The sequence below is a fragment of the Prescottella subtropica genome, from assembly GCF_005434945.1.
In the GTDB taxonomy this organism is placed as follows: Bacteria; Actinomycetota; Actinomycetes; order Mycobacteriales; family Mycobacteriaceae; genus Prescottella; species Prescottella subtropica.
In genome coordinates this window covers 1-115,343 of the sequence record NZ_SKCH01000005.1, presented here as the reverse complement: position 1 = coordinate 115,343, position 115,343 = coordinate 1, and the positions used below count along the sequence as shown (strand labels likewise).

Genomic DNA, 115,343 nt, shown 5'->3' with positions numbered 1-115,343 from the left:
ACAGCGGGATCCGGGCCGGCCGGTCCCGGCGGGTCAGCGGGGGCCGCCGGTAGCCGGCGGTGCTGTCCTTCTCCCGGGTGATCCACTGCGCGAGGCCGTGCACGGTGGGCGCCTCGAACAGGGCCCGGACCGGGATGTCGGCGTCCAGGACGCTGCCGAGGCGGGCGGTGACCCGGGTCGCGATCAGCGAGTTGCCGCCCAGGTCGAAGAAGCTGTCGGTGACACCGATCCGGTCGAGGCCGAGGACCTCGGCGAACACGTCGGCGAGGGTGTGTTCGAGCGGGTTGCTCGGGGCCCGGAACTCGCCGGTGGTGAACGTGAACTCCGGTGCCGGCAGCGCCGCCCGGTCGAGTTTGCCGACCGGGGTGAGCGGGATCTCGCCCAGGACGGTGATCGCCGACGGCACCATGTGCGCCGGCAGATGTGTGGACAGGTGCGCGGTGAGGGCGGCCGGGTCGGCGACCGTGCCGGCGGCCGGGACCACGTAGGAGGCGAGGACGGTGTCCCCGGCCGGGCCGGGCACCCCGAGGGTGACCGCGAAGCGCACGGTCGGATCGGCCGTGAGGGCGGTGTCGATCTCGCCGAGTTCGATGCGGAACCCGCGGACCTTCACCTGGAAGTCGGTGCGGCCCACGTAGTCGATCGAGAACGTGGTTCCGCGTTTCGTCCAGCGCACCAGATCACCGGTGCGGTACATGCGCTCACCCGGTTTGCCGAACGGGTTGGCGACGAACCGTTCCGCGGACAGGCCGGGACGGCGGTGGTAGCCGCGGGCCAACCCGAGTCCGGTGATGTACAGCTCGCCGGGTACCCCGACCGGGACCGGTTGCAGCCGGGTGTCGAGGACGAGTTCGCCGACACCGCGGATCGGGCCGCCGATCGTGATGGGGTCCCCGACGGTCATCGGGTCGGAGATGTTGGTCATGATCGTGGTCTCGGTGGGGCCGTACGCGTTGTACAACTGCCGGCCCGGCGCCCACCGGGGCACCAGGTCCGGCGGGCAGGCCTCGCCGCCGAACGCGACGTGGGTGAACTCGTCGAGGCCGGTGGGGTCGACGGTGGCGAGGCCGGCGGTGGTGACGAATGCGTGGGTGACGTGCTCGTCGGCGATGAGCCGGGCGAGGTCGCCGCCGCCGACCACGGACGGTTCGGCGATCACCATCGTCGCGCCCACCCCGAACGCCTGCAGGTACTCGAACACGGCGCCGTCGAAGCTGGGGGTCGCGAAGTGCAGGGTCCGCGACGCCGCCGTCGCCCCGAACCGTTCCTGCTGGTCGAGGGCGAAGTTGTCGAGGCCGCGGTGGGTGACGACGACCCCCTTCGGGCGTCCGGTGGACCCGGAGGTGTAGACGACGTACGCGGCGTGGTGCAGGCCGAGCGGGGCGGTGCGGTCGAGGTCGGTGACCGGGCCGTCGCCGCGGGCGGTGCACGCGGCGGTGAACTCGTCGTCGTCGAGGGTGAGCCAGTGCGCGGCGGTCGGCAGCCGGTGCCGGTGCGCGGCGACGGTCAACCCGAGTCCGGCCCCGGAGTCGGCGAGCATGTACTCGATCCGCTCGAGTGGATAGTTCGGGTCGATCGGCACGAACGCGGCCCCGGTCTTGGCGACCGCCCACACCGCGAGCACCGACTCGATGGACCGTGGAATGCCGAGTGCCACATACGATTCCGGGCCGACACCCTGGTCGATGAGGACACGGGCGATGCGGGAGGAACGGGTGTCGAGTTCCCGGTAGGTGACCTGCCGACCCGCGAAGACCAGCGCGACCGCGTCCGGGTCGAGGGCGGCGGCATCGGCGAAGATGTCCGCCAGGGTGCGGCTCGACCCGCCCGACTCCCCGAGGACCGGGGCCAGATCCCGCCGTTCGGTGTCGGTGAGCAGTTCCAGCTGCGACAGCAGCCGGTCCGGGTCGGCGGCCAGCCCGTCCAGGACGACGGCGACCCGGGTGGCGAGGGCGGCGACGGTGTCGGGGGCGAACCGGTCGGGCAGGTACTCGAACTTCAGGTTCAGCGTCTCCCCCACCGACGCGACCAGCGCCAGCGGGTAGTGGGTGGCGTCACGGCCGTCGATGCCGGTGACGGTCATCCCGGCGATGTCGGTGTCGGCGGTGAGCGCATCCCGGTCCACCGGATACGACTCGAACACCGTCAACGTGTCGAACACGACCGCCGGACCGGTCGCCCGCTGGATGTCCGGCAGCCCCAGATAGTGGTGGTCGAGGAGGGCGGCCTGCTCGCGTTGGATCCGGTCGAGCAACCCCCCGAGCGTCTCGGTGGCATCGAGGGTCACCCGCACCGGCAACGTGTTGATGAACAGGCCCACCATCGATTCGATGCCGGGAATCTGTGGGGGCCGGCCCGACACGGTGCCACCGAACAGGACGTCGGTGCGGGCGGTGTGCGCGCCCAGGACGATCGCCCATGCCGCCTGCACGACGGTGTTGAGGGTGATGCCGCGGTCCCGGACCAGGGCGCGCAGCGCCGCGGTCTGCGTCACCGTCAACGTCGTCTCGTACTCGTCGGTGCCGTCGGCGGTCTCCGCGATACCGCCGGTCGGGGCCAGCAGGCTCGGCTCCTCGAGACCGGTCAGGGCCCGCCGCCACGCGGCGGTGGAGACGGCCGTGTCCTGGCGGGCCATCCACGCCAGATAGTCGCGGTAGGAGTGGACCCGCGGCAGGATCGTCGCGTCGCCGTCGGTGGCGTACAGGGTCAGCAGATCCCGCAGCACCAGTGGCGTCGACCAGCCGTCGAGCAGGATGTGATGGTTGGTCACGATCAGCCGGTGCCCGTCGTCGCCGAGGTCGACGAGAGTCATCCGGATCGCGGGCGGCACCGCGAGATCGAAGCGGGTGAGCCGGTCGGCGGCCACCAGGTCGCGGTAGCGGGCGCCGCGAGTGTCCGGGTCCGACCCGGACAGGTCCACGACCGTCCACGGCAGTTCGGCGCGGGCCGGGATCACCTGCACGACGGGTCCGTCGACGCCGTCGGCGCGCACGAACCCGGCCCGCAGGTTCGGATGCCGGTCCAGCAGGGCCTGCCCGGCCCGGTGCAGCCGGTCGGCGTCGACGGCGCCCCCGAGGTGCAGCGTCAACTGCACCAGGTAGGCGTCGGCGGCCGTGTCGGCGTACACGGCGTGGAAGTGCAGCCCGGTCTGCAGCGGCGACAGCGACCACACGTCGGTCAGCTGCGGGTAGCGGTCCTCGAGGGCGTCCACAGCGGACTGGTCGAGGACCACCAGATCCAGATCGGACGGGGTCAGCCCGCCCGCGTCGGGGGCGGTGGTGTGCCGGGCCAGGGCGGTCAGCGCCCGCACCCACAGGTCGGCGAGTTCCCCGGCGTCGATCCCGGCGAGGACCCCCCGCGGGTACGTCCACGTCGCCCGCAGCCGCGGCCCGTCACCGCTGTCGGTGACCATCGCGTTGACGTCGAGGACGTGGGCGGCGGGCAGGTCGGCGGCGGGGCTGTCGTCGAGGTCGGTGTCGGTGACCGGCAGCCATGCGACATCCGCACCGGGCTCGCCGGTACCGCCGAGCCGGCCCAGGTAGTTGAAGCTGATCTGCGGGGTCGGCAGCGGCGCCAGCAGCGGCGCGGTCTCCGGGTTCAGGTAGCGCAACAGCCCGTAGCCGATGCCGTGGTCCGGGACGGCCAGCAACTGTTCCTTGACGGCCTTGATCGCGGCCCCGGCGGCCGGACCGGCCGCGAACACGTCGTCGACGTCGATCCCGGACAGGTCCAACCGGACCGGGAAGATCGTGGTGAACCAGCCGACGGTGCGGGCCAGGTCGGCGCCCGGCAGCACCCGGTCCTCGCGGCCGTGCCCTTCGAGGGAGACGAGGGTGGCGGGCGCGTCCAGGCCGCGGGTGCGGCGCCAGCGGGTGACGGCGACCGCGAGGGCCGCGAGCAGCCCGTCGGCGACCGAGCCGTGGAAGGCGCGCGGGACGGCGGTGAGCAGGATGTCGGTGATGTCGGCGGGCAACTCGACGGTCACCTTGTCGACGGTGCCGGTGACGTCGGACGCCGGGTCCAGGACCCGCGCCCCGAGCAGCGGGTCGGCGGTGGTGAGGGTGCCGCGCCACCGGTCGACGTCCCCGGCCGCGGCGGTCGCGACCTCGGTGAGGCCGTGCGCCCAGCGGCGCATCGACGTCCCGGCCGGCGGCAGGTCGACCACCCGGTCCTCGGACACCTGGGACCAGGCGTCCGCCAGGTCGGGCACCAGGATCCGCCACGACACCCCGTCGACGACGAGATGGTGCAGCACCAGCAGCAGCCGGCCGGCCGGGGCGTCCGGGCCGGTACCGGGGTCGAACCACACCGCCTGCAGCACGGTCCCGGCGACCGGGTCGAGCCGGTCGGCGGCGGCGTCGAGGGCGGTCTGCGCGGCGGCGTCGAACTCCGGGCCGGTGACGGCGGCGACGGGGACGCGGGTGAACAGGTCCGCGGCGGAGACCGTCCCGGCCGGGCGGACCGTGACGATCGGATCGCCGTCACCGCCGCTGTCGTCGCGGTCGACGTCGAGGCGGGCGCGGAGCATGTCGTGCCGGTCGATCACGGCCTGCAGGGTGCGGGTGAGCCGGTCGGCGTCCGCCCCGGCCGGCAGGGTGAGCAGCGCGGTCTGCGTGTAGCGGCGTACCGGGCCGCCGCGGTCGAGCAGCCACCGCACGATCGGGCCGGCCGGGAAGTCGCCGACCCCGCCGCCGGGCAGTTCCGCGAGCACCACGGCCGGCTGCGTGGCGGCCGCGTCCGCGACCTGCGCGAGACCGGCGACGCTGCGCTGGTCGAACACGTCTCGCGGGGTCAGGGTCAGGCCCGCCGTCTTGGCGCGGGACACCAGTTGGATCGACATGATGGAGTCGCCGCCGAGCGCGAAGAACGAATCCTCCATGCCGACCGTGTCGAGGCCGAGGACCTCCGCGAACAGTCCGGCGAGAACCCGTTCGGTGTCGGACTGCGGGGCACGGGACTCGGTGGCCCGGACCCCGAAATCGGGTTCGGGCAGGGCGCGGCGGTCGAGTTTGCCGTTCGCGGTGAGCGGCAGGACGTCGAGGACCACCAGCGCCGCCGGCACCATGTACGACGTCAACTCCCCGGCGACGTGGTCGAGAACCTGCCGCGGGTCGGGGGTGTCGGCGCCCTGCTCCCCGACGACGTAGCCGACGAGCCGATCCGGGCCGCCGTCGCCGGCGTGCACGGTGACCACGGCCTGCGCGATCCCGGGCACCGCGAGCAGCGCCGACTCGATCTCGCCGAGCTCGATGCGGAAGCCGCGGATCTTCACCTGGAAATCGCTGCGGCCCAGATACTCCAACTGCCCGGCGGTGTTCCAGCGGGCCAGGTCGCCGGTGCGGTACATGCGTCCGCCGGTGGTCGAGCCCGGGTCGGCGACGAACCGGCCCGACGTGAGGGCGGCCCGACCCAGGTAGCCGCGGGTGAGCTGGTCACCGGAGACGTACATCTCCCCGGTCACCCCCGGCGGCACCGGATGCAGTCGGGTGTCGAGGACCCGCACCGACAGCCCGTCGACGGCGCGGCCGACGACGCTGGCGTTCGCGGCCGCCGCGAACGCCCGGTCGAGTTCGAGGCGGGTGACGTGCACGCAGGTCTCGGTGATGCCGTACATGTTCACCAGCCGCGGCACCCGGTCGCCGCGGCGGGCGTACCAGCGGGCCAGCTGCCCCAGGTCGAGGGCCTCCCCACCGAAGATCACGTACCGCAGGTGCAGCGGCTCGACACCGGTGTCGGGTGCCAGCCGGTCCGCCTCGGCGAGCTGGTAGAACGCGGTCGGCGTCTGGTTCAGGACCGTCACCTGTTCGCTCCGCAGCAGGTCCAGGAACATTTCCGGGGAGCGGGCGGTGTAGTAGTCGACGACGACGAGCCGGCCGCCGTGGAGCAGTGGACCCCACAGTTCCCACACCGAGAAGTCGAACGCGTACGAGTGGAACATCGTCCACACGTCCGTGTCGTCGAACCCGAACTGGTCGGTGGTGTTCGCGAACAGGGTCGCGACGTTGCGGTGGGTGACCTGCACGCCCTTGGGGCGTCCGGTGGACCCGGACGTGTAGATGACGTACGCGAGGTCGTCGGGGTGCAGCGACGCGGTCCGGTCGGTGTCGGTGATCGGGTGTCCGGAACGGGCGGCGACCGCGGCGACCACGTCGTCGGCGTCGAGCCGGACGATCGGGGCCGGGGTCGGCGGGATCGCGTCGGCGTCGGCGACCGTGGTGAGCACGCACACCGGGGCGGCGTCGCCGAGCATGTACGCCAGCCGGTCCGCCGGATACGTCACGTCCAGCGGCAGATACCCGGCCCCGGCCTCGACGACGGCGAGCAACGCGACGACGAGGTCGATCGACCGCGGCAACGCGACCGCGACCAGGGTGCCCGGCCGGGCCCCGGCATCGATCAGGTGCCGGGCCAGCCGGTGGGTGCGGGCCCCGAGTTCCGCGTAGGTGATCGTCTCGCCCTCGAAGGTGACGGCACCGGCGTCGGCGTACCGGTCGATCGAGGCGGCCAGCCGGTCGGAGAGGGTGGACTCGGGGGCCCGCCGGCCCGGGGAGTTCCAGTCGTGGACGACGGTGTCCCGTTCGGCGGCGGTGGTGATCTCCGCGTCCCCGACCGGGTCCGCCGGGGCGGCGGTGAGCGCGGTCAGCAACCGCACCAGCCGTTCCCCGAGAGTCGCGACGGTGCCCGCGTCGAACAGGTCCGTCGCATACGTGAACGCGGCGTCGATCCCGGCGGGCACCCCGTGCTCGTCGCGGCGTTCGGCGAGGGTGAGCTGCAGATCGAACTTGGCGACCGCCAGATCCGCGGTGACCGGGTCGACGGTCAACCGGGGCAACTCCAGCCGCGGCACCTCGTTGTTCTGGAACTCGAGCAGCACCTGGAACAGCGGTGAATGCGCGGTGGACCGTTCCGGTGCGAGGACGTCGACGAGCCGCTCGAACGGCAGATCCGCATGCCCGAACGCGGCCAGGTCGAAGGCCCGGGCCTGCGCGAGCACCTCGGTGAACGCGGCGGACGCCTCCACCCGGGTACGCAACACCAGGGTGCCCACGAACATGCCGACCAGGCCGTCGAGGTCGGCCTCGCCGCGGCCCGCGATCGGGGTGCCGATCGCGATGTCGTCGGCGCCGGCGAGCCGGGACAACAACACCGCCAGCGCCGCGTGCGCGGCCATGAACATCGTCGCGCCCTCCCTGCGGGCCAGATCGCTCAGTGCCCGGTGCACGTCGGCGGGGATCTCGAAGTGCACCCGGTCGCCGGCGAAACTCTGCTGCGCCGGCCGCGGCCGGTCCGTCGGCAACGCCAACGCGTCCGGCAGCCCGGCCAGCGCGTCCGTCCAGAACGCCAGCTGCCGGGACAGCAGCGACCCCGGATCGTCCTCGTCACCGAGGACGTCCCGCTGCCACAGCGTGTAGTCGGCGTACTGCACCGGCAGCGGCGCCCACTGCGGGACGTGCCCGCCGGTGCGGGCGGTGTACGCGGTCATCACGTCCGCGGCGAGCGGCGCCATCGAGAAACCGTCGGCGCAGATGTGGTGCACCACCAGCACCAGGACGTGTTCGGTGGGACCGACCCGCAGCAGACGGGTACGTACCGGGACGGCCGCGGTCACGTCGAAGCCGCATTCGATCAGGTCCGCGATCCGGTCCGGAACCCGGCCGGGCGGCACGTCCTCGACGGTCGTCGCCGGCAGCGTGTCGGCGGGGACGATCACCTGCTCGGGATGCCCCGCCCCTGTGACCCCGGACGGCCCCGCCGTCGTCGAGGCCGGGAAGTAGGTGCGCAGCGACTCGTGCCGGTCCCGGACGTCGGTGACGGCGGCACGCAGGGCGGCGACGTCGAGGTCGCCGGAGAGCCGGACGGCGAGGGGAATGTTGTAGGCCGCCGAGGCGGTGTCGTACTGGTTGATGAACCACATCCGCTGCTGCGCCAGCGACAGCGGGATCCGGGCGGGGCGGTCCCGCCGGGTCAGCGGCGGCCGGGTCGTCTCGGTGACGTGTTCACGCTCGATCCAGCGAGCCAGTTCGTGGGCGGTGGGCGCCTCGAACAGGGCCCGCACCTCGAGTTCCACCCCGAGTGCGGTGGAGAGGCGGGCGATCACCCGGGTCGCGATCAGCGAGTTGCCGCCCAGGTCGAAGAAGCTGTCGTCGACCCCGACCCGTTCCAGCCCGAGGACCTCGCCGATCACGTCGACGATCGCCTGCTCGGTCGGGGTGGACGCCGGCCGGAACGCGGCCGCCGACGGCAGGAACTCCGGATCCGGCAGTGCCCGACGGTCGAGTTTCCCGATCGGGGTGAGCGGCAACTCGTCCAAGATCATGATGCTCGACGGCACCATCGGCGCCGGGAGCCGCTGTGCGACGTAGTCCCGTAGTTCTCCCGGCTCCGGGTGGGCGCCGTCGGCGGGCAGCACGTACGTCACCAGTGCGGTCTCCCCCGTCGGGCCGGGACGGCCGACGGTGACCGCGAACCGGATGTCCGTCCGGTCCCCGAACGCGGCATCGACGTCGCCGAGTTCGATGCGGAAACCACGCAGTTTGACCTGGAAGTCGGCGCGGCCGACGTATTCGAGGACACGATCGCCGGGACCCGTCTCGGAGACCCGCACGATGTCGCCGGTGCGGTACATGCGGGCGCCGGGACCCGCGTACGGGTTCGCCACGAACCGCTCCGCGGTCAGCTCGGGGCGCCGATGGTAGCCGCGGGCCAGGCCCGGCCCGGCGATGTACAGTTCGCCGGCCACCCCGGCCGGGACGGGCCGCAGGCTCGCGTCGAGGACCAGTTCGGTCTCCCCGGTGATGGGGGCGCCGATCACGATCGGCTGCCCCGGCACCAGCGGCGGGCTGACGTTGGTGAGCACAGTGCTCTCGGTGGGCCCGTACCCGTTGAACAGGCGCCGTCCCGGTGCCCACCGGGCGACCGTCTCGGGGGGCACCGCTTCACCGCCGGTGACCACGTCGGTGAGTTCGTCGAGGCCGGTCGGGTCGATGGTGGCGGCGGCCGCCGCGGTGATCCACGCGTGGGTGACGTGCCGGTCCCGCAGCAGCCGGGTCAGTTCGTCGCCGCCGTAGATGTCGGTGGGGGCGACGACCATCGTGGCGCCCGCCCCGAACGCGATCATGAAGTCGAGGACGGCGGCATCGAAACTCGGGGTCGAGAAGTGCAGGGTCCGCGACGTCGGCTGCACCGCCAGGTGGGTGCGGCATTCGTGTGCCAGGTCCGCCAGCCCGGCCTGGGTGATGACGACCCCCTTGGGCCGGCCGGTGGTGCCGGACGTGTAGATCATGTAGGCGGGATGCCGCAGGTCCAGGGGGGCCCGCCGGTCCGCGTCGGTGACCGGGGCCGCCGAGTAGCGGGCGCAGCGGGAGACCAGGTCCGGGTCGTCGAGGACGGTCCAGTCGACGCGGCCCGGGAGTGTGCCGACGGCGTCGGCGACGGTCAACCCGACGGTCGCCGACGAGTCGTCGATCATGAACGCGACCCGGTCCGGCGGATAGTTCGGGTCCACCGGCACGAACGCGCCACCGGCCTTCGCGACCGCCCACACCGCCGTCACCGATGCGATCGACCGCGGCATGCCGAGGACGACCGCGGATTCCGGCCCGACCCCGGCGTCGATGAGGAGTCGGGCGAGCCGGTTGGTGTGCTCGTCGAGGTCCCGGTAGGTGATCTCGGTGTCGCCGGCGACGAGCGCGATCGCCTCCGGGTTCCGGGCGGCGGCGTCGGTGACGAGCTGCGCGAGGGTGCACGGTGCGATACCCGGTCGGCCCCGCAACGGCACCAGCTGCGCCTGCTCGGCGTCGGTGAGCAGCTGCAGCCGCGCCGGCGGCCGGCCCGGATCGTCGGCCATGGTGGTCAGCACGGCGGCGACCCGGTCGAGGAGGGCTGCGGCACGGTCCGTGTCGAACAGGTCCGGCAGATACTTCAGTTTCATCCGCAGCCGGTCGTCGGCGTTCGCGACGAGCGTGAGCGGGTAGTGGGCGGCGTCGGCGCTGTCGTGGATCCGCTGCACCCGCAGCCCGGCGATGTCGGCGCCGCGCGCGGCCTCCGGGTCGACCGGATACGACTCGAACACCGTCAGGGTGTCGAACGCCAGTACCGGCCCGACCGCGTCCTGGATCCGGGTCAGGCTCACATGGTGGTGGTCGAGCAGGGACGCCTGCTCGTGCTGGACCCGCTCGAGCAGATCCGTCAGCGGGGTGCCCGGCTCGATCCGCACCCGCACCGGCAGCGTGTTGATGAACAGGCCGATCATCGACTCGATCCCGGGAATGTGCGGGGGCCGACCCGACACGGTCGCCCCGAACACGACGTCGTCCCGGCCGGTCACCGCGCCGACGACGACCGCCCACGCCACCTGCACCATCGTGTTGAGGGTGACGCCGCGGTCCCGGCCGAGCGCGGCCAGCCGGGCGGTCACCGCCGGCTCCAGCGCCGTCCGCACCTCGTCGGGCATCGTGGTCTGCTCGCGGGCCCGGTCCGGCGGGGCCAGCAGGGTCGGCTCGTCGAGCCCGGTCAACGCCTCCGTCCACGCCTGCAGCGACCGGTCCGGGTCCTGCCCGGCGATCCACGACAGGTAGTCGCGGTACGGGTGCACCGGCGGCAGCCCCGCCGCGGCCCCGCCGGCCGCGTACAGGGCCAGCAGCTCCTGCATCAGCAGCGGCGTCGACCAGCCGTCGAGCAGGATGTGGTGGTTGGTGAGCACCAGGCGGTGCTCGTCCGGCCCGGTGCGGATCAGCAGGAACCGGATCAGCGGGGCGTGCGCCGGATCGAAGCGGCGGTCCCGGTCGTCGGCGACGACGCGGGCCAGTGCGGCCTCCCGGTCGGGTGCGTCGAGTTCGGACAGGTCGATCTCGGTCCACGGCAACGGCACCGCGTCCTCGATCACCTGCACGGCGGCGCCGTCGGCGGTGTGCACGAACGCCGCCCGCAGGTTCGGGTGCCGGTCGAGCATCGCCTGCCCCGCCGCCCGCAGCCGGGCCGGGTCCGTCCCGGACACGTCGAGCATCATCTGCACCAGATACGCGTCGACGGACCGGTCGGCGTACAGCGCGTGGAACAGCAGGCCCTGCTGCAGCGGGGACAGCGACCACACGTCCGTCAGCCGCGGGAACCGCTGCTCGAGAGCGTCGATCTCCGGCTGGCCGAGCGCCACCAGATCCAGGTCGGACGGGGTGAGCCCGCCCGCGTCCGGTCCGGCGGCGTGCCGGGCCAACGCGATCAGCGCATCCCGCCACAGGTCGGCGAGCGCGCGGACGTCGTCGGCACCCAGGACCCCGGTCGGGAACCCCCAGGTGGCGCGGATCCGGGGGCCGTCGACGCCGTCGGTGGTGACGGCGTTGACGTCGAGAGCGGACGCCACCGGCCGGTCCGGATCCTGCAGCACGTCCAGGTCGACGTCGTCGGTGGGCACCCAGGCGGCGCCGCGGGCGGTGTCGGGGACGGCGGCGGTGAGCCGGCCCAGATAGTTGAAGGCGATCTGCGGGGCCGGCAGCGCCGCCAGCACGGACCCGCTGTCGGGGTCGAGGTGGCGGAGCATGCCGTAGCCGATGCCGTGCCCGGGCACGGCCAGCAACTGCTCCTTGATCGCCTTGACCGCCGCACCGGCGCCACGGCCGCCGGTGAACGCGTCGTCGACGTCGATGCCGGTCAGGTCCAGTCGGACCGGGTACAGGGTGGTGAACCAGCCGACGGTGCGGGCCAGGTCGGCACCGGGCAGCATCCGGTCCTCGCGGCCGTGTCCCTCGAGGGTGACCAGGGTGTCCGCGAGGGCCGGGTCGGTGCCGCGCTCCCGACGCCACCGCACCAGCGCGAGCGCCAACGCGGTGAGCAGTCCGTCGCCCACCGACCCGTGGAAGGCGTCGGGGACGGTGGTCAGCAGCGCCTCGGTGACGTCCGGGGACACCTCGACGGTGACGGTGTCGACGGTGGCGGCGACGTCGACGACCGGGTCCAGGGCCCGGCGGCCGAGCAGCGGATCGTCCCCGGTGAGCACCGTCTGCCACTGTGCGAGTTGGTCGCGGCGGGCCGCCGCGGCATCGGCCAGCCCGTGGCTCCAGCGGCGCATCGACGTGCCGACCGGCGGCAGATCCGGGGTCTGCCCGGCGACGAGCCGGGTCCACGCGGTCGCCAGGTCGGGCACCAGGATCCGCCACGACACCCCGTCGACGACGAGGTGATGCACCACGAGCAGCAGTCGGCCGGCGGTGCCGTCGACGGGGTCGAGCCACACCACCTGCAGCATCTCCCCCGCCGCCGGGTCGAGCCGGGACATCGCGGCGTCCAGTTCGGCGCGGACCGTGTCGGCGAACCCGGTGCTGCCGGGGGCGGTGTCGACCGGGACCCGGTGGATCAGAGTCTCCGCGTACACGCTGCCGGTCGGGGCCGCGATCATCGCCTGCCCGTCGGCGGCGAGCCGGGCCCGCAGCATGTCGTGCCGGTCGAGGACGGCCTGCACGGCGCCGGCGAGGTGCGCGTCGTCGAGGCCGTCGGGGGCGGTGAGCAGCGCCGACTGCGAGAACCGGTCGTGCCGGCCACCGCGGCCGAGGAGCCAGTGCGCCACCGGCAGCAGCGGCATCTCCCCGACCCCGCCGCCGGGCAACTCGTCGAGGGTGATCGCCTCGGCGTCGGACACCGCGGCCGCGGCGACGGCGGCGACCGTCTTGTGGTCGAACACGTCCCGTGGGGTGAACCGCAGGCCCGCCGTCTTGGCCCGGGACACCAACTGGATCGACATGATGGAGTCGCCGCCGAGCGCGAAGAACGACTCGTCCACGCCGACGGCGTCGAGGCCGAGGACCTCCGCGAACAGGTCGGCGAGGAGGCGTTCCCGTTCGCTGCCCGGCGCCCGCCCGGTCCCCGCCCGCGCCCCGAAGTCCGGGGCCGGCAGGGCGCGGCGGTCGAGTTTGCCGGCCGGGCCGAGCGGCAACGCACCCAGGACCGTCACCGCCGACGGCACCATGTACGACGTCAGGAATCCGGCGACGAACGCGGTGATCTCCGCCGGATCCAGTGCGGCGACCGGGGTGGTCTCGCGGGGGACGACGTAGCCGACCAGCCGGCTCGCCGGACCGGACCCGTCGACGGCGACGACCGCCGCCCCGACACCGGGATGCCGGCGCAGCGCCGACTCGATCTCGCCGAGCTCGATGCGGAAGCCGCGGATCTTGACCTGGAAGTCGGTGCGGCCCAGGTACTCCAGCTGTCCGTCGGTGTTCCAGCGGACCAGGTCGCCGGTGCGGTACATGCGGGTGCCGGGCGCCCCGAACGGGGCCGCGACGAACCGGTCGGCGGTGGTGGCGGGACGGTGGTGGTAGCCGCGGGCCAGACCGCCACCGAGGATGTACAGTTCGCCGGGCACCCCGGCCGGGACCGGGTGCAGGCGGGCGTCGAGGACCACCAGCGACGTGCCGCGCGGCGGCCGGCCGATCGTCACCGGCGCCCCGACCGCGAGCGGGTCGCTGACGGCGGCCACCACGGTCGCCTCGGTGGGCCCGTACGCGTTGAACATCCGCCGTCCCGGCGCCCACTGCGCCACCAGTTCCGGCGGGCACGCCTCACCGCCGGTGATGACGCAGTCGAGGTCGGTGAGTCCGGCCGCGTCGACGGAGGCCAGCGCGGCGGGGGTGACGAACGCGTGGGTGACGGCGTGCCCGTGGAGGATCTGCCGCAGGTCGTCGCCGCCGAGGACGGTCGGCGGGGCGATCACCATGGTGGCGCCGGCCCCGATCGCGAGGAGCAGTTCGAGGATCGACGCGTCGAAACTCGGTGACGAGAAGTGCAGGGTCTTCGACGTCGCGGTGATCCCGTAGCGGGTGCGCTGTTCGACGGCGAAGTTCGCCAGCCCGCGGTGCGAGACGACGACCCCCTTGGGGACACCGGTCGACCCGGACGTGTAGATCAGGTAGGCGGGGTCGTCCAGGCGCAGCGGACGTACCCGCTCGCGGTCGGTGACCGGGCGGGCCGGCTGCTGCGTCACCCGGGTGCGGGTGGCGGGGTCGTCGACGACGATCCAGTCGGTGCCGGTGGGCAGCGTGTCGTGGTGGGCGGCGGCGGTGACGCCCACGACGGCCCCGGAGTCGGTGAGCATGTGCGCGATCCGGTCGGCCGGATAGTTGGGGTCCACGGGCACGAACGCGGCCCCGGTCTTGGCGACCGCCCACAGCGCGGTCACCGAGTCGATCGACCGGGCCAGTGCGAGGGCGACGACGTCCTCGGGGCCGACACCGCGTTCGAGGAGCAGTCGGGCGAGCCGGTCGGAGCGGGCGTCGAGATCCCGATAGGTGACGGCGGCGGTGCCGCCCATGACATCTGCGTCGTTCTCGTATACGACGGCGGCCCCGTCCGGGTTCGCGGCCGTGGCCGCGGCGAGCAGGTCCGCCAGGGTGCGGGCCGGGACCGCACCGCCCCCGACGACGGGGGCCAGGTCGTCGTGTTCACCGGCGGTGAGCAGGTCGATGTCGCCGACCGCGATCCCCGGGTCGGCGGTGACCGCGGCCAGGACCGCGGTGAACCGGTCGGCGAGCCGGGCGACGGTCGCCGGGTCGAACAGGTCGGTGGCATAGGTGAATTCGGCGGTGATCCCGGTCGGCTGCCCGCGGTCGGTGAACTCCTCGGTGAGGGCCAGTTGCAGATCGAAGTTGGTGGTGGCGGTGGCCGTGTCGACGACCGACACGGTCAGCCCGGGCAGTTCGAGTCGCGGCCGGTCGAGGTTGCGGAATTCGAGCATCACCTGGAACAGCGGCGAGTGCGCGGTGGAGCGTTCCGGGGCGAGCGCGTCGACGAGCCGCTCGAACGGCAGGTCGGCGTGCGCGAACGCGTCGAGGTCGTCGGTGCGGACCGTGTCGAGCAGGTCGGTGAACGGGGTCGCCGGGTCCGGACGGGTGCGCAGCACCAGCGTGTTGACGAACATCCCGACCAGGTCGTCGAGGGTGGCGCCGCCGCGGCCGGCGATGGGGGTGCCGATCGCGACGTCGTCGGTGCCGGCGAGCCGGGCGAGCAGCACCGCCAGTGCCGTGTGCACGGCCATGAACACCGTGGCGCGGCGGTCCCGGGCGAGTGCGGTGAGCCGCCGGTGGGTGTCCGGGGCGATGCGGAAGCCGTGGACGGCGCCGCGCATCGTCCGCTGCGCCGGCCGCGGCCGGTCGGTGGGCAGGTCGAGGACCTCGGGCAGCCCGTCGAGGGTGACGCCCCAGAAGTCGAGTTGGGTGGCCAGCACACTGTCCGGGTCGGTGGTGTCGCCGAGTGCCCGCTGCTGCCACAGTGCGTAGTCGGGGTACTGCACCGGCAGCGGCGTCCACGCCGGGGCGGAGCCCTCGGTGCGGGCGACGTACGCGGTCATCACGTCCCGTGCGAGCGGGGCGAGGGAGAATCCGTCGGCGCAGATGTGGTGGACCACGATCACCAGGACGTGCCGGTCGCGTCCGGTGCGCAGCAGCAGCGACCGGATCGGCGGGGCGACGGTCACGTCGAAGCCGCGGCCCGCGAACGCAGTGATCGTCGCGGTCACCTCGGTGTCGAGGGCCGGCACCGGCTCCAGGTCCGGGGCGACCGCGGACGCCGGCAGCACCACCTGGGTGGGGTCGCCGTCGACCATCGGGAACATCGTGCGCAGCGACTCGTGCCGGTCGAGGACGTCGGTGAGCGCGGCCCGCAGCGCCGGCACGTCGAGATCACCGTCGAGGCGTACCGGCAGCACCACGTTGTAGGCGGCCGAGTCGGTGTCGAACTGGTTGACGAACCACATCCGTTTCTGCGCCAGCGACACCGGCACGACCGCCGGGCGGTCCCCCGCCTCGAGCGGCGGCCGGTCGGCGCCGCGGACCCCGGACGCCTCGATCCGCGCCGCGAGCCCGGCGACGGTGGGGGCGTCGAAGACCTCCCGCAGCCCGAGCGTGGTGTCGAGGGCCGCGTCGATCCGCGCGACGAGCCGGGTCGCGGTCAGCGAGTTGCCGCCGAGTGCGAAGAAGTCGTCGTACACGCCGACCCGGTCGGCGGCCACCAGTTCGGCGAACGTGGCCGCCAGGATTTCCTCGACCGGGTTGCGGGGGGCGACGAATTCTGTTCCGGCGGCGGTGAATTCGGGTGCCGGCAGTGCCCGGCGGTCGAGTTTGCCGGTGGCGCCGAGCGGGAACGCGTCCAGGACCAGGATCTGCGCCGGCACCATGTAGGCGGGCAGCGTCGCCGCCACCCGTTCCCGCAGCGCCGTCGGATCGACGTCGGCGCCCGGTTCGGCGATCACGTACCCGATCAGGGACTGGCCGACGACGTCGTCGTCGCGGACCACCACGACGGCCTGCCCGACGGTGGGCGCCGCGAGCAGCGCGGATTCGATCTCGCCGAGTTCGATGCGCAGGCCGCGCAGCTTGACCTGGAAGTCGCTGCGGCCCAGGTATTCGAGTTCCCCGTCGGCGCGGCGGCGGACCACGTCCCCGGTGCGGTACATGCGGGCCCCGGCGGCGTGCGGGTCGGCGACGAACCGGTCGGCGGTCAGGTCGGGGCGGCCGACGTAGCCGCGGGCCAGCTGCACCCCGGACAGGTACAGCTCGCCGGGCACCCCGATCGGCACCGGATGCAGCCGGGCGTCGAGGACGTACAGTGCTGTGTTCCACACCGGCGCCCCGATCGGCACCGTCGCGGTGTCGGCGGCGGTGACCGTGTGGTGGGTGACGTCGACGGCGGCCTCGGTGGGCCCGTACAGGTTGTGCAGCAGGGCCGGGCCGTCCCCGACGAACCGGGTGAACGCGGCCGCGGTGGCCGGGGGCAGTGCCTCACCGCTGCAGAACACGGTCCGCAGGCTCGCGCACCGGGCGGGGTCGGCGGCGGCGACGAACGCGGACAGCATCGACGGCACGAAGTGGGCGACGGTGACACCGCGGGCCTCGATCAGCCGCGCCAGGTAGTCGGGGTCGCGGTGCCCGTCGGGGGCCGCGATCGCCAGCCGGGCCCCGGTCTGCAACGGCCAGAACAGTTCCCACACCGACACGTCGAACGTCACCGGCGTCTTCTGCACCACCGTGTCCGATGCGGTGAGCAGGTACCGGTCCTGCATCCAGGCGAGCCGGTTGACGATCGCGGCATGCTCGACCGCGACCCCCTTGGGCCGGCCGGTGGAGCCGGACGTGTAGATGACGTACGCGGCGTTCGCGCCGGACAGCACGCCGCGACGCTCCCCGGCGTCGATCGGTCCGTCGGCGCGGCCGGAGACGTCGAGCCGGTCGATCTCGAGCACGTCGACACCGGCGGGCAGCGACCCGCGGTCCCGGCCGGTGGTGAGCACGCACACCGGTTCCGCGCTGCCCAGCACGTACGCGGTGCGGGCCGCCGGATGGTCCGGGTCGAGCGGCACGTACGCGCCACCCGCCTCGAGCACCGCGTAGATGCCGACGAGCAGGTCGACCGAGCGGCGCATCGCCACCGCCACCCGCGATTCGGGGCCCACCCCGCGGGCGATCAACTCCCGGGCGAGCCGGCGCACCCGGGACGCGAACTGCCCGTAGGTGACGGTGTCGTCGCCGAAGGTGAGTGCGACGGCGTCCGGGGTGCGGGCGGCCTGCACGTCGAACAGTCCGGCGAGTGTCGTCGCCGGGACCGGATGCTCGGTGGCGTTCCACTCCCCCAGCACCAGTTCCCGCTCGCCGTCGACGAGGACGTCGATGTCCCCGACCCGGGTGGTGGCCGCCGGGTCGGTGGCGGCGACGGTGATCGCCTCGAGGACCCGCACGAACCGGTCCGCGACCGAGACGATCGTGGCGGCGTCGAACAGGTCGGTGGCGTACGAGAAGCGGGCGTCGATGCCGCCGGGGCGGCCCTCCTCGTCGACGGTCTCGGTGAGGATCACCTGCAGGTCGAACTTCGCGGTGCCGGTGTCGATCTCGCCGACCTCGACGTCGAGGCCGGGCAGCCGGAACCGGTTGCGGCCCCGCTGTTGGTCGGTGCCCTGCAGCACCAGCATCACCTGGAACAGCGGCGAGTACGCGGTCGACCGGGCCGGGTCGAGGACCTCCACGAGCCGCTCGAACGGGACGTCGGTGTGGTCGAGTGCGGCCAGGTCGGCGGCCCGGGTGCCGGTGAGCAGGTCGGTGACCGTCGCCGCCGGATCCACCCGGGTGCGCAGCACGACCGTGCCGACGAACATGCCGATCAGGTCGTCGAGTTCGGCGTCGCCGCGCCCGGACACCGGGGAGCCGATCGCGATGTCGGTGGTGCCGGACAGTCGGGCCAGCAGTGCCGCCAGACCGGCGTGCACCACCATGAACAGGCTGGCCTCGTTGCCGGCGGCCACGTCGAGCAGCCGCCGGTGCAGGTGCGCCCCGATCGTGACGTCGACGTCGGCGCCGCGCATCGACTGCTGCGCCGGCCGCGGCCGGTCGGTGGGCAGTTCGAGCAGCTCGGGCGCCCCGGCCAGCGCGGCCCGCCAGAACGCGAGCTGCCGGTGCGCGAGACTGTGCGGATCGTCCTCGGCGCCGAGCAGGTCCCGCTGCCACAGCGTGTAGTCGGTGTACTGCACCGGCAGCGGCGTCCACTCCGGGATGCCGCCGGCGGCGCGCGCGGTGTAGGCGACCATCACGTCCCGGGCCAGCGGTGTCATCGACAGCCCGTCGGCGGCGATGTGGTTCACGACCAGGCCGAGGACGTGCTCGTCCGGGGCGAGCCGCCACAGCCGGGCCCGCACCGGCAGGTCGGTGGTGACGTCGAATCCGGTCGCCGCGAACGCGGCGGTGTGCGACGGCAGGTCGGCGGCGGTGACGTCGACCGGGGTCGGGTCGAACGCGGCGCGGGAGAGGTCGGTGACCGGGTGCACCACCTGCACCGGCCCGTCGCCGGTGTTCGGGAACACCGTCCGCAGGCTCGCGTGCCGGGTGACCACGTCCGTCAGGGCGGCACGCAGCGCCGCGGTGTCCAGCGGGCCGCGCATGCGGACCGCGATCGGAATGTTGTAGGCGGCGGACGCGGGCGTGAACTGGTTGACGAACCACATCCGCTGCTGCGACGCCGACACCGGGACGGGGCCGTCGGGCTGCCGCGGCACCAGCGGCGGCCGGGTTCCGCGGCCGCCGCCGGCGACGACCCGGGCCGCGAGCGCCGCCACTGTCGGCGCCTCGAACAGGTCGAGGACCCCCAGCCCGGTGCCGAGGACCGCGTTGATGCGGGCCACGATCCGGGTCGCGGTCAGCGAGTTGCCGCCCAGGTCGAAGAAGCTGTCGTCGACCCCGATCCGGTCGACGCCGAGCAGGTCCGCGAACACGGCGGCGATCTTCTTCTCGTCGGGGGTGGTGGGTGGAAGGAACTCGCCGGCGGCGGTGTCGAACCGGGGTTCCGGCAACGCCCGCCGATCCAGTTTCCCGGCCGGGGTCAGCGGCACCGTGTCGAGGACGACGACGGCGGCCGGCACCATGTGCGCGGGCAGCAGTCCGGCGACGTGGTCGACGACGTCCGCGGCGGGCACCGCGTCGTCGGACTGCACGTACGCGACGAGGACGGTGTCACCGGCCGGGCCGGGATGCCCGGCGGCGAGCGCGAACCCGACCCGCGGATGCGACCGCAGTGCGGCCTCGATCTCGCCGAGTTCGATGCGGAAGCCGCGGATCTTGACCTGGAAGTCGCTGCGGCCCACGTATTCCAGCCGGCCGCGGCGGGTCCAGCGGACCAGGTCGCCGGTGCGGTACATGCGGGCCGCGCCGCCACCGTACGGGTCGGCGACGAACCGTACGGCGGTGGTGACGGGCCGGTCGTGGTAGCCGCGGGCCAGTCCGTCGCCGTACACGTACAGTTCGCCGGCCACCCCGACCGGCACCGGACGCAGCCGCCGGTCCAGGACGCGGGCGCCGACCCCGCGCGGCGGGCTGCCGATCGTCACCGGCGTCCCCACGGCGAGCGGCGTCGACACGCTCGCCACCACGGTCGCCTCCGTCGGCCCGTACGCGTTGAACATGCGGGCGTGCGGCGCCCACTGCTCCACCAGGTGCGGCGGGCACGCCTCACCACCGGTGATCACGCACTCGAGGTCGGTGAGCGGGGCCGGGTCCACCGATGCGAGCGCGGCCGGGGTGACGAACGCGTGCGTGACGTGGTCGCGGCGCAGCAGTTCGGTCAGTTCGGCGCCGCCGTAGACGGTGGGCGGCGCGATCACCATCGTGGCGGCCGCCCCGACGGCGAGCATCAGTTCGAGGATCGACGCGTCGAAACTGGGCGACGAGAAGTGCAGGGTCTTCGACGCCGGACCCACCCGGTAGCGGTCGCGCTGGTCGGCGGCCAGGTTCGCCAGCCCCCGATGGGTCACGGTCACCCCCTTCGGGGTGCCGGTCGACCCGGACGTGTAGATCAGGTAGGCGGCCTGGTCGAGACGGGCCGGCCCGGTGCGGTCGGTGTCGAGGACCGGGTCGGCCGGCCACTGCCGCACCTGCTCGGCGAAGCCGGGGGCGTCGAGGACCAGGGTGGGCACCGTGTCCGCGACCGCCTCGGTGTGGTCGGTGACGGTCAACGCCAGTACCGTCCCCGAGTCGGTGAGCATGTGTGTGATCCGGTCGGCCGGATAGTTGGGGTCGACGGGCACGAACGCGGCCCCGGTCTTGGCGACCGCCCATGCCCCGGTCACCGAGTCGATCGACCGTGGCAGGGACAACGCCACCACCGTGCCCGGTCCGACGCCGCGGGCGATCAGCATGCGCGCCATCCGGTTCGACTGCTCGTCGAGGTCCCGGTACGACACCTCCCGGCCGTCGGACACCAACGCCGGACGCCCCGGGTCGTCGGCGGCGGCCGCCGCGAGCAACCCGGCGAGCGTGACCGGCGGCTCGCCGTCCCCACCCCACACCCCGGCCAGCGCGCGGCGCTCGTCGGCGCCGAGCAGGTCGACGTCGGCGACGGCGAGGTCCGGGTCGGCGAGGACCGCGTCCAGGACCCGCCGGAACCGGTCGGCGAGATCCTCGATCGTGACGGCGTCGAACAGGTCGGTCGCGAACGTGAACTCGGCGTCCAGCCCGGCCGGTTCACCGCTCGCGGTGAACCGTTCCCAGCCCGTCAACCGCAGGTCGAGGGCCCCGAGATCCGGTCCGGTCCCGGCGGCGCACACGAGCACATCGTCGTCGAGGTGGGTGGTGGCACTGTCCGGGAACTCGAGCAGCACCTGGAACAGCGGCGCATGCGCGTTCACCCGGCTGAGGCCGAGTGCCTCCACCAACTGCGCGAACGGGGTCTCGGCGTGCCGGAACGCCGCCAGGTCGACGGCGCACACGTCGGTGAGCAGTGTGCCGAAGGTGGCGTCGTCGGTGATCCGGGTGCGCAACGTGAGCGTGTTGACGAACTCGCCCGTCGCGGCCCGTCCGGTGACCGGGGTGCCGATCGCGACGTCGTCGACGTCGCTCAGCCGGGCCAGCAGCAACGCCAGGACGGTGTGGACGGCGGAGAACACCGTGCAGCCGCGGGCCGCGGCCAGATCCGTGAGCCGCCGGTGCGTGTCCGCGGGCACCGGGAACGCGACCCGGCCTGCGCCGCCGGTGCGCCGCGCCGGCCGGGGACGGTCACCGGGCAGCGACAGGATGTCGGGCAGCCCGTCGAGTTCCCGGGACCAGAACTCGAGCTGCCCGGCGGTGCGCAGCACCTGGGCGCCGACGACGGCGCTCTCGGTGTGGACGTCGGCGATCGGGGTGTCCGGTTCGGCGACCACGAACTCCTCGACCAGCTCGACGAACCGGCGGTGGTGGGTGCGCAACCCGACCTCGGTGTACCGGTTCGGGTTCGCTCGGAACTCGACGAAAGTCGTTGTGGGGCTACCGCTCTGGAAGAAGTTGATCGCCAGGTCCTCGACCGGACCGGACGTGACGATGTGGTATTCGCCCTCGAGGGTGCCGAGGGTCATCTTCGGGCGGAACAGCATGACGTTGGCCATCGGTCCGGCCAGCCCGCGGGCGGCGCCGGTCAGGCCGGCGTCCCGGCGGATGTCCTCGATGCTGCACCGCTGGTGCCGCAGTGCACCCATCAGTTCGAGCTGGATGCGTCCGATCACGTCCCCGACCGTGTCGTTCGGCAGGACCGTCGCCCGCAGCGGCGCCACGTTGACGAGCATGCCGCCCGAACGTTGCAGCGGCGCGGTGGTGCGCGCCGAGACCGGCATGTCCACCAGTACGTCGGTGCGCCCGGTCATCCGGGCCAGATAGCACGCGAACGCCGCGATCAGCACCGCGGCGGGGGTCGCCTGGTAGCGCCGGTCGGTGTGGTCGAGGGCGGCGATCGTCGCCGCCGACATCGGGGCCGTCTCGACCCGACCGACCGCGACCGCGGGCCCCTCGCCGGTGGCGAGGGTGGAGCCGCCCTCGATGCCGGCGATGTGGTCGGCCCAGTACTCGCGGTCGGCCTGGAATCTGCTCGACGTCCGGTACGTGCGGTCCACGTCGAGCAGGTCCCGCAGGTCGAGCGCCCGGACAGGTTCGGGGTCACGGCCCTCGACGTGGGCGGTGTACAGGGCCGCGATCCGGTTCGCGATCGTCAGGCCGCTGTAGCCGTCGAGGGCGACATGATGGATCCTCGTGTACCACAGGAAGTCCCGTTCGCCGACCCGGATGACCGTCATGTCGATCAACCGGTCTCGGGTGAGGTCGATGGGCGCCGAGTAGTCGCGTTCCATCCAGGCGTACGCGGCCGCCGTCGGGTCGGCCTCGCCGCGCAGGTCGAGATGATCGATCGTCGTGTCCGTGTCCGGGTCGACCAACTGCCACGGCTCCCCGTCGACGTCGACCAGTCGCAGCAGCGGCGACCCGAACTCCCGCGCCGCGGTGACCGCGCACCGGTCGAGCAGGCCGAGGTCCAGGTCGCCGTGGAGCGCCACGTACTGCGCGATGAAGATCGGCACGTCCGGCATGAGTTGCTGCGCGAACCACATGCTCCGCTGCGTCGAGGACAGTGGAAATGCCTCGGCCGGCACAATGCCGTTCGGTGCAATGTCGTTCGGCGCAATGTCGGGTGAAACTATTTCGTCCGAATCGGCGGTCGTGTCGGAACCGTGAAAATTCGGTTCCCGAGATCCTCGCATCGTCATTGACAAGCCCCCTGAAAGCAGAATTGCCCGGGTTTCATCGGGACCACACCATATCAAGATCCCCAACGCGAACGGACGGTTTCCGAGCCATCGGGAATCGACATTTGGCCTGGTAGATGGGCAGAATTGACCCTTGGGTCCGAATAGCCTGAACCCTCAGTCGAGAGATGGATCGCGTTCCCGCGCATCGAACAATGTCCGCGGTCGTAAATCCGTCCAATTCGTCTCGATGTAGGAGACACACGAACGGCGCGACGCCCGCCCGTGCACGACGGACCAGCCCGCGGGAACATCGGCGAAAGCCGGCCACAACGAATGCTGACAGTCCTCGTTCACGAGCACCAGGAAATCCCCGTCGGGATCGTCCAACGGATTCGATGGAATTGTCACCACTTCACCTCTCGATCGCTTCGACGAAGAGTGGTGCACACCACACGCTAGATCGTGCTCGCTACGGGGTTCGTTACATCATGTTAGGCGCGTCGAGCCCGGACCGCGGCGGCGATCAGCGCGCCGACCGCCCCGATGGCCAGCAGATATTCGGGAATCGGGCCGAGCCGGGTGGCGAGGGTGGTGCCGGTACGCAGCGGAATCTCCGCGACGAGCGCGGCCGGGGTGAACAGCGGTGTCTGTTGCGTCACTGCACCGTCGGCGGCGACGAGCGCGCTCACCCCGCTGGTGGCGGCGACGATCACGTCGCGGCGGTGCTCGACGGCCCGCACCCGCGACATCGCCAGCTGCTGGTACGTCATCTCGGTGTCGCCGAACGTCGCATTGTTGGTGGGCACGGCGATCACCTGGGCGCCGGCGCGTACCGACTGGGTCAGGGCCCTGTCGAACGCCACCTCGTAGCAGGTGGCGACCCCGAACGGGATGCCGGCGGCATGGACGACCCCGTTGCCGTCCCCGGGCACGAAGTTCCCGGCCTGGTCGGCGTACTCCGAGAACCGTCGGAAGAAGTCCCGGTACGGCAGGTATTCACCGAACGGCTGGATGATCCGCTTGTCGTGGCGTTCGCCCGGTCCGTCGGCGCCGTCCCACACGATCACCGAGTTGGTGGTGGTGCCGTCCCCGTTGACCAGGACGGCGCCGACGAGGATCGGGGCGCCGACGGCCTGCGACGCCGCCGTGATCTCGGTGGCGGCGTCCGCGTTGCGCAGCGGGTCGATGTCCGACGCGTTCTCCGGCCACACCACCACGTCCGGGCGAGGGGTGCGGCCGGCGACGATGTCGTCGGCGAGTTCGAAGGTGCGGCGCACGTGGTTGTCGAGGACGGCGCGGCGCTGCGCGTTGAAGTCGAGTCCGAGGCGCGGGACGCTGCCCTGGATCGCGGCGACGGTGATCGTGCGGTCCCCGTCGGCGTCGGCGTGCACGTACGGGACGGCGGCGAGCGCGACGATCGACGCCGCGCATGTGACGGCAACGGGCCCGGCCACCGCGCGGGGCGAGAGGGTCGTCCGGGACGCGGTCAGTGCAAGTGCGGCCAGTCCGGTGCCGGTGAGCGCCACCCCGAAACTGAGCAGCGGCGCCCCGCCGAGCGCTGCCAGCGGCAGCAGCCATCCCTCGGGTTGGCCGAACGCGAGCCGGCCCCACGGGAACCCGCCGAACGGCACCGATGCGCGCAGCCATTCGGTCAGGCTCCACCCGGCGGCGGCCGCGACGGCGGTGATCCACGGTGCCCAGCGGGCCCGACCGAGCAGCACGGCGCCGACCCCGAACAGGCCGACGAACACCGCCTCGGCTGCCGACAGCGCCAGCCACGGCAGTGGACCCACGTACTCGCCGATCCACGGCAGCAGCGGCACCAGGAAACCGAGCCCGGCCAGATACCCGTAGCCGAAGCCGGCACGCAGCGTCCGGCCGCCGCGCCCGTACCCGGACAGGACGGTGACCAGCAGGCCGACCCCGACCGGGGCCAGGAACCACAGCGGCCGCGGCGGGAAACTTGCGAACAGCAGCAGCCCGGCGGCGACCGCCAGGACGCTGTCCCGGCCGATCGCCGTCAGCGCGGTGCGGTGCTCACGCTTCATGGACGACGGCCCCGCGATGCACCGACTGCAGGCACACCGGGGTGCGGGCGCCGTCCTCGAGCCGCGGCAGCGCCGGCACCCGCGACCGCGGATCCGTCGACCAGCGCTGCACCGAATCCTTCGGGGCCGAGACGACGAGTTCGTCGGCGTCCCAGATCACGTACGATGCGGGCGCCCCGGGGACGAGGGTGCCGGCCATGCCGTCGCGCACCCCACCGGCCCGCCACGCGCCGCGGGTGGCGGCGGAGAACGCGGCCCGCGGGGACACGCCGCTGCCGGGGGTGCGGTGGTGGACGGCGGCCCGCAGCATCGCCCACGGGTCGAGCGGGGTGACCGGGGCGTCGGAGCCGAACGCCAGGGACATGCCGGTCGACGCGATCGGTGCGAACGCGTTCATCCGGGCGGCCCGCTCGGCGCCGAGTCGGCGCGCGTACATGCCGTCCGGGCCGCCCCACAGGGCGTCGAACACCGGCTGCATGCTGGCGATCACCCCCCACGAGCCGAGGAGGGCGGCCTGCTCGACGGTGACCGTCTCGAGATGTTCGAGCCGGTGACCGAGGGCGGCGACCGTCGGGCCGCCCAGTTCGGCGACGACCCGGTCGAAGGCGGCGACCGCGGTGGCGACGGCGGCGTCCCCGATGACGTGGAACCCGGACTGGATGCCGGCGAGGGTGCAGGCCCGCACGTGCGCGGCGACCGCGTCCACGTCCAGATACGAGGTGCCTCTCAGGTTCATCGAGCTGCCGTCGCAGTCGTGGTACGGCTCGATGAGGGCGGCGGTGCGGGAGCCGAGGGCACCGTCGACGAACAGGTCGCCGCCGAGGGCGTGCGCGCCGGTCGCTGCCAGTAGTTCGGTGGCCGTCTCCGGGGTGTCGACGGCCTGCCCCCAGTAGCCGCGCACCTGCACCCCGTGGTCGAGGGCGAGCAGTTCCCGGAAGTCGCCGAGGCCGCCGATGTCGGGGCCGCCGCACTCGTGGACGGCGACGATGCCGCGGGCGGCGGCATGGTCGAGCGCGGCACGGCGGGCGGTCGCCCGCTGGTCGGCGGTGAGCAGGGCGCGGGCGCGGTCGCGCACCAGATGGTGGGCGGCGGCGGTGAGCGGGCCGTCCGGGGAGAAGCCGGACGTCCCGGCGAGACCGTCGGCGGTCTGCCTCAGCGGCGTCGAGCACAGCGCCGAATGCGCGTCGATCCGGGTCAGGTAGACCGCCCGGCCCGGTGCGGCGGCGTCCAGGTCGGCGGTGGTGGGGGCGGCGTCGGGCCAGGCACTGTCGTCCCAGCCGTGCCCCCAGACGATCGCGTCACCGTGGTCGGCGGCGAAGCGGCGCACCCGGTCGAGGCAGTCGGCGCGGTTGCGGGCCCCGGTCAGGTCCAGTCCGGTCAGCTGCAGGCCGAGGGCGGTGGTGTGCACGTGGGTGTCGACGAAACCGGGGGTGACGAACGCGCCGTCGAGTTCGACGATCTCCGCATCCGGGTGCAACGCCCGACCGGGACGGTCCTCCCCCACCCACACCACGACACCGTCGGTGACGGCCATCGAGGTGGCGTCGGGGTTGCTGGGGCTGTAGATGCGTCCGTCGACCAACAGTTGGGTGCTCACAGCCGTCCAGTCTGCCCGTTACGGCAGGGCACGCGGCCCCTGGGTGCCGAACGTGTCGCCGGTGGTGGGACCGGTCACGTCCACGACCTCGCCGTCGATGACGTCCCCGCCGCGGGTCCGTGCGGTGCGGGACGCGAACTCCATCCCGGCCATCGTGACGGTCGCCTTGCGGCCGGCGAGGGCGACGGCGACGGGTCGCAGCGCCCAGCGGGTCGGCGGCGCCAGCATCAGCAGACCCAGCAGTGAGGTGACCAGGCCCGGCACGAACATCAGGACCGATCCGGCGGCGACCATCGCGCCGTCGGCGACCGCCCCGGCCGGGGACGCCTCCCCGCGGGTCGCGCGGCGGAACCCGTCCATCACGGCCCGCCACTGCGACTTCACCAGGATCATGCCGATCGCGGAGCCGGCGATGAGCAGCAGCACCGTCCACAGCACCCCGATCACCGAGCCCACCCAGATGAGCACGCCGACCTCCACGACGACGTAGAGAAGGAACAGCAGGGCGATCATGGTGGGGTCCTTTCGGGCGGGTCCGCTGCATCGTCAACGAGCGGCGGCGCCGAAATGCTCCCATGTCACCGGATTCGATTGCATAACGGTCTAACCCTGAAGTTGACGTTGAGAGTTACGGCGTGGTTCGGTTCGAGAACCGATCGGTCTACCGGACCGATCCCCCGGGAGGAGAAACCGTGTCGCGTCCGTCTCGTCGTGCCCTGACCCGTCTGTCCGCCGTCGCCGCCCTGTCGGTGGGCTTGTCCGTGAGCTTGTCCGTGGGGGCTGCGTCCGCCGCCCCCACCCTTCCGGACCTTCCCCTTCCGTCGGCGCTGCAGGATCTGATCGGCGGCGTCCTCGACCAGCCCGGCGTCAAGGACGCCATCGAGGGCGTCACCGGCCACGAGGTCGGCGCCACCACCACGCAGGACTTCCTGTTCCCCGCGCCGACGTTCGGGTGCGGGCCCGCCGACGAGCCGATGACGGTGACCGTCGCCAACGCCCAGGCCGGCCCCAACTTCCCGGTCCCGCCGTGGATCGAACGCGGGCATCTGCGGTTCCAGGCGCTTCCCGCGCACCTCGAGATTCCGCAGCAGTCGGATCTGCAGGTGGCGTGGTTCAACACCGCCACCCTGCGCGGCGGCGTCGTCCCCCTCGCCGACACCGTCATGAACGTGCCGACCCTGTCGACGACGGTCGACACCGGTGAGGGCACCGTCCTGGCGGCCCTGTTCGGTCGGGTGACGTACCCGTCGGGGGTCACGTGCACCGCGCTCGGCACCGTCGGACAGTTCACGGCCTGACCGGTTGTGAAGGATTCCTCTCGCCCGCCGATGAGGAATCCTTCACAACCACAGCCGTGGCACCATCGACGGCGTGCCCCGCACCCCCGACGATCAGCGCCTCTCCGATCTGGCCCGCCTGCGCCGGGTCCGTGACCGGATCGACCGCGACCACACCCACCCGCTCGACGTGGAGGCCCTGGCCCGCGGCGTGCACATGTCGGCCGGGCACCTGTCGCGGCAGTTCAAGCTCGCGTACGGCGAATCCCCGTACTCGTATCTGATGACGCGGCGCATCGAGCGGGCCATGACGCTGCTGCGGCGCGGCGACCTGTCGGTCACCGAGGTGTGCTTCGCGGTCGGCGGCTCGTCGCTGGGCACGTTCAGCACCCGGTTCACCGAACTGGTCGGGGTGTCCCCCAGCGTGTACCGGGCGCAGGTGACCGCGGAGGGGCAGGACACCGAGATGCCATCGTGCGTGTCCCGGCAGGTGACCCGACCGGTCAGGAATCGAGAAGCGCCGGCGGCGGCCCGCCCCTAGCGTGATCGGCATGGACATCACGATTGCCAACACCTTCCTGCCGCACACCGACCGCGACGCCGCCCTCGTCTTCTACCGGGACCTGCTCGGATTCGAGGTCCGCAAGGAGGTCGGCTGGGGCGGCCTGTACTGGATCACCGTCGGCCACCCGGACCAGCCGGGCGTCTCACTGGTGCTGACCCCACCGGCCGCCGACCCGGGCGTCACCGACGAGGAGCGTCGCGTCGTCACCGAGATGATGGCCAAGGGCACGTACGCGATCCTCACCCTCGCCACCGGCGACCTGGATGCCACGTTCGACAGGCTCGTCGCCGGCGGCGCCGAGATCGTGCAGGAGCCGACGCAGCAGCCGTACGGTATCCGGGACTGCGCGGTCCGCGATCCGTCCGGCAATCTGCTCCGCATCAACGACATCGCCTGACCCCGCTCGATACGGATGGAGACCGCCATGACCCCGGCCGCCCCGCACCCCGCCGACCGGCACGAGAAGATCCGCGTGCACGGTGCGCGGGAGAACAACCTGAAGGACGTCGATGTCGAACTGCCGAAACGCCGGCTGACGGTGTTCACCGGGGTGTCCGGGTCGGGGAAGAGTTCGCTGGTGTTCGCGACGATCGCCGCCGAGTCGCAGCGGATGATCAACGAGACGTACAGCGCGTTCGTGCAGGGGTTCATGCCGACGATGGCGCGTCCCGACGTGGACGTGCTCGACGGGTTGACCACGGCGATCATCGTCGACCAGGAGCGGATGGGCGCGAACCCCCGGTCGACGGTGGGCACCGCGACGGACGCGAACGCGATGCTGCGGATCCTGTTCAGCCGGCTCGCCGTCCCGCACATCGGGTCGCCGCAGGCGTTCTCGTTCAATGTGGCGTCGATCAGCGGGGCGGGTGCGGTCACCGTCGAGAAGGCCGGTCGGCAGGTCAGGGAACGCCGCTCCTTCGAGGTGACCGGCGGCATGTGCCCGCGCTGCGAGGGCATGGGAAAGGTCTCCGACTTCGCTCTCACCGCCCTGTACGACGCCTCCAAGTCGCTCAACGACGGCGCGCTGACCATTCCCGGCTACTCCATGGACGGCTGGTACGGACGCATCTTCCGCGGCTGCGGCTTCTTCGACCCGGACACCCCGATCGCGCAGTTCACGAAGAAACAACTCGACGACCTGCTCTACAAGGAGCCGACGAAGGTCAAGGTCGACGGCGTCAACGTCACCTACGAGGGCCTGATCCCGAAGATTCAGAAGTCGATGCTGGTCAAGGACCGGGAGGCGATGCAGCCGTACATCCGGGCGTTCGTGGACCGGGCCATCACCTTCCAGACCTGCCCGGACTGCGACGGCACCCGGCTCAGTGCCCTGGCCCGCGCGTCGACGATCGGTGGGGTGTCGATCGCCGACGCGTGCGCCATGCAGATCAGCGACCTGGCGGCCTGGGTGCGTGGACTCGACGACGATTCCGTGGCGCCACTGCTGGCCTCGCTGTCGCACACCCTGGATTCGTTCGTGGAGATCGGGCTCGGCTATCTGAGCCTGGATCGGCCGGCGGGCACCCGCACGACATCGCCCGCATGAACTCCCTGCTGTTGCGGTTGCGGGACAAGGGCAACACGGTGTTGGTGGTCGAACACAAGCCGGAGGCCATCGCGATCGCCGACCATGTCGTCGACCTGGGTCCGCGGGCCGGCGCCGGCGGCGGGCAGATCGTGTTCGAGGGCACCGTCGACGGCCTGCGCGCCAGCGGCACGCTCACCGGAAAGCATCTCGACGACCGGGCGACGGTGAAACCACGGGTGCGAAAGCCGAAGGGCGCGTTGGAGATCCGCGGCGCCGACACCCACAATCTGCGCGGCGTCGACGTCGACATCCCCCTCGGGGTGCTGGTGGTGGTGACCGGGGTCGCCGGGTCCGGGAAGAGTTCCCTGATCCACGGGTCGGTAGCGACCCGGGACGGGGTGGTGGCGATCGACCAGAGCGCGATCAAGGGATCGCGGCGCTCCAACCCGGCCACCTACACCGGGCTGCTCGACCCGATCCGCAAGGCGTTCGCGAAGGCCAACGGCGTCAAACCCGGCCTGTTCAGCGCCAACTCGGACGGCGCCTGCCCGAACTGCAACGGCGCCGGTGTCGTGTACTCGGATCTGGCGATGATGGCCGGGGTGGCCGCCACGTGCGAGGTGTGCGACGGCCGACGCTTCCAGGCGGAGGTCCTCGACTACACGTTCGGCGGCAGGAACATCGACGAGGTGCTGACGATGTCGGTGGCCGCCGCCCACGAGTTCTTCGGATCCGGAGAGGGCAAACTGGCTGCCGCGCACAAGATTCTGGCCCGCCTCGCCGATGTGGGGCTCGGCTATCTCACGATCGGGCAGCCGCTGACGACCCTGTCCGGTGGGGAACGGCAGCGTCTCAAGCTGGCCACCGCGATGGCGGAGAAGGGCGACGTGTACGTTCTCGACGAACCCACCACCGGCCTGCACCTCGCCGACGTCGAACACCTGCTCGCACTGTTGGATCGCCTCGTCGACGCCGGGAAGTCCGTCATCGTCGTCGAACACCACCAGGCCGTCATGGCGCACGCCGACTGGATCGTCGACCTCGGCCCCGGCGCGGGCCACGACGGCGGGCAGGTCGTGTTCGAAGGCACCCCCGCCGACCTGGTGGCCGCCCGATCCACCCTGACCGGCACGCATCTCGCGGAGTATGTGGGCGGCTGAGGGAGATCGGGTGTTCGCCGGTGCTGCCGTCGACTCCGTTGCGAACAAGTTGGACTCACCTCACCCTGACACGCAGGGACTCAGCGTTCGATCGGGTATGCCTTGTGTACGTCGACGACGCGGCTGATGCCTGCGCACCAGTCCCGGACTTCCGGGCTGATTGCACCGAGCAGGCGGAGTGCGTCGTTGTGGCGGGCTCGGACGTTCACGTCGAGCAGGGGTTCCATGTGCGAGACGCGATTACGCAGGGCGTGTAGTCGGGCCGTTCTGCCGGCGACACCGAAGCCGTCCGGGTCGTTCTTTCGATGAGGGAATGCCTGGTGCAAGGCGCCCACCCACAGCACGTGGCGGGCTTGGTAGTTCTTGTCCTTGGGGTTCGAGGTGGGAAGCAGCTTGGCCCAGGTTCCGAAGGTCAACTGTGTGACCATGTCGTCGTGGTTGACCGCGACACCATGCCGGGGATGCGTCGCATCGCGTGCGGTCACAGCGTCCTCGGCGTGGCTTCGGGCTGTTCGGCGGGATGCCTGAGTCATCGAATTGAGTGGTCGCGCAGGGTCCGAAAGCCACTCACGCCCGTGCATCGCGCCCTGTCTGGTGTGGTGGGGTTGTGTCGCGTTCCAGTCCCTCAACTGGCCATCGATCGCATTGCGCAGTGCAACCTCGGTCACAGCGAGGACCTGCTGAAATGCCGCGGACAGTTCAAGGTTCCATCGGTAGAGCTCCAACGCGCGCAACGGATCGTTGCCGCACCTGGCGCGGTAGGTGCCGACACGCGACGGATGAAGGACCCGGGTGATCGCCTCGATCGTCTGTCGGCTTGGCACCCGCTGCGGCCTCCGTTAGCATGGGCTTCAGGTACGAGGACAAGGTCCCTCGTTAATACATGGAGATCCCCCCACGGCAGTTCGGCCGTGGGGGTTCTTCATTTCTCCGGAGAATCTAGCAGTCGGTGAGTCCGAACCCCGACCGTTGATTCCCCGATCCGGACCCCTTTCGCCGATCCCCGCCAGCAGTGCCTGTCGGCGTGTTCGACTTGCGCTCATGAGGAAAGCACTGCCGGCGGTCGCGTTGCTCGCTCTCGGTCTGATCGCCGCGTCGGCCGCGCCGGCGGGTGCGGCGGATCCGTCGTGGTCCGGGGAGTATTCGCTGAAACGGTTCGCGGCCACCAAGTCCGGGACGAGTCTGGCGGCACGACAGGGGGAACCGGATTTCGCCGACACGTACACGTTCACCACCGACTGTGCGGCCGGCACGTGCGTGGCGACCGTCGTCGACGGGCCGACACCCGCGAATCCGACGCTGCCGTTGCCGCCGCAGTACACGTGGGACGGCACCAGTTGGGTGCACGTGTACGACTGGCAGTGGGACTGCTGGCAGGGCGAGGGCGTCCCGAAGGTGTGGACACCGGCGCATTCGGTGGCCGTCTACACGCCACGCCCGGACGGCACCCTCACCGGGACATGGCGCACCGACATCACCGGCGGCCCGTGCGACGGGTCGGTGATCATGGACGTCGCCGCCTACCCGGCCGCGCCCCCGCAGTCTGTGTTCGGCAGCGGCAGTTGACCGACGGCCAGCCGGCCCGAGAGGTCGTGGTCGACCCGCACGGATCGTGGATCCGGGCGGGCGTAACGTCGAGGAACGGTAGGAGGCCGGGACTCCGGTGATCCCGGTCCGGTCTCCGCCGCACCGCCGATGTCCCTCACCGATACGGAGCCGTGATCCATGGTCGAGCACCTGAATGTCGAGTTCGTCGTCGACCACGAGTACCGGGTGCGCCTCGACGACGGCGGTGACAGTGTGGAGTCCACGTTCGTCATCCACCCCGACGTGCTCGCCGACCTCGGCATCGATTCCGGCACCGAGCAGCGCGTCGTCGAGCACACGGCCCGGTTCCTGGCCGAACGTCAGTCGGTCCTCGACTTCCCCACCCTGGTGTATCTCGACGAGATCGCCGCCGCCTACGACAACTTCGCCGACGACCTGCGCCGCCGGCTCGGCTGACCGGCGCCCACTAGCCTCGCGCTTTCACGCTGATCGAGCAGCAGCCCGTGTCGTGAACGAAGAAAGGCGCCCTGAACTGCAAGAATATGACTTGTCTAGGGTCATGTTCGTGCGAGTTCGAGGAGCACCTTTCAGGTGGGTAAGTCTACGTCCTGTTACCCGAGATTGTCGGTAACCGCCTCCGGAACGGGTGTGGTGTCGCATGCCGGAGCCGCCCTGTTGCTGCGGACGGCCGAGAAGACCGGCCTGACCGGCGCGTTGTCGACGGCGTTGTCGCGGTGGCGTAAACCGTTGTCCCGCCACGATCCCGGGAAGATCGTGTTGGATCTCGCGGTCAGTGTCGCGCTCGGCGGCGACTGCCTCGCCGACCTCGCCCAGCTACGGGCCTGCCCGAACGTTTTCGGGCCGGTCGCCTCCGATCCGACCGTGTCCCGTCTGGTCACGGCCTTGGCGGCGGACGTGTCGGACGCAACGACTGCGATCGGTGCGGCTCGCGGCGCCGCCCGCGCCCAGGCGTGGTCTGCCGCCGGTGGGCGGGCACCGGATCACCGGATCGACGAGCAGGATCCGCTGATCGTCGACATCGACGCGACCCTGGTGACCGCGTATTCGGAGAAAGAATCCGCCGCCCCGAACTACAAGCGCGGGTTCGGATTCCATCCGTTGTGCGCGTTCGTCGACCACGGCGCCGGCGGGACCGGGGAACCGGTGGCGATGCTGCTGCGGCCCGGGAACGCGGGCTCGAACACTGCCGCCGACCCTCCCCCAAGCACTTCGTGCAGGGCGGTACCCCCAAACGGTGGTCGGGGAAGCACTGGCGCGGCTGCCCGTCGGCTCGAACTATCGGGTCGGGAAGAAAGTCCTGATCCGCACCGACGGTGCCGGCGGCACCCACGACTTCCTCGACTACCTCACCAAACGCCGGTTGGCGTACTCGATCGGGTTCGGACTCACCGACACCATCGCCGCGGCAGTCGAGTTGATCCCCACTGACGTGTGGACCCCCGCCTACGACGCCGACGGGAAGGTCCGCGACGGGTGCGTGGGTCGCCGAACTCACCGGCCTGATCGACCTGTCGACCTGGCCGGACGGGATGCGGATCATCGTCCGCAAAGAACGACCGCATCCCGGTGCGCAACTACGATTCACCGACCGTGATGGGCTGCGGTTGACCGCGTTCGCCACGAACACCCGCCGGGGCCAGCTCCCCGACCTGGAGTTGCGGCACCGCCGGCGGGCGCGCTGCGAGGACCGGATCCGGGCCGCGAAAGACACCGGTCTGCGTAATCTTCCGCTCCGCGGGTTCGACCAGAACCGGATCTGGCTGCAGATCATCCAACTCGCCGGCGAACTGATCGCCTGGACACAACTCCTCGCGTTCGACACCGAGGACGCCCGCCGCTGGGAACCGAAACGGCTCCGACTCCGGCTGTTCTCGGTCGCCGGCCGCATCACCCGTCACGCCCGCCGCACCCGCCTCAACCTTGCCGCCCGGGCACCACACGCCGACCTTGTCATCACCGGAATCAGTCGCCTCACCCGACCACCGAAACCCACCTGACCAGCAGGAAACTGACCGAGCGAGAACAGGAAGGACACATCGTCATCGGGGCCGTGGACCCCGACGCCACCGACCGCGTCGGCCACCCCGACACACCCGAAACCCGGAATCATCACCGGGACAACCAATCCGAAACCGATCAGGCCGGCACGCCAGGCTCACGAAAGATCGAGGCTAGTCTGGGCCGGTGATCGTCACCCACGGCGCGCCGCCGCGCGCAGTCCCCACCGACCGTCCGGTCGACCCAGAATTCACGACGCTGCCGCTGCGGCAGCTGGCCGATGCCGCGTTGAGTTCCGCTCGGGCGGCGGGCGCCGAGCACGCCGATCTGCGGGTGCACCGACTGGTCACCCAGTCGCTGCGGCTGCGGGACGGGCGCGTCCAATCCGCCTCCGACGGTGTGGAACTCGGTTTCGCGGTGCGGGTGATCGTGGACGGCACGTGGGGTTTCGCGGCGCACGCCGAACTCACGCCCGAGCGGGCGGCCGCGGTCGCCGCGGAGGCGGCCCTGGTGGCCCGCGCCCTGCGCAGCCTGAACCGGGAGCGGGTCGTCCTCGCCGACGAACCCGTCTACCCGGAGGCGACGTGGGTGTCGGACTACACGCTCGACCCGTTCACCGTCCCCACCGCCGACAAGACTGCGCTGCTCACCGACTATTCGCGGCGGCTCCTCGACGCGCCGGGCGTCGACCACGTCACCGCGAGCTGCCTGCAGGTCAAGGAGCAGACGTTCTACGCCGACCTCGCCGGGTCGACGATCACCCAGCAGCGGGTGCGGCTGCATCCCGAACTCGAGGCCGTCTCCGTGGATGCCGCCGCGGGCACGTTCGAGACGATGCGGACCCTCGCCCCGCCGGTCGGCCGCGGCTGGGAATACGTTGCCGGGGCGAGCGCAGCGACGGGGGATGTCACCGGGCACGGCTGGGAGTGGGACGCCGAACTCGCCGAGATCCCAGTGCTGCTGGCGGAGAAGATCGCCGCGCCGAGCGTCGTGGCGGGCCCGACGGATCTGGTGATCGACCCGACCAACCTGTGGTTGACGATCCACGAATCCGTCGGGCACGCCACCGAATACGATCGCGCCATCGGCTACGAGGCCGCCTACGCGGGCACCTCGTTCGCCACCCCGGACCTGCTCGGCACCCTGAAGTACGGCACCGAGCACATGCACGTCACCGCGGACCGCACCGAGCCGCACGGGCTCGCGTCGGTCGGCTTCGACGACGACGCAGTCGCCGCTCAGTCCTGGGATCTGGTGCGCGACGGAACACTGGTCGGCTACCAGCTGGACCGGGTGTTCGCCCCGCGCCTCGGGTTGGACCGGTCCAACGGCTGCTCGTACGCCGATTCGGCGCAGCACGTGCCGATCCAGCGGATGGCGAACGTGTCGCTGCAGCCCGACCCGGTCGCGGACACGTCGACCGCCGACCTGATCGCCCGCGTCGAGGACGGCATCTACGTCGTCGGCGACAAGTCCTGGTCGATCGACATGCAGCGCTACAACTTCCAGTTCACCGGGCAGCGGTTTTTCCGGATCCGCGACGGGCGCCTCGACGGGCAGCTCCGTGACGTCGCCTACCAGGCCACCACCACCGACTTCTGGGGGTCCCTCGAGGCGGTCGGCGGTCCGTCGACGTGGCGGCTCGGCGGCGCCTTCAACTGCGGCAAGGCCCAACCCGGGCAGGTCGCCGCGGTCAGCCACGGCTGCCCGTCCGCCCTGTTCCGGGGTGTGAACGTGCTCAACACCCGGCAGGAGGGGACGCGGTGATCGCGGCGCAGGATCTCATCGAGCGGGCGTTGGCCTGCTCGACCGTCGACGAGGCGATGGTGCTGGTCACCGACGCGAGCGAGGCGTCGCTGCGGTGGGCCGGGAACTCGATGACCACCAACGGGGTCGCCACGTCCCGGTCCTGGACGGTGCTGTCGATCGTCCGCGGCGCCGACGGCGCCCGGGTGGGGGCGGTGACGTCATCGAGTGTCGACGCCGCCACGATCGAGCAGGTGGTGCGGGCGTCGGAGGCTGCGGCCCGGGCCGCGCAACCCGCCGCCGACGCCATGGACCTGATCCCCGGCGACGGCGTGGACGACGGCTGGGCGGACGGCCCCGCCGCCACCGGCGTGTCGGTGTTCGAGACGCTGGTGCCCGGTCTCGCGGACGGCTTCGACGGCGCCGACCGGCTGTACGGGTTCGCGCACCACCAGATGCACTCCACATGGCTGGGCACCTCGACGGGGGTGCGGCGCCGGTTCACGCAGCCCACCGGGTCGATCGAGATCAACGGCAAACGCGGCGACGCCAGCGCGTGGGCGGGGTCGGCGAGCATCGACTTCACCGACGTGTCCGTGCCGGGTCTGCTGGCGGAGTTGTCGCGGCGGCTGGGCTGGTCGGCGCGCACCGTCGCGCTGCCGGCGGGCCGCTACGAGACGCTGCTGCCGCCGTCGGCGGTCGCCGATCTGATGATTCCGCTGATGTGGGCGATGGAGGGCCGCGGCGCGCAGGAGGGGCACACCGCCCTGTCCCGGGCGGGTGGCACCCGCGTCGGGGAACGGCTGACGGGCCTGCCGCTGACCCTGTTCTCCGATCCGCACGCCGCCGGTCTCGGGTATGCACCGTTCGTGGCGGCGACGGCGTCGTCGGACACGGTCTCGGTGTTCGACAACGGCCTGGACGCCGGCCGCGTCGACTGGATCCGCGGCGGGGTGATCGAGTCGCTCGCCTACCCGCGGGCGGCGGCCGCCGAGTTCGGGGCGCCGGTCGCGGTGCCGGGCGACAATCTGCTGCTCACCGGCGGGAGTGCCGCGCGCCTCGACGACATGGTCGCGGCCACCGAACGCGGCCTGCTGCTCACCTGCCTGTGGTACCTCCGGGAGGTCGATCCGGCGACGGCGCTGCTCACCGGCCTGACCCGCGACGGCGTCTACCTGATCGAGGACGGGCAGGTCACCGGCGCGGTGAACAATTTCCGGTTCAACGAGTCCCCGCTGGATCTGCTGCGCCGCGCCACCGAGGTGGGGGCCACCGAGCCCACGCTGCCGCGGGAGTGGAAGGACTGGTTCACCCGCACCGCGATGCCGCCTATGCGGATCCCGGACTTCCACATGTCGAGCGTGAGCGAGGCCCAATGACGATGCATCCGACGATCACCGACGCCACCCGCTGCCCCTGCCTGTCCGGGGACACCTACGGCAACTGTTGCGGCCGTTACCATTCCGGATCTGCGGTCGCCCCGACCGCGGAAGCCCTGATGCGGTCGCGGTATGCCGCGTTCGCGGTCGGCGACGCCGACTACCTGCGCCGCACCTGGCATCCGCGCACCCGCCCCGACACGCTCGACCTGGATCCGGACCTGGTGTGGCGGCGCCTCGAGATCGTGCAGACGTCCGGCGGCGGCCCGTTCGACACCGCCGGCACCGTCGAATTCGTCGCCCACTACGTCGACCACGGCGGACGCGGATCGATGCGCGAGCACAGCAGATTCGTCCGCGAGGACGGACACTGGCTGTACGTCGACGCCATCGGCTGACACCGTCACCGAGAACAGGAGATCACTGCATGCGTTTCGGGCTGTTCGTGCCCCAGGGCTGGCGGCTCGACCTCGTCGGCATCGACCCGGTGGACCAGTGGCCGGTGCTGCGGGATCTGGCGTTGCGCGCGGATCGCGGCCCGTGGGAGTCGATCTGGGTGTACGACCACTTCCACACCGTCCCCGCTCCCACCGACGAGGCCACCCACGAGGCGTGGACGCTGGTGTCGGCGTTCGCGGCGGTCACCGAGCGGGTGCGGCTCGGCCAGATGTGCACCGCGATGGGCTACCGGAACCCGGCCTATCTGGCGAAGGTCGCGGCCACCGCCGACATCGTCTCCGGCGGCCGCGTCGAGATGGGGATCGGCGGCGGCTGGTACGAGCACGAGTGGCGCGCCTACGGCTACGGCTTCCCTCCGGCCGCCGAACGCCTCGGCCGACTCGACGAGGGGGTGCAGATCTTCCGGCAGGCGTGGCAGACGGGGTCCGCGACCCTCGACGGCCGCTACTACCGGGTCGACGGGGCGATCGTGCAGCCGCGGCCCCTGCAGGACGGCGGGATCCCGTTGTGGATCGCCGGCGGCGGCGAGAAGGTGACACTGAAGATCGCCGCGCGGTACGCGCAGTACACCAACTTCGACGGCACCCCCGACGTGTTCGCCCGCAAGTCGGCGATCCTGCGGGAGCACTGCGCGGCCGTGGGCACCGACTTCGACGCGATCGTGCGGTCGGCGAACTTCAATGTCGCGATCGGCCGCACCGACGCCGAGGTCCGCGACCGGCTCGAGGCGCTGCGGGCCCGGCTGGAGCCGATCGTCGGGGCGGAGCAGGCCGACGCGTCCCTGAACGCGTTCCGCGGCATGCCGGCCGTCGGCACCCCCGAACAGATCGTCGAGAACCTCACCGCACTGCAGAAGCAGGGCCTCGAGTACGCGATCTTCTACGTCCCCGAGGCCGCCTACGACACGTCCGGTCTCGAACTGCTCGAACGGGAAGTGTTGCCGCATCTGATGTGATCTGCCGGGTGTAACGTCCGCGGCAGGAGTGATCCCGCCGTGGACTGGTTCGATGCCGGCGACTACACGCTGTCACGGCTGCTCTTCACCGAGGGCCTGGCCGTCGTCTACCTGTGTGCGTTCCTGGTCGCGGTCGACCAGTTCCGGGCGCTGCTCGGCGACGACGGGATGCTGCCGATCCGCCGGTTCCTGGCCGGACGCCGCTGGCAGCGCTCCCCCAGCCTGTTCCATCTGCACTGGTCGGACCGCTTCTACGTGGTGGTCTGCTGGACCGGGGTGGGCCTGTCGGTGCTCGCGGTCCTCGGACTGGTGCAGCGGTTGCCGCTGCCGCTGTGCATGCTCGCGTGGCTGGTGCTGTGGGGGTTGTACCTGTCGATCGTGAACGTCGGGCAGCTCTGGTATTCGTTCGGGTGGGAGTCGCTGCTGCTCGAAGTGGGGCTGCTGGCGGTGTTCGTCGGCAACACCGCCACCGCCCCGGCGCTGCCGACACTGCTGCTGGTCCGGTGGCTGCTGTTCCGGCTCGAGTTCGGCGCCGGGCTGATCAAGATCCGCGGCGACCCGTGCTGGCGGGATTTCACCTGCCTGGACTACCACCACGAAACACAACCGATGCCGGGGCCGCTGAGCTGGTACTTCCACCGACTGCCGCGGCCGCTGCACCGGATCGAGGTGGCCGGGAACCATACGACACAGCTGATCGTGCCGTTCTTCCTGTTCGCGCCGCAGCCTGTGGCGGGCGGCGCGGCCGCGATCATGATCGTCACCCAGTTGTGGCTGGTGGCGTCCGGGAATTTCGCGTGGTTGAACTGGCTGGCGATCGTGCTCGGGGTGTCGGTGCTGCCGGACGGCTTCTGGTCGGCGGTACTGCCGATCCCGGCGCCGACGACGGCGCCGCTCTGGTTCGTGGTGGTGGTCGCGGCGTTCGCGGCCGCGGTGCTGGTGCTCAGTTACCGTCCGGCCCGGAACCTGTTCTCGAGCGGGCAGATGATGAACGCGTCGTTCGAGCCGTGGCATCTGGTGAACACGTACGGCGCGTTCGGGCACGTCACCCGCACCCGCCGGGAGATCGTCGTCGAGGGCACCACCGACACGCATCCCACCCCGGAGTCGCGGTGGGTGGCCTACGAATTCAAGGGCAAACCCGGCGACGTGCGGTACCGGCCCCGCCAGTTCGCCCCCTACCATCTGCGGCTGGACTGGCTGATGTGGTTCGCCGCCATCTCCCCCGACTACGCCGCCCCGTGGTTCGGGGGGTTCGTCACCCGCCTGCTTCTCGGCGACCACGACACGCTGCACCTGTTGCGGCACAACCCGTTCCCCGAGACACCGCCCGCCTGGGTGCGGGCCCGGGTGTTCCGCTACCGGTACAGCACCCGCGACGAACACCGGCAGACGGGCGCGTGGTGGGTACGGACCTACGAAGCGGACTTCATGCCGGCGGTGTCGCTGCGGCAGGTGCGATGAGTTCGGGCGGCTGCCGAGCGGATGGCCGACGATACGGCGGCGCCTGGTCCGGGACCGAGTTCGTGCTGAACCAGCGCCTAAGCCCACCACCAGAAGTGGACGACGCTCCCGACGGTGTACACCCTCGGCGAGGGTCACTCGGTCGCGTACATCGGCCAGATCACCGCCAACGTCCGCTTCTCGCTCTACGGCACCCACCAGGTCGGTGCTGCTCGGGAACTTCGGGCACTTCCCGATCGAGGAACCCGGCCTGACGCAACTCGGGGATGCCGTGCGCACGGTGCCGGGCGCCGTCGCGGTGCAGGACTGACGGGAGTCAGAGCTTATGCACGTCAGGGGTGTCGGTGCGCGGCAGTTCGGTGGCCGGGATCTCGGTGAAGCGCCACCCTGCAAGGAACCTGCGGGCGTTGACGAGGTGGTTTCGCAGGTGGTTGGCCAACGCCCTCAACTCCCAGAACTGCAAGTTCATGTCCGTGATGGTCCCATAAGTTCGGAATGACGGCCGACACCGGAGACAGGCGGCGTTGTCGCCCGTTTCTGTCCGTGCGTCACTCCGGCGCACCGTACTTGATCCAGGTGACACCGTCGATCACCTGCGGATCGCGGAACACGGGCTGATCGAAGGGGGTCGCACCGATCCTCCATGCTGCGGAGCTGGCGCGGGGGTCGTCGAACAGTCGAAGACGCTGCTCCCGCAGGCCTGCCGGGTCGATGTCGAATCCGTACTTCTTGTCTCCCGCAACGAGGTGCCAGGTGTAACGGACGATGACCCGGTTCGATCCGTGCAGGCTGATCTCGTCGAACGTGAACCACTGACTTTCGTGCATGCGGCCGAGTTGGTCGGCGATGGTGGATGTGAGGTGTGAAACGAACTGCTGAGCCCACACCTCCGGCGGCGCCGCTTGCGGGTGTGGAATCTGTTCGACCGGAACCAGATCACCGTTTCGGCGCAGGTCCTCGAGCAGGTTCGGGTCCTCGGGGACCACCTTCTCCCGGTAGGCGTGACGGCCGCCGTAGCCGGCGAGGATCCATTCGAAGTCGCTCGGTGCGAGCCGCGGCGATCCATCGCGATCCACCAAGACGATGAACCACGCAGGTCGCACACGAAGCACGTTCATGTCGGTGACGATCCGGTAGGCGTAGTCGGCCAGGTCCCCGAGAACGGCTCTCAGCCATGCGATTTCCTCCCGTCGGGACAGCTCGACCGGCGGCGGCAACGAATGGCCGGGTGCCGGGGCGGCGTCGAGCCGTGCACGGACCGCGACTCGGACCAGTCGTGTGTCTGCGGTCCTGTCGAAAGTCCCCAGGTATGACGGGTCGTCCCACGAGACGCCCACCGAGACGGTGACATCGTCGAGTTCCACGCTGGATGCCGCCAGCCCCGGGGCGTGGCCGATCCGCAGTGCACTGTCCCGGCCGACCAGCGATGCCAAATACTCGTGTACGGGACGAATCTCGTCGGCGGCATTCTCGCGGATCAGTTCGGCCAGTTCCGCTGAAGTCCTGTAGGCAGTCATTCGCGCGTATCCGGCTCGCCGCGAACCGGCGACGGTGTCGTCCCTTCGAGTTCCGCGATGCGCCCCTCGAGCCGCTCGATCCGCCGGCCCACGCTCCAGACGAGTTCGGTCAAACTCTCCTGCATGACAGGAATACCCATGATGTCGGACAGACGACGCCACAACATCATGGTGGACGTCATGGTGGACTCGCGGTAGTCGTCGTACGCGACCTGGAGCATCGCGAGCTGCACCTCGACCGGCACCTGTCGTTTCACCTGTGGCCCGTAAGGCGGGGGTTCTTGATCTTTCCACGGCGACCATCGGGATTCGATCTCTGCATCGGTCATTGCGGACAGTCGTTCCAGCAGCTCACGACATCCCGCGGGTGAGGCGAAGACGGTCTCGAGGCATCGGTGATAGTCCGGCGGTTGCATCTGCGCATGTTCCGGCATCGGGTCACTGCTCCCAGGTACTCCGCCTGGAGGCGAAGGAAGTCACAGTACACCCCCGGCCATCGGGGTCTCCTGTGCTCTCGGAGAATCTGGCGATCTCTGGCCGTCTATAGACGTTTATGGGATTGTATGGAACTTTCTCCATACGAGCCCATACATGGCTAGAGCTTCCGATATGGACGCTGCACCGAACCCCTTCAGGCCTGGTTCGGGGCTCCGTCCGCCGGCGCTCGAGGGCCCGGATCGGGAGCGGGAGCAGTTCGATCTCCTCGTGGCCCGCAGCAAGCTCCGCAACTACGACCGCGGCATGATCCTGTCCGGGCTGCGCGGGGTCGGGAAGACGACACTGCTCAACACCCTGGCCGAGCACGGCGACCGCCACGGGTAGTTGACGATCGGGATCGAGGCCCGCCCCAACGAGGCCGGGGTCGCGGCGGTCCGTGCGAAACTCGGCAACGAACTCGCCGCCGGTCTGCGCCGGTTCAGTCGCCGGCACCAGTTGCAGTCGGCTCTCGACGGGCTCGTCGACCTGGCGCATGGCTTCACTCTCGGGGTGGGGGTCGGTCCGGCGAGGGTCGAGTTCGCTCTCGGTGGGCAGGCCGCGACCGGGGATCTCGCTCTCGACCTCGAGGAGTTGATCGAGGCGATCAGCGAGGTGATGAAGAAGAAGGGCACCGCCTTCGGGTTGTTCATCGACGAGATGCAGGATCTCGATGCGGATCTGCTCAGTGCGCTGCTGGCCGTGCAGCATCGGGCCGTTCTTCGTGATCGGCGCCGGTCTGCCGAGTCTGCCGGCAGCCCTCGCCGCCACCGGGTCACCGCAGTGGATCGAAGCCGGTGATCTCGTCGGGCGTGATGCCGGTGCACAGGGTGTCGGCGAGGAGTCGTCCGGTGGCGGGGCCGAGGGTCATGCCTTCCATGCCGTGTCCGCCGGCGACGTACACCCGGGGTGAGGTGGTGCGGCCGACGAGGGGTAGTCCGTCGGTGGTGCAGGGGCGGGCGCCGACCCATTCGTCGTGCCGGTCGGTCAGGTCGACGTCGCGGAGGAAGGGGCGGGCGGCGGCGGCGACGGCGGCGATGCGGCGCGGGTCGAGGGGGGCGTCGTGGGCCCGGAATTCCATCATTCCGGCGATCCGCATGCGGTCGCCGAGGGGGGTGCAGACCACCGACCCGGACGGGAAGTACAGCGGGCCGGGCGGCATCTGCGCGGCGGGCACCGAGAAGCTGTAGCCGCGGCCGGCCCGGACCCGTGCCCGCACCCCGAACGGGCGGGCCAGTGTGTTCAGGGTGGCGCCGGTGGCGAGGACGACGGCGTCGAACTCCTCGTCGAGTCCGTCGCCGACGGCGGCGGCCCGCCCGCCCCGGTCGTGGACGGCGGTGACGTCGACACCGGATTTGACGATTCCGCCGCGCGCCTCGACGGAGTCGGCGAGGGCCGCGACGAACGCCGGCGGGTCCAGGTAGCGCTGCCCGCCGAGGCGCACCGCGGCCCGCACGTGCGACGACAGGATCGGGGCCAGTGTGCGGGCCTCGGCCGCGGACATCGGTGTGACCTCCACGGGCTGCCCGAGTGCGGTGAGGGTGCGCCCCTCCGCGAGCATGGCGTCGGCGGCGGCCGGGTCGGCGTAGCCGACGATGAACGGGTCGGCCGCGCGGACGGCCGCGTCGACCCCGCCGGCCGCCAGCGCGTCGAACGCGTCGAACGCCAGACGGTTGATGCCGATCAGCATGTCCAGTCCGGCCCGCCACCGGCTGTGGGTGCTGTTGCGGGCGAAGCGGATCAGGAAGCGGGCGAGGTCCGGGTCGACGGCCGGCGGCACGTACAGCGGGGACGACGCCCGGAACAGGTTCCGGAGTCCGTGGGCGAGCATCGACGGTTCGGGCAGCGGGGTGCTCAGCGACGGGGTGATCCATCCGGCGTTGCCCCAGGAGGCACCGGCGGCCGGGCCGACCCGGTCGAGGACGGTGACGTCGACGCCGCGCTCCTGCAGGAACCAGGCGGTGGACAGGCCGACCATGCCGGCTCCGACGATGCCGACCCGGCGGGGAGATGTGTGCACGTGCGGGTTCCTTTCGGGGACGGGGCGGTGACGGCTCAGCCGGGCAGCAGTGCCGGGTTCTGGTGCCGCTTGACCACGAAGTGGTGGAGCGCGTAACAGACCGGCACCAGGCCGAGTCCCAGGATCAGGGAGAGCCGCTGGGTCCCGTCGAAGGCCATGGCGACGAACACCGCGATGTTCATGACGATGACGAGGATCGGGGTGACCGGGAACATCGGTGCCGAGTAGGGCAGGTCCGCGACCCGGCCGCCGTCGCGGACGTACTGCCGCCGGAACCGGTACTGCGACCAGGCGATGGTCATCCAGCTGAGGGCGCCGCCGATGCCGCTGACCGAGATGAGGAAGACGAACAGGGTGTCCGCGGCGACGACGCTCGACAGCAGCGAGAACAGCCCGAAGGCGAGGGTGACGAGCAGCGCGACGAGCGGGATGCCGCGCTTGGTGGTCCGGCCGAAGGCGGCCGGCGCGGACCGTTCCTGCGACAGCGACCACAGGATGCGGGTGCACATGTACAGCCCGGTGTTGCCGACCGACAGGATCGCGACGAGGACGACGAAGTTCATCAGGCTCGCCGAGTACGGGATGCCGATGGCGTCGAACACGGTGACGAACGGACTCTGGTCCAGACCGACCGTGTTCCACGGGATCAGGCCGACGAGGATGACGATCGCACCGAGGTAGAGGAACACGAGCCGGAACACGACGGTCTTGACGGCCCGCGGGACGGCCTTGCCGGGATCCTCGGTCTCGCCGGCGGCGACACCCATGACCTCCGATCCCATGAACGTGTAGACGACGGTCATCATCGCGGCGCACACGGCGCCGATGCTGGTGGGGAAGAAGCCGCCGTTGTCGGTGAAGTTCGACAGCATCGGCGCGTCCTGGCCGTCCATGCCGATGATTCCGAACATGGCCAGACCGCCCAGGACGATGAACAGGGCCACCGCCAGCACCTTGATCCCGGCCAGCACGTATTCGGTCTCCGCGAAGGAGCGTGCGGTGAAGCAGTTGACGAGGAACAGCACGACGATGAACACCGCGGACCAGATCCAGGTCGGGGTGCCGGGGAACCAGTACCGCATGACGATGCCGGCGGACAGGAATTCGAGTCCGATGAAGCTGGCCCAGCTCAGCCAGTAGATCCAGCCGATGGCGAATCCGGTGCCGGGCCCGATGTACTTGGTGGCGTGCGCCTGGAACGACCCCGACACCGGCATGACGACGGAGAGTTCCCCGAGGCAGACCATCGTCAGGTAGAGCAGGAAGCCGCCGACGAGGTAGGCGACGATGGTGCCGCCGGGCCCGGCCTGGCCGATCACCTGGCCGGTGCCGAGGAACAGTCCGGTCCCGATCACACCGGCGAGGGTGATCATGAACAGGTGCCGGCTCTTCATCACCCGTTTCAGGCAGGCCGCCTCCGGGCCGGTGTCGGTGTTCGTCGCGGGCGGTAACCCCGTTGGGGAGTCGGTGGTCAATGCATCGCTCACAGTGGACGCTCCTCGATGGTGTGTGGCATCGGCGCCAGCCGGTGCTCTCGGCGCGTGTCGAACCGCGCGGGCAACTGACTAGCCACTCAGTCAGCACCATCACTGTGCGGTGTACATCACATTCTTGTCAACCCACAACGTATGTCACATTCCACTGATACCGGAGGTCACAAGTACCATCACTGCCGTGGCACGAGTGAAGAAGGATGCGGCCGTCCGGCGCGAGGACATCCTCAATGCGACCCTCGAGGCGATCGAAGACACCGGCATCGGCCAGATTCGGGGGGCCGACCTCGCCAAACGGGTCGGCGTCAGTACCGGGCTGATCTTCTACCACTTCGAGAACCTCGAGAACCTCGTCATCTCCGCGCTCCGCTTCGGCGCGAACCGCGACATGGACCGCCTGCGGGCCGTGCTCGCGTCCACCGACGGGGACGCCGCCACCCACGTCCGCACCGTCCTGCGCGAGTACGGGCCCACCGGTACCGCGTTCGGCTGGCGCCTGTGGATCGAGTCCTGGTCGGCGAGCCTGCGCAACCCGGAACTGCGCAAGGTGGTCCGGGACCTCGACACCGGCTGGCGGGACGTCCTGATCGAGCTCATCGACGAGGGCACCCGCACCGGCGAGTTCCACTGCCCCGACCCGGCGGGCGCGGCCTGGCGCCTGACGGCCCTGCTGGACGGGCTGACCGTGCAGCAGGTCGTGTTCGACGAGGCCGTCACCGCCGCGCAGGCGGCGGACTGGATGGAACTGACCCTGTCCCGGGAACTGGGCATCTGACCGGCCGGGCGCGGCCGGCGCCCACCCTGCCTGAACAGGCGGTTCACCGGAACCCTTGACCCGACGAGTGATCCACGTCATACTGACTGAGCACTCAGTAAGACCGTCGAAGTCAGGAGCTTCCATGTCGATGACCCTTCCCAACGCGATCGGCGCCACGGACGAGTCCCGCGGCGACGCCGCCTTCTACGAGGCCGTCTGGCGGGACACCGACACCGACGCGACCGGCTACCTCGTCATCGACCGGCTCGTGCGCGGCGTCTCCTCCGGCGGGCTGCGGATGCGGGCCGGCTGCACCCTCGACGAGGTCCGCGGCCTGGCCCGCGGCATGACGCTCAAGGAGGCGATCCACTTCGAGCCCGGCGCCCACTACGTGCCGCTCGGCGGTGCCAAGGGCGGCATCGACTTCGACCCCTACCACCCCGACGCCGACGCCGTCCTCGGCCGCTACCTCGCCGCGATGGGCCCGCTGATCGAGAAGCGCTGGACGATGGGCGAGGACTTCGGCATCCAGCAGACCACCGTCGACCGACTGCTCCCGGAACTGGGCATCGACAGCTCGATCCAGGCCGCCTACCAGGTGGTCGACGATCCCGAGGCCGCGGAACTGCGGATGAAGACCGCGTTTTCGAGCGTCGTCGACGGGATCCGACTCGACGAACTCGTCGGCGGCTACGGGGTGGCGCAGTCGGCGCTGGACGCGATGGCGCGACGCGGGCTGGTCCCGTCCGAGTCGAGCGCCGTGATCCAGGGCTTCGGCTCGATGGGCGGCGCCACCGCGCGCTACCTCGCCGAGGCCGGCGTCCGCATCGTCGGGATCGTCGACGTCGAGGGTGTGGTGTTCAACGAGCACGGTCTCGATGTCGAGGAGTTGCTGCGCACCCGCAGCGCCAAGGGCAACGTCGACCGCGCCGCCCTGCGTCCCGAGGACGCGCAGCGGCCGGCCACCGAGTGGCTGGGACTCGACGCCGACGTACTGGTGCCGGCGGCCATCTCGTACTGCATCACCGCCGAGAACCAGGCGCAGATCCGCGCGCAGATCGTCGTCGAGGCCGCGAACATGCCCGTCACCCCCGAGGCGGAAGCCCTGCTCACCGCCCGCGGGGTCGAGGTGTCCCCCGACTTCGTCGCCAACTCGGCGACCAACGCCTGGTGGTGGTGGGTGTTCTTCGGGGACGTCGACGGCACCCCGGAGCAGTCGTTCCACAAGATCGCCGACCGCATGCAGGCCCTGAGCCGCGAAATGTTCGACCGGGCCGACGAGCAGGGAGTGAGCCTGCGGGCGGCCGCGTTCGAACTCGCGTCGCAGCGCCTCGCCACCATCACCGCCACGTTCCCGACGTACTGACCCCTCCCCGGCCCCACCCGCACCCCCCTCCGAGAAAGCGAAGTGAATGATGTCCCGACCAGGTGTCACCGGCGGCCAGGCGCTCGTCGACGCATTGATCGCGCACGAGGTCGACACGATCTTCGGCATCCCCGGCACCCACAACCTCGCGATCTACTCGGCGTTGAAGGACTCGGGTATCCGGCACGTCTCACCCCGCCACGAGCAGGGCGGCGGCTACGCGGCCGACGGGTATGCGCGGGTCAGCGGCCGGCCCGGCGTGTGCGTGACCACCACCGGACCGGCGATCCTCAACGCGGCCACTGCCGCCGCGCAGGCCTACTCCGACTCGATCCCGGTGCTGTTCGTCGCCCCCGGCATGCCACTCGGGCATCCCGGCGGCTACAACGGGCTGCTGCACGAGGTCAAGAGCCAGTTCGACGCGATGAGTGCCGTCGTCGGGCACGCCCAGCGGGTCACCAGCGTCGAGGAGATCCCGCACGCCGTCGCGCAGTGCTTCGCGGCCATGACGCACGGGCGACCGCGTCCCGCCTATCTGGAGATCCCGCTGGATCTGCTCGACCACGAGGCCGCAGTGGTGCCCGAACGTCCCGTCGTGCCGGCGACCCCGACACCCGCCGTCGCCCAGTTGGATGCGGCCGCCGGGCTGCTCCGGTCGGCGCGGCGTCCGCTCGTGATCGCCGGCGGCGGGTGCAGTGCCGCCGCCGACGAACTGCGCGGGTTCGCCGAGACGCTCGGGTCGCCGGTCGTCACGTCCACGAACGGCAAGGGTGTCCTCCCCGAGGACCATGCGCTGTCGCTCGGTGCCGGTGTGCAGCACCCGTCGCTGCTCGAGCTGGTCCGGGACAGTGACGTCGTGGTCGCGGTCGGCACCGAACTGTCCCCGGCCGACTGGTGGTGGGGTCCGATACCCGAGTCGACGCTGATCCGGATCGACATCGACCCGCTGTCGATCGCGACGAACGCGCGCCCCACGGTCGCGGTCGTCGGTGACGCCGCCGACGTCCTCGCCACCCTGACCAAGCGGCTGCCCGCGGCGCCGGCGCCCGCCGCCGCGGAGCGGGCCGCGCAGTGGCGGGACCGGCTCCGCGGCGACGCCCGGACCGAGGGCGCCCGCTACCTGGGGTTGTGCGAGTCACTGGCGGCGGTCCTCGACGACGACGCGGTGATCGCCGGGGACAGCGCGATGGCCTGCTACTACGGGCTGCTGTCGAACCTGCCGCTGCACCGGCCGCGGTCGTTCCTCTACCCCGCCGGTCTCGGCACGCTCGGCTACGGGCTGCCCGCGGCGATCGGCGCGAAGCTCGCGGCACCGCACCGGCAGGTCGTGGCGGTCCTCGGCGACGGCGGGGTGATGTTCACGGTCGCCGAGCTCGCGTCGGCCGCCGAAGCCGGGCTGGCGCTGCCGGTGGTGGTCGTCGACAACGGCGGCTACGGCGAGATCCGCAACGAGATGGTCGACCGGGACGGCCGCGTCCACGCGGTGGACCTGCCCGCCCCCGACTTCCCGGCCCTGGCCCGCGCGCTCGGCTGCCACGGGGTCGCGGCCGGCTCCTGTGCCGAAGTCGGTCCCGCGGTGCGGGCGGCGCTGGCCGCCGACCGGCCCACCCTCATCCACGTGCGGGAGCCTGCCGCCGGCTGACGGTGCGGGCCCACCCGGCGACCCGATACTGACTAACCAGACAGTCATTGAAGGACAGGATGTCATGACCCAGAGTCCCGAACTCGTCACCACCCCCACCCTCGACGTGTTCCGCGATCCGGCCTCGGTCGCCGTCGTCGGCGCCAGCGCCGACCCGGCCAAGTGGGGATACTGGCTCGCCCGCGGCGCACTGACCGGCCGCGACCGACGCGACGTGTACCTCGTCAACCGCGGCGGCGGCACCCTGCTCGGCGCCCCCGCCCACCGGTCCCTGACCGACCTGCCGGGCGTGCCGGAACTCGTGGCGCTGTGCGTGCCGCCGGCCGCGGTCGGCGCGGTCGTCGACGAGGCCCTCACCCTGGGGGTCCGCGGCTTCCTCGGCATCACCGCCGGAGTGCCCGACGAGGACGCGATCGCCGACCGCATCCGGGCCGCCGGGGCGCGCCTGGTCGGCATGAACAGCCTCGGCCTCGTCGACACCTCCACCGATCTGCAGCTGGCGTGGGGCGGCTTCACGGCCGGGCACATCGCGATCGTCTCGCAGAGCGGCCAGCTCGGCTCGGAGATCGCGGGCCTCGCGGCGCGGGCCGGGATGGGGGTCTCCCGGTTCGTCTCGATCGGCAACCGGACCGACGTGACCGCCGTCGAACTGCTCGACGACCTGGCCGGCGACGACCGGACCCGGGTCGTGGCCCTCTACCTGGAGAGCTTCTCGGGGGGCGCCGCACTGATCCGGGCGATCACCCGGCTGCGGGACGCCGGCAAGCACACGCTGCTGCTCACCGTCGGCGAGTCGGCCGCCAGCACGAGACTCGCCCGCTCGCACACCGGCTCGATGACCTCGGTCCTCGACGTCGTCGACGCCGCCGCCCGGGCCGCCGGCGCCGTCCGGGTCCACACCCCCGGCCAGATCGTGCAGGTCGCGCAGCTGCTGCTGGCGTCCGGGGTCCCGGCCGGCCCGCGGATCGGGATCGTCGGGGACAGCGGCGGCCAGACCGGGATCGCCGCCGACGTCGCCGCCCGCGCCGGCCTCGACGTCGCCGAGTTCTCCGCGCCGACGACGGCGCGGCTGGCCCGGCTGCTGCCTGCCGGGGCCGCATGCGCCAACCCGGTCGACCTGGCCGGCGCCGGTGAACAGGACCTGACGAACTATCTGACGCTGGTGACCGAGCTGCTCGACTCCGACGAGACCGACTCCGTACTGCTCACCGGCTACTTCGGCAGCTACGCGGTCGACAACCCGGCCCTCGCCGGGCGGGAGACCGCGCTGGTCGCGCAGATGGCGGCGGCGGCCCGCCGCACCGGCACCCCGCTGGTCGTGCACTCGATGGTCGCGGCCGGACCGACGATCGAGGCGATGAGGGCGCACGGGGTGCCCGTCTACCCGAGCATCGAGACCGCGGTGGACGCGCTCGCCGTGGCCACCCGGCTCGCCGCCCCGGCCCGGCCGCTGCCGGCCCCGACCGCGCCGGCCGCGGATCTCACCGGCACCGGATACCTGGCGGCGCAGGAGTTCCTGCGTCCCGTCGGGGTCCGCTTCCCGGCCGCGCGGATCGTGCACTCCCCCACGGACACGGCAGCCACCGCGGCCGCGGCGACCGATCTCACCCCGCCCTACGTGCTCAAGGCGTCGTGGCTCGAGCACAAGAGCGAGGCTGGCGGCGTGCAGGTCGGGATCGCGGACGTGGACGCACTGCACGCCGCGTTCACGGCCGTGCACGCCCGCCTCGGTGACGGCGACTACGTCGTCGAGGAGATGGACGGCCGGCCCGACGTCGTCGAGGTCATCCTCGGGGTCCGCCGCGACCCCGACCTGGGGCCGGTGGTCCTCGTCGGCGCCGGCGGCACCGAGGCCGAACTGTACCGCGACGTCGCGCTCGAGATGGCGCCCGTCGACCACGCCACCGCGCACCGCATGCTGCGCCGGCTCACCGCCCACCGGCTGCTGTGCGGCTGGCGGGGACGCCCCGCCGTCGACGTCGACGCGCTCGCCGACCTCGTCGTCGCGGTGTCGGAGCGCGCCGCGGCCGCCCCGGCGATCACCGAAGTCGAGATCAACCCGCTGCGGGTCGGCCCGGACGGCGTACTCGCTGTCGACGCCCTCGTCGTCCGCGGCCCCCAGACCACCCCCACACATCCCGAGGAGTACCGAGCATGACCGCACCAGACATCCGCCACGAATTCGCCGACCGGGTCGCGGTCGTCACCGGCGGCGGCTCCGGCATCGGCCGCTCCGTCGCGGTCCGCTACGCCGCCGCCGGCGGCACCGTCGCCGTCGTCGGCCGCCGCGAGGAACCGCTCGCCGAGACCGTCGCGCTCGTCGAGGCCGCCGGCGGCAAGGGCATCGCCCTGACCTGCGACGTCCGGGACGCCGCCGCCGTCGAGGACGTCGTCGACGGTGTCGTCGACCGGTTCGGCCGCCTCGACGTGCTCGTCAACAACGCCGCCGGCAACTTCGTGGTCCCCGGCGAAAAGCTGTCCGCGAACGGCTGGAAGGCCGTCATCGACATCGTCCTCAACGGCACCTTCCACGGCACCCGGGCCGCCGCGAAGCACATGCTCGACGCCGGCCACGGCGCGATCCTCAACACCATCGCCACCTACGCGTGGCACGGCCACCCGGGCACCGTGCACAGCGCCGCCGCGAAGGCCGGGGTCGTGGCGATGACCCGCACCCTCGCCGTCGAGTGGGCGGCCCGCGGGGTCCGCGTGAACTGCATCGCCCCCGGCCCCACCGAGACCGAAGGGGCCGGGGCGGCACTGTGGCCGACCGACGAGGCCCGCGCCCGCGTCCTGGCGAGTGTCCCGGCCGCCCGGTTCACCACCCCCGACGAGGTCGCCGAGTCGGCGGCATTCCTGCTCTCGGACCGGGCCGCCTACGTCACCGGCGAGGTCCTCGTCGTCGACGGCGGCCAGTGGCTCGGCAAGGCCGTCTACACCGACCCGGACGGTGCCCGATGACCGCCACCGGCACCACCACGCGAGGAGGATCCCGCATGGACACGACACCCGGATGGTGGCGGTCGACCGCACTGGTCGACGGCCGCTGGATCGAGTGCGCGCACACCTCGGACGTCGTGAATCCGGCGACCGGCCGGATCGTCGGCCGGGCCGGGGTCGCCACGACCGCCGACGCGGACGCCGCCGTCGCCGCCGCACGCGCGGCGGGCCGGGTCTGGGCGGCCCGGTCGGCGCAGGAGCGGTCGACGGTGCTCACCCAGCTGGCGGACCGGCTGCGGGACCGCCGCGACGACCTGGTGGCGGCCACCGTCGCCGAGGTCGGCGCGCCGGTGACGGTCGCCGAGGAATCCCACATCGATCTGGCGATCGAGATCATCGACTCGTTCGCCCGGATCGCCGCCGACACGCCGCTGCGGCAGCGGGTCGGCAACACGATCACGGTGCGCCGCCCGGCGGGGGTCGTCGCCTGCATCACCCCGTGGAACTACCCGGTCTACCAGCTCGCCGCGAAGGTCGGGGCGGCGCTCGCCGCCGGCTGCACCGTCGTCGTCAAACCGGCCGAACTGACCCCGCTCGGCACATACCTGTTCTGCGACGCCGTCCTCGAGACGGACCTGCCGGCGGGGGCGGTGAACCTGCTGCCCGGCCGCGGCTCGGTCCTCGGCCCGGCGCTGATCGAACACCCCGACGTCGCGGTGGTCTCGTTCACCGGGTCGACGACGGTCGGCCGGCAGGTCGGCGCCCAGGCCGGCCGGCTGATCAAGCGGGCCTGCCTGGAACTGGGCGGCAAATCGGCGTCCGTCGTCCTCGACGACGCCGACCTGCGGGCCGCAGTCACCGCCACGGTGTCGTCGGCGATGCTCAACAGCGGGCAGACGTGCAGCGCCTGGACCCGGCTGCTGGTCCCCCGCGCCCGGTACACCGAGGCGGTGGAGCTGGCCGCGGCGTGCGCCGACACGCTCGTCGTCGGCGATCCGACGTCCCGCGGCACCGATCTCGGCCCGCTGGTGTCGGACACCCAACTGGCGTCCGTCCGGGCCATGGTGGACGCCGCGATCGCCCGCGGTGCGCGGGTGGCGGCCGGCGGCACCGCACCGGTTCCCGGGCTCGACGGCGGCTTCTACCACCGGCCCACCGTGCTCGCCGACCTCGAGCGCGGCGACCCGATCACCCGCGACGAGGTGTTCGGCCCGGTCCTGGTCGTCGAACCGCACGACGGGGACGACGACGCCGTCGCCCTCGCCAACGCCACCGAGTACGGGCTGGCCGGCGCGGTGTGGTCGGGCGACACGGATCGCGCGATCGACGTAGCGCTGCGGATGGACACCGGGCAGGTCGACGTCAACGGCGCCCCGTTCAACCCGCTCGCCCCGTTCGGTGGTTGGAAGGCGTCCGGGCTGGGCCGCGAACTGGGGTCCGTCGGATTCGACGAGTGCATCGAGTGGACGGCGGTGCAGGTATGACGCCGTGACCGCCCCGCTCCCCGCCACCCGCACCCACCGCACGACCGAAAAATTCTCGACCGACCCGTCGGTCACGAAAGGACTGTGAAATGACCGAGATGTTCGAGCCCTGGACCCTGACCACCGAGCAGCGCGAGATCGTCAAGCTGTGCCGTGACTTCGCCGAGAAGGAGATCCGGCCCCGCGGCCGCGAGGTCGACGAGGCCGACGTGGTCACCCCCGTCGACATCTTCGCCAAGGCCGCCCAGATCGGGATCACCGATTACATGATCCCCGAGGAGTTCGGCGGCGGCGGGATGACCGATGTGTTCACCCAGTGCCTGGTGCAGGAGGAACTGTGCTGGGGTGATCCCGGTATCGGCAACTTCGTGTGCTCCAACGGGTTCTTCTCCGATCCGTTGCTCGCGCTCGGCACCGAGGAGCAGAAGGAGACGTGGCTGCGCCCCCTCACCGGGACGTCGCCGCTGATCACCTCCCTGGCCACCACCGAACCGGGCTCCGGTTCGGATGCGGCGTCGATCGTCACGCACGCCACCAAGGTCGACGGCGGCTACCGGATCAACGGGCAGAAGGCGTGGATCTCCAACGCCGGCGCCGCCGACCAGTACGTGGTGTTCGCCAAGACCGACCGCGCCGAACGCTCCAAGGGGGTCACCGCGTTCCTGCTCCGGAAGGACGCCGAGGGCTTCACGTGGGGCGAGCCGATGAAGAAGATGGGCCAGCGCGCGATCGTGTGCCGGGAGTTGTTCTTCGACAACGTGTTCGTGCCCGACGAGGACCGGCTCGGCGACGAGGGCCAGGGCTTCTACGGGCTGATGAAGACGTTCGACATCTCCCGCACCGTCCTGGGGGCCGCCGCTGTCGGGTCGGCCCGCGCCGCCTACGAGTACGCCCTCGACTACGCCCGGACCCGCACCCAGTTCGGCAAGCCGATCATCGAACACCAGGCGGTCGCGTTCCGGCTGGCGGACATGGCCACCCGGATCGAGTCGGCCCGGCTGCTGGTGCTGCACGCCGCCCGCTCGATCGACGCGGGCCGCGACACCACCGCCCTGGCGGCGATGGCGAAGCTGACCGCGTCCGAGATGGCGATGTTCGTCACCCATGCCGCGGTGCAGACCCTCGGCGGCTGGGGCTACTCGCGGGAGTACCCGGTCGAGCAGTGGATGCGTGACGTCAAGCTCGAGGAGATCGAGGAGGGCACGTCGGACATCATGCGGCTGGTGATCTCCCGCGGCCTCTGACCGGCCGCGATCGGCTCGGCTGCGGCGCGTCTCCCACACTCGCTCGGGTGCGGGAGACGCGCCGCAGCGCGGTAGCCTGGCATTTCCCCTACGGAAGGCCCACCCCCGCTCATGCCCGACCGCCCTGTTTCCTCGTTCGCGCAGCTCGGGCTGCCGGTGCCGCTGCTCCATGCCCTCGGCCGGGAGAAGATCACGACACCGTTCCCGATCCAGGCGGCCACGATCCCGGACATCCTCGCCGGGCGGGACGTGCTGGGCCGCGGCCCGACCGGGTCGGGGAAGACCCTGGCGTTCGGGTTGCCGATGCTGATGCGGTTGACCGGCGGCGCGTCGCGGCCGGGCCGGCCGCGGGCGGTGGTGCTGGTGCCGACGCGGGAACTGGCGCAGCAGATCGAGTCGGCGCTCGACGAGTCGGCGCTGGCGTTGGGGCTGCGGCTGGTGTCGCTGGTCGGCGGGGTGCCGCTCAAGGCGCAGGCGGCGCGGCTGGGCCGCGGCGTGGACGTGGTGCTCGCCACCCCGGGCCGGCTGGTCGACCATCTCGGCAAACGCACCGTCACCCTCGACGACGTGCTCGTCACTGTGATCGACGAGGCCGATCACATGGCCGAACTCGGGTTCCTGCCGCAGGTCACCGCGGTCCTGGACCGCACCCCGGACGCGGCGCAGCGGCTGCTGTTCTCGGCGACCCTCGACGGGGAGGTCGACACCCTCGTCGAGAAGTACCTGCACGACCCGGTCACCCATGCCACCGCGGAGGCCGTCGCCGCCGTCGACACCATGACCCATCACGTGCTGCAGGTGCCCCGGAAACTCAAGTGGGACATCGTCGCCCGCGTCGCCGCCCGCAAGGGGCGGACGCTGCTGTTCGTGCGCACCAAGGCCGGGGTGGACCGGCTCACCGACGAGTTGCGGGCGGCCGGGGTGTGCGCGCGCGGTCTGCACGGCGACAAACCTCAGAACCAGCGCACCCGGATCCTCGCCGAGTTCGCCGGCGGCACGATTCCGGTACTGGTCGCCACGGATGTCGCGGCGCGGGGAATTCATGTCGACGACGTGTCCCTGGTGGTGCACGTCGATCCGCCGACCGACCCGAAGGCGTACCTGCACCGGGCGGGCCGCACCGCCCGCGCCGGCGAATCCGGCGCCGTCGTCACGATCGTCACCGAGGACGAGTACGCGCCGGCCGCGGCGGTGATGCGGGCCGCGGGCGTCGACGCGACGATCCTGCCGGTCGGCGGCGACGACCGGCGCTGGGAGACGGTCACCGGGGCCCGCCGGCCCAGCGGCACCCCCGTCGCCGAGCCGACCCCGCCGAAACAACCGGAGGCACCGGAGAAGCCGCGTCCCGGCACCGGCCGCTTCCGGTCCCGCGGCGAGCAGCAGCATCATCGTCCCACCGGTTCCGGTCGCGGCCGGCGCCGCCGCGGGGGACACTGACCCGCATGTCGGGTCTGCCGGTCGCCGCGATCGGGTGTGCGCTGGCCGCCGCCCTGCTGTTCGCGTGCGCGTCGGTGGCGCAGCAGACCGCGGCGGCCGCGGTGCCCGAGGACCGGCCGCTGATCGGGTCGCTGCTCCGCAGCCCCCGCTGGTGGGCGGGGATCGTCGGGGACGGCGGCGGCTACCTGCTGCAGGTCGCGGCCCTCGCCCTCGGCTCGGTGCTGGTGGTGCAGCCGCTGCTGGTGTCGATGCTGCTGTTCGCGTTGCCGCTGTCGGCGCGGTTCTCCGGGTGTCGGCTGACCCGCCGGTCGTGGGCGCTGGCCGGGGCGCTGACGGTGGCGCTGGCGGTGTTCCTGATCGTCGGTGACCCCACCGACGGGAACATCGACGCGCCGTGGGCACGGTGGGCGCTGCCGCTGACCGCGGTGGTCGTCGTTCTCGCCGTCGCCGCTCTGGCGGGACTGTCCCCGCGGGTCGACGCCGGTCGGCGGGCACTGCTGCTCGGGGCGGCGAGCGGCGGCCTGTACGGGGTGGCGGTCGCGTTCACCAAGTACGTCACCGACCTGTTCGGGCACGGCCTGGGGGCGGTCGCCGGTGCGTGGCAGACGTACGCGCTGCTCGCGGCCGGCGCGGTCGGGGTGTATCTGCAGCAGCGGGCGTTCCAGGTGGGCCCGCTGTCGGCGTCGCTGCCGGCGATCACGATCGGCGAGCCGGTGGTGGCGATCGTGCTGGGTACGACGGTCCTCGACGAGCGGCTGCGCACGTCCGGGGTCGGGGCCGTGGTCGTCGCGGCGGCGGTGGTCGTGATGATCGCCGCCACCATCGCCCTGTCCCGGGAGCAGGCCACCCGGCAGACCCGGGCCGGGACCACCCCCGGCGTGTCCGTTTAATCCGTTTAACGGGCGGCTCCGGTACAGTGAAAACTCATTTTCGGAAATATGTGCGGCGCCGACACGGTTGAACCGTCACGACATGCGCTGCCCGACAGAGAGGACCGAGGTGCCCGAGGCACCCATACCGACACCCCCTGACGCACATCCCGACGGCCCCTCCCCCGGATCGGATTCCGACACCGCGGAGGGTTCCTCTACCGAGCCGGGAGACAAACCCGGCCCGCCCCGCACCCCGAGCGGGTGGTGCTGACATGGACATCGCCACCATCGCACTCACCACGCTCAGCCTGGTCGGCTTCGTCGCCTTGACCGCAGGCACCGCCCTCTTCGTGGCGGCCGAATTCTCCCTGACCGCGCTCGAACGCAGTACCGTCGACGCCCACGCGCGCGACGGCGACCGCCGCGCCCGGCAGGTCCAGCGTGCGCACCGCACCCTGTCGTTCCAGCTGTCCGGCGCCCAGCTCGGTATCACGATCACCACCCTGATCACCGGTTACCTCGCCGAACCCGTGCTCGCCCGGTTCATCACCCCGATCCTCACCGCCGTCGGCGTGCCCGCGGGCGCCGCGGGCGGTGTCTCGCTGGCGCTGGCCCTGATCCTCGCGACCTCGTTCTCGATGATCTTCGGCGAGCTGGTGCCGAAGAACCTGGCCATCTCCCGGCCGCTGCCGACCGCCCGCGCCACCGCGGGCCTGCAGGCCGGGTTCTCACTGATCTTCCGGTGGGCGATCAACGGCCTCAACGGCGCCGCGAACTGGATCGTCCGCCGCCTCGGCATCGAACCGGCGGAGGAACTGCGCTCGGCCCGCTCCCCGCAGGAACTCGGGTCGCTGGTGCGCACGTCCGCCGAACGCGGCTCCCTCGACGCCGGGACCGCGCTGCTGGTCAACCGGTCGCTGCGGTTCGGTGAACTCAGCGCCGAGGAGCTGATGACCCCGCGCGTGAAGATCGAATCCCTCGACACCGACGCCACCGTCACCGACCTCATCGCGGCGGCGTCCCGCACCGGGTTCTCCCGGTTCCCGATCGTCGACGGCGACCTGGACGACACGATCGGTGTCGTCCACGTCAAACGCGCGTTCACCGTCCCGGCCGCGCAGCGCGCCACCACCCGGCTCGTCACCCTCGCCCAGACCGTGCCGGCGGTCCCGTCGACCCTCGACGGGGACGCCGTGATGGAACAGGTGCGGGCCGACGGCATGCAGGTCGCGCTCGTCGTCGACGAGTACGGCGGCACCGCCGGCCTGGTGACCATGGAGGATCTGATCGAAGAAATCATCGGCGACGTCCGCGACGAGCACGACGCCACCGAGATCGACGTCCAACGCGTCGGGCACAGCTGGTCCTGTTCGGGTCTGCTGCGCACCGACGAGATCTCCCGCGCCACCGGCTACATCGCCCCCGACGGCGAGTACGACACGCTCGGCGGCCTGGTCCTGACCTGCCTGGGACGGATCCCCGTCGACGGCGACGAGACTGCGCTACCGGCGGCGGACGGGCGCACCCCGACCGGCGGCGAGCACGGCTGGATCGCCCGGGTCCTGGCGATGGACGGGCGCCGCATCGACCGGGTGCTGCTGACCCCGGTCCCGGCGATCGAGACCGACTCCGGGGAGGTGCGCCGTGGGTGACCTGGCGGCCGTGGGACTCACGGTCTTCCTGCTGGCGGGCAACGCGTTCTTCGTGGGCGCCGAGTTCGCCCTCATCACCGCCCGACGGGACCGGCTCGAGGCGCTGCACGCGCAGGGCAAGAAGCGGGCCGCGACCGTCATCGAGGCCGGCCGGCATCTGTCGCTGATGCTCGCGGGCGCCCAGCTGGGCATCACGATCTGCTCGATCCTGCTCGGCAAGGTCGGCGAACCGGCCATCGCGCATCTGCTCGAGAAGCCGATGGACGCGATGGGTGTCCCGGACGCGCTGCTGCACCCGATCTCGTTCACGATCGCATTGTCGCTGGTGGTGGTGCTGCACATCCTGCTCGGCGAGATGGTCCCGAAGAACATCGCGATCGCCGGACCGGAGAAGTCGGCGATGCTGCTGGTGCCCGCGCACCTGGCGTTCATCAAGGTGGTGCGCCCGCTGATCGCGTTCTACAACATCACCGCCAACGCGATCCTGCGGGCGTTCCGGGTCGAACCGAAGGACGAACTCGACGCCACCGTCTCCACGCTCGAACTGTCGGAGATGATCGGCGAATCACACACCGAGGGCCTCATCGACGAGGAGGAACACCGCCGGCTCACGCAGGCCCTGCACACCGAGGGCCGCACCGTCGCCGACGTGCTCATCCCGTCGGAGAAGATGCGCTGCGTCCCGGCGGTCGCCGGCGGCACCACCCTCGGGGCGGTGGAGGCGGCGGTCACCGCGACCGGCTATTCGCGGTACCCGGTGCGGGCCGCCGACGGCACCCTCGTCGGCTACGTGCACATCAAGGACATCCTCGACCGGGTGGCCGACGAGTCCGCCGGACCGGACACCGCGATCCCCCGCACCGACGTCCGCCGGCTGCCGCTGATCTCGGTGACCCTGCAACTCGACGACGCCCTGGCCGCGCTGCGGCGGGCCGGCGCCCACCTCGGTGCCGTGATCGACGGCTCCGGTGCCGTGATCGGCATCGTCGCGCTCGAGGATCTGGTGGAGGAGTTCGTCGGCACCGTCCGCGACGGCACCCACCGGATCGACGACGTGATCCCCGGGCAGAAGGCGGTCTGACCGCAGATGACCTCGGCGATTCTGCCGGAAGAGGTGTGGACCGCCCGACGGGACCGCCACCGCGCCGCGGTGGCGGTCCTGCTCGGCCCGCACCTGCAGCGCAAGGCCGACGGGCTCCCGCATCCGGTGCACGACTTCCTGTTCACCTACTACAGTGTCCGGCCCGCCCAGCTGCGGCGCTGGCATCCCGGGTTCGGGACGGTACTCACCGGCGACGCCGCCCGCGACTACCTGACGTACGCCGGCTACGTCGAGGGTTCCGGCGGGGTCACCGTCTCCCCCGACCTGCTCGACAAGCGGCGGGCGACGGTCGAGTTCGTGACCGCACTGCTGGCGGCGACCGCGTCCCGGCGCCCGCACCTGAGCTGTTTCGGGCTGCACGAGTGGGCGATGGTGTACCGCGGCGGCGACGACGCGGTCCGGCACGCACAGGTGCCGCTGCGGCTCGGGCACACCGGCACCGACGCGGTCGTCGACTCCATGCAGTTGCGGTGCACGCATTACGACGCGTTCCGGTTCTTCACCCCCGACGCGGCCCCCCGCAACGAGATCCCGTTGGCGCGGGAGGACCAGATCGGCCGCGAGCAACCGGGCTGCCTGCACGCCGGCATGGACCTGTACAAGTGGGCGGCCAAGCTGGGCCCGCTGGTCGACTCCGCGACCGTCCTCGACTGTTTCCGGCTGGCCACCGATGCGCGGGAACTGGACATGCGGGCCAGCCCCTACGACCTGTCCGGCTACGGCTACGACCCGGTCCGCATCGAAACCCCGGCCGGCCGCGCCGACTACGTGCGTGAACAGCAGGCGCTGTCGGAGCGGGCGGCGGTGCTGCGCGAACACCTGCTGGGCCGGTGCCGGACCCTCCTGTCCGGCACCTGACCACCCCCGGACCCACCGTTCGGTCCCGTCCGGGCAGATCCGGCGGGTGTAGCCTCGAATTATGCTGTGCGGCTGGTCGTGACGACCGCCCGAGCGTCGTCACCGCGGCGGGCCGAGCAGCCCCGAGAATCGAATCCGACGGTGAATCGTAGGTGGCGCGATGGTCGAGTCCGACCCGCTCCTAACGCAGGCGCAACCGAGTCCGCAGGACGATGCGTTGCGGACCCGGCTGGGTCAGGGCACGCAGGCCGATCTGCTGCGGACGCAGGCGGGTCCCGTCCCGCAGGCCGCACCGGAGACCGACGGCGTGCTGGCGTCCGAGCTGGCGGCGGCCGGGTTCACCGACGCCGAGGAGATCGGGCGGGGTGGGTTCGGCACCGTCTTCCGCTGCACCGAGACCGAACTCGACCGCACCGTCGCGGTGAAGGTCCTCACCACCGCCCTCGACGAGCAGAACCGGGCCCGGTTCGAGCGGGAGCAGCGGGCGATGGGGCAGCTGACCGGGCATCCGAACGTCGTCGGGGTCCTGCGGGTCGGGGAAACGGCGGCCGGGCATCCGTTCCTGGTGATGCCGTACCACCGCCTCGGCAACCTCGAGCAACGCATCCGGGACGGCGGTCCCCTCCCGGCCATCGAGGTGCTGCAGGTGGGGGCGAAACTGTCCGAGGCGCTGCAGACCGTCCACGAACACGGCATCGTGCACCGCGATGTGAAACCGGCGAACATCCTGTTCACCGACTACGGCGAACCGGCGCTCGCCGACTTCGGGATCGCGCACGTCTCCGGCGGCTTCCAGACCGCGGCCGGCACCATCACCGGCTCCCCCGCGTTCACCGCCCCCGAGGTCCTCGAGGGGGATGCCCCCAGCTCGGCCTCCGACATCTACGGTCTCGGCGCCACCCTGTTCTGCGCCCTGACCGGGCATGCCGCGTTCGAGCGGCGCAGCGGCGAACAGGTCGTCGCCCAGTTCCTGCGGATCACCACCGCGCCGGTGCCGGACCTGCGGGACGGCGGCATCCCCGACGACGTCAGTACCGTCGTCGAGCGGGCCATGGCCCGCGATCCCGCCGAGCGGCCGTCGGCGACCGACCTCGCCGAGCTGCTCGGCCAGCTGTACGACGACGTCTCCTCCGGTGCCGTCAGCACCCGGACTGCGTTGCAGCCCCGCGCCGATCTGCCCGCGGACGTCACCAGTTTCGTCGGCCGCCAACGGGAACTGGCCACGATCCGGCACGCCCTGGACACCGCCCGACTGGTGACATTGACCGGGATCGGCGGCGTCGGCAAGACCCGGCTCGCGTTCCGGGCGGCGGCCGCGGTGCGGCGCAGTTTCCCCGACGGGGTGTGGCTCGTCGAACTCGCCGGTGTCCACGACCCGGCACTCGTCGTCGACGCCGTCGCCACCGCCCTCGGGGTCCGGAACTTCGCGGGCCGGCCGCTGCGGGCGGCCCTCGTCGACGCATTGACCGAACGCACCGGGCTGCTGGTCCTCGACAACTGCGAACAGGTGATCGGCGCGGTCGCCGAACTGGTCGAAGGCCTGCTGGGACACTGCCCGGATCTGCGGGTCCTGGCCACCAGCCGGGAACTGTTGGGACTCGGCGGTGAAACGGTGGTGCCGGTCGCCCCCCTGCACACCCCGGACCCGGAGCGGCCCCAGTCGACGACCGGCATGTCCCGCGCCGACGCGGTGCAGCTGTTCGCGGAGCGGGCGGCAGCCGCCGCCCCGGGGTTCACGCTCACCGACGACAACACCGCGGCCGTCGCCGCGATCTGCACCCGACTCGACGGGCTGCCGCTGGCGATCGAACTGGCGGCGGCCCGCACCCGCGCCCTGTCGGTCGAGCAGATCCTGCAGCAGCTCACCGAACGCCACACCCTGCCCACGTGGGGAAACCGGGGGGTCCCGGAGCGGCAACAGACACTGCGGCTGTCCATCGACTGGAGCTACGACCTGTGCACCCCCGTCGAGCAGCGGCTGTGGAACCGGTTGTCGCTGTTCGTCGGCGGCTTCGACCTCGACGACGCCGAGCAGGTGTGCAGCCGGGTCGGGGAGGACCCGTCGGTGCCGGACCTGCTCGACGTCCTCGCCTCGCTGGTGGACAAGTCGATCGTGGTGTGCGACGACGCCGACGGCCGCGTCTACTACCGGATACTGGAAACGGTCCGCGAGTACGGCATCGAGAACCTCGAACGCAGCGACTGGTATCAGGAGGTGCGGAACCGGTTCCGCACCTGGTATCTGCGCATGGCCCGGGACGCCGAGGCCGACTGGATCAGCCCCCGCCAGCTCGAGTGGAGTGCCCGACTGTTCCGGGAACTGCCGAACCTGCGGGAGGCGTTCGAGTTCGCCCTCGCCGACACCGAGGGCGACGCAGTGCCGTTCGCGGCGGCGATGTACCCGTTCTGGATGGCCCGCGGCCGGTTCACCGGGGGCCGGCACGCCCTGGACCGGGCCTTGGCGCAGAACTACCCGCAACCCCCGTTCCTGCAGGCCAAGGCCCTGTTCGCGGCCGCCATCCTGGCCGCCTTCCAGGGTGACCTGGCCGCGGCGAGTGCCCGGGTCGCGCAGGCGGCCGCCCTCGACACCGCGGACGCCGACCCGTTCACCCGCGCCTACGTCGCGATCGCCGACGGGGTCACCGCGTTCTGCAGCGGCGACTTCACCCGGGCCCGGCAGCGGTTGGCCGACGCCGCCGACACCCCCGGCATCGACGCCCACCCGCAGCTGCACCTCGAGGCGCTGAGCCTGCTGGGCTGGGCGCACGTGGGCGACAACACCACCCGCGCCCTCACCTATCAGGGGCGGGCGCTGGCGTTGGCGCAGGCGTCCGGCGAGTACGTCCACCGCGGGTACGCGCTGTGGGCGAACGGCGTCGACATGTGGCGGTCCGGGAACGTCGAACACGCCGTCGAACTCCTCGAAGCCGGGCTGCGGCTCACCCGGGAAACCGACGATCCGCTGATGGTGTTCACGTGCCTGCAGGCGCTGGCGTGGATCACCGCGGAGCGGGGACAACTACGGCGCGCCGTGGTGCTGATGGGCGCCGCGACGGCGCATCGGCGGCTCGTCGGCAGCCACCCCGTCCTGTTCCCGAATCTGCTCGCCCACCAGCAGGAATTCGAGGAGACCGTCCGGGCGGGCCTCGACGAGGACGTCCTCGCCACCGCCTGCCACGAGGGCGCCGCCATGTCCACCGAGGCCGCCCTCGCCTACGCGCTCGGGGAACGCGACCAGGAACCCGACGGCACCGCACTGGAGACGACACCACTCACCAAACGGGAACGCCAGGTCGCCGACCTGGTCGCCGAGGGCCTCACCAACAAGGAGATCGCGACCCGGCTGACGATCTCGCAGCGCACCGTCGACGGGCACGTCGACCACATCCTGTCCAAACTCGGGTTCACCTCCCGGGTGCAGGTCGCCACCTGGATCGCCGAATCGGTGCGGGCCGGGTGAGCCGCCGCCCCGGTCACGGCACCCGGTACGTCCAGGTGTCGTCCTTGAACTTGCTGTCCACCAGCGCGCGGGCCGCGGCGAGTTCCGCCTCGGTGTAGCCGGCGTCGTGGGTGGTGTAGCGGGCCCGGAAGTGGGCGGTGAAGGCGTCGATGATGGCGTCGCGGGTCATGCCGGTCTGGGAGCGCATCGGGTCGACACGTTTCCCGGAGGAGGTGATGCCCTTGTCGGAGATCTTCTCCCGGCCGATGCGCAGCACCTCGGTCATCTTGTCGGCGTCGATGTCGTACGCCATCGTCACGTGGTGCAGGACGGCGCCGGCGGCGAACCGTTTCTGGGCGGCGCCGGCGATCTTGCCCTGCTCGGAGGCGATGTCGTTGAGCGGCACGTACCGGGCGGTGATACCGACGTCGGCGAGCGCCCCCATCACCCACTGGTCGAGGAACACGTACGACTGCTCGAAACTCAGGCCGTCGACCAGTGAGGTGGGCACCGCCAGCGAATAGGTGATGCAGTTGCCCGGCTCCATGAACATCGCGCCGCCGCCGGAGATACGGCGGACGACCCCGATCCCGTGCCGGGCGGCGCCGTCGGCGTCGACCTCGTTGCGCACCGACTGGAACGATCCCAGCACCACCAGCGGCGCATCCCAGTCCCAGAACCGCAGTGTGGGCCGCCGCTGACCGGCCGCGACCTCCCGCGCGATGACCTCGTCGAGGGCGACGTGCAGCGCCGGATCCAGCACGACCGGGCCGACGATATCGAATTCGTGGTCGTGCCAGCTGGTGGCGTGCCCGAGGGCGCGGCGGATCGCGATCCCCACCGATTCCGGGGTGAACCCGATCAGCGCCACGTCGTCACCGAGGGCTGCGGTGATCGCGGCCCCCAACTGGGCGGCGTTCGCGGCCGCCGACATGCCGGTCACCGCGGCGGTGATGTCGTCGAGCGCCTCGTCGGGTTCGAGGAAGAAATCCCCCGACAACGCCACCTGCGCCAGGTGTCCGTCGTCCACCTCCACGTCGACGATCACGAGTTTGCCACCGGGAACCTTGTACTCACCACGCATGACGGGCAGCCTATCGGCGGGTCACCGGCGTTCGAGGAGCAACCCGATCGGAGTCGAGACGGCCAGCACGATCAGCACCGCCCGATACCCCCACAGCAGCACGCCGCCGCGGACCCCCCGGACCGCGACCAGCAGCAGCACCAGGCTCGCGAGCAGCAGCAGCGCCCCCACCCACAGCACCGGGGTGGTCTCGGTGACGGTCCCACCGATCACCGCGGCGTTCGCCGACGTGAACACGATCCACGCCGCCGCGAGCACCCCGCCGAACCGGTCGGCCAGGAGCGCGGTCACCCCGCCGACCACGATCTGGCACACCCCGGCCACCAGCACCAGATACGCCGACGCCCACACCGCGTGCTCGGTGGGCGCCGACGCGGTCACCGCGGCGAGCAGCCCACCGGCGACGACGGCGGCCGCCCCGGTGAGCAGGAACAGGCCACCGGTGCGCCAGTTCCCGGCCGACCGCACCCCGTCATTCGCCGGCATGCGCGCACACCCACCCGTCCGGCATCCGCCCGGACGCCAGGAACCCGGTGAGCTGCCGGGCGGCGGCCGCATCCAGGACGGTGTCGGCCCCCGGGTACAGGATCGGTTCCTCCTTGGTGTTGTGCCGGTCGAGGAGCCCGGCGAGTTCGTCGAGCGCCGGCAGCGGATCCCCGCCGAGCTCGACGGCATCCTGGACCCGGTCGAGGGCCCGCCAGATCAGCCCGTGTTCCCGCAGCATCACCAGCACCGGGCCCATCAACCCGGCCGCCCGCAGCGGCGGGAACAGGAACTCCTCCTCGAGATAGATGTGCCGGCGCAACGCGTCCGCGGCCCGGGTGAGGGCCGCGACGTCCCGGCCCTCGACGAACGCCGCGATCCCGGCGTCGATGTCGTGATGTTCACGGGTCAGGGCCGCACTCAACGGTGTGGCGACCCGGGTGTCGCTGCTCATGCTTCAACCTTCCTGTCGTGACGGTTCGACGGTGATGTCCAGGACCATGCCCATCTGCCGGTGCCCGGCCACCGAACACCAGCCCTGCCCGCTGCCGGTGATCACCCCGGCGTCGACGGTGGCCTGCCCGCCCGGGGACAACCGGGGGGTCCGCGCGCCGCCGGACAGCACCAGGTCGTGGGTCCGGTCGCCGGTGTTGGTCAGGGTGATCACGAGCCGGTTCCCGGCCGGCACCGCGAGACGGTCGGGCACGAACCGCATGCCCGCGACGGACACGTCGACGCGGGTGGTGTGCCCGGACGCCGCCGCCGGTGGTGTGCCGGTACGGCCGGACAGCCCGACCGCAGCCGGGTCGGCGGCCACCCCGAGCGCGGCGGCGACCACGACGACGGCCAGCCCCGCCGCCCCCGACCCGAGCAGCACCCCGGTCGCCGGGTCGGGGCGCCGGCCCCGCCGCCGCGGCACATCCGGGTCCACCGGGCGGCGGGCGACGAGCACCGCCCGCACCGTCAACGGCACCACACCGGCCAGCGCGGCCACCGCGACGGCCGCGCACAGGGTGGACGGCAGCCCGGTGCCGGGCAGCGCCCACACCAACAGGCCCGCGTTGGCGGCGGCGACCCTCGCCGGCCCGGCGGTGTCGAGGACCGCGGTCGCGGCCTGGGTGGCGGACGGCCGGTTCCCGACTACCACCGGGATCAGATAGCTGAGCGCCCCGAGCAGCACCTGCGCGAGGAACCCGCCGAGCAGCGCGGTCGTCGCCGTCGCCAACCGGTCCTCGGCGGCGAACCAGTCGGGCGCGGTCACGTATCCGACCGCCAGCACGATCAGAGTGACCAATAGCCACACCAGACCGGCGAGCACCGACAGGGCCGCGAAACTGGTGGGATGCTTGCGGCGCACCTCGTCGGCGTGCGCCCACGCGACGTAGCCGAGGGCGGCGGCGTAACCGGCGATCCCGGCCGCGGCGACCGGCAGGATCCCGGTCAGGGCGCCGGCGACGACGACAGCGACCGCCCCGATCAGCACCGGCAGCCCCCGGACCGCGGCGCGCTCGACCCCGGCGGCCATGCGGGTGCGCAGGATCGTCGGCCACAGGGTGACCAGGGTGCCGATCACCGTCAACCCGATCCAGCCGAGCACGTTCACGGCCGCGTGCGCGACGGCCAGCCGCGGCGACCAACTGCCGGGCAGGGTGCCGGAGGCGAGGGCGGCCCCGAATCCGATCCCGACCAGCAGGCACGCCCCGGACGCGACGTAGTAGCGGACGATCGGCCCGAACCGGGACGGCAGCGCGGTCGCCAGCCGGCGCAGCAACGCACCCACGTGCCAGGCGATCGCGGCGAGCGCGGCAAGCGCCCCGGCCAGGACGACGAACCGGGCACCGGTGCCGTGACTGCCGTAGCCGACCACGACGGCCAGCGCACCGGCGTTGAACAGCACCAGCCGCAGCCCCTGCGGGCGCCGCTGCTCGCTGTGCGACAGCCGCAGCACCGCCTCGGTGAAGTACCAGCTCCAGATCAGGATGGCGTTCGACGCGGCCCCCAGGCCGAGGAGGTGGATCATCAGCCAATGCGACTGCGCCAGCTCCGCATTCGCGGCGGCGACCACGACCAGTGCCACCAGCCACGTCAGCACCACCGCGCCGGTGCGCAGGTGCCACGCCCGCAACGTCACCACAGGTCACCCCTCGCCGCGGCCGAGTTCGAGTGTGCAGCAGCCGGGTTCGGCGAACGCGGTCAGCTCGCTCGAAGTGCCGGTGTCACCGAACGTCTCGAGGGCGCCGCGCACGATCCCCAGATGCACCCGGCACACGACGTCCGGGTAGCGGCGGGCGGCGTCGAGCAGCGGGCAGCGCCGCAACGCGATCGGGGTGGCCGGGTCGGGGCGGGTGGGGGCGAATCCGAGGCCGGTGAGCAGGTCGAGGACCCGCTCCCGCGGCGTGCCCACCCCCCGCGGATGCTGCGCGAGTTCCTGCCGGGCCAGATCCCGGCCCCAGCGGCGGCCGATGGCGAGGGCGGTCGCGGACGGATCCTCCCCGGTCTCCTGCAGATGTCCGGCCAGGGCGATCGCCAAGCCCGCGTAGTCCCGCAGCCGCACATCGGGTTCCGGGTCGTCGACCGCGTCGTACAGCCAGGCGGGCCGGCCGCGCCCGTCGGCGTGGGCGCGGGTGCGGGCGGCCAGGCCGGCGGCGACGAGCGCATCGAGATGTTCCCGGACGGTGTTGACGTGCAGACCGAGTGCGGCGGCGACGTCGCCGACCCGGGTCGGCTGCTGGCGGCGGCGCAGGTCGTCGAGGGCGGCGGCCTGCGGTTCGGTGAGGGGCCGGCGCCGCTCCGGGCCCGCGGCGGGGGCGGGTCCGAGGGGCACGGGGCTTTTATTCACGGCTTCTACCGTAGTAAATTGGGGCGCGAGCCGAAAGGGGATCCCGATGAGCACCGACGACGTGATCATGGCCTCGACCGCCGCGGACGCGAACACCCTCGAACAGCAGCGGGACGCGGTCACCGAACTGCTCGGCCGCATGACCGCCCACGAACAGGCCGTGTTCCGGGCCGGCGACGCCACCGGAACCGGATTCGACGACGCCCACCGCGCCGTCGTCGACTTCACCGCATTCCAGGTCGCGCCGTGGCTGACCGCCGCCGAGCACCGGCTGCTGCCCGGCGCCGCCGACCTCGACAGGACCCGACTCCTCACCGAAGGCCTCCTCGGCCAACTCCGGATGATCGAACAGGCCGCCGCCCGCATCGCCGGTGCCGGCACCGGCATCGGCGCCGACCGGGTCCGCATCATCTCCGACATCGGCGCCCTACGGGTACTGCTCGAGGTGTTCTTCGGCACGACCACCGAACTGCTCATGCCCGCCCTCGCCGAGGCCCCGACCGTGAACCTGACCTGCCTGGTCGAGAATCTGCCCACCGCCACCATCCGCACCGGCGGATGCGCGTGCGGCGAACACGACCCCGACATTCCCGAACTCGACGTCCGCACCATCCCCCACGCCATCCGGCACGCCACCGTCTTCGGCGCGTTCGACGCCGTCACCCCCGGCGAGTCGATGATCCTCATCGCCCACCACGACCCGATCCCCCTGCTCCGGCAACTCGCCCAACGCACCGACGGCCACCTCGAGGTCACCTACGAGCAGCGCGGCCCCGAGGCGTGGCGGCTGATGCTGACCCGACTGTGACGACCGGCCAGCGGGACCACCACACCGGCCGCCACGGACGGGCCGCTACGGTGACGGCCATGACGGATGCGGTGGAAACGTTGCAGGACACGATGTTCGAACTGCTCGGCCGGATCGCCGGCCTCGAGCGGGACGTGTTCGCGGCCGTCGGCCCCGGCGGCCCCGACTTCGAGGCCGCCCACAAGGCGGTCGTCGACTTCGCCGAACACACCCTGCGCCCGTGGCATCGGGCCGTCGAAGAACACCTGTACCCGGCGGCCGCCCCCGTCGGCCGCGCACAACTCCTCGTCGAGGGCCTCGCCGGCGAATGGCAGATGGTCGAACAGGCCTACTCGCGACTCTCCTGCGGCAGCACCGACCGGGTCCGCATCGCCGCCGACATCAGCGCCCTGCGCGTCCTACTCGTCGTCCTGATCGGCAAGACCGCCGACCTGCTGCTCCCCGCCCTCGCCGCCGACGGCATCGACCTCGGCGCGGTGGCGGACAAGGTTGCGGCGGCGACACCGACTGCGTGACACCGCTCGGTGTCGGTGCCGCCCGATAGCGTGCCGGCATGCTCACCACCGCCACCGGAAACCTGCTCGACGCCGACGCCGACGCTCTCGTCAACGCCGTCAACACCGTCGGTGTCATGGGCAAGGGCATCGCCCGGCAGTTCCGCCGCACCTACCCGGACATGTTCACCGATTATGTGCGGGCATGCCGGGCCGGTGAGGTCCACCTCGGCTGCATGCACGTGTGGGAAACAGACGCCCCCGAGAGTCCGCGGTTCGTCGTCAACTTCCCCACCAAGGGGCACTGGCGGTCCCGGTCACGACTCGCCGATATCGATACCGGCCTCACCGACCTGGTGCGCGTGATCCGCGACCGCGGCATCACCTCGATTGCAGTGCCGCCGTTGGGCTGCGGTCACGGCGGACTCGACTGGGCCGACGTCGAACCCCGGATCCGGCAGGCGTTCACCGAACTGCCCGACGTCGACGTGCGCCTCTACGTCCCTGTCACTCCCTGACCGTCACCTGCCGTAGTGGTAGCGGCAGGCCGCGATCCGGATCTCGTCGTCGACGATTTCGTAGACGAGTCGGTGTTCGTCGGTGATACGCCGCGACCAGTGGCCGTGGAATCCGTCCCGGGTAATACGCACCGCCACCGCCGCGCGCGACTTCGCCTCCTGCGCGCCCGATTGCGCGCGCACCGTGTCAACTTGCGCGCAGCAGCACCCGCTGCACGCTCCCGCACCACTCACCGCACCCGAACAACCGTTCACCGGACCCACCCCGCCCCATCGAGCCCCGAGTAGCAGCCCGTCGTTTGACGGTGGAAACATCAGCAGCGTCGCTCTCGATGGTGAACAGCAGCGGTTCCGCTACTCGGACGAACGACGATGAGCCCCCGTACTGCGCAACCGGTGGGCAGCTGCTGCGTACTTGCTGCTCAGGTCACCGTGGACGTTGGCGATGTACTCGACAGACCTCTGGGTTGGATTGACCGCTCGTTCGCTCGTATGGAATGTCGGGTACGACGAGATGCCGGCCACGCACGCGGGGTCGATCTCCTCGAGCACACGCCAAACACGCTTGGCAACTGCACCGTTGAGGATCACGACCTCCAAACCCGGAATCAGCATGAGGAACCCGCGAAGCGCCTCGGCCGCCTCGCGATCCGACCGACCGGTCTGGGGGTGCGGCTTCGGCCACGGGTAGGCGTTCCACGACACGATCTCCGAAATGCGGATGCCAGCTTCGTCCAGGAAGAACTTCTGCCGAGCGGCCGAGAGGTCGACGTTCTCGAGGCAGATCATGCCGGAGCCGTCGGCATTGGCCAGGTCGGTCTTCGGGCCGGGATCTTGCATGAGCGTGAGCAACCGTGCGTCGATACCGCCGTAGGTCGGGGCCACATACGGAATGGATACGTGACGCCGGGACCGCAACTCGTCAACGTACTCGTTGATCAACCGAACACTCGGGGCGTACCGCCGCCCAAAGAGATCGTCGCGATAGGCCTTGTCCCGGCACAGTTGCCCGGCAAGTGCTTCACCAGACGTCGCGGCGGTCGGCACCGTCCGTCTCGGTGCGAGAGGAGCGGGCGGATCGGCTTCCTGAAGACCGTCGGCGCGAGAAACGGTCATCCTGAACCCGGGAATGATGCTGTCGATCACCAGCGGAGCTCCCGCCGGCAGCGAGACCTTGTCGCCCACCCTCCGCTTCCGGACAGCCTGGCCCATCGGCGACGAGTACGAGACGGTCTCGTACTCGGTGTCGGCGTGGCGCTCGGTGAGCACGAACGTGTCTCGGGATCCGTCCAGATAGCGAACGGTCACGATGGACCCGGCCACAACCCAGTCCTCGGTCGAACCCCACGCGGCGAGCCGGTCCCGGTCGGCGATGTACCGCCCCCGGCTGACCGCCAGATTCCGCTGCCACGCCTGTATCCGACGTAGCTGACTGTCGTATTGCCGGTAGTCCACCAGCAGGTCACCGCCGTCGCGGCACTCGTCCAGTTTGGCGCGGAGGCCCTGCTCCTGCACGGCAAGCTCTTCGGCGGCCAACCGGTACTGATCGAGTTCGCGATCGAACGGCGACTCAGGACGGGTCGCCGTGATGACCGCCTCACGTGACGCCCCTTCTTCGGCCGGTGAGACCGTGAGGTGTTGATCCCCGGTCACCCCGTCCTTGAGTGATGTCGCGATGGGCGGCTCATCGGCAGCCACTCCTGCGTTCCACTTCGGATTCGGAGATATGGACGGTAGGAGACGCTTCGCGCGGCGGCGTAGCCCCTGTAATCGAACGCGGCGATCACTCACGCCTGCATCGTATTCGGTGCGGCGACGCGCTAAGAGCGCACCTCATCCATCATCACGTCGGATGCATCGGGTCATCCTCGGGGTCGATCACTCCTTCGCGTCGAAGCAATGTGGACCGTGCCGGAGACGTGTTCGTGTACGGACACCCCGCTTCGCGGGCGCCCACCTCGGAAAACATTTTTCCGTAGAAATCTTCAAAGAATCATGGGTACAGTGATGCCATGCAGATCGACTCGAACGACATCGTCAGCGCCACGGAGCTGACCCGTGATCTGTCCCGGGTCATCGCCGAGGCCGGCGACGGACGCACGTTCGTCGTCATGAAGAACAACAGCCCCGCCGCCTGCATCATCGGACCAGAGCAGATGGAGCGCCTCCAGCGACTCGAGGAGGCCGAGCGGGACCTCAAGTTCCTCGCCCTCACCCTGGTTCGCGTCGGCACCGACAGTGGACGTCGGCACTCCCTCGACGATGTCGTGGCCGAACTCGGGATCGACGAGGACTGACCCGAACATGGCCCGGATCGAACTCACCGACGATGCGAAGGACGACCTCGCCGACCTCGACAAGTCCGCGCAGAAACTCGTCGTCAAAGCCCTGCGGAAACTCGAGAGCGAACCGTCGAAACGTGGTCAGCCGCTGGGCAGTCGGGCCTCCAGCGACCTCACCGGGTTCCGCAAACTCGTCGTCGGTGACCGCCAGTGCCGGATCATCTACCGCGTCGACGCGGACGACACCGTCGTCGTCATCTGGGTGATCGCCGAACGCGCCGACGACAAATGCTACGAGCTCGCCAAATCCAGGCTCGCAACCTGGGATAACCGCCCGATCGCCGAGGAAGTCACGGCGATGATCACCGACATCTGGAAGTCCTGACCGAGAGTCTGTCGACGCGGACCTCATTCGACGAGATCGCCCTCGACCCCGCCACCGCTCTCGAGTCGATCGATCGCAGCCGTGAGGCGCCGCGCGCGACTTCGCCTCCTGCGCGCCCGATTGCGCGCGCACCGTGTCGACTCGCGCGCAGCAGCACCCGCTGCACGCTCCCGCACCACTCACCGCACCCGACCAACCGTTCACCGGACCCGCCCTGCCCCGCCGCGCGACCCCGCAACCGCGGCAGTAGCATTCGTCACGGATCGGCTCACTCGCCGATCGTGATCGAGACTGCGCGCGAACCCGTACCGAGTGTTCGCGTCACGGTCGGCGCCCACCGCACGCGCCTCAGCTCGCCGATAGCTGTATTCGTCGACGCCCCGACACGCGTTCCGGACCGATCTTCCCCGGAAGCTACTGCCGGGTAACATTGTGCTCGTCCCGTTCGGTGTCCCCGCACCCCTCGTGCGTCGCGGACGCCGCTGGTACCGAAAAGTGAGGCAGTTCCATGACTGAACGCGTGCAGGTCGGTGGTCTTCAGGTCGCCAAGGTTCTCTACGATTTCGTCAACGAGGAGGCGCTGCCGGGCACCGGCGTCGACGCCGCCGCGTTCTGGGAGGGCGCCGGGACGCTGTTCGCCGACCTGGCCCCGAAGAACCGGGCGTTGCTCGCCACCCGCGACGATCTCCAGAGCCGGATCGACGCCTGGCATCGGGAGCGGGCCGGCAAGCCGCTCGACGCCGCCGAGTACAAGACGTTCCTGCAGGACATCGGCTACCTGGTGCCCGTCCCGGCCCCGTTCGAGGTGACCACCGCGGGCGTGGACACCGAGATCACCGCCACCGCCGGACCGCAGCTGGTGGTCCCGGTCCTCAACGCCCGCTTCGCCCTCAACGCATCCAATGCCCGCTGGGGCTCGCTGTACGACGCGCTGTACGGCACCGACGCCATCCCCGAAACCGGCGGCGCCGACAAGACGCTCAACGGGAAACCCGGCTACAACAAGGTCCGCGGCGACAAGGTCATCGCGTGGGCCCGCGACTTCCTCGACACCGCCACCCCGCTCGCGAAGGGCTCGCACGCCGAGGCAACCCGCTACAGCGTCGTCGACGGCAGACTGGCCGTCGAACTCGGCGGCGAGGTCGTCACGACACTGGCGCAGCCGGAGAAGTTCGTCGGCTACACCGGCGACGACGACACCCCCACCTCGGTGCTGCTGCGCAACCACGGCCTGCACATCGAGATCATGATCGACCCCACCTCCCCGATCGGGCGGACCGACGGCGCCGGCGTCGAGGACGTCGTGCTCGAGTCGGCGATCACCACGATCATGGACTTCGAGGACTCCGTCGCCGCCGTCGACGCCGACGACAAGGTCGGCGGCTACCGCAACTGGCTCGGCCTGAACCGCGGCGACCTGTCCGAGTCGTTCGACAAGGCCGGCAAGACCGTCACCCGCACCCTCAACGGTGACCGCACCTACACCACGCCGGACGGCGGGGAACTGACCCTGCACGGCCGCTCCCTGCTGTTCGTCCGCAACGTCGGCCACCTCATGACGAACCCGGCGATCCTCGACGCCGACGGGGTGGAACTCCCGGAGGGCATCCTCGACGCCCTGATCACCGGCGCCTGCGCGATCCACGGCCTGTCCCGCACCGACGCCACCGGCCCCCTGGACAATTCCCGCACCGGCTCGATCTACATCGTCAAGCCCAAGCAGCACGGCCCCGACGAGGTCGCGTTCACCACCGAACTGTTCGGCCGCGTCGAGCAGATCCTGGGCCTGCCCGCGAACACGATGAAGGTCGGCATCATGGACGAGGAGCGGCGCACCACCGTCAACCTCGCCGCCTGCATCCAGGAGGCGGCCGAGCGGGTCGTGTTCATCAACACCGGTTTCCTCGACCGCACCGGCGACGAGATCCACACCTCGATGGAGGCCGGGCCGATGGTCCGCAAGGCCGACATGAAGAAGCAGACGTGGATCGCCGCCTACGAGGACTGGAACGTCGACACCGGCCTCGCCTGCGGACTCGACGGCAAGGCGCAGATCGGCAAGGGCATGTGGGCCATGACCGACCTGATGGCCGACATGCTCGACCAGAAGATCGGCCACCCCCGCGCCGGCGCCACCACCGCGTGGGTGCCCTCGCCCACCGGCGCCACCCTGCACGCCACCCACTACCACCAGGTCGACGTGTTCGCCGTCCAGGAGAAGCTCAAGGGCACCCCGCGGGCGACGGTCGAGCAGATCCTCACCATCCCCCTCGCCCCGTCCACGGACTGGTCGGACGCCGAGAAGCAGCAGGAGATGGACAACAACTGCCAGTCCATCCTCGGCTACGTCGTCCGCTGGATCGACGCCGGTGTCGGCTGCTCCAAGGTCCCCGACATCCACGACGTCGCCCTCATGGAGGACCGCGCCACCCTGCGCATCTCGAGCCAGCTCCTCGCCAACTGGATCCGGCACGGCGTCGTCACCGAGGCCGATGTCGTCGCGAGCCTGCAGCGGATGGCCCCGGTCGTCGACCGGCAGAACGCCGGCGACGCCACCTACCGGAACATGGCCCCCGACTTCGACACCAACATCGCCTTCCAGGCCGCCAAGGAACTGATCCTCGAGGGCGCCACCCAGCCCAGCGGCTACACCGAGCCGATCCTGCACCGCCGCCGCCGCGAGTACAAGGCCGCACACGCCTGATCGACGACCACACCCCACCCGGCCCCGGCACCGACCTCGGTGCCGGGGCCGCACACGTCGGGGATGTCCGACTCGCTCACTAGACTGCGACCCGTGGGACGACATCGCAATGACAGGCGCCTCCGCGGCGTCAGCAAGGGCCCGCTCGCCGCCGCCGGAGCCGTGCTCCTCCTCGTCCTCGGGGTACTCGGCTGGTTCCAACTGCGGGACCGCACCGACGAGCAGGGCACCGCCGCCGCCGGCCTCTGCGTCGAGGGCGCCGCCACCCTCACCGTCGCCGCCGACCCCGCCCTCGCCCCCCCGATCCGTGAACTCGCCGCCCGCTTCACCGGCACCCGCCCCGTGGTCCGCGACCACTGCATCACCGTCGCCGTGCACGACGCCGCCACCGACGCCGCCGTCGCCGCCCTGACCGACGGCACCTGGACCGACACCCTCGGCCCCGCCCCGGCCCTGTGGATCCCGACATCCACCGCCGCCACCGATCGGGTCCCCGCCGGCGTGCTCGACGGCGGACCCAAACCGGTCGCCGGCCGCCCCGCCGCGATCCTCGACACCACCTGGGTCGACGACACCGCCGCCCGCGCCGCCGCCGCCTTCGTCGACTACCTCCGCAAACCCGAACAGCAGCAGACCCTGACCGCCGCCGGATTCGACACCGTCGACCCTCCCGCCCCCGCGCCCGCACCGGCCGGCCGGACCACCACGATCCTGCTCGACGTCTCCGGCTCCATGGGCGCCGACGACCTCACCGGCACCCGACTGAACAACACCGCCGCCGCCCTCACCACCCGCATCGACACCCTTCCCGACGACACGAACCTCGGCCTGTGGGTGTACAGCCGTGGCCTCGACGCCACCAAGCCCTACCGGATCGAGGTCCCCACCGGACCGCTCGCCGACGACGACCGTCGCACCCGACTCGCCACCGAACTGCGTGGCCTGCGCCCCCGCACCGCCACCTCCACGTACACGTCGCTGACCGCCGCCCACACCGCCGCCGTCGACGGCTACACCGACGGCCGCACCAACTCGGTACTGCTCATCACCGACGGACCCGACGACTCCGGCACCGGCACCGCCGGACTCGAGCAGGCCCTCGCCACCGCCGCCCACCCCGTCCGCATCGACGTCATCTTCCTCGGCGACGACCGCAACGACCCAGACCGCGCCACCCTCGAGCAGGTCACCGACCGCACCGGCGGCACCCTCGTCACCGTCCCCGACGCGCACGGCCCCGAACTGGCCGCCGCCCTCACCACCATGCTGGGACAGCCGTGATCCGCATCGCCGTCTTCGGCGTCTTCCTCGCCCTCGTCACCTGGTGGGTACACCGACGCCTGGTCCGCGCCACCGGCCTCACCGGACGGCCCGCCCACACCGCCGGCGCCACCCTGATCACCGCGTGGGTGCTCGCCCTCGTCGGCATCGGCGCCGGCGAGGTGTTCGACCCCACCTGGGCGCGGATCCCCGGATTCGTCGGCTGGGTATGGCTCGCCGCCCTGCTCTACCTGGTCCTCGGCCTGCTCGTCGTCGCCGCCGGCTCCGGCATCGCCCGCCTCACCGGACACCCGCAACCCACCGACCCTTCCCGGCGCACCGTGCTGCGCGGCGCCACCGCCGCCGTCACCCTCGCTGCCGTCGGCGCCGCCGGCTACGGCGTCACCGAAGCCCACACCCCCCGCATCCGCCACGTCCGCATCCCCCTCGACCGGCTCCCCGACCGGTTCACCGGCACCCGCATCGCCCTCGTCACCGACCTGCACGTCGGCCCCGCCCGCGGCATCGGATTCACCCGCAGGGTCGTCGACCTCGTCACCGCACAGCAACCGGACCTGATCCTGCTCGGCGGCGACCTCGTCGACGGCACCGTCACCAAGGTCGGCCCCGACCTCGCACCCCTCGCGGACCTGCACGCCCCCCTCGGCGTGTTCGGGGTCAGCGGCAACCACGAGTTCTACGCCGGCGACGGCGGCCGCTGGCTCGACCTGTGGGACACCCTCGGCATCCGCACCCTCCGCAACGAACGCGTCGAGATCCGCCGCGACGACGCCGTCATCGACCTCGCCGGCATCCACGACCGCACCTCCCCCGCACCGTACGAACCGGACCTGCCCGCCGCCCTCACCGGACGCGACCCCGACCGGTTCGTCCTCCTCCTCGCCCACCAGCCGAAACAGGCGATCGAAGCGTCCGAACTCGGCGTCGACCTACAACTGTCCGGACACACCCACGGCGGCCAGATGTGGCCGCTGCGCTACCTGGTACCCCTGCAGCAACCCTCCGTCACCGGCCTCGACCGCATCGGCGACACCGTCCTGTACACCTCCTACGGTGCCGGCGCGTGGGGTCCCCCGGTCCGGGTCGGCGCCCCACCGGAAATCACGATCATCGAAACAATCCGCCCATCCCGGTAGATGATCATGATGTGACGTCTGCACCACCCCGAACACTTCCCCCCGACCTGTCGGCCCGCCTCGACCGCGGCACCCCACTCATCCTCGTCCGCGCCCCCCACGGCACCGGCAAGGCGGCACTCGCCGCAGCCTGGACCGCGGCCGCACCGGAGTTCGGACGCGTCGGCGTCCACGTCCCGCCCCCGCCCCGGGACACCGACTTCCGGCAGCACTGCGCCGACGCCCTCACCGCCGCCGGCGTCCCAGACCTCACCGACCCCGACACCCCACTGCGCCTCGCCCTCGAACGGATCGACCTGATCGCCGACCCGACCGTCGACCGACAGATCCTCGACCTCGTCGAACAGTGCCCGCACCTCGAGGTGCTCGTCACCGTCGTCGGACGCCGACACTTCACCGACCCCCTGCTCCTCGACCCGACCCACGACCTCCTCACCGCCGACGACCTCACCGCCCTGCACGACGACGACCCCACCCGCATCCGGGCCATCCTCGACGACGCCCACCCCGCACACCGCGCACTGCTCCTCGACCTCGCGACCGCCCCCACCCTCACCACCGACATCGCCCGCCATCTCGGCGCCGGCCCGGACCCCGAACCACTCCTCGACGCCCTCGACACCGCCGGACTCGTCGAACACCGCGACACCCCGACCGGACCGTCCTGGCGGATACCCGCCCCCGTCCGCGCCGTCCTCCGCGACCTGCAGACCGGCCCGGACGCGGCCACCCGCTCGGCCCGCCTCGCCCACCACCTCCGGGTCCGCGGCGACATCGCCGGCGCCCTCCGTTGCGCCACCGACGCACAGGACTGGACTCTCGCCGTCGACCTCGTCGCCGACCACTGGATCATGCTCGTCGGCGACCACCTGGAACTCCTGCGCGACACCCTGTTCGCGATCCCCCGACCCGTCCTCGACGCACACCCCGGTTTCCGGGAGGGCCGCGAACTCCTCGCCCACCTCGCCGGCGACCTGCACCGCGAGACCGTCACCCGCGGCGTCACCGACCTGCGCCTGGCCGCCACGTCCGACGACGTCGCCCGCGCCGTCGGACTCGTCGGCCACCAGGCGATCATGCTGCGCATCGCCGGCCGCTACGACACCGCCGCGGAACTGACCGACCGGATCCGCACCACCGTCGACGGCATCCTCGCCACCCGGCCCGACGACCTCGCCGACCTGATCCCGTTCCTGCGACTGCAGTGGGGACTGACCCTCCAACTGGCCGGGGACTTCACCGAATCGGTTGCCGAACTGCATCTCGCCTACACGCTCGGCACGGCACGCCGCGTCGGCTTCGTCGCCCGCAACGCCGCCGGGAACATCGCCCTGCACTGGGCGCTCGCCGGGGAACCCACCCGCGTACAGCAGTGGCTCGACCACGAGGCCGCGCATCCCCCGGCCACCGACCGCGTCGAGGCGCTCACCCGGATCGGCGGCGTCGTCGCCCGCGTCCACACCGCCCTCGACCGACTCGACACCACCCGGGCGGCCACCCTCCTCGCCACCCTCGACGATCTGCCCGCCCTCACCGAACTGTGGCCGTTCGTGGTCCACGCCCGCAGCCGGTACGCGGTGGCGGCGGGACGGCCCGACACCGCCCTCGCGACCCTCACCGCATTCCCCGACGAACGGGCCCGCGCGCGTGGCACGTTCGTCCGATCCCTGCTCGACGCCGCCACGATCGAGGCGCACCTCGCGGCCGGTGACGCCGCCCGTGCCCGCGACCTCGCCGACCGCGTACGGTGCGACACCGCCTGGGCGACGCTCGCCGTCGCCCACGTCCACCTGGCCACCGGCGACCACACCGCCGCGATCCGGACCTGCCGCCGGTTCGACTGGCTCGGCACCCCCTACACCCGGCCGTACCTCGGTGCGCTGCTCGTCGAGTCCGCCGCCCAGCACGCCCTCGGACACGTCGCCGCCGCAACCCGCACCTGGGCACGGGCCTGCGAACTGGCCGACCGGACCGGTATCGCATCGGCGTTCGCCACCGTCCCCCGCGGTGTCGCCGCAGCCCTGGCCGCACAGTCACCGCACCCGTGCCACGCTCTGGCCCGGTTTCTGCATTCCGGTGCCGTCGAACAGTTCGCCGCCACCCCCGCTGTCCCCGAACTCACAGCCCGGGAACGGAACGTCCTCGACGGACTCGCCCGCGGGGAGACCGCCGCCGGCATCGCCGCCACCCTGTTCGTGTCGCTCTCGACGGTGAAGACCCACCGCCGCACCCTGTTCCGGAAACTCGGTGCCGGCTCCCGCGCCGAGGCCCTCACGAAGGCCCGGGGCCTGGGCCTTCTCCTCTGAGTGATGTCGTGAGGTGCGTTGGTACCCTGGTTTTTTCGGTATTTCTTTAAGTTCCGTATCACGCAGAGTTCGGTACCGGTCACACGGTCGGGCAGAGCACCGTCCGTGCCTGCCGCCAGATCGGGAACAACTCCGGACTCGACGCGTCCGGGACCGTGCGATGCGCGACGTCGACGAACTCGAGGAACGTCTTCCCCGGCGTACGCGAGACACTGCATGCCCGCAGCCCCAGCACCACCGACTGCGACGTCCCCGCCCCCCTCGCCCACGGACCCAGATCCGCGGCCGCGTACACGCCGATCTGGCCGCCCCACCGGTCGAACGCGAACTGCAGATCGAAATCGCAGCCGCCCGGGACCAGGGTCGCGCACGTGACCGGCTTCCCGTCCAGCTCGACAGTCCGGTCGTCGAGCGTGCGCGACGACGACGTCTGCGACAGCGTCGACCACCCCCGCACCGCCACCACCCCGCACCCGACGAGTACCGCCACCGTGATCACCGCGGCCAGAATGCGCGCCACCGCTCCCCCTCTCGTCGGCTCGCGCCGCACCCCGGGTGCGGAAACCGCGCTACGGTCGCTGCGCGAGCGTGATCCGGATGCGGTGCCGCGCCGTGATCCGCCCCTCGTCGTCACGCCAACCGTCGAGACGTTCGAACGCGGCATCCCGTACCCGGTCCACCTCCTCGGCGGGTATCGCCTCCCACAGCATGCGCTGCCCGTGCGACCGCGTCCACGCGAACCACTGTGCCGCGTCGTCGAATCGTTGTACGAGTTCGAAACTCGTCGAGCGTGCGTCGACCAGGCCGGCCTCGTGCATCAGCGCTTCGACGCCGGCATCGGATCCGAAAGGGCCGTTCGGATCTCGCGGGTCGATCGGGAAGAAGTCCCGGCCACCCTCGCCGTGGTAGGGCGTGAACAGATCCTCGAGTTGCGCCCACCGCGGATCCCAGGCACTGAACGTCGACACGGCGACGGTCCCCCGCGGCACCAGCAGCGACCGCCAGCGGGTCAGCGCCGCCGCCGGATCCGGCAGGAAGAAGATCATGAACGACGCCGTGATCGCGTCGAACGCCCCCTGCGGCAGCCGCGGATCCATCGCGTCCATCATCTGCACGTGCACGTTCGCCAGACCGTGCGCGCGGGCGTCGTGCGCGGTCGCAGCCACCATGTTCGGGGACAGGTCGATTCCGGTCACCTCCCCGTCCGAGCCGACCGCCGCGGCGAGCCGGAACAGCACCGCGCCCCGACCACAGCCGATGTCGAGCACCCGCGCGCCGGCGGGCGGGCCGACCGCCGCGACCAATCGTTCGGCGATCGGGCCGAAGAAGTCCACGCCGACGTTGTCGTAGCTGTCGGCGACGAGATCGAACAGGTCCGCGATCCGCTCGGACCCGGCTGCACCCGGTACCTCGGTCATCCTTCGATCATGTGCCTGCGACGTCGAGGTGGTCAACGAGAGATTCAGGGTCGACCGAGTTGAGGTTTTCGGTATTTCTTTTTGTTCCGTCTCGATCGGAGTTTCAACCTCGGTGAACGACGTCGGCCCGGATGCTCCCCTCGGGCATCCGGGCCGACGTCGTCAGATCAGTTCAGCGGGCGCATCAGCTGCTGAACGCCTCGATCGGCGGGCACGAGCACACCAGGTTGCGGTCGCCGTGCGCCCCGTCGATGCGGCGCACCGACGGCCACACCTTCGGCCGATCCATCCCCTGCGGGTACACCGCGATCTCCCGCGAGTACGGGTGATTCCATTCGGCAACGAGGCACCGGGCGGTGTGCGGGGCGCCGCGCAGCGGGTTGTCGTCGACCGGCCACTCCCCCGCCGCGACCCGGTCGATCTCACCGCGGATCGCGATCATCGCGTCGATGAACTGGTCGATCTCGTCGAGGTTCTCCGACTCGGTCGGCTCCACCATCAGGGTGCCGGCGACCGGGAAGCTCATCGTCGGCGCGTGGAAACCGTAGTCCGCCAGACGCTTCGCGACGTCGTCGACCGTCACACCGGTCTCCTTGGTGAGCGGACGCAGATCCAGGATGCACTCGTGCGCGACCATTCCGTTCTCACCGGTGTACAGCACCGGGAAGTACTCGTCGAGACGACGGGCGATGTAGTTGGCCGACGCGATCGCCGTCAGCGACGCCCGCCGCAGCCCCTGGGCGCCCATCATCGTGATGTACGTCCAGGTGATCGGCAGGATCGACGCGCTGCCGTACGGTGCCGCCGACACCGGTCCGCTGCCGCCGAGTTCGGGGGCCATCGGATGGCCGGGCAGGAACGGTGCCAGGTGCGAGCGGACACCGATCGGGCCGACACCCGGACCGCCGCCACCGTGCGGGATGCAGAACGTCTTGTGCAGGTTCAGGTGGCTGACGTCGCCGCCGAACCGGCCCGGGCGGGCCAGGCCGACGAGCGCGTTGAGGTTGGCGCCGTCGACGTACACCTGGCCGCCGGCGTCGTGCACGGCCGCGCAGATCTCGCCGATCTCGTGCTCGTACACGCCGTGTGTCGACGGGTAGGTGATCATGATCGTGGACAGGTCGGTGGCGTGCTCGGCGACCTTGGCGCGCAGGTCGTCGACGTCGACGTCACCGTTCTCGCGGCACGCGACCACGACGACCCGCATGCCGGCCATGACCGCGGACGCGGCGTTGGTGCCGTGCGCGCTCGACGGGATCAGGCACACCGTGCGGTGATCGTCCCCGCGGGACAGGTGATAGTTGCGGATCGCGAGCAGGCCCGCGTACTCGCCCTGGCTGCCCGCGTTGGGCTGCAGGCTGACCGCGTCGTAGCCGGTGATGGCGACCAGCCAGTCCTGCAGATCCGTGATCACCTGCAGCATGCCGGGCACGTCCGCGACCGGCGCGAACGGGTGCAGCTTCGAGAAGCCGGGCCACGTGATGGGCTCCATCTCGGCGGTCGCGTTGAGCTTCATGGTGCACGAGCCGAGCGGGATCATGCTGCGGTCGAGGGCGATGTCCTTGTCGGACAGGGACCGCAGGTAGCGCAGCATCGCGGTCTCGGTGCGGTACCTGCGGAACGACTCGTGCTGCAGGTACTCCGACGTGCGGTCACCGAACGGCGCCGGGATGTGCGCGGCCACGGTGGACGACCCGAACGCGGCGAGCACGGAGTCGACGTGCACATCGGTGGTGGCCTCGTCGCACGCGATCCCGACGTGGTCGGCGTCGACGAGACGCAGGTTGACGTTCCACGCCTTCGCGCGGGCGACGACGTCCGCGGCCCGGCCCGGCACGTGCGCCAGGACGGTGTCGAAGAACTGCTCGTGCACGACGTCGACGCCGGCGGCCCGCAGACCGGTCGCGAGGCGGGCGGCATGGCCGTGGACGCGCTGCGCGATGGCCTTCAGGCCCTCCGCGCCGTGGTAGGAGGCGTACATCGCGGCGACGACGGCGAGCAGCACCTGCGCGGTGCAGATGTTGCTGGTCGCCTTCTCACGGCGAATGTGCTGTTCCCGGGTCTGCAGCGCGAGCCGGTACGCCTTGTTGCCGTCGGCGTCGACGGACAGGCCGACGAGCCGGCCCGGCAGCTGGCGGGCGAGCTTGGCGTGGACGGCGAGGTAGCCGGCGTGCGGGCCGCCGAAGCCCATCGGGACACCGAACCGCTGTGTGGTGCCGAAACACGCGTCCGCACCCATCTCGCCGGGCGGGGTGAGCAGCGTCAGCGCGAGCAGGTCGGCGCCGACGGCGACGAGGGCGCCGCGGTCGTGGGCGGCCGCGATGAGCGCGGCGTGGTCGACGACCCGGCCCGACGCACCCGGAACCTGCGCGAGGACACCGTAGAAGTCGCCGTCCGGCAGCCCGCGGGTGAGGTCGGCCTCGACGATCTCGATGCCGAGCGGCTCGGCGCGGGTGACGACGATCGCGCGGGTCTGCGGGAACAGGTCGGTGTCGATGACGAACCGCGGGGACGTGCTGCGCGACGCGCGACGCAGCAGCGTCATCGCCTCGGCGGCGGCGGTGCCCTCGTCGAGCATCGACGAGTTCGCGATCTCCATGCCGGTCAGGTCGGCGATCATCGTCTGGAAGTTGAGCAGGGCCTCGAGCCGGCCCTGGCTGATCTCCGGCTGGTACGGCGTGTAGGCGGTGTACCAGGCCGGGTTCTCGAGGATGTTGCGCACCAGCACCGGCGGGGTGAGGGTGTCGTAGTAGCCGAGGCCGATCATCGAGACGGCCGTCGTGTTCCGTCCGGCGAGTTCCGTGAGCGTGGCCAGCGCGTCGTGCTCGGACAGCGGCTCACCGAGCGCATCGAGGCCGGCGGCGACGCCGTTCGTCGACGGATCGAGAATACTCGCGGGCACGGCACGGGCGGCCAGTTCGTCGAGCGAGGCGACGCCGACGACGTCGAGGATGCGCGCCAACTCGCCCGCATCGGGGCCGACGTGACGGTCGGCGAACGAGTGGCTACGAGCGTCGATCAAGTGAACTCCCAGGCGGTTCGACAGGTACAGGATGCGTTCCGGACACGGAACGGTCCTCCCCCTCTGTCGCCTGCCCGGAACGATCCGAGCGCCTGAGAGATTCGGCTTACGCCTTTCCCCGTGGGCGGGTGGGTGCTCCCACCGCTTTCCAGAGGCGTCGTAGCCCGCACGGTCCCGGGTGCCTGAGAGATTGACGGGGAGGTGTTGCTCCTTCGGCGTCCGTGCAGACAGCTGGTGCCCGCACGGAACTCTCCCGCGCGACGTCGACGCCCGGACAGTCTATCAACCGGTCTTGCGGTCGCCCTTGTTGCGCCGACGGGACGCCAGTTCGTCCTCGGGTCGGTCGGTGGTGTCGCCGCCGTCGGCGCGTTCGGCGGGGAAGTTCGCGATGGTGCCGGTCAATTCGCGCATCGCGCCGCTGACCGCGATCCCGAAGACGCCCTGCCCGCCCTGGAGCAGGTCGACGACCTCCTCGGCGGACGTGCACTCGTACACGGTGATGCCGTCGGAGAACAGGGTGATGCGCGCCAGGTCGGCGACCCCGCGGCCCCGGAGATGGTCGACGGCGACGCGGATGTTCTGCAGCGAGATCCCGGTGTCGAGCAGGCGTTTGACGATCTTGAGGACCAGGATGTCCTTGAACGAGTACAGCCGCTGACTGCCCGAACCGGCCGCACCGCGAATAGACGGGACGACCAGATTGGTGCGCGCCCAGTAGTCGAGTTGCCGATAGGTGATGCCGGCGATCTGGCATGCGGTGGGGACGCGGTAGCCGACGAGTTCGTCGGGCACCCGGTTGTCGGGGAACAGGCCCGGCTGCACATCGCTGATGTCAGCGCCGCCGGACTGGTGTTGATGCTGCCGTTCTCCCACGGACTACTCCCTCTCGCGCACTCGTAACTTCGAGTGAACCCGATCGGTGGATGCACTCAGCGTACGCCGTGGACTCACGGCGCGGCGGACGTTCGGGCTCAGACGCTAGAACCCCGACAAACGTGGGTCAATGCGACACACCAGGATCATCTACTCGAAAGTTGAATAAGTTGGTCAAGCGTCCACCATGTGGAACCGACCTGTCGTCGCACACACGCGACCGTTCGAGGAGTCAGCCGTCCGTGGCCTTGAAATCGTCCGGTGACACCGACTCGAGGAACTCCTTGAACTTCTCGACCTCGTCCTCGCGTTCGTCCGGCATCACCAGACCCGCCTCGGCGAGCACGTTCTCCTCGACGAAGATCGGCACCCCCACCCGCAGCGCGACGGCCACCGAATCCGACGGCCGGGCCGAGACCCGCACGTCACCCTCGAACACCAGATCCGCATAGAAGGTGCCGGCCTGCAGATCCACGATCCGCACCTCGAGCAGGGTGTGCCCGAAGGCGTCGAGAAGGTCCTTGATCAAATCGTGGGTGAGTGGGCGCGCGGGTTCGACGCCCTGCTGTTCGAGGGCGATCGCGGTGGCCTCCGTCTGCCCGATCCAGATCGGCAGATAACGTTCGCCGTCGGTCTCGCGCAGCAGCAACACCGGTTGGTTCTGCGGCTGTTCGACACGGATACCGATCACACGCATCTCGCTCATCGCATCCTCCAACTCGGGCCGGTGGTCTACTCCCCGATTCTATTCGTTCACGTCCGGGCCGTCAGCGATCGAGAGCGCCCCGGACCGCCGCCTTGACCAGGCACGTGTGCAGAGTCAAGGACAGTGCGGCCAACTCCCGCACCATTTCCTCGGCCCGAGCGCGGGCACCCGAGTCCCGGCCCTTCGCGACCGGCCCGGCGATCTGCGCGACGAGACTCGCCTCGCGATCGGCGGCGAGCTTGAACGCCCGCAGATGCCGCACCTCGAGTCCGAACTCCGACATGGCCCGTGCAGTGCGGGCCAGCGTGACGGCGTCCTCGTCGAAGAAGCCGGCCGCCCCGGGCACGACGAGTCCACTGCGCAGCAGTTCGGTGAGGAACTTGTCGTCGATACCGGAGCGGATGATCAGGTCGTCCCGGCTGATCCGCACCTCACGGTCGGCACGGAACTCCTCGGGAGAGACCTCCCCCGGTGCGACGGCGAGCGGGCGGGGGCGCCGGGGAACCGAATCCACGGCGCCCACTGTCGCCACACCCTTGTCGATCGCCTCGAGCTGTTCCTTGATCACCTTCAACGGCAGGTACTGGTCCCGTTGCGCGGTGAGTACGTACCGCAGCCGTTCGACGTCGGCGATCGAGAACCGCCGATATCCGGACGGGGTCCGCTCCGGGCTGATCAGTCCCTCCGCTTCGAGGAACCGGATCTTGGAGATCGTCACGTCCGGAAAATCCGGACGGAGCCGGTCGAGGACAGTCCCGATGGACATGCCCGCGGCGGCTTCCTGCCGAACAGCGGTCATTGGTTGCCCGCACCTGCCGCGGATTCGCCGATCTGCGAGCCGCCGCCCGTGCGGGGGCCGGTCAGGAACACCAGTCGGAACTTGCCGATCTGCACCTCGTCACCGTTCGCGAGGACCGCCGAGTCGACAGGCTCACGGTTGACGTAGGTGCCGTTGAGGCTGCCCACGTCGACCACCTGGAACTCGTCGTCGTCCTGCCGGAACTCCGCATGGCGGCGGCTGACCGTGACGTCGTCCAGGAAGATGTCGCTGTCGGGATGCCGACCGGCCGACGTGGTCGGCTGGTCGAGCAGGAACCGCGAACCGGCGTTCGGGCCCCGCTTCACGACGAGCAGCGCAGAGCCTGCGGGCAGACCCTCGACTCCGGAGACGGGCGCCTCGGCGGTCTGCGCCGCCGCACTGTCCATCTCGCCCAGGAAGTCCGCACGGAAAACCGACGTGGTCTCGGCCGGCGTCTCTCCGTAAACCGCATCGTTGCCGTTCTCGGTCACCGTTTCTCCTCCTCAGTCCGGGTGCACCGGATGCTTTCGGCACTGCCGAGGACATCCGGTGCACGCGACACAACTGCACGCGATACAACTAGGCCCAGACGAATCTCGGCCACGATCACATTCCGATGCGGATCAGCACACCGACACGGCATTGCGTTCCCCTCGACCGTACCCTGAGAGTGACGGTGCGTGTAGGTGGACAGGCCGTGCGGCGATCCGCGAAATCCCGCGAGGGACTCCGGAAGTCAGCTTCCGGAGACCGCGCGGTATCCGTCGGCGTCCAGTGTCCCGGCGAGCGCCTCGTCCAGCGCCGCCTCGGACTCCATCTCGAGGTCGACGAGCCAGCCACCGGCGTACGGATCGCTGTTGACCAGTTCCGGGCTTCCGTCCAGGTCCGCGTTGACCGCGACGACCTTCGACGTCAGCGGCGCGAAGATGTCGGACACGCTCTTGGTGGACTCCACCTCGCCGAACGAGTCGCCCGCGGCCACGGCATCGCCCTCGGCCGGCAGCTGCACGAACACGACGTCGCCGAGCTGCGACTGCGCGAAGTCGGTGATGCCCACCCGCACGGTCGTCGGACCCGTCCGTCGCACCCATTCGTGCTCTGCCGTGTAACGCAGATCGGCGGGGGTTGCGAGCTCACTCACGGTGGCGTCCTTTCGGAAACGACCCGGGAAACGGGCCGAAAGAAGATCAGTTTGCGGGTCGAGCGTATTGACGCGGTGCGACGTCCCGCAAGGCGGACACGGTGACCTGCGCGGATTGTTCGATCTGCAGGCTGCCGCCGGCGCGGGCGACGGTGTCGACGACGCCTCCGGGAATGTTGAGGGCCGCGGCGAGCGTCGGCGGGTCGCCGATGGCGACGATCCGGAACGGGGCGGCGACCTTCCGGCCGTCGACGACGACGTTGCCGGACGTGCCGGTGAACCACGAGTCGACGCCGATCCGCACCGGTGCGGTGTCTCCACCGGTGCCGGCATCGGTCGTGCCGCCGAACTCGATCGCCTCGGCTCCCGCGGCGCGCAGTTCCTGCACCAGATCCAGCAGCACCTCCGACCCCACCGCGTGCCCGGGGTCGGCGGCGGTGAGCACCACGCCCGGCCCGGTTGCCGCGACGGCCCCCACCTGGACGGACAGCGCCGCCAGCCGGGTCCGGGCCTCGTCGAGCGCAGCACCGCTGCCGCCACCCGCCTCGAGTTTCGACAGTGTCTGCTCCAGCCCGGTGATCTCCTGCCGCAGTGCGGCCTCGCGCTGGTTCAGGTTGCCGAGCACCGTGAGGAGGTCCGCGGGGCGCGCCGAGTCGAGGTTGTCACCGGAGCCGGTACTGGTGACCTGGGTGACGATCCCGACACCGAGTGCCGCCATGAGCAGCACCGCCAGCAGACCGAAACCGAGCCGGCCGCGGGTCCGGTTCACCGCCGGTGCGGGCATCTCGTGCCGGCCGTCGCCGTCCCCCATGCCCGTCACGCCCCGAACAGCCTGCGGCGCAACGCGGCCGCGTTACCGAAGATGCGGATACCGAGGACGACGATGATCGCGGTCGAGAGTTGCGTGCCGACCCCGAGTTGGTCACCGAGCCACACCAGCAGGGCCGCGACGAGGACGTTGAACACGAACGACACGACGAACACCTTGGCGTCGAAGATCTCGTCGAGGTAGGCACGCAGCCCGCCGAAGACCGCGTCGAGGGCGGCGACCACCGCGATCGGCAGGTACGGTGCCGCCGCGTCGGGCACCTGCGGGCTGAACACGATCCCGATCGCGATGCCCGCGACGAGCGCGAGCACCCCGTAGAGCGCGTTGCCGCTCCTACCTGTCGTCGTCTGTGTCACGATCCCCCCGTTTCCTGTGCGTACCGTGCGTCTCGGCCCGTCGCAGCGGGCAGTTGCAGCGTGTCGGCGGCGGACAATGCGAACCCGACGCCGTAGAAGTCGCGGACCGCGGCCATCCGCAGGTAGGCGTCGCTCACCACGAATCCGGTTTCGAGTGCTCTCGGCGCACCGATCGCCTCCACCCGGTAGGGCGACGGCACCGGTTGATTGTCGACCAGCATCGCGCCGCCCGCCTGCCGGATCGTGACGCCGGGTCCGATCCGGACACCGCCGACGGCGACGGCCTCGGCACCCGACGCCCACAGCGCGTTGACGACGGACTGCAGGTCGCGGTCGAGGACCCCGGTGCGTGCGGCCCCGGCGGCGCGCTGCGACGAATCGGTCAGGTCGGGTCGGGCGGTCGGGTCGGTCAGCGTGACCACCAGTCCGGGACCGGTCATCGACTCGGTCGCGGCGGCCGATTCGAGTGTGCGCAACCGGTCGAGCACGCGTGTGCCCTCCGCGTCACCGGTGAGGACCCGCGCCCGCAGGTCCTCGACGCGGACGACCAGATCGTCCCGGCCGGCGGTGAGGGCCCGTCCTGCCTCCTCGGCGGCGCGCACCTTGCTCAGCATCTCGGCGCGGGTGCGGTCCACGTCGGAAGCGGACGACGACGCCTGCGCGTACGCGGTCCCGAGCACCGCGCCGACGAGGACCGCTCCGACCACCGGCCAGGCACCGGCACCCCATCGGGTCGGCTTCACGTGCCCACGGCGGCGGTCCTCGGCCGCGGCGGCGTAACCGGGATCGAGGTGATCGTTCATGAGCGACTTCAGCAGCGACGGAACCGGGTTCCGTCGCACGCGCCGCACCTGCCGGTCGGCTCGCCGCAGGTCCGTCACGGCCCGCCCCGCGCCGCGAGCGGCGGCACCGTCCGGGCGACACCGGCCGCCTTCGCGACGTAGATACCGGCGGTCCACACGTACAGCGCGGTCCCCCACACCAGCAGTGCGTAGCCCGCCGTGTGCGCGGCGGCCGCGACGGCCCAGTCCATCTGTGCGGCGAGCAGCAGCGGCATCGCGAACATCAGCGCGAACGTCGCGGCCTTGCCCAGGTACACGACCTCCGGCGGCGGGAGTCCGCGCCGGCGGTAGATCGGCAATGTCAACGCGAGGAGCAGATCCCGGCCGACGAGGATCGCGGCGACCCACCACGGGACGATGCCGCGCACCACGAACGCGATCAGTGTCGTGATCACGTACAGCCGGTCGACGAGCGGGTCGAGGATCGCGCCGAGCCGCGACATCTGGTTCAGCAGGCGGGCGAGTTTGCCGTCGGCCCAGTCGGTGAAACCGCTGAGCATCAGGATCGCGAGTGCCCACCCGTCGGCCTGTGGGCCGAGCAGCAGGTACAGGAACACCGGGACGCCGGCGAGCCGGATCAGGCTGAGCAGGTTCGGGATCGTCACGATGCGATCGGTCGGCGCCACGCTCTCGGGGATGCCCGGCCGCCCCTGTTCCACCGCGTCCACCCGTGTTCCTCTCGGTACCCGAAAACTGTCCGTCGTGCCGGTGGTCAGCTTGTCACAGACCGGTCTGCGGCCGGTTCACCGCCATGCGAACCTCGGCTGCGCCAGGTCCGCGACGCGGGTGGGCCGGCCGTGCAGGACCACCTCGCAGAACTGGTGGATGACGGCACCGGTGGGTGCGTGGATATGATCGCCGCGGAAAGCCCACCGCGCCAGCAGTTCCGACGGATCCGGCGAGCCGGGGACCGGCGCGTACTCGGTCGGCACGTCCAGTTCGTCGAGCGGCACCGCGAACACGTGCGCCACCTCGGCCGGGTTGGGGACGACGTCGTCGACGCGCAGGCCGGTCCACACCACGAACGGGGACATCACGTACCCGGAGCGGGTGACGTAGTCGTCGAGCCGGCCGAGCACGTTCTCGGCGTCGACCACGACGCCGAGTTCCTCGTGCAGTTCCCGCAGCGCCGCGTCGCGGGCGCTCTCCCCGTCGTCGAGGCGGCCGCCGGGCAGCGCGAACTGGCCGGCGTGGGCGCGCATGGTCGCCGGGCGCATCGTCAGCGGGAACACCGGGACGCCGTCGGCGCCGCGCATCACCGCGATCACGACGGCGGCCGCCCGCCGGTCACCCACCGGGACGGTGCGCGCGTCGAATCGTGCCAGCGCCGCCGCGATGTCGCCGCGGGTGCGCCGGACCGTGTCCGTCATCGCCACCTCCGATATCCGATGTCACTGCTATCCGATGCCGCTGCTACCCGATGCCACTGTCGGACCGCCGTGGCACCGATCTTCGACGCATCATCGTCGTGTCGCCCCGGAATCGCCACCGCAGTGCTGGTGCGGCATGATTTCTTCCGTGACCCGCTCCATCCGGTTCGGCCTGGCCGCCGCGCTCTCCCTCACGCTCCCGGTCCTGGCCGGATGCAGCAGTACCCCCACCGACGGCGAGCCCGTGGTGATCGCCCGATCCACCCACGAGCCGCCGACGACGACGCACCGTGCCCCGGTCACTCCGGCACCGGTCCGCCCGTCCGCGGTCGCGTCGAGTGCGCCGGCTGCGGTCCCGGAACCGGCTGCCGCGGTACCCGAGGTGAGCGACGATCTCGGCACCGAGGATCTGCTGTTCCTGTCGTACATCACCGAGTTCACGCTCCTGGCGAAGCCGGAGAGCGACCAGATCCGGTTGGGGCTGTCGATGTGCAACGCGCTCTACCGCGGGCAGAGCGCACCCGAGGTGGTCACCGAGTACCGCGGGGAGGGCGTCTTCTCGCCCGCCGAGATCGACAACGCCCTCGGCGCGGCGACGTCCGCGTACTGCCCCGAATTCGACGGGGCCACCCGGTGAGCCGCGATACGGATCCGGCCCTCGGCTACGACGAGATGCGCCGCCTGCTGGGGCTGCCGGACATGTCCGAGCCGGAGCCGCCGCAGCCCATCGGGTACGCGGAGATGCGTCGTATCCTGGGTCTGCCCGATCTCGAGCCGCACCGGCCCCCGCAGTGGGCGGTCCGCCGGATCACCGTCGGCAGCGACGCCGGCCGCTGGGGTGTGTGGCGGACGGCCGACAGCGATGCGGGCGGCGACCTCGTCGGCACCCACCCCACGTGGCGGGACGCGATCGCCTCGGTCGAGAACGAGTCCTGACCGAGGCGTCGCACCCGGTCTAGATGCAATGCCGCGCAGTTAGGGATTGGCCTGACAGGTCAAGCGACTGCGAGCCGTGACGCTGGGCGTGTCGTGAGATAGGCAACGGAACTCCTGGTAATGAGGTTTTGTCCGCCAAAGACAAGCCCCACCAGGAGTTCCGTTGTCCGTTCAGTCTGTCATCAAACACGAGTCGGTGGTAGCCACCGGGCCGTTCGCGCCGGGACATCTCGGTGAGTTGACGCAGATCGTGCCATTCGAGATGGTCGATGCCGCACTCGAGTCGGCGAGAGCGACACAGGCTCGATTGCGGGAGTTGCCGTCGCGAGTCGTGGTCTACCTGTTGTTGTCCGCGTGCCTGTTCCCCGATATCGGCTATACCCGCGTGTGGGCGAAGCTGACCGCGGGCCTCACCGGTGCGGTGGCTCATCCGGGTTCCTCGGCATTGTCGCAGGCCCGCCTGCGCATCGGCGCCGCACCGCTGCGAGAGTTGTTCAGCCTGGTCAAGGGCCCCAGGCCCGGTGCCGCTCGGTGGCGAGGACTGTTGGTGTGCGCGATCGACGGAACCTCGATGTTCGTGCCCGACACGGTCGCCAACCTCGGCGTCTACCACCGTCAAACCGGGGGCCCGCGCGGCGACTCGGGCTACCCGATGGTGCGCATGCTCGCCGTGGTGGCGTGCGGCACCCGCACCATCGTCGATGCCGTGTTCGGCACCTACGGTGTTTCCGAGATCGCCTATGCACCAAAACTGTTCGGATGCCTACGCGATGGCATGCTGTTGTTGGCCGACCGTAACTTCGCCGTCGCCTCGTTGGTTGAGCAGATCGTGGACGTCAAGGCCGACCTGCTCATCCGCTGCAAGAGCAACCGCAAGCTTCCCTCCATCGAACAGTTGCCCGACGGGTCCTGGCTCGCCCCGATCGGCACGGTGGTCGTCCGCGTCATCGATGCCGAGATTGTGATCACCCCGAAAGGCAGCACGCCCCGCACCTGCCGATACCGGCTGATCACCACCCTCAGTGATCATCGCCGTTACCCGGCATCGGAGCTGGTTCGGCTGTATCACCAGCGATGGGAGATCGAGACGACCTACCTGGAGTTGAAGTCGACCATTCTCGGTGACGCGATGTTACGGGCCCGTACCCCGGCCGGGGTCACCCAGGAGGTCTACGCGCTGTTGACCACTTACCAGGCGTTGCGTATCGCGATCGCCGACGCGACGACCGGGACGGACATCCCACCGCTGCGCGCGAGCTTCACCGTTGCCCTCACCACCGCCCGCGACCTGGTGGTACTCGCGTCGGGCGTGATTGCCGGCACCACCGTCGATCTGGTCGGCAAGATCGGCCGCGCAGTCCTGGCCGACCTCAATCCTGTACGCCGAGCACGTGATTGTCCTCGCGTGGTCAAGAGAGCGATCTCCAAACATCGAGCCAAAGGCGATGTCGACCGCACGAACTATCCCGCGGTCGACATCGCCATCCATGTACTCAAACCGTCGGATTGGACAGACGGTCGATACCCCTAACTGCGCGGCATTGGGTCTAGATGTCGGCCGCGGCCTTCCACGCCGAGTGGATCGCGCCCTCGATGTAGTCGACGGAGCCGGCGTCACCGACGACGCGGACGTCGACCCCCGACGCGGTGAGCGCGTCGGCGAGTGGTGCGGCCGCGGACACGCCGGTCGCGACGACGACCATCGACGCGGGCACGGACAGGGTTTCGCCGCCGGCCCGGAACTCGACGGTCTTGCGGGTGATGCGCTCGAGGGTCGCGCCGCGGTGGATGTTCACGCCGACCTCGCGGGCGTGCTTGACAGCGGTCCAGCGGCGCGGCATGGCCATCGGGACACCGAGCTGCTTGCCTTCCTCGATGAGGGTGACGCGACTGCCGCGTTCGGCGAGGAACTCGGCCAGTTCGAGGCCGACGAGGGAGCCTCCGACGACGACGACGTTGCGGCTCATCGGCAGGAACTTCAGGAACCTGCGGCTCAGGTCGCGGATCGTGGCCGGGCTCTTGGTGATGCCGAGGAGCCCGGCGGCCTTCGCCATGATCCGCAGCAGCGGCGACTGGTCGGACACGTCGCCGGCCCCGGTCATCAGGGCACGCATCGAGTCGCCGGTGTGCACGTGCGGCAGGGTGCCGCCGGGCACGCTCGGCCGCTCCCGGACGGCGCCGGTCGCGACGACGACGGTGTCGGGGGCGAGCGCCGCGACGACCGCCGGGGTGGCGGTGGTGTTCAGCCGGACGTCGATGCCCAGCCGGGTGACCTCACCGGTCAGCCAGTCCAGGAGCCGCTCGTTGTCGGGGGTGGTCAGCGTCGAGAACCACAGAGTGCCGCCGACGCGATCGGTCTTCTCGAGGACCGTCACCCGGTGGCCGCGTTCGGCGGCGATGCGGGCCGATTCGAGTCCGCCCGGGCCGGAGCCGACGACGACGACGTGCTTGCGGGCCTCGATCTTCGGGAACGGCAGCAGGGTCTCGTTGCCGAGTGTCGGGTTGACGGCACACAGCGGGGTGTCGTCCCAGAAGTTCTCCTGCACGCACACGTAGCAGTTGATGCACGGGCGGACCCGTTCGGCGGACCCGGCCTTCAGCTTGTTCACCAGGTCCGGGTCGGCGAGCAGCTGGCGGCCCATCGCGACGAAGTCGGTGCGGCCCTGCGCGATCATCGTCTCGCCGACCTCGGGGAGCATGCGGCCGACGGTGATGACGGGGATCGTCACGGCACGCTTGATGACGGCCGCGTTGTCGGTGTAGTAGCCGACGGTGTTCGGCAGCGGGCCGTCGGTGAAGTTCGCGAACGCGTTGAGCGCGGTGCCGGTGACGTGGATCGCGTCGGCGCCGGCCTTCTCCAGCAGTACTGCGGCAGCAGCCGATTCGTCGGCGGTCATGCCGTTCGTCTCGCCGTACTCCTGACCGGCCAGGCGCACGATGACGGCGAGGTCGTCGCCGACCGCGTCCTTGACGGCGCGCACGACCTCGCAGGCGAGCCGGGCCCGGTTCTCCAGCGATCCGCCGTACTCGTCGGTGCGCTGGTTCGAGTAGCGGCTCAGGAAGCCGCCGAGCACGTAGTTGTGGGCGCAGTGGATCTCGACGGCATCGATCCCGGCCTTGCGGACCCGCTCGGCGGCCTCCGCGAACACCCGCACGAGCCACGCCAGGTCCTCGTGCGTCGCCTCGTGGTACGACGCCTTCTTGCCGCCCTGGATCTCGGCCATCTTCCCGAGTTCCTCAGGGGTGCAGTCGATCATGGCGCTCATGTCGCTCGGCGGCGTCGGCGGCGACGGCACCAGCATCGCGCGACCCTCGAGGGTGTCGATGCGGGCCACCCGGCCGTGATGCGTCATCTGCACGCACAGCTTGCTGCCGGCGTCGTGGACGGCGTCGGCGAGCGCCTTCAACCCGGGAATGAACCGGTCCTCCGACAGCCCCGGCTCCTTGAGGCTCGTCGACCCGGTCGGGTAGGCGACCGCGCAGCACCCGGTGATGATGAGGCCGGTGCCGCCGGCGGCACGCGCCACGAAGTGGTCGATGTCCCCCTGGTGGATCTCGCCGTCCTCGCACAGGTTCATGTCCATGGCGGGCAGGACGACCCGGTTGTCGAGGGTGATCGGGCCGATGGTGCCCGGGGCGAGCAAATGAGGGAAAGTCTGGGGCTGAATCGTCGTCACACCCGAAAGCTAGTGAGCACCAACGACCGCATGTCGTATTTTCCCGCTCAACGAGACAGAACCGATGCTTTCGGCCCTACAGCGCGAAACCGTCACCGGCGTTGCACTCGACGATCGTGTACGTCGGGTACCGCTCCCCCGCCCGGTGCGCCACGAACCGCACCCGGACACCCGACTCGTTACTACGCTTGCCGACGACCCGCGCCAGGCACCAGTCGCCGCTGTCGAGCGCGATCATCGTCTTCCGTCCCCGGCGCAACATCTCGGATCGTCCTCTCGCTTCCCGCCTCGTCGACTTCAGTCTCGTCGATTGCTATGTCCAGCCTGCCGTGTCGAGCGTTACACGGGGACGGCACAACTACCTGTTCGACTACCCGACTTCCCGCGGCGAGGTACCCGTACATACGAAAGAACCCGGATGAAGCAGTGCTTCATCCGGGTTCCTCACGGTCGGGCTGACAGGATTTGAACCTGCGACCACTTGACCCCCAGTCAAGTGCGCTACCAAGCTGCGCCACAGCCCGTCCACACCCTCGTTCGGGCGCCTCAGAAGATTACAACAGCATCGCGGGGGAAAGCGAATCGGCTGGCCAGGAGGCTATTTCGAGGGCGGGACGGGCTGGCGTCACTTCTTCTTGCGGTCCCGCTTCTCGCGCACCCGCACCGAGATGCGGACGGGGCTGCCGTCGAAGCCGAACTCCTCACGCAGCCGCCGCTCGAGGAAGCGGCGGTAGCCGGCCTCGAGGAAGCCGGTGGTGAACAGCACGAACGTCGGCGGGCGGGTACCCGCCTGGGTGGCGAACATGATCCGCGGCAGGCGGCCGCCACGCATCGGAGGCGGGGTCGCGGCGACGACCTCCTTGAGCCAGTTGTTGAGTCGGCCGGTGGGGATGCGCTTGTCCCACGAGTCGAGTGCCGTCTCGATCGCCGGCACCAGCTTCTGGACGGCGCGACCGGTGTGTGCGGAGATGTTGACGCGCTGCGCCCACGGCACCCGCACGAGTTCGCGGTCGATCTCCTTCTCCAGCATGAGCCGCCGGTCCTCGTCGACGAGGTCCCACTTGTTGAACGCGAGCACCAGCGCACGTCCCGCGTCGGACACCATCGACAGCACCCGCAGGTCCTGTTCGGTGATCGGCACGGATCCGTCGATCAGCATGATCGCGACCTCGGCGGCCTCGATCGCCGACTTGGTGCGCAGCGACGCGTAGAACTCGTGGCCGCTGGCGTGGCTGACCTTCTTGCGCAGGCCGGCGGTGTCGATGAACTTCCACACCTTGCCGCCGAGTTCGACGAGCGAGTCGACCGGGTCGACGGTGGTGCCGGCGACGTCGTGCACGACGGACCGTTCGTCCCCGGACAGCTTGTTGAGCAGGCTGGACTTGCCGACGTTCGGCTTGCCGACCAGCGCGACACGACGCGGTCCGCTGCCGCCGGTGCCCTCGCGCGGGGTTTCCGGCATCACCCGCAGCAGCTCGTCGAGCAGGTCACCGGTGCCGCGGCCGTGGGTGGCGGACACCATGTACGGCTCGCCCAGGCCCAGCGACCACAGTGCGGCGGCCTCGGCCTCCGTGCGGGTGTCGTCGACCTTGTTGGCGACGAGGATGACCGGCGTCTTGGAGCGGCGCAGTACCTTCACGGCCGCCTCGTCGGTGCCGGTGGCGCCGACGACGGCGTCGACGACCAGCAGGATCGCGTCGGCGGTGCGCATCGCCTGCTCGGCCTGCCGGGCCACCGACTGCTGCAGTCCCTTGGCGTCGGGTTCCCAGCCGCCGGTGTCCTGCACCATGAACCGGCGTCCGGCCCACGACGCGTCGTACGACACCCGGTCGCGGGTGACGCCCGGGAAGTCCTCGACGACGGCCTCACGGCGGCCGATGATCCGGTTGACCAGCGTCGACTTGCCGACGTTGGGTCGGCCGACGACCGCCACGGTGGGAACCGCGATGTGTTCCTCGTCGTCGCCTCCGTCGAGGAAGTCGGCGAGCTCCCAGTCGGATTCCTCGTTCCAGATACCGTCGCCGGCGTACCCGCCGCCGGATGTTGCCTCACTTGCGAAATCGTCGGTCACTGCACTGCTCCCGTTCGTTCACCGATCACGAGCAGCACACTGCCGATCACGTCGTCGATACCCAGTTCACTCGTGTCCACCGTCACCGAATCGTCGGCCGGACGCAGCGGAGAGACCGCGCGGGTGGAGTCGAGGTGGTCGCGGCGCTGTACGTCGGCGAGGACGGCTGCGACGTCGTCGCCCCGGCCCTCGGCGATGTTCTGGGTGTTGCGCCGCTGCGCCCGCGCCTCCGCGGACGCGGTCAGGAAGATCTTGGCGTCCGCGTCCGGGAGGACGACGGTGCCGATGTCGCGGCCCTCGACGACGATCCGACCGGCCTGGCCGGCGATCCGCCGTTGCAGGTCCACCAGGAACGTGCGCACCTCCGGGACCGCGGACACGGCCGACACGGCCTGCGTCACGGCGGCGCCGCGGATCTCGGCGGTGACGTCCTCACCGTCGAGTCGGACACCGTCCGCGAGCGGGTCGGTGCCGATCGTCAACGGCAGCGACGCCGTCGCGCGGGCGATCGCCGCGGGGTCACCGAGGTCGGTGCCGCGGCGCAGCACGTGCAGGGTCGCGATCCGGTACATCGCGCCGGTGTCGAGGTAGCGGGCGCCCAGCGCGGTCGCCACCCGGCGGGACACGCTGGACTTGCCGGTTCCCGACGGCCCGTCGATCGCGACGACGAGCGGTCCGCCCGTCACTGCGGTCACAGGCCGACCGCCCCGTAGAGGCCACCGACCTCGTGCCGGCCCAGCGCCCGCAGGGTGCCGGGACGCCCGTCGCCGAGCGCGACGACACCGATGTCGGTGCGGACGAGCCGGACCACCGGATGCCCGACGGCGTCGAGGAGACGGCGGACGATGTGCTTGCGGCCCTCGTGCAGCACCAGCTTCACCAGCGACTTGCCGCCGTTGACGTCGAGGAGCGCGAACGCGTCGACCTTCGCGGGGCCGTCGTCGAGTTCGACACCGGCCTTGAGGGTCTTGCCGAGACCGCGGTCGACGACACCCTGCACGGTCGCCAGGTACGTCTTCGGCACCTCGAACGACGGGTGCATCAGCCGGTGCGCGAGGTCACCGTCGTTGGTGAGCAGGATCAGGCCCTCGGTGTCGGCGTCGAGACGCCCGACGTGGAACAGGCGCTGACCGGCGGTGACCCGCTCGGAGACGATGTCGCCGATGCACGGGCGGCCGAGGTCGTCGGACATCGTGGACTGCCAGCCGCGCGGCTTGTTCAGCGCGAGGTGCACGAGATCCTTCTTGACGACGACGCGGGTGCCGTCGACCCGGACGACCGCGTTCTCCGGGTCGACGCGCAGACCCTGCTCGCGGACGATCCGGCCGTCGACCTCGACGCGGCCCTGGTCGATGAGTTCCTCGGCGGCGCGGCGGGACGCGACACCGGCCTGCGCGAGCACCTTCTGCAGCCGGATGCCGTCGCCCTTCATCGGCGCGAGATCCCGGTCGGCCTCGGTGTACTGGTGCTTCGCCGGCTTGGCGTTGCTGATCATGGGGGCGGCCTGCGCCTGCGCGGTGCGCTGCGGCTTGGCGGCCTTCGGCTTGCCGCGCTTGTTCAGCGCCGGCGTGGTGGTCGCGCCACGGTGGGGGCGCTTGGCGCCCTGCGCGGGCTTGCCGGCAGAACCACCCTTGGCCTTGGCGGGCTGCCTCTTGTTTCGGTCCGGTGTGCCATCACGGCGAGCGGGCTTGTTCACTTGTCGATCCCTGTCAGTATTCGGTGTCGATCTCGAGGTCCGGCGGAGTCGCCGACCTCGTGGACTGTGCAGTCCTGTCCATTGTCGCAAACCGTGGATCGTCTTCGATAATTCCGGCGATGTCGTCGATCACATCGACGTCCGGGAGCAGCGGCGCGAGCGGCGGCAGATCCTGCAGCGACGCCAGCCCCAGCCGTTCCAGGAACAACTCGGTGGTCGCGTACGTGACGGCCGCCGTCTCCTCGTCCGGCCCGGCCTCGACGATCAGGCCGCGGGCGAGCAGGGTCCGCACGACGCCGTCGACATTGACACCGCGCACCGCGCTGATCCGGGCCCGGGTCAGCGGCTGCCGGTAGGCGATCACCGCGAGCGTCTCGAGTGCCGCCTTGGTGAGTTTCGAGCGGGCCCCGCCCTGCAACAGCCGTTCGACGTACGGCGCGTACTCGGTGCGCGTGTACAGCCGCCAGCCGTCGCCGGTGCAGCGCAGGTCGATGCCGCTGCCGTGTGCGGTGAACCGGGCCGACAGCGTCTGCAGCATCGCCGTGACCCGGTCCACGGGTTCGTCGAGCGCGTCGGCGAAGACCGCGGGCGTCGCGGGCGCGTCCAGGATCAGGAGCATCGATTCGAGGGCCGCGGCGAGGCGGGCGTCGGGCATCCGCGGCGACCCGTCGGCGAACTCGTCCTCGAAGGCGCTCATGTCGGTGTCGGTCATCGGTACTCCTCGTCGCTCACCGGGGTGTCCGCGGTCTCCCCTGTCCAGCTGACCGCCAGATCCCCGAGCGGTTCGGGCTGGTCGAACAGCACCGACCGCTGCCGGTACAGCTCGAGCAACGCCAGGAAGCGGGCCACGACCGCCGCCGGGGTGTCGCAGTCGGTGACCAGTTCGGTGAACGGCGTCCACACGTCGCGGCCGCGGCCGCGCAGCAATTCCAGGATCAGGGCGGCCTGCTCCGGGACCGACACGCCCGGTACGTGCAGGTGGTCGAGTCCGACCTCGGGCACCGGCCGCGGCCGGAACGCGGTCGCGGCGATCTCCGCGAACTGCCGCGGGTCGACCCCGAGCAGCACCTCGGGAAGCAGGTCGACGTAGCGGTCCTCCACCGGGACGGAACGCGGGTAGCGGCGCAGCGCGCTCGCCTCGAGGTCCCGGAACAGCTCCGCCACCTGCTTGTACGCCCGGTACTGCAGCAGCCGCGCGAACAGCAGGTCCCGCGCCTCGAGCAGCGCCAGGTCCTCGGCGTCGTCGACCTCCCCGGCGGGCAGCAGCCGGGCGGCCTTGAGGTCGAGCAGGGTCGCCGCGACCACCAGGAACTCGGTGGTCACGTCCAATCCCAGTTCGCTGCCGAGCCGCCGGGTGTAGGCGACGAACTCGTCGGTCACCGTGTGCAGCGCGATCTCGGTGACGTCGAGCTGGTGCCGGCTGATCAACGTCAGCAGCAGGTCGAACGGGCCCTCGAAGTTGTGCAGCCGGACCCGGAAGCCGGTATCGGCGTCGGCACTCATCGGGTGCACCGGTGGATGACTTCACGGGCGAGCGCCCGGTATGCCTGCGCCCCACCGGATTTCGGCGCCCACGTCGTGATCGGCTCCCCCGCGACACTGGTCTCGGGGAACCGCACGGTGCGGTTGACGACGGTGTCGTACACGAGGTCGCCGAACACCTCCACGACCCGCGACATCACCTCGCGGGCGTGCAGGGTGCGGGCGTCGAACATCGTGACGACGATGCCCTCGAGTGTCAGCCGCGGGTTGAGCCGGTCCCGGACCTTGTCGACCGTGTCGGTGAGCAGTGCCAGCCCGCGCAGCGAGAAGTACTCGCATTCCATCGGGATAATGACACTGTCCGCGCAGGCCAGCGCGTTGACGGTGAGCAGCCCGAGCGACGGCTGGCAGTCCACCAGCACGTAGTCGTAGCGGTCGAGGACCGGATGCAGGACGCGGCCGAGGGTCTGTTCCCGGCCCACCTCGGTGACGAGCTGGATCTCGGCGGCCGACAGGTCGATGTTGCTGGGCAGCAGGTCCAGGCCGTCGATGCGGGTGCGCATGAGCACGTCGTCGACGGAGCGGCGCTCGACCAGCAGGTTGTGGACGGTCAGCTCCAGATCGTGGTGGGCGACGCCGAGCCCCGCCGACAGTGCGCCCTGCGGATCGAGGTCCACGAGCAGCACCCGGCGCCCGTACTCGGCGAGGGCGGCCCCCAGATTGATCGTCGACGTCGTCTTGCCGACGCCGCCCTTCTGGTTGCACATCGCGATGATGCGGGCCGGACCGTGGCGGTCGACGGGCCCGGGTTCGGGCACGTCCCGCAGTGGACGACCGGTCGGTCCGTACGGCGTCTCGTGCTCACCCTCTGCTACCTGCTGCAACTGCGTCACCACGGTGCCGATGTCCCCTGTCCTGTCGATCCCGTTCTGCCGATCCAGCCGATACCGTCACGCTACCGCTTCGTGACCTGGAACGGCGGACACGACGCACCGACGGCAGTACGGTCCGTCACCGGGCCCGGGGATGCGCCTGCGCCCACACCTCCCGCAGGGCACCGACGGTGACCAGCGTGTAGATCTGGGTGGTCGTCACGGACGCGTGCCCGAGCAATTCCTGCACGACGCGCACGTCGGCGCCGCCGTCGAGGAGGTGGGTGGCGAACGAGTGCCGCAGCGTGTGTGGGGAGACCGGCACCCCGATGCCGGCCTTCTCGGCGGCGTCGTGCAGCACCTGCCACGCGCTCTGCCGGGACAGCCGTCCGCCGCGGGCGTTGAGGAACAGGGCCGGGGTGCCGCGGGTCACCAGGGCCGGTCGGCCCCGCACCAGGTACGTGTCGATCGCGACGATCGCCGGGCGCCCGACCGGGACGACCCGGTCCTTGCCGCCCTTGCCGCGCAGCAGCACCGCGCGGGACTCGGTGTCGAGGTCGTCGACGTCGAGTCCGACGGCCTCGGAGATGCGGGCGCCGGTCGAGTACAGCAGCTCGAGCAGCGCGCGGTCACGCAACGAGCGGGGCGTGTCCGACGCCCCGTCCCCGCCGACGGCGTCCAGGATCGCGAGCACGTCGTCGAGTGGAAGCGATTTCGGCAGGCGACGCCCCGGGGCGGGCGGTTTCACCGCACGGGCGACGTCGCCGGGGGTGATCCCCTCGGCGGCGGCGAACCGGTGCAGGCCGCGGACCGCGATCAGGGCGCGGGCCGCGGAACTCGCCGCGAGCGCCGGGACACCGGACTCCGGGTCCCCGCGCCGCAACGCGACGACGAACTCCCCGACGTCCGCCTCGCTCACCGCACCGAGGTCTCCGATACCGCGGCCGGTCAGGTGGCGGGTGTACCGGTCCAGGTCCCGCCGGTACGAGCCGATCGTGTTGCGGGCGGCACCGCGTTCGACGGCCAGGTGGTCCAGATAGGTGCCGATCTGCCGCCCCAACTGCCCCCCGGCAGCGGTCATGCGGAGGCGCTGCCGGACCGGTCGCGGGTGCGTCGGGTGAACGCGCCGGGCCGGTCCGACCAGTCGGCGTCCACCGGCCGCAGCGTCTCGCCGCGGGCCCGGGACGCCGCGAGCGCCAGGATCCCGGCGACCGCGGTCGCGTTCACGATCTCCCCGCGCAGGGTCATCGCGACCGCCTCGTCGAGCGGGATCCGGGCGATCTCGAGGTCGGCCTCCTCGTCGTGCGCGTCCGGGCGGCCGATCTCCCGCACCCCCGTCGCCACGAACACCCGCACCGACTCGTCGGTGAAACCGGGTGAGAGCGCGACGTCGACGAGCACCGACCAGTGATCGGCCGCCAGCCCGGTCTCCTCCTCGAGTTCCCGGCGGGCCGCGTCCACCGGGTCCTCGTCGGGCAGGTCCAGCAGCCCGGCCGGCAGCTCCCAGAGCCGCCGGCCGAGCGGATGCCGGTACTGCCGGACGAGCACGAGCCGATCGGCGTCGTCGAGGACCGCGACGGCGACCGCGCCGTCGTGCTCGACGATCTCGCGGTCCGCTTCGCGGCCACCGGGCATCGCCACCCGGTCCACGCGCAGCGCGATGATCGCACCGCTGTACACGTCCCGCGTGGAGACGGTGTCGAACTCGTGTTCACCCGGCCGGATCATCGCGTGCTATCCGACGCTGTCCGCGGTCGCAGCCGTCTCGGCAGCCCCCTCGACCTCGACCGGTGCCGCAGCGCCGGCCTTGTAGTCCAGGGCCGCGCCGATGAACGCCGCGAACAGCGGGTGCGGACGGGTCGGACGGCTCTTGAGCTCCGGGTGCGCCTGCGTCGCCACGAAGAACGGGTGCTTGTCGGCGGGCAGCTCGACGAATTCGACGAGGTGGCCGTCGGGCGAGGTGCCCGAGAACACCAGGCCGCTCTTGGCGATGCGGTCGCGGTAGGCGTTGTTGACCTCGTAGCGGTGACGGTGCCGCTCGGAGACGTTCTCGCTGCCGTACGCGGCCGCGACGACGGAACCCTTGTTCAGCACCGCCGGATAGGCGCCGAGGCGCATCGTGCCGCCGAGATCGGCCTCACCGGCGACGATGTGCTCCTGATCGGCCATCGTCGAGATCACCGGATGCTTGGTGCCCGGATCGAACTCCTCCGAGTTCGCATCCTTGAGACCGACCGAGCGGGCCGCCTCGATGACGACGGCCTGCAGGCCCAGGCACAGGCCGAGCAGCGGGATCTTGTGGGCGCGGGCGAAACGGATCGCGCCCAGCTTGCCCTCGATGCCGCGGATACCGAAGCCGCCGGGGATCATGATGGCGTCGGCGTCACCGATCGCGGTGTGCGCGCCCTCCTCGGTCTCGCACTCGTCGGACGGCACCCACGCGATCTCGACCTTCGCGTAGTGCGCGAAACCACCGGCGCGCAGCGCCTCGGTCACCGACAGGTAGGCGTCCGGCAGGTCGACGTACTTGCCGACGAGAGCCACCTTGACCGTCTCGCGCGGGTTGTGGACGCGGTCGAGCAGGTCGCCCCACACGGTCCAGTCGACGTCACGGAACGGCAGCCCCAGCTGGCGCACCACGTACGCGTCGAGGCCCTCGCTGTGCAGCACCTTCGGGATATCGTAGATCGACCGGGCGTCCGGGGTGGAGATGCAGGCGTCGACGTCGACGTCGCACATGAGCGCGATCTTGCGCTTGAGCGCCTCGGGGACGTCCCGGTCGCAGCGCAGGATCAGCGCGTCCGGCTGGATACCGATGTTGCGCAGCGCCGCCACCGAATGCTGCGTCGGCTTGGTCTTGAGCTCCCCGGACGGGCCCAGGTACGGCACCAGCGACACGTGCAGGAAGAAGACGTTCTCGCGGCCCACGTCGTGGCGGACCTGACGGGCCGCCTCGAGGAACGGCTGCGACTCGATGTCGCCGACGGTGCCGCCGATCTCGGTGATCACCACGTCGGGCTCGTGGCCCTGCGCGTCCGGGCCGGCCATCGCGAGGATGCGGGACTTGATCTCGTCGGTGATGTGCGGGATCACCTGGACGGTGTCGCCGAGGTACTCGCCGCGACGCTCCTTGGCGATGACCGCCGAGTACACCTGGCCGGTCGTCACGTTCGCGAACGCGTTGAGGTCGCGGTCGAGGAAACGCTCGTAGTGGCCGACGTCGAGGTCGGTCTCGGCGCCGTCCTCGGTGACGAACACCTCACCGTGCTGGAACGGGTTCATCGTGCCCGGATCCACGTTGAGGTACGGGTCGAGCTTCTGCATCGTCACGCGCAGACCGCGCGCGGTGAGCAACTCGCCGAGGCTGGAGGCGGTCAACCCCTTACCGAGGGAGGATGCGACACCCCCGCTCACGAAGATGTGCTTGGTGGCGCTACGCGACTGAATGCGTGACTGTGGCAAAGGGGCTCCCGTGACGACTGTGCAGGACTTGATTCGAGTGAAGCATGCTGGGGCCTGCCGACCCACGGGACTTCACGGTAACACCTGCGTCACGGCTGCGCCGCACCGACGGTCACCGCGGCCGCTCCCGGCCCCGTCCCGTAACGCCCGGAACCGCCCGCCAACTGCTCCTGCAGCGCCAGGACGGTGGTGATCCGGCCCGACTCCCGGTCGACGTCGTCGACGGTCGAGAGCACCGCGGCCAGCGCCGCGTCCGCACGTGCCACCGCGATCGGCCCGTTACCCTCCGCCGACGCCGTCGGCCCGGCGAGCACGGTTCCGGCTCCGCGGCCGTCGAGCGCACCCGCGAACCGCGCCACGATCGCGCCCCGGTTGCCGCCGGTGTTGTCGGGGTTCCCGGCACCGGTGAGCACGACCGCGAGCTGCCCGGGCTGCACGTCACCGTCGAATTCGACGAATCCGCCGCCCCGCAGCGTGTCCAGGGCCAGCATCCGCTCGGCGGGGGTGGTCTGCGGCTGCGCAGTCTGCGGGTTCAGCAGCAGCACCGAGCCGAGCAGGTCGCCGGTCAGGCTGCCCTGATCCACCGCACCGGTCCGCAACTGGGTCCCGGCCGGCACCACGTTGGTCACGAGGGTGCGCAGCTGATCACTGTTCGCGGCGTCGACGAACGACTCGGTGAGCGAGACCCGCCCGGACACCGATCCACCGGCCTGCCCGACGGCCCGGGTCAGGCCCTCGAGGTCCCCCGGATCGGTGTCCGGTGTGGTGAACACCACCACCGGCCGCTGCGCGAGGGTGTCCCGCACGATCCGGTCGGCGACCGTCGCATCGAACCCGTCCGCCGCGATCAGCTGCTCGGTGAACCGGTTGTTCGACTCGTGCAGATCCTCGATCTCGGTCTGCAACCGGGACTTGTCGTCGCGCAGCCCGGACAGCATGCCGTTCGACAGCAAACCGGATCCGAGGACCACCCCGATCGCGAGGGCCAGGAAGATCGCGGCGATGGAGATGGCGTGTTGACGCAGAGAGATCACCTGAAGAGCCCCTGCACCCACAGCGCGAAGCTGTTCCACGTGGCGATCGCCCAGTCGAGGGCGTCCCCACCGATGTTCGAGACGACGAGCGCCACGATCACCGCGGTCAGCGCCGCGAGGACCAGCAGCGCGATCGCGGCACCGGAGACCCGGCTGCGGTACAGCGTCGCCACGGCCTTGGCGTCGACCAGTTTCGGGCCGACCTTCAGCCGGGTCATGAACGCGGCCGGGTTGGTGTCGCGGCGGCCGCGGTCGAAGAACTCGTCGAGCGAGACGGCCGCACCGACCGTGACGATGAGCGACGCCCCGTGGTGGTCGACCAGCAGTAACGCCAGATCCGACGGCGACGCCGACGCCGGGAACGTCATGGCGCCGATCCCGAGGTCCTGGATGCGGGCCAGTCCGCGCGCGTGCCCGTCCGGGTCGGCCGGCAACACCACCTCGGCACCGCACTTGAGGGTCTCGGAGGTGATCCGGTCGGGGTCGCCGACGATCAGATCCGGCCGGTAACCGGCCTTGGTGAGGGCGTCTGCACCGACACCGACACCGACCAGGATCGGTGAATACTCCTTGATGAACGGCTTGAGGGCCTTGAGGTCCGCCTCGTGGTCGGGTCCGTCGGCGACGACCACGACATGCCGGTCCGTGAGGTCGACATCGATGTCGGGGACACCGACACCGTCGATGAGCAACGGGCTCTCCGAGCGGATGAACTCGATCGTGTTACCCGAGAACGCCTCGAGATGGTCGACGAGTCCCGTCTTCGCCTCGATCATCCGATCGGAGATCTCGGCCTCGGTCTGCTCGGTGCCCTCCGCCAGCACCCGCTCCCCCGCGTACACCGACCCCTCGTGCAGGCGGATCTTCGAACCGTCCTTGATCGCCTTGAACACCTCGGCGCCCGCCGTGTCGATCAGGACGATGCCGTTGGCGACCAGCACCTCCGGGCCGAGGTTCGGGTAGCGGCCCGTGATGGACGGCGACGCGTTGACCACCGCCAGCACACCGGCGGTGACGAGCGCGTCCGCGGTGACACGGTCCAGATCGATCTCGTCGAGGACGACGATGTCGCCGTCCCCGACCCGGCGCAGCAGTTTCCCGGTGTCCCGGTCGACGCGCGCGATGCCACTGATACCGGGTAGGGATTCGGTCTTACGGGAGAGCAGCCCTGGCATCTTCATGGCGTCGATGATCCCGTGCCGCGCCGGGATGGTCCGGGAGGCGCGCCGTACCGTCTATCACACACCGTCGACCGACACCAACCATCAGGTTCTTTTCGGAGTGTCATGCGTGCGCGGCGCTGCGTTCCTGCCCCGCGATCGTCAACAATTCCTCCGCGTGCGCGCGGCCCGTCTCGGTGTCGTCGAGTCCGGCGAGCATGCGGGCGAGTTCGACGACCCGATCCCCCTCGGTGAGGGTGCGGACCCCGCTGTCGACGCCGCTGCGCACGTCGTCGGTCTTGTCGACCACCAGGTGGGTGTCCGCGAACGCCGCCACCTGCGGCAGATGGGTGACGACGATGACCTGATGGGTGCGGGCGAGCCGGGCCAGCCGGCGGCCGATCTCGACGGCGGCCCGCCCACCGACACCCGCGTCGACCTCGTCGAACACCATCGTCGCGCCGCGATCCGATCCGGCGAGCACCACCTCGAGGGCGAGCATCACCCGGGACAGTTCACCGCCGGACGCGCTCTTGCTGATCGGCAGTGCCGCGGCCCCGGAGTGCGCGGCCAGTCGGAACTCCACCTCGTCGACGCCGGACGCCCCCGCGTGCACCTCCCGGCCGTCCACGGTCAGCGGCGCCGTATCGTTCGGCCCCACCTCGCGCGGCCGTACCGACACCTCGAGTGCGGCCCGGCCCATCGCGAGACCGGCCAACTCGTCGCTGACCGCCTTCGCGAGTTTCTTCGCCGCCCGGACCCGGGCCGCGGACAGTTTCGACGCGGCCGCCGCGGTCTCGGCGGCGGCCCGGTCGACGGCCGCCACCAGCGCCGACAGCGCCTCGGAGGACGTGTCGAGGCGGGCCAGCCGGTCCCGAGCGGTGTCCGCCCAGCCGAGGACACCGTCGATGTCGGCGGCGTACTTACGGGTGAGAGTCTTGAGTTCGGCCTGACGGGTCAGCAGCGTGTCGAGGGCACCCGGATCGCTCGGCAGCCCGGACAGGTATCCGGACAGTTCCCCGGCGACGTCGGCGACGACGGCGATCGCCTCCCCCAGTCGCGGCCCGAGTCCGGCGAGGGCGGGGTCGTCGGACGCCTCGATGCGCGCCCGAGCGGCCCCGAGCAGGTCGAGGGCTCCGGTGGTGTCACCGGCGGTGTCGTCGGCGCCGGACAGCGCGGTCTGCGCGCCCTCGGCGGTGCTGCGCAGCGAGTCCAGGTCGCCGAGTCGGCGGACCTCGTCGACAATCGCGGTGTCCTCCCCCGGGGTGGGCGCGATCCGGTCGATCTCCTCGAGCGCGAACGTCAACCGGTCCGCTTCCTGCGCGAGTTCCCGGGTCCTGCCGGTCCGTTCGATCAGTTCGGCGCGGGCGGTCGACCATTCGGTGCGGTGGGTGCGGTACTTCGTGAGCAGCGGGGCGACGGTCTTGTCCGCGAACCGGTCGAGCGCCGCGCGCTGCTGATCGGGGCGCAGCAACCGCAACTGGTCGTTCTGCCCGTGGACGGTGAGCAGCGGGTCGGTGAACTCGGACAGCACACCTGCGGGCACGCTGCGCCCTCCCAGGTGGGCGCGGGAACGGCCGTCGCCACCGACGGTGCGGACGGCGATGATGCTGCCGTCCTCGTCGCGTTCGGCACCGCACGACTCGAGCAGTCGGGTGATCTCGTCGTCGATCCGGGGGGCGTCCTCGTCGACGAGGAACCGGCCCTCGACGACGGCGCGGGTGGCGCCGACCCGGACCCGGCCCGCGTCGGCGCGGGCACCGCTGAGCAGGTGCAGGCTCGTCACCACCATCGTCTTGCCGGCACCGGTCTCGCCGGTGAGCACGGTGAGACCGGAATGGAACTGCGCGCAGGCCGACGAGATGGCCCCGAGGTTGTCGATCCGAATCTCCGCCAGCACCGCTACCGTTTCCTCCCTCGCCACCCCGTCACCGGAAGATCGAACTTCGTCACCATACGGTCCGCGAACGGCGCCGAGTCGAGACGCACCCAACGAATCGGGTCCGTGCCGCGGATCACCTCGACGCGGCCACCGGCCGGCAATTCCAGTGTGCGGCGGCCGTCGCAGAACACCAGGCCGTCGTGGCTGTCCGCGACCGTCTCGATCGCGACGATCGATTCCGGGCTGGTGACGAGCGGGCGCGCGAACAGTGCGTGCGCATTGCTCGGGATCACCAGCAGCGCTTCGAGTTCCGGCCACACGATGGGACCGCCGGCGGAGAACGCGTACGCCGTCGACCCGGTGGGGGTCGCGACGAGCACCCCGTCGCAGCCGAACGCGGACACCGGACGGCCGTCGACCTCGAGCACCACTTCGAGGACCCCGAGGCGGGACCGGTTCTCGATGCTGGCCTCGTTGAGGGCCCAGCCGCGTTGCACGATGCGGTCCTCGACGCGGATCACCACGTCGAGGGTCATGCGCGCCTCGATCCGGTATTCGCGGCGCACCACCTGTTCCATCGCCGTCTCGAGGTGTTCGGCCTCGGTTTCGGCGAGGAACCCGATGCGGCCCAGGTTGATACCGAGGACGGGAACGTCGGTGGACCGGGCGAGTTCGGCGCCGCGCAGGAAGCTGCCGTCGCCACCGAGCACGATCACCATCTCGCAGTCCGCGGCCGCTCCCGGCCCCTCCGGGACGACGGTGATCACCGGGCTGCCGGGGCCGTCGGCGATGGCCTTGACCCGGTCGACGTCGACTTCGTTCTCGAGCAGGCGCAGGGCGATCCCGGCGCGGGCGCAGATCTCGGCGACGCGACGTGCTGTCTCGGTGATCTCGGGGCGACCGGAGTGCGCGACCAGCAGCACCTGACGGCCGGTCACTGCGGGCCGTCCTCGACCGCACGACGGATCAGATCGTCGACGGACGGGCCGGATTCGTCCACCGCCGGCGACGCAGCAGCGTCTTTGCGTAGCCACAGAAAGTATTCGACGTTGCCCGACGGCCCCGGCAGCGGGCTCGCCACGACACCCAGGGTCCGCAGTCCCAGTGCGGCGGCGGCGTCGGCGACCTCGCGGACCGCGCTCGCGCGCAGTTCCGGATCGCGCACCACACCACCGGATCCGACACGATCCTTGCCGACCTCGAACTGCGGCTTGACCATCGGCACCAGATCGGCACCGTCGTTCACGCACGCCACCAGCGCCGGCAGCACCAGCTTCAGCGAGATGAACGACAGGTCCGCCACCACGAGATCGACGCGGCCACCGATCTTCTCGGCGTCGATGGAGCGCACGTTGGTCCGGTCGACGACGTGCACCCGGTCGTCGGACTGCAGCCGCCACACCAGCTGGCCGTAGCCGACGTCGACGGCCACCACTTCCCGGGCACCGTGGTGCAACAGGACATCGGTGAAGCCGCCGGTGGAGGCACCGGCGTCGAGGCAGCGGCGTCCCTCCACGGTGAGCCCGTGCGGGGTGAACGCGTCGAGTGCCCCGATCAGTTTGTGCGCGCCGCGTGACGCCCACGAGACCTCCTCGCCGACGTCGGTGACGAGGAGCGGTGTTCCGGTCTCGACGGCCGTCGCGGGCTTGGTCGCGACAGTGCCCGCGATGAGGACGCGTCCGGCCCCGATCAGTTCCTGCGCGTGTTCCCTGGAGCGGGCGAGCCCCCGCCGCACGAGTTCCGCATCGACCCTTGCTCGACGTGCCACCTCAGACCTTGTCCACTGCTGCCAGGGACTCGACGAGAACCTCGTGAGCCCGTTCGAGAATCTGTGCCCGGCGCGCCAGTTCGTCCACACCGGTCGTATCGGACGGCACGTCGGTCAGCCTCGCCAGGAGTGCGTCGACCCGTGCGCGCACGTCCTCCGGGGCAGCGCCACCACCCGATTCCGGGAGGCGGCGGCCTGGAAGTGGTACTGGCGTGCTCATCGGTGCCAACCTAGCCCATCGGTCCGACGGCGGTGCCGTCAGATGTCACTTCGGCGGTGCCGTCAGATGTCACCCGAGAGAACGGCTGTGGCGGCGCGTGCGGTGTCGTCGCCGGCCCGGACTGTCACGAACTCGGGATGACGCCACGCCGCGGCGAGCACCGACAGGAACGCACCGGAACGGTCGGACGACTGTGCGCCGTCGGCGTGCACGACGAGGTCACCGGACTCGAATTCGACGCGCCAGCCGTCGTGCGGGGCGACCCGGGCGGCCGTCGACGGCCCGTTGAGGGCGTCGAGCGATCGTGCGACGTATGTCGGACGGTGCGACGCATCGGCCCGCAGCAGATCCGCGGGGGTGCTGACGCCGGTCAGCACGAGCAGCGAATCCACGCCGACGGCGTTCGCGCCGGCGATGTCGGTGTCGAGTCGGTCGCCGACGACGAGGGGACGGTCGGCCCCCGAGCGACGCAGCGCGTCCTCCATCAGCGGGGCAGCCGGTTTACCTGCGACCAGCGGTTGCTGTCCCGTCGCCGTCTGCAGTGCCGCGACCATCGATCCGTTCCCCAGGACGAGACCGCGTTCGGTGGGCAGGGTGGTATCGATGTTCGACGCCACCCACACCGCCCCGGACCGGATCGCGAGTGTCGCCTCCGCGAGAATCCGCCACCCGGTGTCCGGGTTGTGGCCTTGGACGACGGCCACCGGCGTGTCCTGGAACCGGCGGACCGGGGTCAGTCCGACCTTCGTGATCTCACCGGCGAGCGCCTCGGTCCCGACGACGAGAACGGCAGCGCCGGGATCGAGTCGTTCGGCGAGGAGACGCGCCGCGGACTGCGAACTCGTGACGACGTCCTCGTCGACCGCATCGAATCCCAGATCGCGCAGGTGCTGCGCGACGTCGCCCGGAGTCCGGCTCGCGTTGTTCGTGACGTAGAACTGCCGCCCGTCGCCCGCCGCGAGCGCCTCCCGCGCACCGGGGATGGCGTGCGGGCCCTGGTAGACGGTGCCGTCCAGGTCCAGGAGCAGGACGTCGTACTCGCCTCGCAGCGTGGTTCCGGCGGCGTCGTGCGCGTCCGTCACTGACCTTCTCCGGTCAGTTCGGCCACACGCTCCTCCGCGTCGGTGTCGCCCTCGAGATCGGCGGCCGCCGAATTGAGGAACCATTCGAGGCCGTCCTTGATGCGTCCGGCCGCGACGAGCGCGTCGGCGTATGCGTAGAACAGGCGTGCCGCGGCGGGACCGGTGCGCTTGGGATCGAGATCAGGTGTCTGCAACGTGACGACGGCCTGGTCGAACTGCCCCAGATCCATGCGGGCACCCGCGACGACCATGCGCAGTTCGCCGGCTTCGTCACCGGTCAGTGCGCGGGCCTCCTCGCTCCGCCCGAGTTCGATGGCCCGTTCCGAACGTCCGAGACCGCGTTCGCAGTCGGCCATGATCGCCAGGAAGCCCGGCCCCCCGGACATCCGTCGCGCCGCACGCAGCTCGGAGAGCGCTTCGGCCCACTCGCCGGCGTGGTACGCGGTGATGCCCGCGGTCTCACGGACCACCGCGATACGGCCGGCCCGCTGCCGTGCCGCACGTGCGTGCGCGAGCGCGAGGACCGGATCGTCCTCGATGAGCCGGCTCGCCATGACGAGATGCCGGGCGACGGTGTTCGCGTTGTTCTTGTCGAGGCTCAGCAGGTCGCGCCGGACCGCGCCGTCGAGATCACCGGGTTCCACCTCGTCGGGGATGTCCGGTTCGTCGGGGCGGGCGTCACGCCGCTGCGGGCCCTGGTATTCGCGGTTGTCGCGTCCCCGTGCGGGTCCGAATCCGCCCTCGCCGCCACGTCGGTGCGGAGCACCGCCGGTGCGACGACGGTCGTCACCGCCGCGACCCTGGAACTGCCGACGGTCACCGCCACGATCACCGCGGTCGTCTCCGCGACGATCTTCTCCACGACGGTCGTCTCGCCGATCGTCACCGCGGCGGTCGTCACGGTCACGCCACTGCCCGGATCCACGGTTCTGTCCGCCGGTCCGGTCCTGACCCGAGTACCCCTGACTGCGGTCGCCACTCGGACCACGACGGTCGCTGGGACGACCGTCCCGAGATCCTTCGGATCGGTGGCTGCCGTCTCCGCGGAAGCCCCGACGATCACCACTGCTGTCCGACACGACCCATTCCTTTCAGTACAAAGCACGAAAGGGGACCCAGTATGTCGGGTCCCCTTTCGGTAACGGATGTTCGGCGGTGTCCTACTCTCCCACACCCTGTCGAGTGCAGTACCATCGGCGCTGGAGGGCTTAGCTTCCGGGTTCGGAATGGGACCGGGCGTTTCCCCTCCGCTATGGCCGCCGTAACTCT

Annotated in this window: 86 protein-coding genes, 1 tRNA gene, 1 rRNA gene, 3 pseudogenes and 1 riboswitch (1 of these 92 running past the window's edge); of the genes and pseudogenes, 39 read left to right on the top strand and 52 right to left on the bottom strand. The window is 71.0% G+C overall.

Features of this window, described 5'->3' with window-relative positions:
• The 5 genes from E0497_RS07520 to E0497_RS07500 all read right to left on the bottom strand — a co-directional run.
• Window positions 1-23,032 carry the 5' portion of a non-ribosomal peptide synthase/polyketide synthase gene (locus E0497_RS07520; protein WP_137724165.1) on the bottom strand. It extends 3,935 nt beyond the left edge of the window, so only the first 23,032 of its 26,967 coding nucleotides appear in the window; the start codon lies at window positions 23,030-23,032; its stop codon lies beyond the left edge, outside the window.
• A gap of 156 nt (window positions 23,033-23,188) precedes the next feature.
• A complete protein-coding gene (locus E0497_RS07515; RefSeq protein ID WP_137724247.1) occupies window positions 23,189-23,416 on the bottom strand; it encodes an MbtH family protein in 228 nt (75 codons plus the stop codon).
• 89 nt (window positions 23,417-23,505) lie between these two features.
• On the bottom strand, window positions 23,506-25,062 hold the full coding sequence (gene lnt / locus E0497_RS07510) for an apolipoprotein N-acyltransferase (RefSeq protein ID WP_137724164.1): 1,557 nt from the start codon (window positions 25,060-25,062) through the stop codon (window positions 23,506-23,508).
• On the bottom strand, window positions 25,052-26,659 hold the full coding sequence (locus E0497_RS07505) for an amidohydrolase (protein ID WP_137724163.1): 1,608 nt from the start codon (window positions 26,657-26,659) through the stop codon (window positions 25,052-25,054). The genes lnt and E0497_RS07505 overlap by 11 nt, the downstream gene beginning before the upstream one ends.
• 18 nt (window positions 26,660-26,677) lie before the next feature.
• Window positions 26,678-27,172, bottom strand: a complete 495-nt coding sequence (locus tag E0497_RS07500; RefSeq protein WP_137724162.1) for an FxsA family protein — start codon at window positions 27,170-27,172, stop codon at window positions 26,678-26,680.
• Window positions 27,173-27,351: 179 nt separating this feature from the next.
• Here E0497_RS07500 and E0497_RS07495 point away from each other — a divergent pair, with 179 nt between their 5' ends.
• The 4 genes and pseudogenes from E0497_RS07495 to E0497_RS07480 all read left to right on the top strand — a co-directional run bounded on the left by E0497_RS07495 (window position 27,352) and on the right by E0497_RS07480 (window position 31,189).
• Complete coding sequence (locus E0497_RS07495; protein WP_137724161.1) at window positions 27,352-27,957, top strand: hypothetical protein; 606 nt, start codon at window positions 27,352-27,354, stop codon at window positions 27,955-27,957.
• A 73-nt stretch (window positions 27,958-28,030) separates the two neighbouring features.
• Window positions 28,031-28,477, top strand: a complete 447-nt coding sequence (locus E0497_RS07490; protein WP_170312904.1) for a helix-turn-helix transcriptional regulator — start codon at window positions 28,031-28,033, stop codon at window positions 28,475-28,477.
• A gap of 10 nt (window positions 28,478-28,487) precedes the next feature.
• The gene (locus tag E0497_RS07485; RefSeq protein WP_170312903.1) at window positions 28,488-28,898 is read left to right on the top strand and encodes a VOC family protein; all 411 of its coding nucleotides are present in this window, start codon (window positions 28,488-28,490) and stop codon (window positions 28,896-28,898) included.
• Window positions 28,899-28,913: 15 nt separating this feature from the next.
• Window positions 28,914-31,189 (top strand): annotated as a pseudogene (locus E0497_RS07480) (ATP-binding cassette domain-containing protein).
• A gap of 80 nt (window positions 31,190-31,269) precedes the next feature.
• On the opposite strand, the gene E0497_RS07475 reads toward E0497_RS07480, so the two are convergent.
• Entirely contained in the window at window positions 31,270-32,013 is a 744-nt protein-coding gene (locus tag E0497_RS07475) for an Abi family protein (RefSeq protein WP_137724158.1), read from the bottom strand.
• A gap of 217 nt (window positions 32,014-32,230) precedes the next feature.
• On the opposite strand from E0497_RS07475, the gene E0497_RS07470 reads away from it, so the two are divergent.
• From E0497_RS07470 to E0497_RS07435, 8 genes and pseudogenes are all read left to right on the top strand, one after another.
• Complete coding sequence (locus tag E0497_RS07470) at window positions 32,231-32,755, top strand: Rv2253 family sensor-like surface protein (protein WP_137724157.1); 525 nt, start codon at window positions 32,231-32,233, stop codon at window positions 32,753-32,755.
• Window positions 32,756-32,914: 159 nt separating this feature from the next.
• Window positions 32,915-33,193 carry a hypothetical protein gene (locus E0497_RS07465; protein WP_137724156.1) on the top strand — a complete coding sequence of 93 codons (279 nt, stop codon included), beginning with the start codon at window positions 32,915-32,917 and terminating at the stop codon, window positions 33,191-33,193.
• 135 nt (window positions 33,194-33,328) lie between these two features.
• Window positions 33,329-34,755, top strand: a pseudogene (locus E0497_RS07460) (IS1380 family transposase).
• Window positions 34,756-34,942: 187 nt separating this feature from the next.
• A complete protein-coding gene (locus tag E0497_RS07455) occupies window positions 34,943-36,523 on the top strand; it encodes a TldD/PmbA family protein (protein WP_241665774.1) in 1,581 nt (526 codons plus the stop codon).
• Entirely contained in the window at window positions 36,520-37,881 is a 1,362-nt protein-coding gene (locus tag E0497_RS07450; protein ID WP_137724155.1) for a metallopeptidase TldD-related protein, read from the top strand. Before E0497_RS07455 ends, E0497_RS07450 begins: the two co-directional genes overlap by 4 nt.
• Window positions 37,878-38,279 carry a YchJ family protein gene (locus E0497_RS07445; RefSeq protein WP_170312902.1) on the top strand — a complete coding sequence of 134 codons (402 nt, stop codon included), beginning with the start codon at window positions 37,878-37,880 and terminating at the stop codon, window positions 38,277-38,279. Before E0497_RS07450 ends, E0497_RS07445 begins: the two co-directional genes overlap by 4 nt.
• A gap of 29 nt (window positions 38,280-38,308) precedes the next feature.
• Window positions 38,309-39,295 carry an LLM class F420-dependent oxidoreductase gene (locus tag E0497_RS07440; protein ID WP_137724154.1) on the top strand — a complete coding sequence of 329 codons (987 nt, stop codon included), beginning with the start codon at window positions 38,309-38,311 and terminating at the stop codon, window positions 39,293-39,295.
• 39 nt (window positions 39,296-39,334) lie between these two features.
• Window positions 39,335-40,759, top strand: a complete 1,425-nt coding sequence (locus E0497_RS07435) for a lipase maturation factor family protein (protein WP_137724153.1) — start codon at window positions 39,335-39,337, stop codon at window positions 40,757-40,759.
• A gap of 316 nt (window positions 40,760-41,075) precedes the next feature.
• On the opposite strand, the gene E0497_RS20405 is transcribed toward E0497_RS07435, so the two are convergent.
• From E0497_RS20405 to E0497_RS07420, 3 genes are all read right to left on the bottom strand, one after another.
• On the bottom strand, window positions 41,076-41,228 hold the full coding sequence (locus E0497_RS20405; protein WP_161987393.1) for a hypothetical protein: 153 nt from the start codon (window positions 41,226-41,228) through the stop codon (window positions 41,076-41,078).
• A 79-nt stretch (window positions 41,229-41,307) separates the two neighbouring features.
• The gene (locus E0497_RS07425) at window positions 41,308-42,276 is read right to left on the bottom strand and encodes a hypothetical protein (RefSeq protein WP_137724152.1); all 969 of its coding nucleotides are present in this window, start codon (window positions 42,274-42,276) and stop codon (window positions 41,308-41,310) included.
• Window positions 42,273-42,710 (bottom strand): hypothetical protein, encoded by a 438-nt coding sequence (locus tag E0497_RS07420; RefSeq protein ID WP_137724151.1) that lies wholly within the window; start codon window positions 42,708-42,710, stop codon window positions 42,273-42,275. The genes E0497_RS07425 and E0497_RS07420 overlap by 4 nt, the downstream gene beginning before the upstream one ends.
• Window positions 42,711-42,885: 175 nt before the next feature.
• Between E0497_RS07420 and E0497_RS20780 the strand changes: the two genes are divergently transcribed.
• Both E0497_RS20780 and E0497_RS20775 read left to right on the top strand, forming a co-directional pair.
• A complete protein-coding gene (locus tag E0497_RS20780; protein ID WP_241665773.1) occupies window positions 42,886-43,098 on the top strand; it encodes a hypothetical protein in 213 nt (70 codons plus the stop codon).
• The gene (locus E0497_RS20775) at window positions 43,099-43,551 is read left to right on the top strand and encodes a hypothetical protein (RefSeq protein WP_241665772.1); all 453 of its coding nucleotides are present in this window, start codon (window positions 43,099-43,101) and stop codon (window positions 43,549-43,551) included.
• On the opposite strand, the gene E0497_RS07410 is transcribed toward E0497_RS20775, so the two are convergent.
• Together E0497_RS07410 and E0497_RS07405 are read right to left on the bottom strand one after the other, a co-directional pair.
• Window positions 43,526-44,770 (bottom strand): NAD(P)/FAD-dependent oxidoreductase, encoded by a 1,245-nt coding sequence (locus E0497_RS07410; protein ID WP_277751669.1) that lies wholly within the window; start codon window positions 44,768-44,770, stop codon window positions 43,526-43,528. The two genes, E0497_RS20775 and E0497_RS07410, sit on opposite strands and share 26 nt — an antisense overlap.
• Window positions 44,771-44,805: 35 nt before the next feature.
• The gene (locus E0497_RS07405) at window positions 44,806-46,257 is read right to left on the bottom strand and encodes an amino acid permease (RefSeq protein ID WP_241665771.1); all 1,452 of its coding nucleotides are present in this window, start codon (window positions 46,255-46,257) and stop codon (window positions 44,806-44,808) included.
• Window positions 46,258-46,444: 187 nt separating this feature from the next.
• Between E0497_RS07405 and E0497_RS07400 the strand changes: the two genes are divergently transcribed.
• The 13 genes from E0497_RS07400 (at window position 46,445) to E0497_RS07340 (ending at window position 65,077) form a co-directional block, all read left to right on the top strand.
• Entirely contained in the window at window positions 46,445-47,038 is a 594-nt protein-coding gene (locus E0497_RS07400) for a TetR/AcrR family transcriptional regulator (protein WP_241665770.1), read from the top strand.
• A 124-nt stretch (window positions 47,039-47,162) separates the two neighbouring features.
• Entirely contained in the window at window positions 47,163-48,386 is a 1,224-nt protein-coding gene (locus tag E0497_RS07395; RefSeq protein ID WP_137724150.1) for a Glu/Leu/Phe/Val dehydrogenase dimerization domain-containing protein, read from the top strand.
• 46 nt (window positions 48,387-48,432) lie between these two features.
• Complete coding sequence (locus E0497_RS07390; RefSeq protein WP_241665769.1) at window positions 48,433-50,028, top strand: thiamine pyrophosphate-binding protein; 1,596 nt, start codon at window positions 48,433-48,435, stop codon at window positions 50,026-50,028.
• Between the two features lie 64 nt (window positions 50,029-50,092).
• Window positions 50,093-52,186 (top strand): acetate--CoA ligase family protein, encoded by a 2,094-nt coding sequence (locus E0497_RS07385; protein ID WP_137724149.1) that lies wholly within the window; start codon window positions 50,093-50,095, stop codon window positions 52,184-52,186.
• A complete protein-coding gene (locus tag E0497_RS07380) occupies window positions 52,183-52,989 on the top strand; it encodes an SDR family oxidoreductase (RefSeq protein ID WP_137724148.1) in 807 nt (268 codons plus the stop codon). The genes E0497_RS07385 and E0497_RS07380 overlap by 4 nt, the downstream gene beginning before the upstream one ends.
• A gap of 35 nt (window positions 52,990-53,024) precedes the next feature.
• Window positions 53,025-54,452, top strand: a complete 1,428-nt coding sequence (locus tag E0497_RS07375; RefSeq protein ID WP_137724147.1) for an aldehyde dehydrogenase family protein — start codon at window positions 53,025-53,027, stop codon at window positions 54,450-54,452.
• Between the two features lie 89 nt (window positions 54,453-54,541).
• Window positions 54,542-55,696 (top strand): acyl-CoA dehydrogenase family protein, encoded by a 1,155-nt coding sequence (locus E0497_RS07370; protein WP_137724146.1) that lies wholly within the window; start codon window positions 54,542-54,544, stop codon window positions 55,694-55,696.
• Between the two features lie 111 nt (window positions 55,697-55,807).
• On the top strand, window positions 55,808-57,133 hold the full coding sequence (locus E0497_RS07365) for a DEAD/DEAH box helicase (protein WP_137724145.1): 1,326 nt from the start codon (window positions 55,808-55,810) through the stop codon (window positions 57,131-57,133).
• Between the two features lie 5 nt (window positions 57,134-57,138).
• Window positions 57,139-58,023 carry a DMT family transporter gene (locus E0497_RS07360; RefSeq protein ID WP_137724144.1) on the top strand — a complete coding sequence of 295 codons (885 nt, stop codon included), beginning with the start codon at window positions 57,139-57,141 and terminating at the stop codon, window positions 58,021-58,023.
• 254 nt (window positions 58,024-58,277) lie between these two features.
• On the top strand, window positions 58,278-59,657 hold the full coding sequence (locus tag E0497_RS07355; RefSeq protein ID WP_137724143.1) for a hemolysin family protein: 1,380 nt from the start codon (window positions 58,278-58,280) through the stop codon (window positions 59,655-59,657).
• A complete protein-coding gene (locus E0497_RS07350; RefSeq protein ID WP_137724142.1) occupies window positions 59,650-60,738 on the top strand; it encodes a hemolysin family protein in 1,089 nt (362 codons plus the stop codon). The genes E0497_RS07355 and E0497_RS07350 overlap by 8 nt, the downstream gene beginning before the upstream one ends.
• 6 nt (window positions 60,739-60,744) lie before the next feature.
• Entirely contained in the window at window positions 60,745-61,617 is an 873-nt protein-coding gene (locus E0497_RS07345) for a 3-methyladenine DNA glycosylase (RefSeq protein WP_137724141.1), read from the top strand.
• A gap of 160 nt (window positions 61,618-61,777) precedes the next feature.
• Window positions 61,778-65,077: a protein kinase domain-containing protein gene (locus E0497_RS07340; protein WP_137724140.1), complete on the top strand. Its 3,300-nt coding sequence runs from the start codon at window positions 61,778-61,780 to the stop codon at window positions 65,075-65,077.
• A 13-nt stretch (window positions 65,078-65,090) separates the two neighbouring features.
• On the opposite strand, the gene E0497_RS07335 is transcribed toward E0497_RS07340, so the two are convergent.
• From E0497_RS07335 to E0497_RS07315, 5 genes are read right to left on the bottom strand one after another with little or no spacing between them, the layout of a single operon-like run.
• Complete coding sequence (locus E0497_RS07335) at window positions 65,091-66,140, bottom strand: lipoate-protein ligase LplAB (RefSeq protein WP_137724139.1); 1,050 nt, start codon at window positions 66,138-66,140, stop codon at window positions 65,091-65,093.
• Window positions 66,141-66,161: 21 nt separating this feature from the next.
• Window positions 66,162-66,626 carry a hypothetical protein gene (locus tag E0497_RS07330; protein ID WP_137724138.1) on the bottom strand — a complete coding sequence of 155 codons (465 nt, stop codon included), beginning with the start codon at window positions 66,624-66,626 and terminating at the stop codon, window positions 66,162-66,164.
• Complete coding sequence (locus E0497_RS07325) at window positions 66,613-67,077, bottom strand: hemerythrin domain-containing protein (protein WP_137724137.1); 465 nt, start codon at window positions 67,075-67,077, stop codon at window positions 66,613-66,615. The genes E0497_RS07330 and E0497_RS07325 overlap by 14 nt, the downstream gene beginning before the upstream one ends.
• Window positions 67,078-67,080: 3 nt before the next feature.
• A complete protein-coding gene (locus E0497_RS07320; protein ID WP_137724136.1) occupies window positions 67,081-68,757 on the bottom strand; it encodes a cupredoxin domain-containing protein in 1,677 nt (558 codons plus the stop codon).
• 3 nt (window positions 68,758-68,760) lie between these two features.
• Window positions 68,761-69,462, bottom strand: a complete 702-nt coding sequence (locus E0497_RS07315) for a helix-turn-helix transcriptional regulator (protein WP_241665768.1) — start codon at window positions 69,460-69,462, stop codon at window positions 68,761-68,763.
• 46 nt (window positions 69,463-69,508) lie between these two features.
• Between E0497_RS07315 and E0497_RS07310 the strand changes: the two genes are divergently transcribed.
• The 3 genes from E0497_RS07310 to E0497_RS07300 are packed head-to-tail and all read left to right on the top strand — an operon-like array spanning window position 69,509 to window position 71,282.
• Entirely contained in the window at window positions 69,509-70,270 is a 762-nt protein-coding gene (locus E0497_RS07310) for a DUF2249 domain-containing protein (protein WP_137724134.1), read from the top strand.
• Window positions 70,271-70,329: 59 nt separating this feature from the next.
• Window positions 70,330-70,785 (top strand): hypothetical protein, encoded by a 456-nt coding sequence (locus tag E0497_RS20400; RefSeq protein WP_161987392.1) that lies wholly within the window; start codon window positions 70,330-70,332, stop codon window positions 70,783-70,785.
• Between the two features lie 38 nt (window positions 70,786-70,823).
• Complete coding sequence (locus tag E0497_RS07300) at window positions 70,824-71,282, top strand: macro domain-containing protein (RefSeq protein ID WP_137724133.1); 459 nt, start codon at window positions 70,824-70,826, stop codon at window positions 71,280-71,282.
• Window positions 71,283-71,285: 3 nt separating this feature from the next.
• Here the strand turns inward: E0497_RS07300 and E0497_RS20770 are convergent.
• Together E0497_RS20770 and E0497_RS07290 are read right to left on the bottom strand one after the other, a co-directional pair.
• Window positions 71,286-71,402 (bottom strand): annotated as a pseudogene (locus E0497_RS20770) (type II toxin-antitoxin system YoeB family toxin); the annotation flags it as partial.
• A gap of 234 nt (window positions 71,403-71,636) precedes the next feature.
• The gene (locus tag E0497_RS07290) at window positions 71,637-72,980 is read right to left on the bottom strand and encodes a GreA/GreB family elongation factor (RefSeq protein WP_241665767.1); all 1,344 of its coding nucleotides are present in this window, start codon (window positions 72,978-72,980) and stop codon (window positions 71,637-71,639) included.
• Between the two features lie 314 nt (window positions 72,981-73,294).
• Between E0497_RS07290 and E0497_RS07285 the strand changes: the two genes are divergently transcribed.
• The 6 genes from E0497_RS07285 to E0497_RS07260 all read left to right on the top strand — a co-directional run bounded on the left by E0497_RS07285 (window position 73,295) and on the right by E0497_RS07260 (window position 81,376).
• Window positions 73,295-73,579, top strand: coding sequence for a type II toxin-antitoxin system Phd/YefM family antitoxin (locus E0497_RS07285; protein WP_137724131.1), 285 nt, complete (start codon window positions 73,295-73,297; stop codon window positions 73,577-73,579).
• Window positions 73,580-73,586: 7 nt separating this feature from the next.
• The gene (locus E0497_RS07280) at window positions 73,587-73,949 is read left to right on the top strand and encodes a type II toxin-antitoxin system RelE family toxin (RefSeq protein WP_137724130.1); all 363 of its coding nucleotides are present in this window, start codon (window positions 73,587-73,589) and stop codon (window positions 73,947-73,949) included.
• Between the two features lie 508 nt (window positions 73,950-74,457).
• Window positions 74,458-76,653, top strand: a complete 2,196-nt coding sequence (locus E0497_RS07275; RefSeq protein WP_137724129.1) for a malate synthase G — start codon at window positions 74,458-74,460, stop codon at window positions 76,651-76,653.
• Window positions 76,654-76,746: 93 nt separating this feature from the next.
• Window positions 76,747-77,934, top strand: coding sequence for a VWA domain-containing protein (locus tag E0497_RS07270; protein WP_241665766.1), 1,188 nt, complete (start codon window positions 76,747-76,749; stop codon window positions 77,932-77,934).
• On the top strand, window positions 77,931-79,070 hold the full coding sequence (locus E0497_RS07265; protein WP_137724127.1) for a metallophosphoesterase: 1,140 nt from the start codon (window positions 77,931-77,933) through the stop codon (window positions 79,068-79,070). Before E0497_RS07270 ends, E0497_RS07265 begins: the two co-directional genes overlap by 4 nt.
• A gap of 11 nt (window positions 79,071-79,081) precedes the next feature.
• Window positions 79,082-81,376 (top strand): helix-turn-helix transcriptional regulator, encoded by a 2,295-nt coding sequence (locus E0497_RS07260; RefSeq protein WP_137724126.1) that lies wholly within the window; start codon window positions 79,082-79,084, stop codon window positions 81,374-81,376.
• A gap of 79 nt (window positions 81,377-81,455) precedes the next feature.
• On the opposite strand, the gene E0497_RS07255 is transcribed toward E0497_RS07260, so the two are convergent.
• The 13 genes from E0497_RS07255 to E0497_RS07195 form a co-directional block, all read right to left on the bottom strand.
• On the bottom strand, window positions 81,456-81,896 hold the full coding sequence (locus E0497_RS07255) for a hypothetical protein (RefSeq protein ID WP_137724125.1): 441 nt from the start codon (window positions 81,894-81,896) through the stop codon (window positions 81,456-81,458).
• A 49-nt stretch (window positions 81,897-81,945) separates the two neighbouring features.
• Entirely contained in the window at window positions 81,946-82,794 is an 849-nt protein-coding gene (locus E0497_RS07250; RefSeq protein ID WP_137724124.1) for a class I SAM-dependent methyltransferase, read from the bottom strand.
• Window positions 82,795-82,978: 184 nt separating this feature from the next.
• Window positions 82,979-85,816, bottom strand: coding sequence for an aminomethyl-transferring glycine dehydrogenase (gene gcvP / locus E0497_RS07245; protein ID WP_137724123.1), 2,838 nt, complete (start codon window positions 85,814-85,816; stop codon window positions 82,979-82,981).
• A 159-nt stretch (window positions 85,817-85,975) separates the two neighbouring features.
• Window positions 85,976-86,082, bottom strand: a riboswitch (glycine riboswitch).
• A gap of 16 nt (window positions 86,083-86,098) precedes the next feature.
• Complete coding sequence (locus tag E0497_RS07240; RefSeq protein WP_137724122.1) at window positions 86,099-86,689, bottom strand: MerR family transcriptional regulator; 591 nt, start codon at window positions 86,687-86,689, stop codon at window positions 86,099-86,101.
• Between the two features lie 232 nt (window positions 86,690-86,921).
• Window positions 86,922-87,395, bottom strand: a complete 474-nt coding sequence (locus E0497_RS07235) for a bifunctional nuclease family protein (protein WP_137724121.1) — start codon at window positions 87,393-87,395, stop codon at window positions 86,922-86,924.
• Window positions 87,396-87,456: 61 nt separating this feature from the next.
• Window positions 87,457-88,194, bottom strand: a complete 738-nt coding sequence (gene ftsR / locus E0497_RS07230) for a transcriptional regulator FtsR (RefSeq protein ID WP_137724120.1) — start codon at window positions 88,192-88,194, stop codon at window positions 87,457-87,459.
• Entirely contained in the window at window positions 88,191-88,685 is a 495-nt protein-coding gene (odhI, locus tag E0497_RS07225; protein WP_137724119.1) for an oxoglutarate dehydrogenase inhibitor Odhl, read from the bottom strand. The genes ftsR and odhI overlap by 4 nt, the downstream gene beginning before the upstream one ends.
• A gap of 245 nt (window positions 88,686-88,930) precedes the next feature.
• Entirely contained in the window at window positions 88,931-89,335 is a 405-nt protein-coding gene (gcvH, locus tag E0497_RS07220; protein WP_137724118.1) for a glycine cleavage system protein GcvH, read from the bottom strand.
• A gap of 46 nt (window positions 89,336-89,381) precedes the next feature.
• Window positions 89,382-90,146, bottom strand: coding sequence for a DUF881 domain-containing protein (locus tag E0497_RS07215; RefSeq protein WP_137724239.1), 765 nt, complete (start codon window positions 90,144-90,146; stop codon window positions 89,382-89,384).
• Window positions 90,147-90,151: 5 nt separating this feature from the next.
• Window positions 90,152-90,520 (bottom strand): small basic family protein, encoded by a 369-nt coding sequence (locus E0497_RS07210; protein WP_137724117.1) that lies wholly within the window; start codon window positions 90,518-90,520, stop codon window positions 90,152-90,154.
• Window positions 90,517-91,323 (bottom strand): DUF881 domain-containing protein, encoded by an 807-nt coding sequence (locus E0497_RS07205; protein ID WP_137724238.1) that lies wholly within the window; start codon window positions 91,321-91,323, stop codon window positions 90,517-90,519. Before E0497_RS07205 ends, E0497_RS07210 begins: the two co-directional genes overlap by 4 nt.
• 74 nt (window positions 91,324-91,397) lie before the next feature.
• Window positions 91,398-92,030, bottom strand: a complete 633-nt coding sequence (clsA, locus tag E0497_RS07200; protein ID WP_241665765.1) for a cardiolipin synthase ClsA — start codon at window positions 92,028-92,030, stop codon at window positions 91,398-91,400.
• Between the two features lie 75 nt (window positions 92,031-92,105).
• The gene (locus E0497_RS07195) at window positions 92,106-92,732 is read right to left on the bottom strand and encodes an NUDIX hydrolase (protein ID WP_137724116.1); all 627 of its coding nucleotides are present in this window, start codon (window positions 92,730-92,732) and stop codon (window positions 92,106-92,108) included.
• 148 nt (window positions 92,733-92,880) lie between these two features.
• Between E0497_RS07195 and E0497_RS07190 the strand changes: the two genes are divergently transcribed.
• The 3 genes from E0497_RS07190 (at window position 92,881) to E0497_RS07180 (ending at window position 95,199) form a co-directional block, all read left to right on the top strand.
• Window positions 92,881-93,369: a DUF732 domain-containing protein gene (locus E0497_RS07190; RefSeq protein WP_241665764.1), complete on the top strand. Its 489-nt coding sequence runs from the start codon at window positions 92,881-92,883 to the stop codon at window positions 93,367-93,369.
• On the top strand, window positions 93,366-93,668 hold the full coding sequence (locus E0497_RS07185; RefSeq protein WP_137724114.1) for a hypothetical protein: 303 nt from the start codon (window positions 93,366-93,368) through the stop codon (window positions 93,666-93,668). Before E0497_RS07190 ends, E0497_RS07185 begins: the two co-directional genes overlap by 4 nt.
• A gap of 163 nt (window positions 93,669-93,831) precedes the next feature.
• Entirely contained in the window at window positions 93,832-95,199 is a 1,368-nt protein-coding gene (locus tag E0497_RS07180; RefSeq protein WP_206663627.1) for an IS4 family transposase, read from the top strand.
• Window positions 95,200-95,215: 16 nt separating this feature from the next.
• Here E0497_RS07180 and E0497_RS07175 read toward each other — a convergent pair whose 3' ends face one another.
• The 21 genes from E0497_RS07175 to rrf form a co-directional block, all read right to left on the bottom strand.
• A complete protein-coding gene (locus E0497_RS07175; protein WP_137724113.1) occupies window positions 95,216-97,345 on the bottom strand; it encodes an oxidoreductase in 2,130 nt (709 codons plus the stop codon).
• Window positions 97,346-97,421: 76 nt separating this feature from the next.
• Window positions 97,422-97,607, bottom strand: a complete 186-nt coding sequence (locus E0497_RS07170; protein ID WP_137724112.1) for an enoyl-CoA hydratase — start codon at window positions 97,605-97,607, stop codon at window positions 97,422-97,424.
• 188 nt (window positions 97,608-97,795) lie between these two features.
• A tRNA-Pro gene (locus E0497_RS07165) sits at window positions 97,796-97,869 on the bottom strand.
• Window positions 97,870-97,970: 101 nt separating this feature from the next.
• A complete protein-coding gene (gene der / locus E0497_RS07160; protein WP_137724111.1) occupies window positions 97,971-99,416 on the bottom strand; it encodes a ribosome biogenesis GTPase Der in 1,446 nt (481 codons plus the stop codon).
• On the bottom strand, window positions 99,413-100,102 hold the full coding sequence (gene cmk / locus E0497_RS07155) for a (d)CMP kinase (protein ID WP_137724235.1): 690 nt from the start codon (window positions 100,100-100,102) through the stop codon (window positions 99,413-99,415). The genes der and cmk overlap by 4 nt, the downstream gene beginning before the upstream one ends.
• Window positions 100,103-100,107: 5 nt before the next feature.
• Window positions 100,108-101,112, bottom strand: coding sequence for a pseudouridine synthase (locus tag E0497_RS07150; RefSeq protein WP_137724110.1), 1,005 nt, complete (start codon window positions 101,110-101,112; stop codon window positions 100,108-100,110).
• A 13-nt stretch (window positions 101,113-101,125) separates the two neighbouring features.
• Entirely contained in the window at window positions 101,126-101,824 is a 699-nt protein-coding gene (gene scpB, locus E0497_RS07145; RefSeq protein WP_137724109.1) for an SMC-Scp complex subunit ScpB, read from the bottom strand.
• Window positions 101,821-102,615: a segregation and condensation protein A gene (locus E0497_RS07140; RefSeq protein ID WP_137724108.1), complete on the bottom strand. Its 795-nt coding sequence runs from the start codon at window positions 102,613-102,615 to the stop codon at window positions 101,821-101,823. The genes scpB and E0497_RS07140 overlap by 4 nt, the downstream gene beginning before the upstream one ends.
• The gene (locus E0497_RS07135) at window positions 102,612-103,499 is read right to left on the bottom strand and encodes a ParA family protein (RefSeq protein WP_421958319.1); all 888 of its coding nucleotides are present in this window, start codon (window positions 103,497-103,499) and stop codon (window positions 102,612-102,614) included. Before E0497_RS07135 ends, E0497_RS07140 begins: the two co-directional genes overlap by 4 nt.
• Window positions 103,500-103,605: 106 nt before the next feature.
• A complete protein-coding gene (gene xerD, locus E0497_RS07130) occupies window positions 103,606-104,547 on the bottom strand; it encodes a site-specific tyrosine recombinase XerD (RefSeq protein ID WP_137724107.1) in 942 nt (313 codons plus the stop codon).
• Window positions 104,544-105,194, bottom strand: a complete 651-nt coding sequence (locus tag E0497_RS07125) for an NUDIX domain-containing protein (protein WP_137724106.1) — start codon at window positions 105,192-105,194, stop codon at window positions 104,544-104,546. The genes xerD and E0497_RS07125 overlap by 4 nt, the downstream gene beginning before the upstream one ends.
• Before the next feature lie 6 nt (window positions 105,195-105,200).
• Window positions 105,201-106,928 (bottom strand): CTP synthase, encoded by a 1,728-nt coding sequence (locus E0497_RS07120; RefSeq protein ID WP_137724105.1) that lies wholly within the window; start codon window positions 106,926-106,928, stop codon window positions 105,201-105,203.
• Between the two features lie 89 nt (window positions 106,929-107,017).
• Window positions 107,018-107,962 (bottom strand): copper transporter, encoded by a 945-nt coding sequence (locus tag E0497_RS07115; protein ID WP_137724104.1) that lies wholly within the window; start codon window positions 107,960-107,962, stop codon window positions 107,018-107,020.
• Window positions 107,959-109,143 carry a putative cytokinetic ring protein SteA gene (steA, locus tag E0497_RS07110; RefSeq protein ID WP_137724103.1) on the bottom strand — a complete coding sequence of 395 codons (1,185 nt, stop codon included), beginning with the start codon at window positions 109,141-109,143 and terminating at the stop codon, window positions 107,959-107,961. The genes E0497_RS07115 and steA overlap by 4 nt, the downstream gene beginning before the upstream one ends.
• 103 nt (window positions 109,144-109,246) lie before the next feature.
• Window positions 109,247-111,022 (bottom strand): DNA repair protein RecN, encoded by a 1,776-nt coding sequence (gene recN / locus E0497_RS07105; RefSeq protein WP_137724102.1) that lies wholly within the window; start codon window positions 111,020-111,022, stop codon window positions 109,247-109,249.
• Between the two features lie 2 nt (window positions 111,023-111,024).
• Entirely contained in the window at window positions 111,025-111,942 is a 918-nt protein-coding gene (locus tag E0497_RS07100) for an NAD kinase (RefSeq protein WP_137724101.1), read from the bottom strand.
• Entirely contained in the window at window positions 111,939-112,772 is an 834-nt protein-coding gene (locus E0497_RS07095; RefSeq protein WP_137724100.1) for a TlyA family RNA methyltransferase, read from the bottom strand. Before E0497_RS07095 ends, E0497_RS07100 begins: the two co-directional genes overlap by 4 nt.
• A gap of 1 nt (window position 112,773) precedes the next feature.
• On the bottom strand, window positions 112,774-112,992 hold the full coding sequence (locus E0497_RS07090; protein WP_137724099.1) for a hypothetical protein: 219 nt from the start codon (window positions 112,990-112,992) through the stop codon (window positions 112,774-112,776).
• Window positions 112,993-113,054: 62 nt separating this feature from the next.
• A complete protein-coding gene (locus E0497_RS07085) occupies window positions 113,055-114,074 on the bottom strand; it encodes an HAD-IIA family hydrolase (protein WP_241665762.1) in 1,020 nt (339 codons plus the stop codon).
• Window positions 114,071-115,153 (bottom strand): tetratricopeptide repeat protein, encoded by a 1,083-nt coding sequence (locus E0497_RS07080; RefSeq protein ID WP_137724097.1) that lies wholly within the window; start codon window positions 115,151-115,153, stop codon window positions 114,071-114,073. The genes E0497_RS07085 and E0497_RS07080 overlap by 4 nt, the downstream gene beginning before the upstream one ends.
• Before the next feature lie 68 nt (window positions 115,154-115,221).
• A 5S ribosomal RNA gene (rrf, locus tag E0497_RS07075) occupies window positions 115,222-115,338 on the bottom strand.
• Window positions 115,339-115,343 lie beyond the last annotated feature (5 nt).

What these genes read in the sequence shown, in the direction of transcription:
- lnt (WP_137724164.1), bottom strand. Translation starts at nt 25,062, where the DNA reads ATGAAGCGTGAGCACCGCACCGCGCTGACGGCGATCGGCCGGGACAGC.
- E0497_RS07500 (WP_137724162.1), bottom strand. Translation starts at nt 27,172, where the DNA reads ATGATCGCCCTGCTGTTCCTTCTCTACGTCGTCGTGGAGGTCGGCGTG.
- E0497_RS07485 (WP_170312903.1), top strand. Translation starts at nt 28,488, where the DNA reads ATGGACATCACGATTGCCAACACCTTCCTGCCGCACACCGACCGCGAC.
- E0497_RS07470 (WP_137724157.1), top strand. Translation starts at nt 32,231, where the DNA reads ATGAGGAAAGCACTGCCGGCGGTCGCGTTGCTCGCTCTCGGTCTGATC.
- E0497_RS07465 (WP_137724156.1), top strand. Translation starts at nt 32,915, where the DNA reads ATGGTCGAGCACCTGAATGTCGAGTTCGTCGTCGACCACGAGTACCGG.
- E0497_RS07445 (WP_170312902.1), top strand. Translation starts at nt 37,878, where the DNA reads ATGACGATGCATCCGACGATCACCGACGCCACCCGCTGCCCCTGCCTG.
- E0497_RS07440 (WP_137724154.1), top strand. Translation starts at nt 38,309, where the DNA reads ATGCGTTTCGGGCTGTTCGTGCCCCAGGGCTGGCGGCTCGACCTCGTC.
- E0497_RS20405 (WP_161987393.1), bottom strand. Translation starts at nt 41,228, where the DNA reads ATGAACTTGCAGTTCTGGGAGTTGAGGGCGTTGGCCAACCACCTGCGA.
- E0497_RS07425 (WP_137724152.1), bottom strand. Translation starts at nt 42,276, where the DNA reads ATGACTGCCTACAGGACTTCAGCGGAACTGGCCGAACTGATCCGCGAG.
- E0497_RS07420 (WP_137724151.1), bottom strand. Translation starts at nt 42,710, where the DNA reads ATGCCGGAACATGCGCAGATGCAACCGCCGGACTATCACCGATGCCTC.
- E0497_RS20780 (WP_241665773.1), top strand. Translation starts at nt 42,886, where the DNA reads ATGGACGCTGCACCGAACCCCTTCAGGCCTGGTTCGGGGCTCCGTCCG.
- E0497_RS07395 (WP_137724150.1), top strand. Translation starts at nt 47,163, where the DNA reads ATGTCGATGACCCTTCCCAACGCGATCGGCGCCACGGACGAGTCCCGC.
- E0497_RS07390 (WP_241665769.1), top strand. Translation starts at nt 48,433, where the DNA reads ATGATGTCCCGACCAGGTGTCACCGGCGGCCAGGCGCTCGTCGACGCA.
- E0497_RS07385 (WP_137724149.1), top strand. Translation starts at nt 50,093, where the DNA reads ATGACCCAGAGTCCCGAACTCGTCACCACCCCCACCCTCGACGTGTTC.
- E0497_RS07380 (WP_137724148.1), top strand. Translation starts at nt 52,183, where the DNA reads ATGACCGCACCAGACATCCGCCACGAATTCGCCGACCGGGTCGCGGTC.
- E0497_RS07375 (WP_137724147.1), top strand. Translation starts at nt 53,025, where the DNA reads ATGGACACGACACCCGGATGGTGGCGGTCGACCGCACTGGTCGACGGC.
- E0497_RS07370 (WP_137724146.1), top strand. Translation starts at nt 54,542, where the DNA reads ATGACCGAGATGTTCGAGCCCTGGACCCTGACCACCGAGCAGCGCGAG.
- E0497_RS07365 (WP_137724145.1), top strand. Translation starts at nt 55,808, where the DNA reads ATGCCCGACCGCCCTGTTTCCTCGTTCGCGCAGCTCGGGCTGCCGGTG.
- E0497_RS07360 (WP_137724144.1), top strand. Translation starts at nt 57,139, where the DNA reads ATGTCGGGTCTGCCGGTCGCCGCGATCGGGTGTGCGCTGGCCGCCGCC.
- E0497_RS07355 (WP_137724143.1), top strand. Translation starts at nt 58,278, where the DNA reads ATGGACATCGCCACCATCGCACTCACCACGCTCAGCCTGGTCGGCTTC.
- E0497_RS07345 (WP_137724141.1), top strand. Translation starts at nt 60,745, where the DNA reads ATGACCTCGGCGATTCTGCCGGAAGAGGTGTGGACCGCCCGACGGGAC.
- E0497_RS07340 (WP_137724140.1), top strand. Translation starts at nt 61,778, where the DNA reads ATGGTCGAGTCCGACCCGCTCCTAACGCAGGCGCAACCGAGTCCGCAG.
- E0497_RS07335 (WP_137724139.1), bottom strand. Translation starts at nt 66,140, where the DNA reads ATGCGTGGTGAGTACAAGGTTCCCGGTGGCAAACTCGTGATCGTCGAC.
- E0497_RS07330 (WP_137724138.1), bottom strand. Translation starts at nt 66,626, where the DNA reads ATGCCGGCGAATGACGGGGTGCGGTCGGCCGGGAACTGGCGCACCGGT.
- E0497_RS07325 (WP_137724137.1), bottom strand. Translation starts at nt 67,077, where the DNA reads ATGAGCAGCGACACCCGGGTCGCCACACCGTTGAGTGCGGCCCTGACC.
- E0497_RS07310 (WP_137724134.1), top strand. Translation starts at nt 69,509, where the DNA reads ATGAGCACCGACGACGTGATCATGGCCTCGACCGCCGCGGACGCGAAC.
- E0497_RS20400 (WP_161987392.1), top strand. Translation starts at nt 70,330, where the DNA reads ATGACGGATGCGGTGGAAACGTTGCAGGACACGATGTTCGAACTGCTC.
- E0497_RS07300 (WP_137724133.1), top strand. Translation starts at nt 70,824, where the DNA reads ATGCTCACCACCGCCACCGGAAACCTGCTCGACGCCGACGCCGACGCT.
- E0497_RS07285 (WP_137724131.1), top strand. Translation starts at nt 73,295, where the DNA reads ATGCAGATCGACTCGAACGACATCGTCAGCGCCACGGAGCTGACCCGT.
- E0497_RS07280 (WP_137724130.1), top strand. Translation starts at nt 73,587, where the DNA reads ATGGCCCGGATCGAACTCACCGACGATGCGAAGGACGACCTCGCCGAC.
- E0497_RS07275 (WP_137724129.1), top strand. Translation starts at nt 74,458, where the DNA reads ATGACTGAACGCGTGCAGGTCGGTGGTCTTCAGGTCGCCAAGGTTCTC.
- E0497_RS07250 (WP_137724124.1), bottom strand. Translation starts at nt 82,794, where the DNA reads ATGACCGAGGTACCGGGTGCAGCCGGGTCCGAGCGGATCGCGGACCTG.
- E0497_RS07235 (WP_137724121.1), bottom strand. Translation starts at nt 87,395, where the DNA reads ATGAGCGAGATGCGTGTGATCGGTATCCGTGTCGAACAGCCGCAGAAC.
- ftsR (WP_137724120.1), bottom strand. Translation starts at nt 88,194, where the DNA reads ATGACCGCTGTTCGGCAGGAAGCCGCCGCGGGCATGTCCATCGGGACT.
- E0497_RS07215 (WP_137724239.1), bottom strand. Translation starts at nt 90,146, where the DNA reads ATGGGGGACGGCGACGGCCGGCACGAGATGCCCGCACCGGCGGTGAAC.
- E0497_RS07205 (WP_137724238.1), bottom strand. Translation starts at nt 91,323, where the DNA reads ATGAACGATCACCTCGATCCCGGTTACGCCGCCGCGGCCGAGGACCGC.
- E0497_RS07195 (WP_137724116.1), bottom strand. Translation starts at nt 92,732, where the DNA reads ATGACGGACACGGTCCGGCGCACCCGCGGCGACATCGCGGCGGCGCTG.
- E0497_RS07170 (WP_137724112.1), bottom strand. Translation starts at nt 97,607, where the DNA reads ATGTTGCGCCGGGGACGGAAGACGATGATCGCGCTCGACAGCGGCGAC.
- scpB (WP_137724109.1), bottom strand. Translation starts at nt 101,824, where the DNA reads ATGACCGACACCGACATGAGCGCCTTCGAGGACGAGTTCGCCGACGGG.
- E0497_RS07140 (WP_137724108.1), bottom strand. Translation starts at nt 102,615, where the DNA reads ATGAGTGCCGACGCCGATACCGGCTTCCGGGTCCGGCTGCACAACTTC.
- xerD (WP_137724107.1), bottom strand. Translation starts at nt 104,547, where the DNA reads ATGACCGCTGCCGGGGGGCAGTTGGGGCGGCAGATCGGCACCTATCTG.
- E0497_RS07125 (WP_137724106.1), bottom strand. Translation starts at nt 105,194, where the DNA reads ATGATCCGGCCGGGTGAACACGAGTTCGACACCGTCTCCACGCGGGAC.
- steA (WP_137724103.1), bottom strand. Translation starts at nt 109,143, where the DNA reads ATGAAGATGCCAGGGCTGCTCTCCCGTAAGACCGAATCCCTACCCGGT.
- E0497_RS07090 (WP_137724099.1), bottom strand. Translation starts at nt 112,992, where the DNA reads ATGAGCACGCCAGTACCACTTCCAGGCCGCCGCCTCCCGGAATCGGGT.